Genomic DNA, 87,481 nt, shown 5'->3' with positions numbered 1-87,481 from the left:
CCAGTCGATTACAGCGAGAACGACCGCATCCTCAACAGCGAGCTGCGTGAGCGCGCCCTGGCGGTGTAAGCCCTGACAGGCCGACGCCGTCCTTTTGCCGGCGCGGCCTGGTGCTGCGAAGAGGCCCGTATAGCTGACAGTTATGTGTCGGCTTTACGGGCCTTTTCGTAATACAAGACTGCTGCTGTTTCCCATTCACCCCAGCTCAAGCAGACCTTGCAGGCTGGCCAGAATGGAATTGGCATCATATGGCTTGCGGGTGACGGGTACATGCTGCAAGTGCTCGGGAATGCTGATGCCGTCGCCATAGCCGGTGGCAAAGAGGAACGGGACCTGCCGGCGAACCAGCTCATCCGCTACGGAAATGGATGTTCCGGTGCCCAGGTTGACATCCAGTATTGCCGCATCCGGCTTGTGGCTGCCAAGCAGTTGCATGGCTTCGTCCTCGGAGCTGGCGGTGATCACGTCCTTGATTTGTGCATCGTTGAGAATTTGCTCCAGGCCGACTGCAATCACCAGTTGATCCTCGAGTATCAGTACACACAAGCCCGAGCGCGCTGCAAACGCACCGTTTGCACGGGCCAGAGGCGTGGCCGGGAGAGCGGTTTCTGCCGCTTCGGCTACGGAAAGGTGCTTGGCCGGGATTCTGAAAAAGCCTTGCAGGCCTTCGGGGTGATATTCCACTGCGCTGGTGCCACCCAGGTCGAACGGGATGCTGCGGTCGATCAGCACCGTGCCGAAGCCGCTGCGGCTGGGTGGGCGTACCGTTGGCCCATCACTTTCCCGCCAACTGATGGCACAAGCGTTGGTGGCGTCGATTGCCCAGCTCACCGAAAGCTTGCCGCCGGCCCGCGATAACGCACCGTACTTGGCCGCGTTGGTGGCCAGCTCGTGCAGCACCAGGGCCATGACCGAGTAAGCGCGCGCATCGAGGATGACGTTCGGGCCCAGCAACTCGATCATGCCGGCAGCCGTGCGATAGGGGGAAAGCTCGGCCTCCAGCAGTTTCGCCAGGCGCCCGCCACCGTCACCGCGCACCACTTGGTCATGGGCCAGCGACAAGGCCTGGATACGCCCTTTGAGCGTTGCCACATAGTCCTGCAGGGTCTGGCTTTCCGGGGTCGGATGGGCAACCAGTGCACCAATCAGCGACAGGATGTTCTTGACCCTGTGGTTGAGCTCTTCGTTGAGCATGCGCTGGCGCACCTCAGCTTTGGCGCGTTCACTGGCGAGCAGCTCGCTGTTGTGCAGCACCACCTCGACGATAGCGGTACGGATGGCATCGCCAAACTGGCGGTCCTGCTCGGTCCAGGGTAGCGACTGCTGGTGAACGGTTTCTTTCCAGATGGCGAAGCTTTTGCGTGGCGTCAGGCGGTCGCCCAACGCGCCGCTGTCATAGGTCTTGTTCGGGTCACCGGCCCAGTCGAGTGTCTCGACCACCTCCTTGCGGAAGAAGATCAAGTAATCCCTGGGGTGTTGCGACATCGGGACAATCAGCACACCCGACACATCATTAAAATACGCCTGGGCCGACGGGAGCACTGTCGACAGGCGATTGGACGCCCAGATTCGGCCTTCGCTGACCATGTCTGCCAGACGCAGCAGATCAGGCACGGCCGTTTGGGGCGGCGCCAGCCCTGCGCACGACCAGCGGCCTAGCAGCGACATGCCGATGCCGTCGCAGGGAATCAGCGACATCAACCGGGGCAGGCGTGCGTGGAAGAACCCATCAATGTCCGCCGCCTGGTTGGCGTCGCGCAGCAGGCTGTCCAGCGCTTTGTGGATGCGTACGGCGGCTTCGAGTTTTTGCCGGCTACGCAGGGTCTCGATATGCAGGGAGAAGAACTCACCGAACATCTCGGCGGCCACACGTTGCCCCATGGCCAGCGTGCGCGGTGCGTAGTGATGGCAGGCAATCATTCCCCACAGCTCGCCGTTGACGATGATGGAAATCGACATCGAGGCGCCCACGCCCATGTTGCACAGGTATTCGCAATGGATCGGCGAGACGCTGCGCAGGTGCGCGTAGGACAGGTCGAGCGGTTCGCCCGATGGGTCGAGCACCGGGTTGATGGCGACCGTATTGAATTGGGCGTCGGAGATTACCCGGATCGGGTTGCGAAGGTAGAGCGCGCGGGCCTGCTGGGGGATATCGGAGGCAGGGAAGTACTGGCCCAAGAAGCTTTCGAGGTCGCCACGCTTGGACTCGGCAACCACCTTGCCGGCACCGTCGGCTCCCAGCTGGTAGATCATCACCCGGTCGTAACCGAGCACCGCCCGGACAAAACGGGCGGCGTCGCGGAACAGCTTGCTGGTCTGGTCGATTTCGCGCAGTTGGGCAATCAGCGTGCGCGCCAGTTCAATCGGTTCGGCGATGCTCGCCCCGGCGGGTTCGAATTCGAGGATTGCCGTGCCTTTGTACAAGTGGGCGGCGATGTCGACGGCCTCGCCGTTGGGCAGCGTCACGCCGAAACTGAGCGCGGGACGCGAGGCGTCCCGGGTACGGGCAAGTGCGTTGCGAAGCGTATGCGTTACCTCGTCACCCAGCACCGCGTGCAGTTTCTGACCATTGATATCGCTTGCTACACCCAGCATCTGTGGGGCGTTGACCGAATGGCGCAGCACCACGGTCGCCGAGGCATCACAGGCCAGCAGGCAGCCATGGGGCTGGATGCTCCCGGGAATCTGGATGGGCTCCCGGTCGCAGTTGGTCAGGTTAACGTGGGGGTTGTAGGTCATTGGCCCGTGCCTGTGGGTAAGGGGAGGCGGGCAGCAGGTCCGCCATCGTCCGTCAGCCTAGCAGGCATTGAACGCCTTGGGGATGGCGGGTCGGGCAATGCCGGTCCATTCCCAAGGCAATGCTTTGGTTACCGCATTGGAGTACGGATGTGCTCCCGTCGAGAATCGCTTGAAGGCAGCTGCGATCAATGGTCTTATCCCGCGCTTGAGCCAACTGGTATTGCAAGATGAACCGCCCGCTGTTTATTTCCTTCGATGGGCCCAAGGGTACCGGCAAGACCACGCTGCTGGAGGCCGTCACTCAAGCGTTACGGCTGGACGGGATAAAGGTGATCCGCCTTTGCGAAAGAAAGAATGATCCTCACCGGGGCGAGACCATGGCCCTGGTCAACCATCTTTCCAGAAGCCCTTGCCAGGACCTTGAGTTCAAGGTTTGCGAGCGCTTCGCTGAAAGCCGAGCCTGGATTTCCCGACATGTACTGCCCAGGCAGCCCGCTGACAGCATCATCCTGATTGATCGCTGGTACCCCTCTGACGCTGCGTTTCGCCGTACAGTGCCGTTTGACAAGATCCTGCGCCTGAACCTCGAACGAAACGTGCAAGTGCCCGATTTGCATGTCGGCGTTGTCACGAAGCCTGAAACTTCATGGGCGAGGGCCGCGGCGCGCACGCGTGGGCTGGGCAGTACGGTGATCCATAACCTGGACGAACAGGTTGCCTGTACCGAGGCGTTCGAGCGTGCGGTTGCAGAGCAAGGCTGGGTGCTGTGCCGCAATGAAGGGACCGTCGACGAGGCAACGCGGCAGGTCGTTCGCGAGATTCAGGGCGTGCTTCGACACCTGTGAGGCTAGGGTGAGTATGGCCTATCTACTGCCTCTGCAGGCATCAGGCGCCTTGGCGGTCGATATCACGGCGCAGGACTACCGACGTGGTAATGTCATCCACTGATTCGTGACGTGCCACGTTGTCGCGTACCTGGTTGAGGTCGTCGATCGTTCGGGTCTCCACTTCAACCACCAGGTCGAGCTGACCGCTCACCGACGAAACCCGCCGTACGCGCGCGTCCGTTGCCAACTGGTCGAGCAGCTTCATGGCAGGCGTGCGATGCAACGTCACCAGCAAGATCGCGCGTATCACGTTGGCGTCTATTTCGCCGATGTCAGCGCGATAACCGCGAATGACCCCGCTGCGTTCAAGGTTGGCGACACGCTCGGTGGTGGCACTTCGGGAAAGGCCTATGCGGCCGGCTAACGCCTTGAGCGCAATGCGCGCGTCCTTCGAAAGTACCTCAAGAATCTCACGATCTTTAGCGTCCAGGTCACGCATTGCAGCCCCTTGATAAGCTTGCCGTCATTATGCCGGTCGGAACCGGCATAATGCCTGTTGCGCCCGACCGTATGCAGGGTGTCCGTTTCGGCGGCGCATGACAAGCTATTGAAAAACAATCAGCGCGCTCGGAACCTGATGATATGACAGACCTTTCCCACCCGGCACCTCGGTTTTTGGCTAGCGATGCAGAGAGCCTTGCAAAAGATTTCTTCGATGTCACCGGCACTGCAACGCCCCTGGATGGGGAGCGTGATCGCAATTACCGCCTGGAGACTGGCGTAGATGCAGGCTGGATACTGAAAATCGTCAATGCCAGCGAGCCCAGGGTAGAAAGCGAGTTTCAAACCGCGCTACTCGATCACCTGGCTGTGCATGGCGCGCATTTGGGCGTACCACACCTGCGGGCCAGCGTGACGGGCGACTACCTGCCGTCTGTGGCCAGCAGCACCGGTGAAAAGCACGCTTTGCGCCTGGTTAGCTGGCTGGCCGGCACGCCACTTGCCAAGGCCAGACGCTCCCTGGCGTTGATGAGAAACTTCGGCCAGGCACTCGGTGAACTTGACCGTGCCCTGCAGGGCTTCATGCACCCGGGCGCAGTCCGCGACCTGGACTGGGACTTACGCCATGCTGCGCGCTCACGTTCGCGGCTGCACTGCATAAAGGACCCTGATCGCCGGGCTGTTGCCGAACGCTTCATCGCCCGGTTCGAACAGACTGTACAGCCTAAGCTGGCTTCCCTTCGGGCCCAGGTGATCCACAACGATGCCAACGACTGGAACATCCTGGTCGATGCCGAAACGGCCGGTAACGTGACTGGCTTCATCGATTTTGGCGATGCCGTGCACACCGTTCTGATTGCCGAGGTCGCGATCGCCAGCGCGTACGCCATTCTCGACATGGACGATCCGATTGGCGCTGCTGCTGCGCTGGTGGCCGGCTTCCATGAGAAGTACCCGTTGCAAGCGCAAGAGCTTGATGTGCTGTTCAACCTGATAGCCATGCGCTTGGTTATCAGCGTGACGTTCTCCGCTTCCCGGCAGGATCAGACAGACGACAACCCCTACCTGGCGATCAGTGAAGCGCCTGCCTGGCGTCTACTGGAACAGCTCGATTCGATCAACCCACGGTTGGCCACCGGCATTTTGCGCAAGGCCTGTGGTTTCGATGCCATCGAAGGTGCGGGGGAAGTCCGCCGCTGGATTGCCGACAACCACAAGTCGTTTGCCGACCTGGTGCGCCCGTCAGCCGCCATTCTCGACAAGGTTATCGCGCCGTTTGGCGATGCCAGACATGAGATGACCATTGCCTCGGCCCAGCAGCGCCCGGCAGATGCGACGCGGTGGTGGAATGAATTCTCTGCCACGCACAAGGCCCCGCTGGGCATCGGGCCATGGGGCGAGGTACGTGCCGTCTATACCGACAGCGCCTTTGAGTCTCGCTTTATCAAGGGGCAGCACCGGACCCTGCATGTGGGGGTAGATTTGCTGATGCCAGCGGGTACGCCGTTGTACGCACCGATTGCCGGCACCGTCAGAAGCGTCGAGGTTGAGCCAGGCCCGCTGGGTTATGGCGGCCTGGTGATGCTCGAGCATACCCCGCCCGGTTGCCCGCCATTTCTGACGCTGTGGGGGCACATGGCCCACGAGGCGCTCAGCCGTTTGAAGGCCGGTGACAAGCTTGAAGCCGGCGACCTGGTCGGTTACATGGGCGGCGATCACGAGAACGGCGGCTGGATTCCCCACCTGCATCTGCAGGTGGTCACCGATACCCAGTTGCGCACGTGCGAGGTCATTGGCGTGGGTGAGCCAGCGTACCGCGAAGCGTGGGCCGACCTGTTCCCCGATGCCTCGGCCCTGGCCGGTATCCCGCCAGAGACCTACAGCCAGCAGGGCATGCCCAAGGCCCAGATCATTGCCAGGCGCAAGGAACTGCTGCTACCCAACCTGTCCATTTCGTACACCGATCCGATCAAGTTCGTGCGCGGTGATGGCGTATGGCTGATCGACAACTTCGGGCGGGCTTACCTGGACTGTTTCAACAACGTGTGCCACTTGGGCCATAGTCATCCCGACGTGGTCGAAGCCTTGACCCGCCAGGCTGCGCTGCTCAACACCAATACCCGCTACCTGCACGACAACATTGTCGAGTACGCCGAGCGCCTGACCGGCACTTTGCCCGAGGGCCTTTGCGTAGCATCCTTTGGCTGCTCGGGGAGTGAGGCCAACAGCCTGATGCTGCGTATGGCGCGCAACTTCACAGGCAGTGATCAGGCGATCGTGCTGGACTGGGCCTACCACGGCACTACTCAGGAACTGATCAATCTGAGCCCTTACAAGTACAAGCGCAAGGCGGGCAAGGGCAGGGCGGCGCATGTTTACGAGGCCGTGGTCCCGGACAGCTACTACGCCCCCGAGCAATGGCCCGTGGAAGCGCACGGCAAGCGCTTTGCCGAGTCGGTGGCAGAGCAGTTGGATGCCATGCGCAAGGCAGGCAAGCGCCCGGGGTTTTTCATTGCCGAGTCGATCCCGAGCGTGGCGGGGCAGGTGTTTTTGCCCGAACACTACCTCGAGGAGGTGTACGCCATGGTGCGAGCCGAAGGTGGGCTGTGCCTGGCCGATGAGGTTCAGGTCGGGTTTGGCCGGGTCGGCAGCCACTGGTGGGCATTCGAGACCCAGGGCGTGGTCCCGGATGCCGTCAGCATGGGCAAACCCATTGGTAACGGCCACCCGATGTCGGCGGTAGTGACCACGCGCGAGGTTGCCGATGCTTTCAACAACGGCATGGAGTATTTCAATACCTTCGCCGGTAACCCGGTGTCCTGCGCGGTAGGCCTGGCGGTACTCAATGCAATCGAGCGCGACCAGTTGAAAGAAAACGCCTTGAGTGTCGGCCATTACCTGCTCGAGGGCTTGCGCGAGCTTCAGCAGCAATTCGATGTGATTGGCGATGTGCGCGGGTTGGGCCTGTTCCTCGGCATCGTCCTGGTCACTGACTGCAAGTCAAAGGCGCCAGCCACGGCCCTTGCCAGAAAAGTGGCTGATGGTGCCCGGGAGCGCGGCGTGTTGATCGGCACCGAAGGCCCGCATGACAACGTGCTGAAAATGCGGCCTTCGATGATTTTCAGCCGGTCCAATGCGGACTTCCTTCTCGAGGTGCTGAAAGACAGCTTCATCGCGGCGCTGAAATAGCGTTTCAGCGCGGGCAGGGCGTGCGCATGTGCACGCCCTGCGGCGCACCTATCTGACGAACCGGGCAGGTGCCAGCATCAAGCACCTCTGATGCTCAGGCCTTCGCGAGCCTGGCCATGCAGGCCGGAGGCCTCTGGCAATGCCGTGACCTTGATCGCGCGCACCGGCACGGCGAACTTGGCGCCGATTTGCGAGAACCGCTCCAGCAGCCTGAAGTTGATCGCCTGCTGAATGTCCATGTAAAGGTTGTAGCCTGGGTCCTGGACGATGTAGACACACTCGAACTCCAGTGCCTCTTTGCCGAAGCCGCGCAGGTGAGCGCGATCGAAACGCGCCTGTTCCTGGGCCTTGATGGCGTCTTCGACGATGGCTGGCGCTTTCTTAACGGCCTCGGTGGGCGTGTCGTAGGAGAGCCCGAACTCGAACACAATGCGACGTTCTTGCAGGCGCTTGTAATTCTGGATGGTGCTGCTGATCATGCTGGCATTGGCCATGACGATCTGTTCGCCGCCGAGGCTGCGGATGCGTGTGGTTTTGAGGCCGACGTGCTCAACGGTGCCCGCCAGGGGCCCGATGACGATGAAGTCACCGATCTCGAACGGCTTGTCCACGGCGATCGACAACGAAGCGAACAGGTCGCCAAGGATATTCTGCACAGCCAGCGCCACCGCGATGCCGCCCACGCCAAGGCTGGCGACGAAAGCGGTGATGTTCACCCCCAGGTTCGACAGCATCGCCAGCACTACGACTGACCACAGCAGGACCCGCGCGCCCCAGGCCGAAAGGGTTGCCAGTGCACTGCCCTGGTTCAGGCCGTCGGTACGGTGGCGGGCGAAGTAACGGCTCAGGCCCATGCCTATGGCGCGGTTGGCCCACAGGCCAATCTGCAAGGCAGCGACCACGAACCACAGGCTGCTGACCCTGCTCAGCCAGCGCTCGGGCAGGTCGAGCATGCTCAGGCCTACCAGTAATGAGGCTAGCAACAACAGAACGTTACTGGTGCCGGAAAGCACCTTGGCCATTATCTGGCTCAATGGGCCCTCGTGTTCGGACCAGCGCCGTACCCGGCGCGTCAGGAAACTGATGGTGGCACGGGCGACCAGGAAGATCACGATGGCGACTGTCAGCGCCACCAGCAGATTGAGAATGGAGATGCCGAAAACGGTGGTTTCGGTGAAAAACGCGATGATGCGGTCGTTCATGAGTACCTCGCCTCTGGGTTGATTTGCCAAGGTGCTTTCTTGGGACGTCAAAGAGGCGCAACAGGTCGATCGGATTTCACCACGCTGGGCTGACTGAGTCAGTCCCGGTAGACTTTCTTCAATAACCGCAACAGTTTGTTCAGCATTGGCACGACTTGCGGGGTTCGATTGCCAACGCACGCTTGCCGCAACGGCTGCAGGCCCATGCCAACCTGCACCTGTTCGACGATGCCGTGCGCACGCTGCGCCCAGCCCCGGGTGACGCCGTGGCCCAGGACCCTGCATAGCCATTCTTTGGATGGACTAGTGCTGCTTGCGCAATGCCTCCTGCTCCGGTTCGGCGACCGTGACCCGGTTACGGCCCGATACCTTGGAAAGGTACATGGCGCTGTCTGCACTGCTGAGCAAGGCGCCGAGCTCAGTGGCAGGGGCCTTGGCGAACGCTAAACCTATGCTTGCGGTGACCGGGTGTTGCTCATTCACACACAGTTTGGCTATCCGGGCCCGCAGGCGCTCGGCAACCTCAATCGCCGTGTCTGGCGGCGTATTGGGCAGCAGGATGGCGAACTCCTCGCCGCCCAGCCTGCCGGCAATGTCGTTGTCACGCAGGCTGGTACTGATCGCTGCACCGATGCGCTGCAGCACTTGGTCGCCTGCGGCATGCCCGAACGTGTCGTTGATCTGTTTGAAATGGTCGACGTCCAGCATCAACACGGCCATGAATGTACCCGTATCCCGGCACCGGACGTGCTGCGCCGAAGCGTTGTCGAAAAAAGCACGTCGGTTGTTCAGGCCGGTCAGTTCGTCCGTGCACGAGGCCACCATGGCCAGCCGATGCGCGCGTTGCATTTCGTGTTTCAGGCGCCAGGCCGTCGTCAATGCCGAGGACAGGCTTTGCGTCGCGCTGACCACGAACCAGGCGAACACCAGCACCGCCAAGGCTATCCCTTGTTGCAGCGTGGAAGGTTGCAGCAGTAGCCAGCCCGTAGAAGGCAGCAAGACCAGGCCCATCGACACCAGGGTCATGTTGCGGTAGGAGGAGTAGCATGACACCGCGCTGACAGACATGCCGACGGCAAACAGCATGATCAGCGTCTGCCCCAGCGCGTCGTCTGCGGGCATTACGGCAAAGGCGCCCCAACCCCAGATAGCCGCCGACAGCATCAGCGTGACCCAGTAACGCCATTCCCAGCGTTCGGCCGTGCGCTGGTTGGCGGGTGCTCGCAGATAGGCGAAGAACATGGCGCTACGCACGCCGGTCGACAGGCCCAATACCGTCATCCAGACCATGACCCTTTGCTGGTCGAAACGCTCCCAGCCTAACCAGCACAGCATTACGGCGGCCAGGAAGCTGCCAAGCACAGCGGGCGCTGACTGAACAAACAGCTGTTCGAGCCGATCCCTCCGTACGGAGTGCGCTATTTCATCGCGGGGATCAAGGTTTGTCATGGCTGGTGCCGCCACTCGTGACCGGTAGCGGATACCGGCACTTTGACGGCGCCCTGGAAAAGCCTCCTGGCGTTCACATGTGATGCCCTTCGCCATGTTTGATTGCTGGATTCAGAAAGCGTTGCGGTAGGTGGTGGCGGTGCAGAACTGGTTATCACCACGGCTACGGCACCTGCGACGTTTTCCGCATTTCATGTCGTTGCGCGGATCCCTTTCTTGACCGAAGGCTAGGTTCCCCCTCGCAAGCTCCGTGTCACGAACATAGCCTGTTTTCCGCCACTTCGAAAGCCAATTGATCGCGAGGGCCAACAAGCGGTCGAGCAAGCCAAGGCAGCTGAGGGCGTTGCCAGACCCACGGGCGCCAATAGGCGACGCGGCCATCGACCCAACCGGCTGGCGTGAACGTGACACCGGTTTCCCAGCCTACGTTGATCGATGGAGAAAGGTCTTCGTTGCGCGGTGGCACTTTGTAGGCGGCTGCGCCCGTACCCACCTGGAACGCTCTATCCCAGTTGGCATTAAAGCTGGTGACCTTCCAGGGTGAATAGACAACGCTGAGCTTGGGCTGTTTGATCAGGCCGTAGTCGTTGATGTCGTAATCCTGGCCGGTCATCTCGTTGGTGAAGTCACCGCCGATCCTGTCCACACGGTACGCCGGGACAATCTTCAGCGATTCATCAGTAGCGCCACTGCACAGCGACTTCCAGGCTGCGCGGTTCACCCAGGTAGTACTGGGTGTTGGTCTGGTGGATGAAGCGGGCATACACCTCGTCGGTGAGGTTGCGCAGCCGCGCGCTGACTTGCACGTGCTTGTCCAGGTCGTGGGTCATGGACAGTCCGTAGACGGTGTACGACGGTACCCATGCGGTATTGGCGGTGTTGGCGTACACCGATGAGACATAGCGGGCATCGGCCCCGACCTGCCAGCCGGGCGCCAGGTCGTAGGTCAACCAGAGGTTGGCCACGCGGTCGGGGATGTTGACCGGGTTTTTGCCCTTGCGCGAGTACACTACGCCGCCGATGGTCTCGTTGAATTCATCGTATTCGGCATTTACCCAACTGAAGTTGCCAGCCGCCAGCAGCTTGGGCGTGACCTTGAACGAGGCTGCCAGCTCGATGCCGGTGGAGGTCTGCTGGCCCGCCTGCTCGGTGGTGTTGGGCACGGTCGAGGAGGGCACGGAGATATCCTTGCGCACGATGCGATACGCCGCTGCCGTGGCCGAGCCGCGGCCGTCGAGGAAGTCAAACTTGCTGCCTATTTCGACCTGACGGCCGGTGCTCAGGTCGAAGTCGCCGACCTGGCTGATCGAGGCGCTGGTCAGGGTTCCGCCTGGTGGTTCGGCCGAGGTGCTGTATTGGGTGTACAGGCTAACGTTGGAGGTCAGGTCATAGACCAGGCCCAGGCGCCCGGTGATGGCGTCCCAGCGTCGGTCGAGCTTGGCTCGCGCCACATGGTCGACCACGTCGAAGTCGATATGGTCGTAGCGCAGCGCGGTGATCAATGACAGTTGATCGGTCAGGCGGGTACGGTTCTCGACGAAGGCCGAGGTGGTGTCGGTGGTGGTGGTTCTGCCCTTGGTCATGGGCGCGTCCATGCCGGGGATATCGAGGAAGTGCCCGGGTTCGAAGCCGTTCGGGTCAACCGTGTCGAACGCCCCCTTGGATAGTGGGTAGTTGGTTTGCTGGTTGGTGCTGTAGTCCATGCCGAACGCCCAGTCGCTGGCCAGGCCGAACAACTGGCCCTGGTGGGTCAGCTCGAGCTTGTTGCCGTTGACCTCCTGGTCGTGCCGCTGGCGATAGCCGCCCGAGCGAGCGGTGGCGCTGTTATCGGCGTTGTAGCGATACACCTCAAGATTGCGGTAATCGCGCTGGCCGTTGTAGTGGTAGAAGGTATTACGCAGTTGGGTGTTGTCGTCGAAGCGGTAGTCGGTGATCGAGCGCAGCCACCGGGTGCGCTGTTCGTAGCGACCGTCTTCGACGTTGTAGTTGTTGAAACGGTTGTGCTTGTCGATGTGCAGAGTGCCGACCAGAGGCTGCAATACCGGTGAGCCCCAGTAGGGGCTGTCCTCTTGCTCTTCCAGGTACTCGATGGCCAGCGTGTGCGAGAGCTGGTCGTTGATGTCGCTAAGCAGCGAGAAGGCCAGGTTGCCGGCCCCATTCTCCTGGCGATCGATATAGCCGTTGGTGCTGGTGCGGCTGTAGTCGAGGCGGGCATAGTGGCGTGGGCCGTCGCCCGTGTTCAGCGCCTTGTTGAAGGCGACCGACGTTTCCATGGTGTCGTAGCGTGCATAACTGACGCGCCCTTCGAAGGTGTCTTCGTCACGGCTTGCCAGCCGGGTGATGAAATTGAGGCTGCCACCGACAGCGCCGCTGCCGTTGAGGAAGGAGGATGGCCCGCCGAGCAATTCGACGCGGTCGTAGATCCAGGCGCCCACCGGGCGCGCCGCGCCGCCATACTGCAAATTGATGCCATTGAACAACTGGCTGATCTGGGCACCGTTGAACCCTCGGTACGACACATATCCCCCCCAGCCGGGCGGAGCCGAGGCGTTAACCCCGGGCAGTGCATTGGCGGCGTCCTGGAAGTTACGTGCGCCAATGCGCTCCATGGTCTTGCGGTCGGCAACGCTGACGGAAGCGGGGTTCTCCCTGGCGCTCAGGTTCAGCCGCGAGCCGCTTTCGATGGGGCGATCAAGGTCAAGGCGGGTTGCCTCCGTGGGTTGATTGGCTGCGGCCGTGACATTGCTGGCCGGCAGGGTCAGGGTGTCATCCTGCGCCCAGGCACAGGTTGCGCTGCCAACGAGCAGCGCCAAAGTGGTCATGCGGAACATGCAAGGCTTCCTGGCTGAAATCGGTGAGCACACGCCCGCTGCCGATCAGGCGGCACGGGGACATGGCGATGTCAGAACGCGAGAAGCGAAGCGGGAGAGGCGCGGGGATTGACCAGTGGCCAGCGCTGCTTGGGCAGGCGTGGCGGAGGTTGGTTGGGTAAGGGGCTGCCCTGCTCGCCGGTGAGCAGGGTCAGCAGGCCGAAAAAGACGGCCAGCAGTGTGGCGCTGAACAGGCTGGCGATCACGCAGTCACCGCCGGCAGGCAGGCTCGGATCGCTGAAGTCTTGCTCACCTTGGACCATGCCGCTGCTGTCGGCCGTGCACCAGGCGGCATCATCCATGCCAGCCAGGCGCAACCCGGCCATTTGCCCATGGCCCATGGCGCACAGCAACGAGCCGAACAGAATGCTGAAATACAGCACCCAGGCGACCTGTGATCGTGTGTGGTGGGCCAGCTTCATTGCAGGACTCGGCGTGACAACTGAATGATCAGGTTTAGAGGTTGGCGAGGGATTCTACATCTTCTGGTGCATCTGAACAGGGGGGATTTTTCAAGCACGAATATTCAATCGGGTAGTGCCGGGGGAGGGCCATCGCAGCAATGTCGGCTTCATGTACAGGCGCACCGAGACTCAGTGCTCACCGATGAGTTCGGCAGCAAGAGCGCGGAGTTCGTAAAGCACAAGTCCCCTGCTCGCGTGTACAAACAATCGCGCGGCATGCCGGCTGCAGCCGGGTTGAAATGCGCAGGGGTAACGAGAGATGGGTGACACCCTCGGAGATGTAGGCCGCCACTCCTGTTGTTGCCAGTATGGGCGTGGTGAGATCCGGCCCCGAGTCAGTTCAAGCATGATGGCTGAGGCAGTCAACGCAGAGCGCGAGTGATCTATGGGAAGCTGCAGTTATTCATAAGCTGTTCCTTCAAAACCTCCACCGCTTTAGGCCTTCTGGGGTTGGACTTGTAAAGCAGGACTACCTGGCGCATGTAGCGGTCAGCGTCCGACACTGGCGTTGCCTGTACGTCGTCAGTTTTCAATCCCGCCCATAGCGGGACGACGGAGGCCCCCATACCTTTTGCGACCATGATGTAGATTGCATCTAGCGCATCCAGATTGCAGAGGACATCGGGTTGCAGGTTATTGTCATTCAAGTATTGCTGTGCAATCTGCCCACCCCAGGCGTTTGAGTCATATCGAATCAGGTTTCGACCAAGAATCGTCGATCGGATGTCGCGCTTGTCAATCGGGTCTTTGGTCAAAAGCATCAGGGGTTCTTCTCGAAGCACCTGTACACGAATGGTTTTGGGGACGGTGAAGGGCGGACATACCATGATTCCCGCATCGAGCTCTCCGCAGGCTACTTGTTCGTAAAGACTGCGCGAGTCCCCTGGCGTGATGCGTAGCCTCAGTTGCGGGGCAATACTTGATAGCTGATTCATGGCCTCCGGCAATAGGCCTGTCAACGCTGTAGAAATTGCGCCGATCTTGAGGTACCCGGACAGGCTACTGGTGTCCAGATCCTCTTTCAGCTCTGCTGCCCCCTGGATCAGATCTCGAATTTTCGGCAACAACGACAGGCATTTCTCGGTAGGTTCGACAGCGTGTGCGCTTCGGTTCAGGAGTTCGCACGCCAACGATTTCTCGAGTGCTTGTATACGCTGGCTGACTGCAGGTGCTGTCAGGTTTTCCCGTCGAGCCGCCGCTGCAATCGAGCCAGTCTCTATCACCGCCATCAGGCTTTCGAGAAATCGAGTGTCCAAAACATTTCCTTTCGCTGAGAGATGGAAAAATGCGCTTTAGCACTTGCGCGAGGCTACGCTAACCTCCCCGAAAGTTCTATCAGAAACCAAAGAGGGTAGTTATGAAATCGTTATTTCATGTTTCATACCATGTTACAGATCTCGAAGCATCTCGTAACTTCTACGGTAACATTCTCGGCTGCAAAGAAGGCCGCACAAGTGAAACTTATGTGGATTACGATTTCTTCGGTCACCAGATTTCGCTTCACAAAGGTGTTCCTTTTCCAACGACCCGCACCGGCAAAGTCGGCGACCATGAAGTGTTGATGCCGCATATCGGCTTGGTGCTGCATCTGGATGACTGGTTCGCGATGGCAGACCGCCTGGCGCTTCATGGTGTGCAGTTCGACATACCGCCGGTTGTACGATTCCCTGGCCAACCGGGGGAGCAGCGAACGATGTTTTTCCTGGACCCCAGTGGCAACCCGATCGAAATCAAAGGGTTCAAGGACTTCGAAGGTGTATTTGCCACCTGATTGGCATGAACGTTTGGGACGCGCCTCCCGCTTTGTCTGCGTGAGATAAGAGGCGTGTATCGGTGAGTGGCCACTCAATAAAAATAACAGGCTCCAACGATGTGTTTGGCATTTTTGCCGGCCAATGTACAGTCCAAATTATAATAACTGGAGGACGTATGGCAAAGACTAGTCTGGTGACTAGAATTATTGCAGGTCTTGTGCTCGGGGTTGTAGTGGGGGCACTTCTCAATTTCTTTCCCGAGTATAAAGCCTGGATAATCAGCAGCCTTTTACAACCCGTCGGCGACATTTTCATCAAGATGATGAAGATGATTGTCGTACCCCTCGTATTCGCGTGCATGGTCGGCGCGATCGCAGGCAATGGTGATAGCAAGGCGATAGGGCGGGTCGGGGTGAAAGCCTTGTTCTACTTCTTTGTCGTGACCAGCATCGCAATTGTGTGTGGCCTGCTGGTTGGCAATCTTGCGCAGCCAGGCGTAGGTGCCAACTTGACGACCCTGGCAAACACCCAAACGCTCTCGCTTCCGTCTACCTCGGAGAACACAGGGTTTGGTCAAGTCATCCTCAACATCATCCCGGACAATATCGTCGGTGCAATGGCGCAAGGAAAGCTGCTGCCTGTCCTGTTCTTCTCGGTCATGTTCGGCTTTGGGCTAAGTGCTCTGGACAAAGAGAAGAAAATGCCGTTGATCGCGGTAGTCAATGCCATTTCCGCGACGATGTTCAAGGTGACGCATATCGTGATGCACTACTCGCCCATCGGGATCTTTGGCCTGATCGGCGTGACGGTAGCCAACTTCGGGCTTTCCGCGTTGCTGCCTCTGGCAAAACTGATTGCCGTCACCTACGTCGCGGTCATTCTGTTCGGCGTGGTCGTGCTGGGCGGCATCGCGAAGGTTGCAGGGATCAACATCTTCGACCTGATCAAGGCGATCAAGGATGAGTTGATCCTGGCGTTCAGTACCGCCGCCTCGGCGACTGTCATGCCCCAACTGATTGAGAAGGTCGAGGCCTACGGTGCGCCGCGTTCGATTGCGACGTTGGTTATCCCTACGGGATATTCCTTCAATCTGGATGGCGCATCGCTGTTCGTGGGCATCGGCACGCTGTTCATCGCGCAGCTCTATGAAATTCCCCTGAGCTTGGCTGACCAGGCGATGCTGATCATCATCATGGTGCTGACCTCCAAGGGCGCAGCCGGCGTCCCGGGTGCCATGTTCGTCATCTTGACCGCTACGCTGACCAGTGCAGGTCTGCCGGTGGAAGGTATTGCGTTCATCGCCGGAGTCTATCGCTTGATGGACATGCCGATCACGGCGCTGAATGTCTTGGGCAACGCACTGGCGCCTCTGGTTGTGGCGAAGTGGGAGAACCAATACCGGATGCCTGCTGCTCCGGTTGTAGTTCCCGAGGAGCGCCCGCAAGTGTTGACCTGTTCACTTGGCGCTGGGGGCTCGGCAAAAACGACCTAGTGTGTCATCGACATGATCGCCCTGCATGTAATGCAAGTGCCCATCATGCAGGTAATCGACTTGCAGGCACTCATTGCGAACGTCTCTAACTGCCATACCTCGGCCGTCACGGCCGAGGTAGGTCACTTATGTTACTCGTGGTGCGGCTCACCCAGGAATGTCAGTGAACTGAACAGACTCTGCTGGGCCACGGGGCTGCCGTCTGCCATTGGCAGGGTAGCCTGTGCCGCGATGATGTTGAGTCCTTCATTGCGTACGGTGATCCGTGCCCGGCCTTGCTTGTCGGTGGTGGCGCTGACCTGGTGAGGGGCGCTCCGATAATCGCCCAGCAGCGGGATATCAGCAGCCGGTTTGCCATCGAGCAGTACCTGCACTTCCAGCGTCTTGCCTGGCCCGACTTGCAGAGGGTCGCTCAGGGGAACGATCGCCAAACGCAGCATGTCCAGTTTCGGCAGGCGAGCACCGCTCTGGTAGATCGCCAGGCTGTATTTCAAGCTGTGGGTGGAGGCGATCGCATCCTTGACGTGGGTGCGATCCTGACTGACCCATTGCTTGTCCGGGCGCTGCGACCAAGGCCCGTTGTCCAGCAGCACGGCAAGTGCTGCAGGCGGGGTAAGTGGTCGCAGCACGGCATGATCCGCCAGCCGCTCGACCGTGACCGGGACCATGTTCCCGGTCGCGTCGAACGCCCAGGCGCGCTTGATCTTTTCCGCCTTGTAGGCGTTATCCTCGGCGCCGTGGCCGTACACGGCCTCGATATTGCCACGTCGCTCCTCGGTCCACAGGCCGTGGGCGCCTGCGTGGACGCTGACCATCAGGGTCAACAGGGACGCGACTTTCAACGATGGATGCATGATGGTTCCTCGGTTCAAAGGCTAAGGGTCAGGCTGACACTGAAGTTGCGTGGCTCCCCGGGCAGCACCCAAGCGCTGTTGTACGAGCGTTCGTAGTACTTGCGGTCGAACAGATTGTTGAGATTAAGGCCGACGGTGACCTGTTCGCTGGCCTTGTAGTGCGCCAGCAGGTCGACCGTGCTGTAGGCGTCCAGGGTGAAGTCGCTGCCGGCCTGGCCGGAGCGTTCGCCGACGTAGTTCACCGCTGCGCCCACATCCGAGCCGCGCAGGGCACCGTCCTGGAATTCGTACACGCCCATCAGGCTGCCGCTGTTACGGGCGATGCCGAGCAAGTCGCTGCCTTTGGGCAGGGCTGCGTCGCCTTTGGTGACCTCGGCGTCGATGTAGGCGTAGGCGCCGATCACTCGCAACGCGTCGGTCAGCTGGCCGCTGAACTGCAGGTCCAGGCCTTGGCTGCGCGCTTCACCCGCCGCCACGCTCTCGCCAAGGGCGTCGGTGGTGATGACGTTCTCCTTGTCGATATGGAACAGGGCGATGGTCGCGCCCAGGCGGCTGTCGAGGAGGTCGAGCTTGACCCCGGTCTCGTAACCCAAGCCCTTTTCAGGCTTGTACACCTGGCCCTGGGTGCCGATGGTGTTGGGTTTGAACGAAGTGGATGCGTTGGCGAACACGCCGACTTGCGGGGTCAGTTGGTACAACACCCCGATGCGCGGTGTGGCAACGTCCTTTTCCTGGCTGTTGCTAAGACCCGTGGTGCGGTTCTGCGAGGTCTGCTCGAAGCGCTCCAGGCGTACGCCAAGCAACCCCCGCAAGCGCTCGGTGAAGGCGATCTGGTCTTGCAGGTTGATCGCGTAGCTTTCAGTATGCTCGAAGAAGTCGTTGGCACGGGTGATGGCTGGCTTCGGCTTGCCGTATACCGGGTTGTAGATATCCAGCCCATACGCTGCGGAGGTGGCGCTTTGCGGGTACTTCTGACTGTTGCGGTAGTTTTCGTACTCCAGCCCGACCAGGGTCTGATGCTGCCAGCCACCCAGCTCGAACTGCCCGTGCAGCTCGGCCTGGGTGATGCTGTCGTTCCATTCGAAGTCGCGTTCGCGATAAAAGCGCGTGATGGTGGTGCCCACCAGGGCCTGGGGCTCGGAGCTGTTGCCCTTGAGCGTGCCCTGGGTGTAGTGGTTGGCCAGGCGCAGCTTCCAGTTGTCGTTGAGTACGTGTTCCAGCGCCACGTCGAGGGTCTGGTTGTCGTTGCGGATCTCGCCGTCATTCGGCTCGCCAAGGAAAGTCGAGCGCTTGACCGACCCCATTTCGCCGTTGACCGCCGGAATGCCGCGATCGAACACCGACTCGGTGCGGGAGAACTCGGTGTCGATCATCAGCCGGGTGTCGGGTGACAGTTGCCAGCTCAGGGAAGGGCTGACGATACGGCGCTCGCTCCCAACATGATCGCGGAAGCTGTCGTTGTCTTCGACGGCGAGGTTGATCCGGCCCAGCAAATTCCCTTCGCTGTCCAGTGGCGAGTTGGCGTCCAGGGCGGTGCGGTAGCGGTCCCAGCTGCCTGCGCTGAGGGTGAGGGTACTGAAGGCTTCGGCCTGGGGGCGCTTGGTGACGATGTTGACCAGTCCGCCAGGGTCGCCACGGCCGTACAGGCTGGCCGCCGGGCCTTTGAGCACTTCGATGCGCTCGATGTTGGACGTGTCCGGCGAGCTGTAGCTGCCGCGGTTGATGGCGAAACCGTTCTTGTACAGCTCGCCCGTGGTGAAGCCGCGCACACTGTAGTTGAGGAAAGTCAGGCCGCCGAAGTTGTTCTGCCGCGAAACGCCACCGGCAAAGTCCAGGGCGCGGTCGATGCGGGTGGTGTTGAGGTCCTTGATCACCTGCGCGGGCACGACTTCGATAGTCTGCGGCGTGTCGCGAATGTCGGTATCGGTGCGGGTGGCCGTGGCAGAGCGGTTGGCACGATAGCCTTGCACCGGCCCGTCGGCGTGCTCTTCGAGATAGGCGTCGGTGATGGAGGTTTCGTTCAGCAGCAAGGGTTGTGCCGCTGAAATCGGCTGGCCGAACAAGCCCAGCGTCAGGCCGGCCAGAAGGGGGGCACGAGGGTTCACGTAAAGTCTCCGTTTTTCACGCTATAACGTTGCAGTGTTGGGTGCGTCTTGGCGCCAGGCCTGACAAATGATTCCTGGTGAGGAAATTTTCATGTGTTGGTTCGCGCATGTTATTGGATGTAATAACGTAACGCTAGTTAATAGTGATGCGCAGAGGCCTGCGGGGCGGACCAGGCCGAGGCGTCGTGCGGGTGCAGGCTTTCCAGATGGCGAACGTGCACTTGGCTATCGCGGTAACCCTGCAGGCTTACCTGAATACGCCGCGCAGCGTCCTCGACGAACATCAGGTTTTGCCCGTTGAGTGCCGCGAAAGCTTGTTCGTCAGCCCGTTTCACGGCGGTCTGAACCGGCGTGCGCAAGGCGCCTTCGACTTGGTCGATCAGGGCCAGCAAACCGAGATCAGGGGCGTCGGCAGGTACCGCGACACGCACCCGAGCTTCGCTGCGTTGGCTGTGCGGCGTTGCCAGCGACGCGTTGCTGCGCAGCCACTGCGCAACGGCGCTGGCTTCGAGCAGTGGCTGGTCCTGGAAGGTTTGCAGAAAGCCGTCCTCAATCAATTGCCGGGAGAGAGCGGCAGAGCAGGGGCAGGTCGAGGAGTAGCCGATCCTGACTTCGATACTCAGGTTCAGTGCCCCGCCGACCTTCGTGGCGAGCACGTGAACCGGGTACGACTTCCAGCCAGAGAGGCCCTCGGTCACCAGTGCAGGGCGGCGAACCAGCAAGTCGAAATCCAGGCGCACCCTGGCATTGCGGCTTTCGCAATCCTGATGGCTGTCGATCATCTCCTGCAACAGCGCAAAGAGGCTTGCCGGCGACACCGCCGCAGCCTGTCCCCAGGCGTCCAGCAGGCGATACAGCCTGGACATGTGAATGCCTTTGACGTGTGGTGCCGGCAGGTCGACCTGGACATCCGCCCGGGCGTGCAGTTCACGCTGGTAGGTCGGTTCTTCGATCCTTACCGGCAGGTCGATACCCTGCATGCCGACCCATTGCAACGGGCTTAGGCTGGGGGCCAGGTCGGTGACGGAAACGTCGGGTAATGCTGAGCTCATCATGTATATCCATTGGTGGGAGCCTTGCACGTGGCAGCAAGGGGTATGAATCAGTTCCAGCCGGGGAAGGGGGTGGTCAGCTTCATACAGCCTTCCGTTCCCCGGGCCCTTTCCTCATCGGCCAGCAGCGCGCGACGGGCTCGGCCTGGGATCGGTTGCCGGCCATGGACGGTTCGCAGTCGAGCTAGAGATAACGATTAATGTAGTTAGTTATAACATAACATTAAAGTCGGATTGCAAATCATGTCTGTGCTCTTGAGCAGGTAGAGGCAGGAAGCCGCTTCGCGTGTGGCTGCTGGAGTGGGAGAAAACTGCTGGACAAGATCGACGCTGACCTGGAACGCGTTGCCCGGGGCGAGCTGAAACGTAGTCGCTCGGGCTATTCCCATGTGCAGGAATGTCAGAGGGGGCCGATGCTCACGGCAAGTCATGGGCATTCATAGGCATTTCCTCGCGTTTGAGCCAACGACAAAAGTGCACAAAAAAGGCCCTGTCCATCGCCTACGGGCCTTTGAAGCGCTTCCGCTATGAGTATCAAGGCTTTTCATACAGAGCCTGATAGTCCTTTCACTGCATTGCTTTGTCAGTGGGTCTTTCAGAAAATTGGAACCGAATAGTTCACGTAAATCCGGTTTTCGGTATTGCGATGGTTGGCCTCGTACACCGTTGTACTATGTCCTATGGCGTTGTAGTAAGAAACTCCCAGCCCCTTGAAAGGCCCGCTCTGCACCGCGTAGTGCAGAGCCAGGTCGCGTTCCCACTCGCGTGCGCCGCTGCCACCGGCCTGATTGATGTCGGTACCGCTCCAGTATGAAGCGTTGAACACTAGCCCTGGCAGACCGACCCCGGCGAAATTGTAAGCATATTGCGTAAAAGTGGTTTTTTCACCTGCGCGTGTAAAGCCGTAGAGCAAGCGCGAAGTTTGCAGGTAAAAGGTGAAGGCGCCGGCTTCCTTGTTGGGCAGCGAGGAAGGAATGATGGCGGCGAAACCACTGTCATCAGACACACTTTGGTAGCCGGCCATGATCGAGTGAGCACCTTTGGCATAGGTCAGCGAAGCTGACCAGGTGTCATTGTCGATGCGTCCACTGGCATCTTTGGTAAAGCCGGCCAAGCGATATCCCGGTTCGCCGTTTCTGCCGTCCGCCCGGCTCCTGAAATAGCGCAAGTCGGCGAGCAGCGACTGGCCGTCACTGAATGCATGCTTGGCGGTCAGGCCGAGGAAGTCCTGCCTGTAGTAGTCCTCCAATTGGCCAAAATAGTACTGCGCTTTGATGCTCTCAGTCGGCGTGTAGTCGATACCCGCATAGTTGAAACCGCTGCTCTCTTTGGTCCCCCCCGCTGCGGCAAGGCCAGAGCGGTCTGATGAGTATCTACCGGTAGCCTTGGTCAATCGGCCGCCGGTGGCGACCACATTGGCAATATCCTTGGAAACCAAGGTCCAGCCTTGGTAGGTCTGCGGCAACACGCGAGTGTCGTCTGAGATCAATACCGGGATACTTGGGGCAATGGCATTGCCGCTGAACAGAATCGTTTGCGAGTATTTCAACTTGGCGTTCGCCGCGGCCCTGGCCCAGCTGTCGACCGCCCCGTCGCCGTCACTCGGAATCATGGTGCCGCGCTGATGGTGCCCAGCCCCGCCGTCAAGTTTCACCGCGAACATGCCCATTGCATCGACCCCTAAACCCAGAGCGCCCGGGGTGAACCCGGACTTGTAGGTCACGCGGAAGCCTTGCGCCCATTCCTGCGACTTGCTGGTAAGCCGGGTTGCTGTGGGCGAATATTCGTCGTAATGGTGAGTGAAGAAGACATTGCGCAACGACAGGTCCAGCGTTGAGTTTTCGACGAAACCTTCAGCCATTGCGAAGGGCGTGAGTAGGCACAGCAGCAACGGGAGTGCAGTTTTGAGTGTCATATAATGCTCTATTTATTGTTGTTCTGATATTAATGACGCGATTTGAATGGTCGGAGATGTGGTGCAATGGCGGCTTCTGAAGGTGGCTAACTTCAGCGCTGAAACAGAGGATAAGTTTCATCATCCGGCCAGCGGCTGCCGACTGGCTGACGTAGGCCGAAACGTTCTTCAAGTGACTTGACAATAGCGGGCTGATCTTCGACCCAATCATAAATTACCGTGCGCCTTGCGATCCGCCATTGTCCTTTGCGTTTCTCGAAGTGATCGGCATAACGACCGAGTATCAATACCTGCGTGGGCTCGCCGCCCTGGGAGGAGGAGCGCTGGAATGCAAGGAATTTCGATTCCACCGCAGCGCTCGCCGGGCCCAGTTCAATTAGGATGTTGGTGATCTGATGCACGCTGCACTCATAGCTTTTTAAGACGGTCAACGCCCAATCGATGAAGCCTACGGCAGGCCCGTCCCAAGGCCCGTGGCGGTCGTGGGCGTCTTCCCAGTAAGCTGAGCGCAGAGCCTGCTCATCAGCCAGGTCGATGCCACGGCAGTAGCGGTAAAGGCAGTCGCGAATGGCTTCACGGTCCAATAGCTGTTCGAGCGTCGACATAACTGGCGTTGCCCCTGAGTGATCGTGTATCGAGTAATTGGACTGTATTTTCAGCTCCACTGATCGTCAACGTACGACGGCGCGGGTTGCTGCGATTCACATGTGTGAAATGCAACTTGCCGACGTCATCAAATTCACATGCATGATGTTGTGCATTCACATCGGATTCGACATTGACAGTATTGCCGGCGGCCGCGATGGTTTGCCCACGTTCGGGTGATAACAACAATGCCCTGAAAGATGGAAGGCCGGACGCTGGAGGTGGTATGTACGCTTTAATGCAAGACCGACAACTATTGATATCCTCATTGATTGAGCATGCTGCACTTAATCATGGTCAGGTCGAAATCGTATCGCGCACGTGTGAGGGGCAAACGCTCTACAGTAACTACAAAACGCTGCGCGAACGCGCCCTGAAACTGGCCAAGGCATTGCAGGAGTTGGGGGTTGGGCAGGGGGACTGTGTCGGCTCACTGGCATGGAACACCCATCGACACATGGAGTTGTATTTTGCGGTGCCGGGTATGGGCGCGGTGCTCAACACGGTCAACCCGCGACTGCACGCGGAGCAAATCGAGTACATCATCAACCATGCCGAAGACAAAGTGCTGTTCTTTGACCTGACTTTCGCCGAGTTGATCCGAACGCTGCGCCCAGCGTTGAAGTTCACTGCCACCCTGGTGGTCATGACCGACCGTGCGCACAAGCCGAAGGGGCTCGACGATTGCCTCTGCTACGAAGACCTTATCGACGCGCACGACGACACCTATCAATGGCCGCAACTCGACGAGAAACTGGCCTCCTCTCTGTGCTACACCTCCGGCACCACCGGCAACCCCAAAGGAGTGTTGTACAGCCATCGATCGACGCTGCTCCACGCCTTCAACACCTGTGCGATGGACGGTCTGCAGTTGTCGAGCCGCGACCGGGTGTTGCTGACCGTACCCTTGTTCCACGTCAACGCCTGGGGGCTGCCCTACGCCTCGGCGATGTGCGGTGCCAAGGTCGTCCTGCCCGGGCCATGGCTCGATGGCCAGAACCTGCTCAGCCTGTTGCAGCAGCAACGCTGCACATTCTCAATCGGTGTGCCGACGGTATGGCTAGGCTTGCTGCAGTTCATCGATGAACATCCTGACGTACTGACCGGCGAGTTGGCGCTCGAGCGCGTGGTGCTCGGCGGCGCGGCAGCACCAAGGGCGCTGATCGAGCGTCTGCACCATGTACTAGGTGCCACCAGCATTCAGGCCTGGGGGATGAGCGAGACCAGCCCGATGGGCACCATCGGCAACCTCTTGCCCAAGCACCTGCAACTGCCGCTGGAACAGCAGATTGACGTGCGTGCCAAGGCCGGGCGTCCGGTTTACGGTGTTGAAGTGCAGGTGGTCGACGAGCAGGGGCAGGTGCTGCCGCGTGACGGCAGGAGCGCCGGCCATCTCAAGGTGCGTGGGCCCTGGGTCGCTGCGGGCTACTTCAAGGGCGAGGGCGGTCAGGTGGTGGATGAGGGTGGCTGGCTCGAAACAGGCGATGTGGCCAGCATCGACGCCGATGGCTATCTGCAGATCACTGACCGCAGCAAGGATGTAATCAAGTCCGGCGGTGAGTGGATCAGCTCCATCGACCTGGAGAACGCCGCCATTGCCCACCATGCGGTACAGGAAGCGGCTGTCATCGGACGGCCGCACTCGCGCTGGCAGGAGCGACCTTTGCTCATTGTGGTGGCCAGGCCCGGCTTGTCGGTCACTGGCCCCGAACTGTTGGCCTTTCTCAGCACCCGGGTCGCCAAGTGGTGGTTGCCTGATGACGTAGTGTTCGTCGACGAACTGCCGCATACCGCCACCGGCAAGCTGCAGAAGACCCGGCTGCGCGAGCAGTTCAACGATTTCGTTTTCACCAGTGAGCGGCAGCAGGCCGCCCCGCAAAGGAGTGATGTGAATGCCACAACTGATCATGGCTGACGAGGACGGCGTGCTCGAGATGCTGCGCGACAGTGTTGCCACCTTCGCTCAAGGGCGCCCCGGCCCGCAGAGCTTGCGTAAGTTGCGTGCCGCTGGCGCCGACCTGGATCTGGAGCAATGGCAGGAAATGGCAGCAGCTGGCTGGATCGGCCTGATGCTGCCCGAGGCGTTGGGCGGTGCCAACCTGGGTATTCGTGAACAGGCGGTGATCAGCCATGCCCTTGGGCAGGCGTTGGTTCCTTCGCCGATTGCCAGCGCCTCGGTACTGAGCAGTGCCTTGCTCGCCCGGGTCGCGGATTCTCCAGAGCGCCGACGATTGGCAGCAGGGCTGGTGCAGGGTCGCTCGATTGTCGTGCCGGCCGTGGCAGCAGGTCGTGATGGCGAGGGCGTCGCTGCGCGTTCGCTTGAGGGGGGCGTATTGCTCGACGGCCGTCGCGCGTTCGTCGAGGGCGCGCGTTCGGCCAGTGATCTGCTAGTCGTGGCGCGGGCCGGCAGCGAAGACCTGCTGGTCAGCGTGCCTGCCCATGCCGAAGGGCTCGAGCGATGCGACCGTCCGACGGTGGATGGCGGGATCATCTCGTCGCTGATGCTAAGCAATTGCTTGGTGGGCAACGAGCGCATCCTTGCCCGTGGCGACCTGTGCGCCATGGTCGAGACCTCGATCAACCTGGCGCGCACGGCTCTGGCGGCGGAGCTTGCCGGGATTGCCAGCCAGGCCTTCGAGTTGGCTCGCCAGTACACCATCGACCGCAAGCAGTTCGGCAAGCCACTGGCCAGTTTCCAAGTACTGCAGCACCGCCTGGTCGATCTTTGGGCCGAAGCCGAGTTTGCCTGTTCGGCGGTTGTCAACGCGGTCGAGCGCTGCGAGCAGAGCAGTGAACGTGAGGCGCGCCTGGCCGTCTATGCCGCCAAGGCGCGGGCTGCCGACGCGGCTGCATTCGTCGGCCGCCAGGCTATCCATCTGTTCGGCGCCATGGGCTTCACCGACGAGTGCGACATCGGCCTGTATCTCAAGCGTGCGATCAATCTGGGTGCCTGCCTTGGCCAGCCGGAAAGCCTGCGCCTTCAATTCATAAAAGAGGAGCGTGCCGCCTGAGGCGGTGCGAAGAGCCCATGCAGAACAATTTGCTTAAAGTTGCCATCACCAAGCATGTCGCCGTCGTCACCTTGGACAATCCGCCGGTCAACGCCCAATCGCGGGAATTCGCCGAAGAGCTGATCGAGGTGTTCGACGAGCTCAACGACCTGCCTGAGGTGCGCGTGATCGTGCTCACCGGTGCCGGCAAGGTATTCTCCGCTGGTGCCGATATCAAGTCGCGCGGCCAGGTGGGGGCGATGCCCGGCGACACCAACCGCCACCTGCGGCGCACTCGCGAAGTAGGCTTCTGCATCATGGAGTCAAGCAAGCCCGTGATCGCTGCGGTCAACGGCCCAGCGCTGGGGGCGGGCCTCGGCCTGGTGCTGTGCTGCGACATTATCCTGGCGTCGGAGAACGCCGTTTTCGGTCTGCCGGAAATCGACATCGGCCTGATGGGCGGGGTACGCCACACCATGCGCCTGTTCCCACATTCACTCACCCGGCGGATGGTGCTTTCCGGCTATCGCGTTACCGCGCAGGAGCTCTATCGCCGAGGCATCATTGAGGCCTGCACCGGGCGTGAAGGGTTGATGGACGAGGCGCTGTCCATCGCCAATGAAATCGCTTCGAAGAGCCCGATGGCACTGAAGCTGGCCAAGCGCGCGATCAACACCGTGGAAACCATGGGCCTGAAGGACGGCTACCGCTTCGAGCAAAACCTCACGGTAGAGATGACCCGTCATGAAGACTCGAAGGAGGCCATGCGTGCGTTCCTTGAGAAACGCCCGCCCGTGTTCAAGGAGTCCATCTGATGAGCATCGACTGGAACAGCCTGCCCGACGAAGAATTTCGTGCTTTGTTTCGCTCCTGGGTGCTGGAGAACTGCCCACCCGAACTGCGTTACCTGCGCAAGCAGCGACCTGTGTACGAGGAGGTCCGGCAATGGTACCAGGCGCTGGCTGACAAAGGCTGGCTGGCACCTGTGTGGCCGCGAGCATACGGCGGCATGGGCCTGACACCGGCCAAGCACATGATCTACGTGGAAGAGTGGGGGCGCCTGGGCTGTCCACGTATTCCCGACCACGGCATCAGCCTGACAGGCCCCTTGCTGATCCATCACGGCAGCGAAGCGCAGAAAGCCGAGTTCCTGCCGAAGATCATTTCCGGCGAGCACATCTGGTGCCAGGGCTATTCGGAGCCCAATGCGGGCTCCGACCTCGCCAGTCTGCGCACCAGCGCGGTCCTGGACGGAGATGCATTCGTGGTCAACGGACAGAAGATCTGGACTACCCTGGCGCACTGCGCCAACTGGATCTTTGTGCTGGTGCGTACTGATCGCGACGCCAAGCCGCAGAAAGGGATTTCGGTGTTGTTGGTGGACATGACCAGCCCCGGCGTCGAGGTGCGCACCATCGAAAATCTGCGCGGCGAGGCAGACTTCTGCGAAGTGTTCTTCGACAACGTCAGGGTGCCGGCCCGAAATCTGGTCGGTTCGCTGAACGAGGGGTGGACCTTGGCCAAGTCGGTGCTGGGACACGAGCGCATCTTCCTCGGTTCGCCCACCCGAGCCGAGTACGCCCTCGACCGGCTGGACAAGCTGGCCAGCGACCGTGGCGCTTTCGACGACCCTGCGTTTGTTTCGCGTTACGCACGGCTGCGCCTGGACCTCTACGACCTGGGTTCGAGTTACGAGCGCTATGCCAAGGGGCGAGCTGGGTGCGGATGTGTCGGTGCTGAAGATCTTTGCCACCGAGTTGTACCAGCGCATCACCGAAGAGATGCTGACCCTGGCGCAGGAAGAGGCGCGCTACAACGACGACCTGTTGATCGAAGGCGGGCAGATCGATGTCATGAACCTGTTCCTCGATGCCCGTGCTCCAGCGATCTTCGGCGGTTCAAACGAGATCCAACGCAACATCCTGGCCAAGGCGGTGCTCGGGTTGCCAAGCTGATCGGCAGCGCGCCTGGGTCAAGCGTCGGCAAGCCGGCTTCTACACCCGACCTGTAGGGGCCGGCTTGCCGGCGACTGGCTGCTACAACTCGATCTCGACCGGCGCCGCAAACCCTTCTGCCGGCTCCAGCCGCTTGGCCGCAGTCTGCAGAACCTGCAGGTAATGATCATGGTTCTGCCGGATACGCTCGGCCGCTCCCCCGAGCCCCAGCGTGACCGGTTGCCCCTGAATGGTGACCGGCAACAGCACGCACAAGGTCGCGCCGCCGAGGAACGGAATGTTCTCGGCCGAGGCATAGCCTTGCTTGCGCAGGTGGCGGATCTTTTCCATCATCGCAGGTACCTCTACGCGCTCGCCGTTGTGCTTCTGGGTGACGATGTTGGCGCGGCGGATCAGGTTGTCGAGCACCTTGTCGCTCAGGGTCGACATCAGCAGCCAGCCAGTCGCCGACTGGGTCATCGGCCGCAGTTCGCTCTCGTTGACGTGAAAGCGCAGGGCATGCACCGACTGCAGCACCTGCACGTACTGCACATAGATATCGTTCTTGGTGTTGATCGATACCGATTCGCCGGTCTCGGCATGCACATCGTTCATCGCCTCGATGATACCGCCGGAGGCGAACAGGGTATTGGGCACCCATTCCCCCAGCGACGTGACCTTGACCGTGGGGAAGTACAGGCGCTCATTTCGGTTGAAGTTAAGATAACCCAACGTGATCAGGGTTTTCAGTAGCACCGTGGTACTCGATTGCGGATAGCCCAATGCGGCAGATATTTCAGACATGGCCCGCGGTTGTCGGACATTTTTGAAAAACTCAAGTATTTCAAGCACGCGCATGGCGGATTTGACGTGTGACGGTTGCATTGTGAACGCCCCCTTATGCGGCGATGTTTTTCACATCTGTGAAAGTCGCACACATATACATAGTTATTGTTGTTGGCCAAAGATTCGGATGACAGGATGGTTTTGTCAAGGCACGCCAAACGTTCGGGTTGAACACACGACCCCCCCAACAACAAGAGAGACAGGACATGGGCAGACTGACCGGAAAAGTCGCACTGGTAACCGGTGGCGCAAGAGGTATTGGTGCAGCAATCAGCGAGGCGTTCGCCCGCGAAGGTGCACGGGTGGGGATCATGGACTTGAAGGAAGAAGCAGCGCTCGAAGCCGTGCGGCGTATCGAGGCCAATGGCGGCCAGGCGTTGGCGTTGGTGGGCAATGTCGCCAGGCGCGAAGATGTGCTGCATGCCGTCCGCGCGCTCGGCGAGACTTTCGGCGCGCCGACCCTGCTGGTCAACAATGCCATGTGGAACCGCTACGGGCCGCTGCTGGAACAGACCGAAGAGATGATAGGGCGTATGGTCGACGTCGGCCTCAAAGGTGTGGTCTGGGGCTATCAGGCAGCGATTCCGGGCATGATCGCAGCCGGTGGCGGCTGCATCATCAACATCGCCTCACCCTCTGCTGTACTGGCTATGCGCAACGGCATCATGTACAGCGCGGTCAAGGCGGCGGTAGCCGGGCTGACCCGTTCGGGCTCGGCGGAGTTCGGCCCGTACAACATTCGTGTCAACGCCATCGCGCCCGGGCCGACCCCTACTGACGGGGCCAATCTGGTGGTCGATGAAGCCGCCTGGGAGCGCCGCCGCGAACGGATGCCGATCGGCCGCTTGGGCACACCCCAGGACATCGCCAATGCGGCCGTTTTTCTGGCAAGTGAAGAATCCAGTTTCATTACCGGCGATATGTTGTTCGTGGACGGTGGTGTGACGTACGCGTTTTCCTGAACAGCAATAAAGATGTAGTCCACAACAATAAAGGGTCGTCCCACCCGTGCGGATCAAGTGATCCGCAGTGTCCGGCTGTGGCCAGCGAACAAGGGGTGGCGATAATAAAAGGGATTGCCATGCCTATAACATTTACCCGCCTTGGCGAAATGCCTGATTTGCTCGGTGAAAGTGCTGTATGGGACAGCGAGTTGCACTGCTTATATTGGGTCGACAGTATGTCCCGGTTGATTCGTCGATATCACCCGGCCAGCGGCAGGTACCAACAGTGGCCGACGCCGTCGACGGTCGGCTGTGTCGGGCTAGGTGCCGGCAATACCCTGGTCGCCGGCCTGGCGGACGGCATCTACAGCATGGACCTGAACAGTGGCGAGTTTTCCCCGCTGTTCCAGCCGCAACCTGTTAATCCTCACGTGCGGCTCAATGACGGCCGGATGGATCGTGCCGGACGTTTTCTCTGTGGCTCAATGGGGCTGCATGCCGACCCGCAAGGCGCGCTGTACCGGGTGTCTGGCCTGGCGGACGGCGAGATACTGGCCACCGGTATCCGTATTGCCAACACCCTGTGTTTCAGCCCGTCGGGCGACACCCTGTATTTTGCCGACAGCCTCGACCGGAGCATCCGCGCCTATCGCTACAGCCACGAGCGGGCGGCACTGACCGAGCCGCGTCGGTTTGCCGACACACAGATGCTCGGTTCAGGCCCGGACGGCGCTACGGTCGATGCGCAAGGGTATGTCTGGGTGGCGCTGGTGCAGGCCGGGCGGATCGCGCGCTTTTCGCCTGACGGTATCCTCGACCGGTTGATCCGTTCACCGACCGACATGCCGTCTTGCCTGGCCTTCGGTGGGCCGGAGCTGGGCACGCTTTACGTGACGTCGATCCGAAACTCAGGCTCTGGCCGGGCCATCTCACGCCATCCCGACGGTGGTTTTCTCTTCGCAATCGACGGGCTGGGCGTTCAGGGCCTGCCGGAGCCGCGCTTCGGTCAATGCCTCGCGCTCCTCAATCCTACCAATGGTGAACCCGCATGAGCACTCCCGATACGCTGTCAGCGCTGCTTTCACCCCGCTCAATCGCCCTGGTGGGCGCGTCCGACAACCCGACGCGGATTGGTGGCCGCCCGCTGCGCTATCTGCGCGCCAGCGGCTACGACGGAGCGGTTTTTCCGATCAATCCCAACCGCGACAATGTGCAGGGCATGCGCGCCTACACATCCATCGCCGACCTGCCGCAGGTGCCTGATGTGGCGCTGCTGGCAGTGCCGGCGGCGGCCACCGTCGACGCGGTGATCGCCTGCGCCGAACGCGGTGTGGGCTCAGCGATCGTGTTCTCGGCAGGCTTTGCCGAAACCTCTGAGCAGGGCCGGCTCCTGCAACAGCAGATCACAGGTATTGCCCGCGATTCGGGCATGCGCGTACTGGGGCCTAATTGCCTGGGCGTGTTCAATGCGCAGCGCGGTTACTACGGGACCTTCTCGGCGATCTTCGATGCCGGTTTCGTCGCCCCTGGGCCGCTGGCCATCGTTTCGCAAAGCGGCGCCTATGGCTCGCACCTGGCGCACCTGGCGCGGCAGCGCGGGCTGGGCATCAACTATTGGGTGACCACCGGCAACGAGTGTGATGTGGACGTGGCCGAGGCACTGGACTGGATCGTGGGGCAACCGCAGGTGAAGGTGGTGATGGCCTATGCCGAGGGGATCCGCGATGGCCAGCGCTTCCTCGCCGCGCTGGACAAGGCGCGACGCAATCAGGTGGCGATCGTGTTCATGAAGGTGGGCCGCTCAACGGTCGGTGCCCATGCCGTCAGCTCGCACACGGCGGCGCTGTCCGGTTCTGACGCGGTGTTCGACGCGGTGCTGCGCCAGTACGGGGTATATCGTGCGCGCACCACCAACGAACAGCTGGATGTGGCCTATGCTGCCTCGCGCGGGCGCTTCATTGACGGTAACCGCCTGGGTATCTTCACCCTGTCGGGCGGGTTCGGCATCCAGATGGCCGATGACGCCGAGGACGCGGGGTTGGCGGTGACCGCCATGCCGGACGCTGCCCAGAAGGCGCTGAAGGGGCTGCTGCCCTATGCCTCGCCGAACAACCCGGTTGATGCCACTGCCCAGGCGCTGACCGACCTGCCGCTGATGAGCCGATTCATACGCGCCATGCTCGACAAGGGTAGCTACGACCTGTTCGCCGCGATTCTTGGCAGCGGGCCGGCGAGCCCGACGTTCGCCGACTCATTGCGCCAGGCCATGGCTGAAGCCACCCAAGGCAGCCCGAATTGCATCAAGTGCCTGACCATGTCGGCACCGGATGACATCGTGCGCAGTTACGAAGCGCAGGGGTTCTTGGTCTATGCCGATGGTAGCGCGCTGATCAATGCGCTGGGGGCGCTGGTGCGCTTCAGGCAGCATTTTGATCTGGCTGCCCGGTTTGCCGCGCTGCAACCGCCAGTGGCGCAGTTCAGCCTGCCGCAGCGTGCGATCAGCGAGCACGAGGCGAAGTCGCTGCTCCGGCGCGCGGGTATCCCGTTTCCTGCGGAGCAGTTGGTCGCTGTCGATCAAGACCCAGCGGCAGCGGCACGCAGGCTGGGCTTCCCGTTGGTGATGAAGATTTCCTCTGCGGACCTGCCACACAAGACCGAAGTGGGCGGCGTATGCCTGCGTCTTACCGATGTACAGCAGGTGCGCAAGAGCATGGCCGAGATGCTCGAAACCGTGCGCGGCAAAGCGCCAGATGCGCATATCGAGGGCGTCACCCTGGCTCCGATGATCAGTGGCGGGGTGGAGACTATTGTCGGCGTGTTCAGCGACCCGACCATGGGGCCGGTGGTGATGTTCGGCCTTGGCGGCGTGTTCGTCGAGGTGCTCAAGGACGTGACCTTCCGCGTGGCGCCTTTCGACCAGCACGAGGCACTGCGAATGATCCGCGAGATCCGCGGTTTCGCGATGCTCGAGGGGGTGCGTGGCGCGGCGCCGGCGGACATCGACGCGTTGGCGCGGCTGCTGGTGCAGCTGTCGCGCTTCGCGGCGGCGCACGCCGGACAATTTAGCAGCATCGACCTCAATCCTGTCGTGGTGATGCCGCGTGGCCAGGGCGTACTTGCGCTCGACGCGCTGATCATCCCGCCCGTTTCGCCTGAGCCCATAGCCTGAGAACAATAAGGAGAACGCCCAATGAATGTTACTCAACAAGCCCGCGTACTGGCTGCTGCCGGGTTGTCCGGCGAAGCCTTCGACGGCAGTGTCGACCCGGCGGCTTTCAAGCTGTCGATGCGCCAGATCGCCTCGCCGGTAGGCATCATTACCACACGCCAGGGCGACCTGCGCAACGGACTGACCGCCACTTCGATCTGTTCGGTGTCTATGGAGCCGCCGACCATGCTGGTGTGCGTGAACCGCAACGCCAGCGCCGAGAAGACCATTGCCGCCAGCGGCACTTTCGCCATCAACATGCTGGCCGACGCGCAGCACCCAGTGGCTCGCCTGTTCTCGACGCCCAAACTGTGCCCCGAAGACCGCTTTGCCGGAGGCCTTTGGAGCGAGCTGATCACGGGTGCGCCGGTCCTTGAGGGCGCAGTGGCCACCTTCGATTGTGTGGTGCAGGACTGCATTGCATCGGGCAGCCACAACCTCTACATCGGCCGCGTGATCGCCACCCGCTCAATCGACCAGGACATCCTGCTGTACCGGGACGGCTCATTCCGTCGCCTGGAATCGATCAACTGACGGGCACCCAACAGGAGGCAGGTCGTATGCAGAAGTGTGCAAAAGTCGCCGTGATCACCGGCGCCGCCGGTGGGATTGGGCGCGCGTTATGCCAAGGCTTCGTCGAGGAGGGTTATCGGATCGCGGCCATCGATCTGGACGGCCCGGCGCTGGCCGAACTGCTGGACCCGTTCGGCGAGGGCCACTACGGTTTTACCTGCGATCTGGCCAGCGAGACGCAGATCATTGCCACGGTGGCGCAAATCGCCTCCTGCTTTGGTCGCATCGATGTGCTGATCAACAACGCCGCGCTCGGGCCGAGCATGGCGGAAACCTGCGACACCACGGTCGAAGGCTTTGAGCTGGCGCTGGCAGTCAACACCCTGGGGCCGATGCGTATGGCGCGTGAAGCCGCTCGGCACATGGGGCCGGGCACTGCGGTGGTTAATGTGGCATCCCTCGCCGGATTGCTGGCCAACCCGAAACGTAACGCCTACGCCAGCTCAAAGGCCGCGCTGATCAGCCTGACCCGGACACAGGCCTGCGAATGGGCCGGGCAGGGTATCCGGGTCAATGCGGTGGCCCCGGGCTATGTAATGACGCCGATGGTTGCCGGGCTGGAGCAGCAGGCGAAGGTGGATTTGCAGCAGGTCCGGCAGCGTATCCCGCTGGGACGCCTGGCGCGCCCCGACGAAGTTGCCGCTGCCGCGCGCTTTCTCGCGTCACCCGCAGCGCGGCAGGTCACCGGGAGTGTCTTGCCGGTCGACGGTGGCTGGGCATGCTTCAACCAGCCCGGCGAGGCGCACCCGCCGGTAGCCAGCGTGCCACATGCCGAGGGTCATCGCCCGGCCGCGACTTCGCTGCCGCGCGTAGTAGTGCTAACCCCTTGTGCAGGCTTGATCTGCGAAGTGATCGCGCAGCGCCTGCGTGCCGAGGGAGACACGGTGATCATGCTTGACCGGCACGCTGACGAACCAGCGACGCGCCAGGCCTTTGCCGCCATCAACGCCCAGTATGGGCGGGTCGATGTGCTGATCAACGCCGCGCTGCTCGTCCCTGCTACCGCGCCCCTGGACAATCTGCCAAGTGCCCTTGAGCACAATGTGACCGGCGCATTCGTTTGTATCCGCGAAGCGCTGAGCTGCATGCCGGCGTCCGGCGGGGTGCTGCTCAACCTCGGCTCGATCCCGGCGAGTGGCGCGCACGTGCAAGCTGCCACCTGGGCTGCCTGCGAAATGCTGGGCCGTTGCCAAGCGGCGGAACTGGCCATGCGCGGGGTGCGTGTGGTGAACCTGGCCACCGCCTACGCGCATGTCCCGGCCGTAGACGTCGCGGCAGCGATTCAATTCCTGGTGTCAGCCGAAGCGTCCTATATCACCGGCGCCACCTTGCACCTGGATGGTGGACGAACCGCTTTCGCCCATGCCGCAGGCGCGGCCCTTTTCGATGCTACGGAGGTAGCCTGATGATCTTCAGTTGCAAACCCGATACCGCCCCCCAATTGCTGGACGCCGAGGACTTCAAAGCCTTCAAGCTGGCCTTCGACGGTTACGTCGTCGGCCAGAAACCCGTGTTGGACGGGGTTCGCTACCTGCCGGACGACCATGCTTTCGTCAGCCAGCGCCAAGTCATCCGCGCAGCCGGCCAGCAGGCCACGCTCGCCTGGCGCGAAGCCTTCGCCGCGATGGTGAGCAGCGCGGCCAAATACGGGTGGGTCGACCCGCACACACAAGACATCAAGGTGCATATCCAATGGCAGTGAATCCCCAGGTGGTGCTGTTGCGCAAAGCGCCAGACTACGCAGTCATCACCCTCAACCGGCCAGAGAAACTCAACGCCTGCACCATGCCCCTGCTCGAAGGCCTGAAGGCTGCCCTGGACGACGCCATTGGTGATCCTTGTTGCCGGGCCATCGTGCTCACCGGTGCCGGGCGTGGTTTCTGCGCCGGGCAGGACCTGAACGAGCGCAAGCCTGTGGAAGGGCAGGTGCCGGATCTCGGTGCATCGCTGATCGAGTACTACAACCCAATCATCCTTGCGATTCGCCAGACCGACAAACCGGTGATCTGCGCAGTCAATGGTGTGGCCGCTGGCGCCGGCGCGAACATCGCCCTGGCCTGCGACATCGTCCTGGCGGCCAACACCGCAACATTCATCCAGGCTTTCGCCCGCATCGGCTTAGGCCCGGATGCCGGCGGCAGTTGGCTGCTGCCGCGGTTGATCGGTGAGGCCCGCGCGCGTGCACTGGCGATGCTGGCCGAGCCAGTCGACGCGGCGCAGGCGCAGGCTTGGGGAATGATCTGGGAGATCGTTGCCGCCGATGGGCTGCTTGACCGCGCACAGGCGCTGGCGGCCGAGCTGGCGACCCGCCCGGTAGGCTCTTTCGCGGCGATCAAGCAGGCTTTTCTGGCCTCGTCAGGCAACAGCTTGAGCGCTCAACTTGCGCTGGAAGCACAACTGCAACGTCGGGCCGGGCACAGTGAAGATTACCGGATCGGCGTCAGTGCATTTCTAACCGGCGAACAACCAGTTTTCGTCGGTCGTTGAAACTCGCGGACGGGTGCATTAATCACGTATATGAATCGCCTGCCTTTGTGGCTTGTTAGTTGGAACAATCCCGGTGCTCTCGCATAAACTCAGGGACACAAGGTTTCAGCGTGATATTTGGGCGTTACTTCAATCATTCGCCGCGGCAGTTCGCAATAGCCGTGAATGGCTTCGTGCGGCCTTGAAAAGCGTTCAACCCTCGAAATCAATAATAAAAGGATCTTCACATGGAATTTGGTACATTCATTCTCGCGGCTCAGCGGGGTTATCACCAAAGTTCTGAGCGTGTATTGCGTCACTCCATGGAGCAGGCCATCGCGGCAGAAAAAGCCGGCTTCCACACGGCCTGGTTCGCCGAGCACCATTTCAATAACTACAGCTTGGTGCCCTCGCCGCTGATGATGGTTGCCGCACTGTCCGGTCTGACGCATACGATCCGCCTGGGTACTGCAGTCTGCGTACTGCCGTTGTATCAGCCCCAGCGTTTGCTGTCGGAAATCGGCTTTGCCGATATCGCCTGTAATGGTCGCCTGGAACTGGGCGTAGGTTCGGGTTATCAGCAGTTCGAGTTTGAGCGCTTCGGCATCGACGTTGATAACGCTCCGGCCGTGTTTGCCGAATATTTGGATGTCTTGCAGAAGGGTCTGAAACAACCCATCTTCGAGCACCATGGTGAACATCTGCAGATTCCGCCAACAGCGATTGCCGTGCGCACCGTCCAGCAACCCGGGCCGCCTATTTGGCTGGCCGCCGGCTCCGCGCGCAGTATGGGCCGGGCTTATCGGGAGGGCCACAACCTGTTCGTCACCGCCTTCCACGATGGCCTGGAGACGGTGAAGACCCTGCGCGAGAGCATCGAGCAGGCCGCCGAGAGCCAAGGAAAACAGGTGAGCGATTCAAAGGTAGCGCTGCTGCGTTGCTGCTATGCCAGCAATAGCGAAGCAGAAATCACCAGCTACCTGGACAACGCCCGCTATCAGCGCCGCCTTTCCGAGGCCCTGCAGAAGCGCCGTCAGCAGAGTAGCGACGGTTACCTGATGCAGGAAACACCGACCGAGAAAGACCTGTCGTTCGAGCAGATGCGCAAGAACATGCCGATCGGCAGCGTCAACTATGTCATCGACAAGTTGCTCGAAGAGATCGAAGTGCTCAAGCCGGATCAGGTGGCAGTGCAGACCCAGCTTGGCGACTTCGATGAAAAAACCATGCTGCGCCAGATCGAATTGTGGGGCGAGGTGATCATACCGGCTGTCAACAAGGCGTTGGCCGGGACGCAGGTGCGGGCTGTGAGTGCGTGATAGCTCACGACCGCGAAGGGCTACTGCACAGCCCTTCGCGGTTTAAACCACGCCCTAACGTACAGTGCTGCATTCGGTACCGCGTGGTAGATGGCGGGGGCAGCAAACCGTTGTCCCTGATCGACGATGCATCGAACGGTGAGAAAACAATAATGATAAAAAATCTGAGATGGGTGATCGTTTTTCTGCTGTTGACCTTGTACATGATCAACTACCTCGACCGCGTGGCACTCTCGATCGTGTTGCCGCTGGTCGAAACCGACTTGCAACTGAATGCCGAGCAGTTCGGCATCATCTTCGGTGCGTTCTTTTTCGGCTATGCGATCTTTAACTTTCTCGGTGGCATTGCCGCTGACCGTTTCGGCTCGCTGTGGGTCCTTGGTGCGGCCGTGGCGTTGTGGTCGATCTTCTGCGGCCTGACCGCCATCGCCACCGGCTTCTGGTCAATGCTCATCCTGCGGGTGTTGTTCGGCATGGCCGAAGGGCCGATTTCGGCAGCTGCCAACAAGATGGTCAACAGCTGGTTCCCGAAACGCCAGGTGGCTACAGCAGTCGGCTTACTGAGCGCCGGTTCGCCGTTGGGCGGCGCAGTTGCCGGGCCTATCGTAGGCTTCCTGGCACTGGCCTTCGGCTGGCGGCTGTCGTTCGTCATAATCGCTGCCATTGGTTTCGTCTGGCTGGCCTGCTGGTTGTACCTGGCTGCCGAAACCCCGGAAAAAAGCAAGCGCGTCACTGAGGAGGAAAAGAACCGCATTGCCGAGTGGAAGCGCGAAGAGCAGGCGTCGCTGGTCGGTGTGGTGGCGCCGCGTCGCTCTTTCTGGTCATACATTCGCCACCCGGTAATCCTCAGTACCTCGTTCGCCTTCTTCGCCTCTAACTACACCCTGTTTTTCTTCCTCAGTTGGTTTCCCACCTACCTGACCAAGGCTCACGGCCTGAACATCAAGAGCATGGCATTCGCCACGGTGATCCCCTGGGTGGTCGGGTTCGTCGGCATGTCACTGGGCGGTGCGCTCTCTGATTTTGTGCTGCGCAAGACTGGCAACCCCGTGCTGGCGCGCAAGCTGATCCTGGTGACGTTCCTGTCCTGCTCAGCGCTGTGCGTCGGCCTCTCGGGCACCGTGACCACCCTGTATGCCGCCGTTGCGCTGATGTCGATGGCGCTGTTCCTGATTTACACCGCCGGGCCTTCGTACTGGGCGGTGGTGCTGGACAACGTTGATAGAAGTAACGTCGGCGCGGTGACCGGCTTCCTTCACCTGTGCGGCAGCATCGCCGGGATGATCGGCCCGGTGGTCACCGGCTACATCGTGCAGGCCACCGGCAAGTTCGACAGCGCCTTCCTGATGGCCGGTTGCGTGTCGATGAGTGGCGCGGTGGTGGTGTTCTTCCTGCTGCGTGTATCCCGGCCCGGTCCGGCGACACAGTTACCCAGCCAGGCGCTCTGACGCTGATTCATAGTCTTGAGGGGGAATGTGCACCATGTCGAATCATCTTGCAGAAATCGTCAGCACCACGGTGCAGCAGGACGGTGTGGCGTTAGTCAAGATCAACCGGCCCGAGGTGAAGAACGCGCTCAGCGGGCCGGTCCGCGAGGCTTTGGCACGGACGTTCCGGGAGCTGGCCGTCGACCCGGCCGTGCGGGCGGTGGTGTTGACTGGCGGCCCTGATTGCTTCGTGGCTGGCGCGGATGTACGTGAATTCGCCGAGGCAACGCCCGTGCAGATGTACGAGCGGCATGCCGAGCGCCTGTGGCAGGCCATCAGCCAGTTCCCGAAGCCGGTGATCGCTGCGGTCAACGGTTTTGCCCTGGGCGGCGGTTGCGAACTGGCCATGCACTGCGATGTGATCATCGCCGGCCGGCAGGCGCGGTTTGCCCAGCCGGAGGTGAAGCTCGGGCTGATGCCCGGCGCTGGCGGCACCCAGCGGCTGATTCGCGCGGTGGGCAAGTTCCAGGCCATGCGCATGCTGCTCAGTGGCTGCCAGGTGACGGCCGAGCAGGCGCTGGCGATGGGCCTGATCAGCGAGCTGGTGGACGACCGCGAAGTGCTGGCCAGGGGGCTGTCGTTCGCTGCCGAACTGGCCGCGCTGCCACGTCTGGCCGTGGAGCAAATCAAGGAGGTGGCGCTGGTCGGTGCCGAGCTACCGCTCGATGGCGCCTTGGCCCTGGAGCGCAAGGCTTTCCAGTTGTTGTTCGATTCGGCGGACCAGAAGGAGGGCGCTCGGGCGTTCCTCGACAAGCGTCGCCCGCAGTTCACGGGGGAGTGAAATGGCTGAAATACAACGGATCGGCATCATCGGAACCGGCGCGATGGGTGGCGGTATCGCCCAGATCTGTGCCCAGGCCGGGCTCAGTGTGATGCTTTACGACGCCAGTGCGGCGGCCGCCCAGGCATGCCTTGAGCGCCTGTCTGCGGTGTTCGATACGCTGGTGGGCAAGGGGCGGCTTAGTGCCAAGCAACGTACCCAGGCGCAGCGCAACCTGCAGGTGTGCGAGACCTTGGCACAATTGGGCGATTGCGATCTGGTGATCGAAGCCATCGCCGAGCGGCTCGACGCCAAGCAGCAGCTGTTCATGGCGCTGGAGCAGGTGGTCGCGCCACACTGCATCCTGGCTAGCAATACCTCGTCGCTGTCGATCACCGCGATTGCCGCGTCGTGCCAGAACCCTTCGCAGGTCGCAGGGCTGCATTTTTTCAACCCGGTCCCATTGATGAAGGTGGTTGAGGTGATCGATGGCCTGCGTACCGACCCCGCGGTGGCCCGAAGCCTCATGGCGTTGATCGAGCGTTTGGGCTATCAGCCGGTCAAGTCGCGCGATACACCAGGCTTCATCATCAATCATGCCGGTCGTGCCTATGGCACCGAGGGGCTGGCCATGCTGGGCGAGCGGGTGGCGCCGGTTGAGGTGATCGACCGGATCCTGCGCGAGTCGATGGGCTTTCGTATGGGGCCGTTCGAGCTTTTCGACCTGACCGGGCTGGATGTCTCCCAGCCGGTGATGGAGGCGATCTACCAGCAATACTATCAAGACCCGCGCTATCGCCCTTCGTCGATCAGCCGGCAGATGCTTGATGCGGGTCTGCTTGGGCGCAAGAGTAGTCAGGGTTTCTACCGTTATCCTGCAGAGCAGGCGGTAGATGTAGCGGCAGAAGCACAGGCAGAGTTGGACCATCAGCTGGCGGTGTGGATCGGTGTCGATGATTCGGCTGACTACGCTTTGCTGGTGAGCGGGTTGCAGGCCCTGGATGTGCAACTGGACCTGGGAACCCGCCCGGCAGCGGAGTCGTTATGCTTACTCGCACCTTACGGGCGCGATGCCACGGGTTCCGCGTTCGCCTTCACTACAGACCCCCGACGCACGCTATGCATCGACATGCTGCCGGGCTTCGACCGTCACCGCACGTTGATGCCGACGCCGGTGACCGATGCGCGGCTGTTGGCTTTTGCCCAGCACGCCCTGGCCCGGGACGGCGTAGGCGTATCGGTGATCGAGGACAGCCTCGGCTTCGTCTGCCAGCGGGTGATGGCAGCCATCGTCAACCTGGCGTGCGAAATCGCCCAACAGGGTGTTGCCAGCCCTGCGGATATCGACCAGGCCGTGCAGTTGGGGCTTGGCTATCCCCACGGACCGTTGGCTTGGGGGGATCGCCTGGGGGCTACACGGCTGCTGACGATCCTGCAGTGCATGGTCGAGACCGGCCATGATCCACGTTATCGCCCCAGCCCCTGGCTGCGACGGCGGGCACAGTTGGGCGTCTCGCTGCGCCATGAGCGTGTCGCCGAAAGATCTTTTTCGTTCGACAAGGAATTGCAATGATGGTGGACCTTGTACTTGAACCAGCGGCCAATGTGTGCGCCCTGAGGGCGAATGACAGCGACCGCCTGGATATCCGTCAAGTCGCCGTTGTAGGGGCTGGCACCATGGGCCGTGGCATCGTGATCAGCCTGGCCAGCGCCGGGCTGGAGGTGTTGTGGCTAGACAATGACCGGGCGAATCTCGATGCTGGGATGCAGATGCTTGAGCAGACCTGGGCGCAGCAGGTGGCCAAGGAACGCATAAGCCGCGTCGAAGCCGACACTTTTCTGCGGCGCGTGCAATCGGTCGAGGGTTATGCTGATCTGGCTGACGCCGACCTGGTGATCGAGGCAGTCTACGAGAACCTTGCGCTGAAGCAGGACATCTTCCGCCTGCTCGATGCACATCTCAAACCCGAGGCAATCCTTGCCAGCAACACCTCGGCGTTGGATATCGACGCCATCGCTGCAGTCACCGAGCGCGCCTCACAGGTGCTCGGCCTGCATTTCTTCAGCCCGGCGCATGTGATGAAACTGTTGGAAATCGTCCGCGGCGAGCACACCCGTGGGGCCGTTCTCGACGCGGCGCAGGCGCTTGGCGAGCGGCTGGGCAAGATCGCCGTTGTGGCCGGCAACTGCCCGGGATTCATCGGCAACCGCATGCTTGCAGGTTATGTCGCCGAAGCACGCAAGATGCTGCTTGAAGGCGCGTTGCCGCATGAGGTGGATACGGTGCTGGAACAATTCGGCTTCGCCATGGGGCCGTTCCGCATGTATGACGTGGTCGGCATCGACCTGGAGTGGCGTGCCCGCAAGCTGGCGGGGAAGGGCATGCAAGCGCCGTTGGTACAGGTTGACAACCAGCTCTGCGAGCAGGGCCGACTGGGCCAGAAGAGTGGGCGAGGTTATTACCGCTATGCGCCTGGTAGCCGTCGTGCCGAGCATGATCCACTGGTTGATGCGCTGGTCTGCCAGGTTTCGCTGGCCTTGGGGTATCGCCGACGCAGCATCGACCCGGAGGAGATCCGCGAGCGTTGCCTGCTGGCGCTGGTCAATGAAGGTGCGAGGATTCTTGAAGAGGGCATTTCCGGAAGTTGCGCCGACATCGACCGGGTGTGGCTCAACGGCTACGGTTTCCCGGCCCAGGCGGGTGGGCCGATGAGCTGGGCGCAGGCACAGGGCGCGGCGCAGATTCTGGCCTGCCTCGAGCGCCTGCGCGGGATGTTTGGCGAACACTGGCGTCCGGCACCGCTTATTCAGCGGTGGGTAGTCGAGGGAAAAGCGCAACTGCCAGGCGGATAATGTGTAGGTGCTGGTATCGGGTGTTTCCCAGTACAGGCACTACTGCATATCCAAGCTCCCAAAACAAAACAAGCCTGAAAGACAAGGAGTCACCATGCAGCCGTTCAGCTTCATCACCACCGCCCAGATCATCAGCGAAGCCGGCGCTGCCGGGCGCCTGGCAAGCATCTGCCAGGCACGCGGCGCGCGCCGTGTAATGATTGTCACCGACCCGGGCATCGCCAGGCTTTCGTTGTTCGCACAGGTTATCGACGGATTTCCTGCAGCCCAGGTGGGGGTCTCGGTATTCCAGGAAGTCAGTGCCGACCCTAGCCGGGCCTGCGTGCTAGCCGCAGTTGCTCATGCACGCCAGGTGCAGGCCGAACTGATCATCGGCTTCGGCGGCGGCAGTTCGATGGACGTGGCCAAGCTGGTCGCGGTGCTGGCACATCCTCAGTGCAGTCAGTCGATCGATGACCTGTATGGCATCGACAGGGTGCACAGCCGCCGCTTGCCGCTAATCCAGGCGCCGACCACTGCCGGCACCGGTTCCGAGGTCACACCGATCGCCATCGTCACGGTCTGCGATACCAGCAAGACCGGCATCGTCTCGCCTATATTGCTGCCCGACCTCGCCCTGCTCGACGCCGCCTGTACCCTTGATCTGCCTCCCGCGGTGACTGCTGCGACTGGCATAGATGCCATGGTGCACGCTATCGAGGCCTATACCAGTAAGCTACGGCGCAATCCGCTGTCGAGCATACTGGCGCGTGAGGCCCTTCGTCTGCTCAGCGAAAACCTGGCGCGGGCGGTACACAGCGGCAGCAATCTTGAGGCTCGTCAGGGTATGTTGCTGGGCGCTTGCCTGGCCGGCCAGGCCTTCGCCAATGCGCCAGTGGCGGCTGTGCATGCGCTGGCCTATCCACTGGGCGGGCATTTCCACATACCTCATGGTCTGTCGAACGCGCTGGTGCTGCCGCATGTAGCGCGTTTCAACCTGCCGCAGGCACGGGACGACTACGCCGAGCTGGCCCCGGTGCTGCTTGGTGAGCGGTTGCAGCCCGGTGATAGCCAAAGCCAGGCTGAGCAGTTCGTCGCCGAACTCGCACAACTGGGGCCGCGCTGCGGCCTGCCCAATCGCCTGCGCGACCTCGACATTCCCCAGGGCTGCCTGAGGCAACTGGCTGAGGACGCAATGCAACAGCAGCGCCTGCTGGTCAACAACCCACGGGAGGTCTTCGTGGACGACGCATTGCGTATCTATCAGGCGGCCTGGTGATGAGTGACTTCAAAGCGCGAAGCCATTACCGGCATTTCACCCCTATCAGCACCCGCTGGCACGACAACGATGTCTACGGGCATGTTAACAACGTCGTTTACTACGGCTTTTTCGACAGTGCGGTCAATCGTTTGATGGTTGAGCAAGGAGGGCTGAATATCCACGAGGGAGGGGTGATCGCGCTGGTGGTGAGCTCTGATTGTGAATACTTCGCCTCCGTCGCCTTTCCTCAGCAACTGGAGGTGGGGCTTTTGGTCGAGGCGCTGGGGCGTAGTTCGGTGCGCTATCAGCTGGCAGTGTTCGTCGAAGGCCAGGAGCAGGCGGTCGCGAGCGGGCATTTTGTGCACGTTTTCGTTGACCGCCATAATCGGCGACCAGTGCCGGTGCCGGTGGGGCTGAGGGAGGTACTGTACAGCTTTGTCGAGTTGATTTAGCTCATGGGCGCTGACTGCTGAGTGGTACCTGAACGCTGATCAACAAGTGCTTAAGGCTTCAGATTCACGAGCGGTCGTGCAAACAGAGGCGGCCCGTGCTGCAATAACTGCCTATCGCGCATTGGGAGGAGGGTGGTCACCCTCTTCATGGCAGTGATGGTGGAGGATTTTCCCCACCTGCACGGTGCCAGCAACGTGCACAGTGACAACTCGCTCCAGAATGGTAGGGCAGGCGATGCGATGGGGGCCTCAGTTCCCATCGATATCTCGATGGCTCGAATGGAATTGGAGCCTTGTCCCCCGCCCAGTCACAGCACCTTGTCGAGCGTGATCGGAAACTCCCTCACACGCTTGCCCGTGGCATGGTAGACCGCGTTGGCCACCGCGGCTGCCACCCCGACAACGCCGATTTCGCCCACGCCCTTGGACCCCAGTTCGTTGACGATGTCGTCGTGCTCTTCAACGAAGATGACTTCGATATCCCCGCTGTCTGCGTTGACCGGGATGTGGTACTCCGCCAGGTTGTGGTTGACCACGCGGCCCAGCCGATGGTCGGTCAACGCGGCTTCGTGCAGGGACATACCCACCCCCCAGACCACGCCTCCCAAAATCTGACTGCGTGCGGTTTTCGGGTTGACTACCCGTCCGGCCGCTACGGCGCTGACTACCCGTACTACCTTGATTGTGCCAAGGTCCTCGTCGACGTGAACTTCCACGAATACCGCTGAATGCGTGGCGGTGGAGAACGGTTGGCGCCTGGCGCCGGGCTCGGCGTCGATTTGCACTTCGAACTCACCTTCCGGGGCGCTGGCGATGATGTCCGCCAAGGCCAGGCGATGGCTGCCCGCGTGCAGGTAGCCATCGGCGAAAATGATCTGCTCCCGGGCCGTGCTGGCCACTTGGGGGTACATCTTGCGTGCATGTTCCAGCACTTTGGTGCGCAGTACCTGGCAGGCCTGGCGCACGGCCGAGCCGACCGACGACACCGTGAACGAACCTCCCTGTAGCGGTGCGGTGGGCAGTGAAGAGTCACCCAGCACGAAGGTGACATCCTGCACCCTGGCGCCAGCCGCGTCGGCTGCGATCTGCGTCATGACGGTATAGGTGCCGGTCCCGATATCGGTGGTGGCACTGCAGACGGTGAGGTGGCCTTGGGCATCGAAGCGCGCTTTGGCGCTGGCCTTCATCTGCATGGCTTCCCAGACGCCGCCGGCCATGCCCCAGCCGACCAGCTGGTTGCCATGGCGCATGCTGCGCGGTTGCGGATTACGGTTTTGCCAGCCAAAACGTTCGGCACCTTGCCGGTAGCACGCCAGCAGTTCCTTGCTGGAGTAGGGCTTGCCCTCGTTGGCATTGCTGGCGGCGAAATTGCGCCGGCGCAGGTCAAGCGGGTCAATCTGCGCTGCACAGGCAAGCTCATCCATGGCGCATTCCAGGGCAATCATCCCCGACGCGGCGCCAGGCGCACGCATGTCCAGCGGGGTGTACACATCGAGCGAGGCCAGGCGATAGCTGAGGGCAACGTTGTCGCACTGGTAGAGCATGCCACTCCATTCCACCACGTGCTCGGTGAAGTCCTCGAAGCGAGAGGTCTGGCCAAGCGCATCGTGGGCGATCGCCAGCAACTGCCCGTTTGCGTCAGCACCCAGGCGCAGGCGCTGCTCGGTGCGGGGCCGGTAGCCAAAGGTGAACATCTGCTGGCGGGTCAGCGTGACGCGCACCGAGCGCTGCAGGTGCAACGCCGCCATCACTGCCAGCGGCAACTGGTACTGCGGGCGCAAGCCCGAGCCGAAGGCACCGCCGACGAATGCCGCGCGCACGCGGATGTTTGCCTTGGGCAGGCCAAACACCTTGTGCAAGTAGTCCTGGCAGTTTTGCGTGCCTTGGGTCTTGTCGTGGATTTCCAGCGTGCCGTCGCCCTTGTAGAGTACGGTTGACGCATGGGGCTCCATCGGGTTGTGGTACTCGTTGGCTGTCAGGTAGGTGGCATCCACCTGCACCGGGGCACCGGCAAACTGGGCGGCAAAGTCACCACGCGGCGCCGGTGTCTTGGCGGGTGCTGCATGCGACTGTTGGCATGCGCCAAGGTCGGTCTGGTGGGCCTCCTCGGCATACTCGATCCTGATCAGCGAACCTGCATACCGGGCCAGCTCGAGGGTATGGGCAACCACCAGCGCCAACGGTTGACCGTTGTAGAGCACTCGATCATCGAACAAGGGCCGAAACGGCGCCCCGTGCGCGGCGTCGGCGTCGCTGTAGTCGTCGTCATAACTGGAAATATGTGGACGATGGCCATGATCAAGCACAGCGATCACCCCGGGCACGCGCATCGCCTGTGTACTGTCGATGTTGAGTACCCGACCTCGGGCGATGGTACTGGACACCACGCTGCCATGGAGCAGGCCTACTTCGGGATATTCGCCCGCGTAACGCGCCTGCCCGGTGACCTTCGCCACGCCGTCTACGCGGTCCAGGGACGTGCCGGCTACCGGTGTGGGTTTGATCATGCTCGTGTCCCTCCGTCAGCGGCGCGGCGCGCCGCGTCATCCAATGCCCGCACAATTGCACGTTGCGCGAGCGTGACCTTGAAACCGTTGTGGCTCAGAGGTTTTGCACCTTGCAGCAACGTTTTTGCGGCCTGGGTGAACAGCGCTTCGCTAGGCGTCTGGCCGGCCAACATCCGCTCCACAACCGGGTCTCGCCACGGCTTGTGGGCAACGCCGCCCAGCGCCAGGCGAGCTTGCCGGATCACCTGGCCATCAAAGCTCAAGGCTGCGGCGACCGACACCAGCGCGAACGCGTAGGAGGCGCGGTCGCGAATTTTCAGATAACGGTAATGTTTTTCGAACACCGGGGGCGGCAGCTCGATGGCGACCACCAGTTCATCGACTGCCAGCTGATTGTCTCGCTCCGGGGTGTCCTCGGGGAGGCGATGGAATGCCGCAAAAGGTATTTGGCGCTCTCCGCGCGGCCCCTGCACATGCACCACGGCTTCGAGCGCTGCCAATGCCACGCACATATCCGAGGGATGGGTCGCGACACAGGCATCACTGGCACCAAGAATCGCGTGGATACGGTTCGAGCCTGTACGCGCCGGGCATCCGCTGCCGGGTTCACGTTTGTTGCAGGGGGTGCCGGTGTCGTAGAAGTAGTAGCAACGGGTGCGTTGCAGCAAGTTGCCACCGGTGCTGGCCATGTTCCTCAACTGCGGTGATGCCCCAGCCAGGATGGCGTCCGACAGCAATGGATAGTGCTGCTCGATCATCGGGTGCCAGGCCAGGTCGGCGTTGCTTACCAATGCACCGACCCACAAGCCACCGTTCGACGTGGGGTGGATGCCGTTCAGCCCAAGGCCGGAAATGTCGATCAGGCGCTTGGGGCGAACCACGTTTTCTTTCATCAGGTCGACGAGGTTGGTGCCGCCGGCAATGAAGTGCGAGCTGGCGTCAGCCAGGCTCACGGCTTCGCTGATTGATGCGGGCTTGTGGTAGCTGAAAGGCGTCATGGATGCGGCCCTCGTTGTGGCGGGGCCAGGTCCGTCATCAACGGTAGGGCTTCTTCCACCGCAGCGACGATGTTGCTATATGCACCACACCTGCAAAGGTTGCCGCTCATCTGTTCGCGAATGGCCTCGCGGGTGTAGGCGCGCCCTTCGCGGGCAAGTCCGACTGCGGAGCAGATCTGTCCCGGGGTGCAGTAACCGCACTGGAAAGCATCGTGGGTAATGAATGCACGCTGCACGGGGTGCAGAACCTCGCCGCTGGCAAGCCCTTCGATGGTCACCAGTTCGGCCCCGTCGCACATGATGGCCAAGGTCAGGCAGGCATTGACGCGCTTGCCATCGCGCAGCACCGTGCAGGCCCCGCACTGGCCATGGTCGCAACCCTTCTTGGTGCCGACCAGGTCCAACTGCTCGCGCAGAAGGTCGAGGAGTGTGGTCCAGGGATTCACCTGCAGTGTCAGGCGCTGACCATTCAGGGTCAGGCCGATGGGGTGTTCTACAGCCCCATTGGGAGAGATCGCGCTCATGGTAGGTCCTCACGGTCAGGGTTCGCGCAGCCGGCTGCGTCTCTGTTGTGCGACCGGGCCGGTTGAGCAAACGTTCAGCCGGCTTGCCAAGTTGCCGATCACATCTGGCCGTCACCCGTGTTTTTGTAGGGCTTCCACCAACTGGGCCTTGGTCATGGTCGAGCGCCCCTTGATGTCTTTGCTGCGAGCCTCTTTCATAAGGCTTTCCTTGCTTTGCGATTCCAGCGACGCGTGCGACGTCCGCGAATGCCCCTGGCGAGATTCAGCGGCGCGCTTGGCCGAATCCGAGCGTGCGGTCTTCTTCACGTGCGACGGTGTCCTGCTTCCCGAGCCTGCGTGCTTTTCACCGCCACCCGATTGTTTGTTGACGGTGGCCCAGGCGCGCGCTTCGGCTTCATCCTTGCCCACGCCCTTGTCCTCGTAAGATTGCTCGATGTGCTCGGCCTTGCGTTTCTGCTTGTCCGTGTACTTGTCTTTGTCCCCGCGTGGCATGGTATTTCCTCCTGCGTGGGTAGCATGAACCGTTGAAAACCAGGACAGAACTGACGCACCCGGTGATGGACGGGTGATCCGTGTCGATCGGCCCTTTCAGCTAACTGCCGGAACCTGCGCCAGATCCACTTCCGGCTGAGCCACTGCTACCACCACCCGCGTCTGTGCCGCTACTACCAGAGCCATGACTGCCGGTTCCCGAGCCGCTGTCGGTACCGTCACCGCCGGTATTGTCCGTCCCATTGTCGTCAGTGCCGCCATCACCCGTACCCATGCCATCGCCGGGTGTTCCCGAGCCAGTCGCTCCGCCTTGGCCGTTCATTTGTCCATTGTCGTTCGATTGCATGCCTGGGGCGCGCTGATGGTTCAGGTCTGTGGCGGCCGAAGCAAGTGCTGAAGCGCAGCCCAGGCAAAGTGCAAGCATTAACGTAAAAGGTTTTGCTGGTGTCATGGTGAAACGCCTTTTTGGATTGTTCACCCTATGTTCGGCCTGGCGTGCGTGGGAGGGTGCCTTCTGACCGACGGAAGGCGCTGCATCAGGTCGACGCGAGCGAGCGGCGCTTTGCTCCAATGAAGGCGTTGATAACGTGCGGGGCACCGATGAGGCTGGTGCAAACAGGTGTGCGAAGTTAGTTTTTCACTGCAAGCGTTTTAGCTTGTCATGGACACGATTTGTAAATGTTTTCTACTTGCGGCCTACTCGCGCCCGATAAATTCTTTCTTCGTGACGCCGGGCCCCTCTGACGGTTATGCCGCCATGTCGGAGTCATAGTTGTTCAACTACGACTATACAGGAGGGGCTCATGTCTGCCCTTAGTGTGTATCTGAACCAAGAGGTTCTTGGTACTGATCTCTGGCTTTGGCTTTCCTTTTTCGCTGTTGTGCTAACACTGTTGGCGCTTGACTTAGGTGTGCTCCATCGCGGGAATCGGGAGATTGGAGTCAAAGAGAGCTTGTTGCTGTCTGCGGGCTACATCAGTATGGGCCTTCTGTTCGCGGTCTGGGTGTATTTCCAGAAAGGCAGCGACGCCAGCATGGACTATGTGACAGGTTTCTTGATTGAAAAATCCCTGTCAATGGATAACGTTTTCGTTATTGCGCTGATATTCAGCTTCCTGGCCATTCCTCGGGAGTTCCAGCACCGAGTATTGTTTTGGGGGATCATGGGGGTCATCGTCTTGAGGGCTATCATGATCGGCCTAGGGGCTGCGCTCATCGCCCAGTTCAGTTGGATACTTTACTGTTTTGGCGCTTTCCTGGTCTTCACCGGGGTCAAGATGCTATTCGCTCGCGTCGATCATGCGCCTGACTTGGAAAACAACCGTTTCGTCAACTACCTGCGCACCCACCTACGCATCACCAAAGAATTGCACGGTCAACGCTTTGTGGTTCGCTTGCCCGATGCGTCAGGAAAAAGAATTCTATGGGTGACACCGCTCTTCCTTGCACTTATTTTGATTGAGGGTGCAGACTTGGTATTTGCTGTTGATAGCGTGCCTGCGATTTTTGCTATCACACAGGATCCGTTCATCGTTTATACGTCGAATATCTTTGCCATTCTCGGTTTGCGAGCGCTCTATTTTGCATTGGCTGCCATGATCAGTCGCTTTGTTTACCTTAAATATGCGCTGGCTCTGGTGCTTGTCTTTATCGGCTCGAAAATTTTCCTTCATGACATTGTGGGTAAAGTGCCAGCCGAAATATCGTTGAGCATTACAATCGGCCTGCTGATTGGCGGCGTGTTGCTTTCGCTTTGGAAAACCCGAGCGTCCGCTAATGCTTCTTGAATAATTACGGCCGCTGGCTGCTGCGTGAGCGCGATGACCGGATCGCCCAGGATTCAAGGCGTGAAGGCGGTCGCCTCCGGTGCTGCCCAGGCCATGCAGTTGATATTGCACATCCCAGGCGAAGCAGGAGCAAACCTCATGCAGACATACTCCTACCTGACTATTGCCTTTCGTTTGACATACCAAGCGAAAAGCACCATTGCCAGAACGCACACCGAGGTTTGAGTAGCTCCCAGGACGGCAATCGTGGGGAACTTCGGCGTGGAAACCATCCAGGTCGACACTGCTCCGATCGCCATGGTCAGGAACCCCAAAAGGGCTGACGCCAGTCCTGCTTCTTTCCCGAACGGTGTCATGGTCAAGGCCGTTCCCAGCGGATTGGCAATACCCATACCCCATAGGAAAAGCACCATCGACAATGAGTACCAGCCCAAGCTTGGATTGCTTGGGCCGACCAGCAGCAATGCACCTGCCGTACACGCAGTCGCGAGGCCTGACAAAGTAATGGCGCGGCTACCCCAACGGTGAGCCAGGCGAGGAGCAGCCAAGCCAGCGGCAAAGACCACGAAGACAGTTGCCGCGAAATACAGGCCCACCTGGAGCGAGCTGAGCCCCATGCCTTCCATCAAGATTGACGGCGCAGCGGCGAACGAGGCGAATAAGCCGCTCATCAGCAGGCTGGTCGCGAGTGCGGGCAAAATGAAGAGGCGGTTGGACGCCAGTTTGCCGTATGCGATCAGGATCGCAGGTACTGATTGAGTCACCCGACGATGGGCAGGAAGGGTTTCACCTATCCCTCTGAGGTAGAACAGCGCGATAAGGATTGCCGACATGCCGACGGCTATGAAAAGTGCGCGCCAACCCAAAGTGGTGTTCAGCATACTGCCGATCAAAGGTGAGAAGCCTGGCGCTGTGGCGGCAGCGATCATCGTCAGCGATAACGCGCGTGCCAGGTTCTCACCCTCATAGAGATCGCGAGCGATGGCTCTGGCCAGAACCGCGGCGGCACACACGCCAACGGCCTGGATTACCCGTCCGAGGATCAGCATGTCGAGTGTGGTGGCGTTAGCCGCCCAAAACGTACCCACCACGAAAATCATAAGCCCACCTACTACCAACCGCTTGCGGCCATAGCGATCGGCAAGCGGCCCTACCAGTAATTGGGCGAAGGCGAACGTAATGAAAAAGCTGGAGAGCGTCAGCCCGAGTTCCTGGGATGAGACGTTGAGCTGTCGGGCCATTTCAGGAAAAGCGGGCAGGATGATATTGGTGGACAAGTTGCTGATGGCAGCGAGTGCTGCCAGTAACAGGATGACCTTGGCCGTCAGGACGTTGGCCTTCTGAGCATCGCCATCAGCTTCGTTGGCGTGTGTTTCGAGTTGGCTGTTCATACGTTGGCCTCCCAGCGACGGAACAGCACACTGGCGTTCACCCCACCGAATCCGAAACCATTGGACAAGGCATATTCGATGGGCATTTCACGGGCTACTCGTGCAACCAGGTCAAGGCCAAGCGCAGCATCATCGACCTGAGTCAGGTTGAGCGTTGGTGGAGCGATCTGATCTTGCAGCGCCAACACCGTGAAAATGGCTTCGACACCGCCTGCCGCCCCCAAGAGGTGGCCGGTGGCCGATTTGGTCGATGTAATCGCCACGCCGCTGCCGCTACCGAATACGGCGCGAATCGCTGCAAGTTCACCCTTGTCGCCAACCTGGGTCGAAGTCGCATGCGCATTGATATGGTCCACGTCCCCAGGCGCTACCGACGCCTGTTGCAGCGCGAGTTGCATGGCACGCATGGCACCGCTCCCGTCTTCGGGACCAGCGGTCAGATGGTAGGCATCAGCGCTCGTTCCGTAGCCGACCAGTTCGGCCAGGGGCTTGGCGCCACGGGCCAGCGCATGTTCCAGCGACTCGATCACCAGCAAGCCAGCCCCTTCAGCCATGACAAATCCGTCCCGTTGGCTATCGAAAGGACGGGAGGCTTGCTCAGGGCTATCCGAAAAGCCCGTGCTGAGCGCTCGTGCAGCCGCAAAGCAGCCTAGCGTCACGCGATCGATTGCCGCTTCGGCGCCACCGCAGATCGCGATATCCGCTTCGCCGCTTCTGATGAGCCGAGCGGCGTCGCCGATGGCCTGCACCCCCGCAGCGCACGCTGTGACGGGTGCCCCAAGTGGGCCTTCGAAACCGTAGCGTATGGAGACATGACCCGCTGCCATATTGGCCAGGAACGATGGCGCCGTGAAGGGCGACAACTTGCGAGGGCCACGTGCGTCAGTGGTGCGCACCGCCTCTGCGATGGCGCCGAAGCCTCCGACGCCTGATGCGATGATGGTGGCGGTGCGTGCGCGTTCAGCCTGACGTTCGGGATGCCAGCCGGCTTGCTGCAATGCTTCATCCGCTGCTACCAGCGCAAACTCGATGAACCGATCCATCTTCTTGCGTTCCTTGGCGTGGATGACCCGCTCGGGTTGATAGCCTGCCACGGCATCCTCGGCCAATGTGGGCACGCTGCCGCCCACTGACACGCCAGTGCCTTCGACGACATCGCCAGCAAGCGCGCGAATCCCGGACTGCCCAGCCAGCAATCGACGCCATACTTCCTTTACGCCGCAGCCCAGCGGGCTGACAACGCCGGTGCCGGTCACCACGATGCGCTTTTGAATAACGTTGTGAGTCATTTCGACCTCTCGTTGGATCATGAGCGCGCCTCGAATTGCATCGGGCGCGCACGGGTTGAAGGCAATGGCTACTCAGGCGCGGTGTGCAGCTTCTGGCTTGGCAATGCGGCTATTGGGGCGGATCTTGAACCAGATGGAATACATTGCCGGCAGGAACACCAAGGTCATGATCGTGCCCACGAACGTGCCTCCGATCAGGGTGTAGGCCAAGGTGCCCCAGAACACCGAATGGGTGAGGGGGATGAAGGCCAGGATGGCTGCCAATGCCGTGAGCAAGACCGGGCGTGCGCGTTGCACTGTGGCCTCGACCACGGCGTCGAAGGGCGCAAGTCCTTCAAGCTGGTTGTGGTCAATCTGCCCGATCAGGATGAGGGTGTTGCGCATCAGAATCCCGGAGAGCGCGATCAAGCCGACTAACGCGTTGATGCCGAACGGTTGGCCGAACAGCAGTAATACGGGTACTACGCCGATCAACCCCAGCGGTGAAGTCAGAAACACCATGACCATCGCCGAGATAGAGCGCACCTGCAGTATGATGATCAACAAAGTCAGGGCGATCATGATAGGCAGGAGAGGGACGATAGCCTGGCTGGCCTTGGCCGACTCCTCGATAGAGCCTGCCATTTCGATTTTGTAGCCCGCAGGCAGCTGCGTGACGATGGGCTGGAGGTCTTTCCAGATCGCCGTGGACACATCAGGCGGCTGCAGCCCTTCCGCGATGTCACCCCGCACTGTCATGGTGGGCGTTCGGTCCCGGCGACGGAGGATGGGGTCCTCCATGCGAATGCTCACATCACCGATCTGCGAAACCGGAACGCGCTGACCGTTCGAGCCTACCAGGGTGAAATTCTCGATCTGGGCAGGATCGAGTCTGATCTGGCCAGCGGCACGCCCTACAACCTGCACAGAGCGGATATCTTCCCTGACCGACGTGATCGGCACACCGGTGAGCAGGAACTGAAGCTGCTGCGACACCGAGGCGGACGTCAGGCCAACCGACTGCAGGCGATCTTGATTCAGGGAGAAGTGAAGCGTGGGAACAAGCGGGCCCCAGTCCGTATTGACGGTCTTCATCATGGGGCTCGCCTGCAGCACGCTTTGGACGCGTGCTGCAATCTGGCGCAGTTGCGAGGCATCCGGGCCCATCACCCGATAGGCGACCGGGTAGGGGGAGTAGGGCCCGAATACCAGTTGTGTTACCCGCACTTGAGCGCCGGGTGCCAGACCTTCGGAGGCCGCCTCCCGAAGACGAAGCTTGAGGGCCTCACGAGCGCCCTGGTTTTCGGTCAGGACGACAATCTTGGCAAAGGACGGGTCGGGCAACTCAGGGGCCATTGCCAGGAAGAAGCGGGGCGGGCCTTGGCCGATGTAAGTGGTGACAATCTTTGCCTCCTCTTGCTGACGTAGCCAGGACTCCACCTTGATCGCAGTGGCATGTGTCTGTTCGATGGAGGTGCCATAAGGCATCTGCAGCTCCACAAGCACTTCGGGCCGGTCTGAGGTCGGGAAGAACTGCTTCTTTACCAATCCCATGCAAAGCACGGCGGCCACAAATGTCGAAACCACGGTGCCTGCCACGAGCCATTTATGTGCGATCACCCAGCCCAACAACGCGCGGAATCGGTTGTAATGACGGGTGTTGTAAATAGCGGCATGACCACCTTCAACCGTCTTGATCCGAGGCAACAACTTCACGCCCAGGTAGGGGGTGAACGCTACCGCCACCACCCAGGATGCGATCAGGGCGATGCCGACAATCCAGAACATGTTGCTGGTGTATTCGCCGGCAGTGGACTGGGCGAAACCGTTAGGCATGAATCCGATGGCGGTAACCAATGTGCCAGACAGCATGGGGGCTGCCGTGTGGCTCCAGGCATATGCGGAAGCCTTGATGCGGTCGTAACCTTCTTCCATCTTCACGACCATCATTTCGATGGCGATGATCGCGTCGTCGACCAGCAACCCTAAGGCCAGGATGAGCGAACCCAGCGTAATCCGGTCGAAATTCTTGCCTGTTGCGGCCATCACTACGAATACGATCGCCAGTGTCAATGGCACCGCGGCTGCGACGACAACGCCGACACGCCAGCCCAGGCTGAGGAAGCAGACAAGCATCACGACCAGCAGGGCAACGAAAAACTTGATCATGAACTCGTCGACGGAGGACGTGATGTTCACCGCCTGATCGGTGACCTTGCTGAGCGTCATGCCCAAGATCATGCCTTCGTTGATCTTGGCTGTTTCGGCCTCCAGGGCTTTGCCAAGGTCGAGGCCGTTCCAGCCTTCGCGCATGACAATGCCAAGCAGCAAGGCTGGCTCGCCATCGTTACGCACCAGGAACGTCGCGGGGTCTTCATAGCCACGTTCAACGTCGGCCACATCCGACAGTTTCAGGGGGCGGCCCTGGGCGACTACAGGGGTTTCGCGAATCTTTGCCAGTTGATCGAAGGCGCCGTCAACCCTGACCACCACTTGTGGCCCCTGTGTTTCGACCGAGCCCGCCGGTGACAGGGCGTTCTGGTTGTCAAGGGCCGAGAAAATGTCCTGTGGCGTGATTCCGAGCGTGGCCAGGCGGTCATGGGAAAAGGACACGAATATCCGTTCAGCCTGTTCCCCGATGATATTGACCTTCTTGACGCCCGGCACGTGCAGCAGCTGCTGGCGCAGTGTTTCAGCGTCGCGTACCAGCTGGCGCTGCGGTTCGCCTTTGGCTTTGAGCGCGTAGACCGCAAATGTCACGTCCGAGAACTCATCATTGAGCATTGGGCCAATGACGCCCGCTGGCATGAGCTTGGCCTGATCACCCGCTTTCTTGCGGGCCTGGTAAAATTCCTCCTGAACCGCCGAAGGTGGGGTCTTGTCTTGCAGCGATACCATCGTGAACGCCAACCCAGGCCGGGTGTAGGTTTCGGTACGGTCATACCAACGCAGCTCTTGCATGCGTTTTTCCAACGGTTCGGCCACCAGATCCTGCATTTCCTGCGCAGTGGCGCCGGGCCAGGCAGTGATAACCGTCATCTGCTTGACGGTGAAGGGCGGATCTTCTGCTCGGCCCAGCTTGAAGAAGGCCAGCGTGCCGGCGAAGGCGATCAGCACAATCAGGAAGAGGGTGATCGCTCGCTCGCGTACTGCGAGCGCCGATAAGTTGAAACGAAGCTGGCTCATGGTTGGTGCCCCATGACCTGAGCTGTTTGAGCCTGTTCCATGACCTCGACGCCATCGCGCAGCAGATGCGCACCCAGTGCCACGATCCGATCGCCAGCGTGCAGGTCACTCTTCACGACCGCTTTTTCGTCACTGACACTAAGCACTTCCACCGCGCGCCATGACACCTTGGCCGGCTGGCCAGCTATCACCCAAACCCCTGCTCCGTTACCCGGGTCAAAGAGCGCGCCGATGGGTATCTGCTTAGCTCCGTAATCCGTATCGGTATCCGGAATCTCAAGCGTAATGGTTGCACCCAGTGGCGCGCTCGCCAAAGGCCCAGTGAGCACGTACCTGGCTTCGAATGTGCGCGTGATGGGGTCTGCTGCATCCGAAAGCAAGCGCAGTTTGGCGGGTACGGCCTGCGCAGGCTTGCCAAATAGCGTGGCGAGCGCAGTCGAGCCAGGCGCAGGTCGGAGTGTTTCTGGCAAGTAGACGACAGCTTCTCGTTGCCCGGCCCTGGCCAGCCTTACAACCGCTTGACCAGCACTGACGACCTGGCCCGGTTCGGCCAGCGTGTCCATCACCACACCATCGGCGTCGGCTAGCAAGACCGCATATTCAGTGGCGTTCCTGGCAACGTCAGCCTGAGCTTGCGCGGCACTGAGTTGCGCCTTGGCGGCATCAGCCGCAGCTTTGATCTGGTCGTAGGACGATGCCGAGACCGCGCCCTCGGCCACCAGCCCTCGATAGCGAGCTTCGTCGTCACTGGTCTGCTTGGCCCGTGCCCGAGCAGCAGTCACTGCCTCTTGCTGCGCGCGCGCCTGCAGATTCAGATCCGCCGGATCCAGGCGCATCAAGGGCTGACCGCGTTTGACTGTTTGTCCGGTATCGACCAGGCGCTGCAAGATTTTTCCGGATACTCGGAAGCCGAGGTCACTCTGTGTGCGAGCGACCACTACTCCGGAAAACGAACGTGCAAGGGCTGACGCGTCCTGTACTGAGACCGCTTTCACGACCGGCGGTGTGTCTCTCGGGTCTTTTCCAGGTGAAGAGTTCCCGCAAGCGACAAGGGCGAGTGGGAGTAAGCAACCGACTATGGCGGCAGGACGCAGGCGCATGGGATCCCTTTCTCAAAAGGCGATATAGGAATCCCATTTTTCTACCGGTGACCAATATTGTCAATGGTCACAATCTGCTAGGGGGCGAGACTTCGGAGTATCAAAGCCGGCAGTTGGACGACCGCATCCTGAAGCGTGTCCAGGTTGTGCTGAAGGAGCGCGGCATTTACGTATGGCCTCATGATCAGAAAAATCGCCAGCGTCAGTTCGTCCAGGGGTGTCTTGCGTTCAAATTCTCCTGCGTCGCGGCCTTGTGTCAGGATCTCCAGAATGACCTTACTGATATTGGCTTCATGAGACTTGACCGACGACCATTGGTCGCGCGATGCCACTGCCGCTATGTCATAGAGCTTCCGGTCGTGGAAGAAAAGGTCAGCCCCGCCTTCAGCGATCGCTCGGAATAGACGTCTCAGCTTCTCCGATGCAGTCGGGGCGTCGCTGGTGGCCGTCGCAATGCGCTGCATGATCAGCGCAAGCCGACTGGAGCAAATCACCTCTCCGATCGCTTGTTTGGATTCGAAGAATTTGTAGATGTAGGCCTTTGAAAAGCCAATCGATTTGGCTAAGTCAGAGACAGTGGTTTTGTCGTACCCATAATGGGCGAAGTGCTCCATGGCAGCCTGGATGATCTGATCCCTCACGTCGTGGTCGGCTGGTCCGCGCGCCGGCGAGGGTGGAGAAGATTTACTCATTTTTGAAGCATCCTGGAACTGATTGACAGAGTGTGACCAAAATATAATATGGTCACACCTCCTCTTGGTCTATGAGAATCATCATGCTTCCCTACCGAACGATTGCTCTGCTGTTGAGCGCCAGTCTCACTGCAGGGTGCATGGTTGGCCCGGATTATAAACAGCCAGAGGTTGCGCTGGCCGATCATTACGTCACGGATGCACAGCCGTTGACCGCAAGCGACACATCGGTCGGCAGCCTTGATGTCTGGTGGGAAGGATTTGGAGATCCTTTGTTGAGCAGGCTTGTGACCGAGGCGCTGGGGCAAAACCTGCAGTTGGCGCAGGCACAGGCCCGTGTAGCTCAGGCTCGCGCAGCGCTGGGCTCAGCGACCGCGGCGCTTGTGCCGTCCGCGGGTATCAATGGCCAAGCTGCACGCTCACGGCAATCCGTTGAAGCGCCCTTGGGCCAGCTGCTGAACTCAACGCCTGACTATGACCGCTACGGCAACAGCTATGAACTCAATCTGCAAGCAAGCTGGGAAATCGACTTGTTTGGCGGGCTTCGTCGTGATCGGCAAGCCGCGGTCGGTGAGTACCAGGCTTCTGAGGCGGTGGCAATCGCAACTCGTCTTGCCGTCGCCGCGCAAACAGCAGATATCTACACTACCGTGAGGGGGCTGCAGGCGCGTCTGGCCATTGCTCAGAACCAGGTGCAGACACAGCAAGACCTTCTGGCCAAAGTCAACCTGCTCAACCGCAAAGGTCTGGCGCCTGACTACGAGGTTCGTCAAACCGAGGGCGAACTGTCTCAAGTCGAGGCAACCGTGCCGGTTTTGCGTGCGGGCCTGGATGCGGCTCTCAACGCTTTGGATGTCATGCTGGGCAGTGCGCCAGGTACCCACCGAGCCCAAATGGCAATGGCCTCGTCAATCCCTCAGGTGCCTGCGCTTGCGCAAATCGGCAAACCTTCCGATCTGCTCCGCCGTCGGCCCGACCTGATCGCCGCCGAGCGCAGGCTCATGGCTGCCAATGCCATGATCGGCAGTGCGATCAGTGAGTACTACCCAAAATTTTCAATAGGCGGGCTGATCGGCAGCGCGTCTACCTCTGGCGGACCATTTTTCACGGGCGATGCCAACCAATCAGCCGTATTGCTCGGCTTGAGGTGGCGACTCTTTGATTTTGGCCGTATCAACGCGCAGATAGACCAGGCCAAAGGACGTGAGGCCGAAGCCCTGGCCCTCTATCGGCAGTCTGTGCTGGAGGCTTCGGAAGATGTTGAAACAGCTTTGTCTGCATTGATCAATCGGCAAGCGCAGGCACAGTCGCTCAAACGCGGTGAGGCATCCCTGGAGCGAGCACGACGTTCGTCCTTTGTAGCATTCCAGAACGGTGTAGCCAGTTTGATAGACGTTCTGAACGCAGATCAGCAGCTTCTCAGGACATCAGATTCCCGAGCAGTTGCGCAAACTGAAGCGGCGCGTGCTGCTATTGCTGCCTACCTCGCCCTGGGTGGCGGGTGGTCAAGTGACTCAGATGTGGCACAGCGATGATGGGGCTGCGTAAATGCCTTGAGCGATAAGGCGTCTCGACCGGCTTCACTCAGAAGCCTGGGAAAGGGTGTTCAGCACCTTCATTGCTTTTTGCGCATCATCTTTACCTACGAAGACATGATCGTGGAAATAGGCTGCGATCACATTGCAGCTGATTCCTGCTTGGCCCAGAGCAGTCGAGAACGCCGCAGTCAAGCCAACTGCATCGAGGGCCGAATGGATGGTCAGGGTGATCCACGCAGCGACGAAATCAAACTTCAGCCCGAGCGTTTCTGCTCGGCTTCGCTCGATGATCAAGGTCAAGCCTTCTTTCTCCTTGAAGCTACCCACCAAGTCGTCCGGGCTCAGTCCTGCGAAGTCAGCGACAGTGCAGAAGACGTACTCACCTTCGTTGAGGATTGGGCTCATACCGCGTAGTAGGGCAGAGATAGATTTTTCACCCGCCATGTCTCACCTCCAAAAAATAGTGGCAGAAGTCTGCGCCGCCTTCAAACCTCAAACCTCAAGCCAATGTTCTTCGAAGCGGCACGTGATCTGATCTAAAGCTTGGGCTTTAAGTCTGCGTCTTTGGAATCCGCATGATCCAAGTGCTTACGCAAAAGGTGGAGGAGGGTAGTCGAGGGGTTCACCTGCAGTATTCGATGTCGAAAGTCGCCTTCTTGCCTGTCATTACCTGCCCCCTTCAAGCGCGCTCCCCACGAAGCCAGCGCTCGTGATAATGGATCAGGCGCGTCAGTCCATAGACGGCGCCGTCGTGCATGACTTGCGCTCGCTCACCAAAAAAACGCTGGGTACGGGTAAACACGGCTATCGGTTCGCCGGCAAAAGCCCACGCAAAGCAAAGCGTGCCGGGTAGAACCCCAGCTGCTGGGTCAGGCCCGGCTAAACCTGTAGTTGCGATAACGACATTGGCATCGCTGTCCTTCAGCGCCCCCAGGGCCATCTCCCATGCGACTGGTTCGCTAGTCAGCCCGTACCGTTCGATGGTTTCCGCGCTTACACCTAGCAGACGCTTCTTGGCGGAGGGCGAATACACGACGTAGCCGCTTTCCAGGACCTCGCCTGTGCCTGGGAATGCCGCTAGCAGAGCGACCATGCAGCCTGCTGTGCAGGACTCGGCAGTGGTAAGTACCAGATGGTGGTCTTTGAGGTAGCCGAGCACGGCCAATACGGGATCCGTTGCCATTTTTATGTCGACTCATTGTTCTTTTGTGGTGGACGTGTCGGCCATGTAAATGGTTCACCGGTTTAGCGCAGCTTCGCCTTGTTTTTTGAACTGAACTTTATTTCCCTCGTTTTCAGTCATCGTCACGGCCTTCGCATTTTACTTCTTTCTTGTATTCGTCCCGCTTGGCTTCGACCTTCACCCGGCACGGACCGTCCCAGTATTCCTCCTTCCATTCACCCCGAGGCCAAGTCCTGCCACGCCCATCCGGGCATTTGACTTCCAGCTTGTAGTCGCCCTTGTCCGAGACCTCTTTGACGTGACACGGACCGTCCCTGTACTCGTCTTCCCGTTTCTCATGGCGATGATCAGCGACAGCCAAGCCAACAACGGAAGAGAGCATTAACAGCGCGCCCACGAAAGGCTTGATGCCCATCACGCAACCCCAACAGCGAGCCTTGATAAAAGCCCCGCATAAGCTGTGGGGCACCAGATGTCCCTAAGACAACAGTGCGACTGCTTTTGTTCACCGTAGGCGACGCAGTATTATGCAAGACGGGTTCGCCATATCGATCAGTAAACGCTGACACATGAATATGTCTGACCTAGCACCTGATTTAACAAGTGGGCGATGTCATTTGTTCATAAGTGGGCGGGCGCATTGCTTTGCTGAGGGATTGTGGGCTAATGCCGTTGAAATGTTCATCCGTTTGGGTTCATAAGAACAGGCCAGCGACCTCGCATTACCATCACAGTGCTACGGCGCGCGATAGAGACAAGCGGCGGGAGCATTACTGCGTGGGCTTGGCTGGGAAAATCTGCGTATCTGGTCAACTGACTGGTGGATCAACGCCGTTGGCACTGCTGATCTTATTCATGAGCGCCTGTTCGCTTTACTGATTCTTATAGTGATGCCCTGACCACCAACGGACAATCAACTGGCTGGGCTCCCGATACCTCGAGGGCCTGGATCAGGTGCCGGGCAGCATTGCGACCGATCTCGTAATATGGCAATTGCACGGTGGTCAGCGGTGGGATGAACAGTTCGGCGATGCCGATCATGTTGTCATAGCCGAGCACAGCGACATCGGCGGGAATCTTCAGGCCACGGCCCAACAACAGCTGATAGGCACAAAAGGCAATACGGTCATTGCCACAGATCAGAATGTCGAATTGGGGGCGACCTTCGATGATATGTCGGTCGAGGATGGCTGCGGTTTCACCATAGGCGTCATGATCGGAAAGGTCGTATTGCAGGAGTGCGCCAGGCGCTAGGCCGAATTCCTGACAGGCACGTTGCAGGCCTTTTTGTCGCAAGCCCCAGGCCAGACTCTGTTTTGGCAGATTGATACACAGTGGGCGCCGATAGCCTTGGCTTAACGCGTGATGTACGGCTCGATACTGCCCCTTTTCGTCGTCTGGCACATAACTCACCAGGCGACTGTCATCGGTCAGGCAATTGGCGAGTACCAGTGGTTTGCTCTTCAACCGCTCGGGAATGCACACCTGGCGAAACCCCATGGCGCTGAAGATCAAGCCGTCCGGCCGGTGCGACAGCATTAGGTCGATGTTCTGGTCAGTGGGCGGGTTGCTTAATAGGTTGAGGATAAAGACATTCCAGCCGGCTTGCTGCGCGGTCTGCTCAATGGACAGCAGCAGCTCGACCGCGAATGGTGTGGTCGCAGTGTCCAGCGCGAACACACCGATGGTTCGCGACTGGAGGTTGTCGCCGCGCATCCTGCGCGCCGACAGGCTCGGTACGAATTGCAGTTCATCAATGGCTCGACGCACCCGCAGAAGGGTTTCGGCGCTCAGTTTTTCCGGAGTGTTGAGCGCTCGAGAAACCGTCATCAGGGACACGCCGGCCAGCTGTGCAACGTCTTTCACTGAAGTCATGTGAGGCGAAATCGGTCAGGTTGACGCCGAATCATGACACATTGCCCGGACTTCTCGCGACTCGAATGAGCTGTCTCACAGCCATCCAGAACCGAGAGACCACGCCTTGGGAATCGAGACACGCCCACCACTCCCGCTAGCCAGAAGCTTCACGCCCAGACTGTCGGGCCGCGGATAGAGGCGACTGCTGAGGCTGAAGTGCCCGTTTTCGTCGAATACCTCGATGGAGGAGCGATCGAGGAACACGCGCAGTTCAAGTCGCTCTTGTGTCGGGTCTATCGATACGCTGCGCTGGCCTGTGACTTGCGCACCCGAGCGGCTACGGTCAAGCACCAGGCGATGCAGTGATGCATCGTAGTAGAGCAGGGTTTCTTCACGGCCATCGTCGCTGCAGCGCAATGCAATTCCCAGGTGGCCGTCGGTGCAGCCGAGCAAGTCCAGATGCACGTGGATTTCGAGCATATCGCCTTTCACGTCCGGCACCCACCGGGACCCTGTCTCATCCCACCAGGGCGTACTCGGTAATGGCGTCTTGCGTAGGGCGGTGAGCTCCCGTGCCGGATACACGCAAAGGCGATCGGCGCACAGTTCAAGTTCGCGCGGTAAACAGAGCATGCCGCACCAGTGATGGTCCTGGCTCGGCATCGGGCTTTCCCACATGTCGAGCCACGCCCACACAAGGCGCCGACCATCAGCGGCCAGTAGCGTTTGCGCAGCATAGAAATCATGGCCGTTATCCAGCTCGATAAAAGGCCCTCCCGTGAAGTGCCATTCGCTATCGAGTCGGCCTACTCGATAACCCGTCTGGTACTTGTTGAGGCGGTCGTAACCATCGGCTTGCATGCCTTGGGGCGAGTACAGCAGTACATCGCGCCCACTCCGTCGAAACAGATCCGGGCATTCCCACATATAGCCATCACCCTCGCTGCCGCCGGACACATAGTCAAGGAACTCCCAGACGTGCAGATCCGTGGAGCGGTACAACGGCAGCAGCGGCACATCGCCCAGACGTGCGCCGGCAATCAGGTACCAATAGTCATCCTCCTGCCATACCTTGGGATCGCGAAAGTGCATGATGGTGTTGTGCGGCGCGGTGTCGATGACGGCGCCATGTTTGACGAAATGGATGCCATCGCTACTGGTTGCCAGACACTGGACTTGACGGATGAAGCGCTCGTCACCCACTTCCCCCAGCCAGGTGTGCCCGGTGTAGATCAGGGCCAGGGTATCGCCACACACCACGGCACTACCGGAAAAACAACCGTCACGGTCGAAGTCATCGCCGGGTGCCAGTGCAATGGGCAGGTGCTGCCAATGAACCAGATCGGCACTCTTGGCGTGGCCCCAATACATCGGGCCCCATTTCGCGTCGAAGGGGTAATGCTGATAGAACACGTGATATTCGCCACGAAAGTACACGACCCCGTTAGGGTCGTTCATCCAGCCTGCCGGCGGCGCAATATGATAGCCCGGGCGATAATCGTGGATGACGCGCGAGATACCCTCACTCAGTGCACGCTGCGCAAGATCAAGGGAAGAAGACATCGGGTCGCTCATGGTATTCAAAGACAAGGTCATAGGGCGCGTGCTCGGACTGAACGCAGAGAAATGTCATTCGGCAGGTTTTCAATGGCTTGCGGGTGGCGCTTCAAGGCCCTGCCGTCGGCGTCGAACAGGTGCAGGTGGTCTGTGTCCAGTTGCAGTTCGACCCGATCGCCTGCCTGCCATCCGGCGTTGACCTCGCAACGACAAGTCAGAAGCTCGTCCTGACCTGTTTCGAGGTGCACATACGTTTCGCTACCCAGGTACTCGACCCCCATCACGACGATGCCGGCGGTTTCTTCCGCCGCTTTGAGCGATACGTGCTCCGGGCGAATCCCCAAGCTCAGCAGCGTGCCCGCCGCCAGATCCGAGCTGTCGAAGGGCAGGGCGGTCATACCCAAAACGGGAGTATCGACTAGGCTGGTTTCGCCCGGGGCATGCAGGCGTGCCGGTAGAAAATTCATTTTCGGCGAACCGAGAAAACCGGCGACAAAGCGGCTCGATGGGCGTTCATAGAGCTCGCGCGGTGAACCGACCTGCTCCACGCGACCGCCATTGAGCACGATAATTTTGTCGGCCAGGGTCATTGCTTCCACCTGATCGTGGGTGACGTAGATCATGGTCGAGCCCAGTCGGTCATGCAGCCGGGCGATTTCGTTGCGCATCTGCACCCGCAAGGAAGCATCCAGGTTGGAGAGTGGCTCATCGAACAACAAGATGTCCGGTTCCCGCGCCATGGCTCTGCCCATCGCCACACGCTGACGCTGGCCTCCAGACAGTTCCTTTGGCTTGCGTTGCAGCAGGTTGTCCAATTGCAGGATCTGCGCAGTTTTCAGCACGCGCTCGCGCAGGCTGGTCTTTTCGGTCTTGGCCAGTTTGAGACCAAAGCTGATGTTGTCGTAAACGCTCATGTGCGGGTACAGCGCATATGACTGAAACACCATGCCGACGCCACGTTCGCGCGGCTCCAGGTCGTTTACCCGTCGCCCGTCGATCAGCAGGTCGCCGGCGCAGATCGAATCCAGTCCGGCGATCAGTCGCAGCAGGGTCGACTTTCCGCAGCCCGACGGGCCGACGAACACCACGAATTCACCCGCAGCGATCTCCAGGTTGATGTCGCGAAGAATCCGCACGCCACCCAGTTGTTTGTTCACGTTGTCCAGTTTCAATTTGATCACGATGCTGTTCCTTGTATTTGTTGGGCATCAACCCTTTAACGCGCCGGCAGTGAGGCCGGAAACGATTCGGCGCTGGAAGATCAGCACCAGAATCACCAGCGGGACGGTGACCAGCACCGATGCGGCCATTAACAGCCCCCAAGGCAGCTCATGGGGGCTGCCGCCGGAAATCAAGGCGATGGCAACCGGCACAGTGCGTTGGGTGTCGGTGAGGGTGAAGGTCAGGGCAAACAGGAACTCGTTCCACGCTGCGATGAAGGCCAATAAACCGGTAGTGGCCAGGGCGGGCCAGAGCAGCGGCAACAGCACGCGGGTCAGCGTGACCCAGGGCGAAGCACCATCCATGATTGCCGCTTCTTCCAGTTCATGGGGCAATTGCCCCATGAACGTGGTCAGCACCCAGACGGTGAAGGGCAGGGTGAAAATCGTGTAGCTCAGGATCAACGCCCAGGACGTGTTGTACAGGCCCAGGGCGCGGATCACTTCGAACAGCCCCGACAGCACCGCGACCTGGGGAAACATGGAGACGCCAAGGACCATCATCAATACTGTCCCACGCCCACGGAATTTCACCCGGCCCAAGGCATAGGCAGCGGTCAGGCTGAGGAACAGCGCCAGCGTCACCACGCACAGCGCAACCACCAGCGAATTACCAATTGCCCGCAGGAATGAGGCTTGGTGAAGTACTGCCGCATAATTGGAGAAGTCGGGGTGTTCGATCCAGTAGCTCACCTCGAACAAGGCGCTGGACGGCTTCAGCGAAGTCACGATGGCGTAGTAGAAAGGGAAGACCGCATACAGCAGCAAAACTCCGATCAGACACCAGAATCCGAGGCGCAACAGCGATTTTTTCAGTAGGCGCTGGCTCATGATCGAACCTCCATTTGACGGCGTCCGAGGTAGAGATAAAGCATGGCGATTACCGCAACCACCAGAAACAGCAGAGTCGAGGCCGCGCTGCCGTAGCCAACATCCTGGAACTCCACCAGGTGTTGGCGGGCATAGACCGACATGCTGATGGTGCTAGAAGAATTTGAGGTCAGCACATAGATGACGTCAAATACCCGCAGGGAATCGAGGATGCGGAAGATCGCGGCCACCAACAATGCAGGCATCAACAGGGGAAGCGTGACACGCCAGAACACTTTCAGCGGATGAATACCATCAACCCTGGCGGCTTCGTAGCAATCACTCGGCAACATCTGCAAGGCCGCCAACATCAGCAGCGTGACAAAAGGGACGGTCTTCCACACGTCGACGATGATCACTGCCCACATCGACAGATCCGCATCTGCCGTCCAGGCCAGAGGAGCGTCAATCAGGCCGAGACTCAGCATCAGGTGATTGATGATGCCGAATTGGTCGTTCAGCATCCATGACCATATCTTCGCCGAGACAATGGTCGGAATCGCCCAGGGAATCAGAATCAACGCACGCACCAGGGAACGGCCGGTGAACTGGATGTTCAACAGCAACGCCACCGACAGCCCAAGGATGACTTCCAGTCCCACCGACACCACAGTGAAATACAACGTGTTGCGCACAGCGTTCCACCATTGTGGATCGACCAGGATGCCCGACCAGTTGGAACCGTCGTGGAACAGGTAATTGCTCATGCCTACGAAGGAACCGCCACTGCTGTCCGCCAGACTGGCATCGGTCAGGCTGAACCAGAATGTGCGCAGCAGCGGCCATGCCGCCACCAGGGTCAGACACAGCAACATCGGTGTCAGAAATAGCCAGGCGGCGCGTACTCGGCGACTCTGTATGGGCGTTTCCCTGGTGAGCAGGCGCTCGTCACAGGAGGCATGGGTAGTAGAGACAGGCATGGTGATTTTCTTCCTTGTGGCCTACCAGTTCCGGCGTTTGATGCGTGTGAGTTCGCTTTCCAGTTCGACCAGCGCCTGATCGACGGGCAACTCGCCTGCCAGCACGCCGTGCACTCGATCGAAGAACGCATTGGAGACCCGTGGATAGCGAGCGGCGGTGATTGAAGCGGGGCGCATGACCCCGTCGTTGAGAATGCTGTGCAGCTGAGCGTAATAAGGCATGGTCGCGAGCAGCTCGGGATCTCGATACAGCGACTCGATAACCGGGTTATAGGCGCCTATCAGGGCACGATGTTTTTGCTGCTGGGCACTGGTCAGGTAGCTCACCAGCTCGGCGGCAAGTTTGGGATGGGCGCTGTAGCGCGATATCGCCAGGCCCCAGCCTCCGAGGGTGGATGCATGGCTGCCGGCCTCGCCGCCGCGGGGCAGGGGAGCGACCCCGACCTTGTCCTTTACGGCGCTGTCCTGGCTTTGCACCAAGGCCCAGACATAAGGCCAGTTGCGCATAAACAGCGCATTGCCCGACTGGAATACGCCGCGTCCTTCTTCCTCGGTGTAATTGAGCACGCCACGCGGGGAGATGTCGCCTACCCAGCTTTTGGCCAGGGTCAACGCCGCTCTTGAGGCCTGGCTGTTGACCACGATGTCGCCTCGTGGATTGACCAGCCCGCCGTCCGGTTGGCTGCTGATCCATTCCAGCGCGTTACACGTCAGGCCTTCGTAGGCACGCCCTTGAAAGATGTACCCCCAGGCGTTGGCGTTGCCGGCATTGCGCTCGGCCTGTTGCACATCCTTGGCGGTTGCGGTCATTTCCTCCCAAGTCTGGGGGACTTGTTTGTTGTATTTCTCGAGCAAGTCCTTGCGGTAATACAGAAGGCCCGAGTCGGTGAACCACGGCATCGTCACCAGCCGTCCGTTCACCGTGGCGTTGTCCACCTGCGCCTGGAAGTAGCCTTGGGTTGCATCGGCGGGCAGCACCTCGCGCAAATCCAGCAGATGTTTGGCCAGCATCCCCGGCCACACCATGTCGATCTGAATGATGTCGATGTCGCTGGACTGCGCACTGAGGATCTGTTGATAGAACGACAACCGCTCGGTTGCCGAGTTAGGCGTGGACACCACCTCGACGTGATTGCCGGTCTGTTGAGACCACGCCTCGACGGCCTCTTTGCACAGTTGTAATTCCGCGCCCACCGCACCGCAGGAAATCGTCAGATTGCCTGCGCTGGAGAGGGATGGAAGCCCGGCGCAAAGGGCAAGCAGTGCTGCTGGAAAGAGTGTTTTGAGCTGTTTCATAAAGCCCTCTTTATTTTTGTTTTTAGAAAAGTTAACGTCAACATCGCCAAATGTAGCAGCGTATTTGCGATGAGGCATCCTTTTTTTCGTAGATTTTGACAATCAACATTTCACGAAAAAAGAGGCCGGTCGCAGGACAAAAAATAAAAACAAAACAGGAAATCCCCCCATGCAGAAAGCATCAAGCTGGGTACTCGCAGGCGTACTCGGCACCTCGGCGGCCAACGCTCAGGCCGCGACTCTGGAAGAGCGCATGGCCGCGTTTGAAGCCCGTGCCGCCGCTGCGGAAAAACGTGCAGCCGCCGCCGAACAACAAACCCAGGCGCTCGCCAGGGAACTGCAGCAGCTCAAACAGTCCACTGCCGCCTTGCAGCCTGCTGCGTCCACTGCGACCACCACTGTGATGCCCAGTTTGGATACGCGGTTGGCAAAACTCGAAGCCCGTCAGCAAAGCATGGAGAAGGAGGGCAGTACCGGGCACCTCACCGACGGGTTCAGCTTCAAGGGTTACGCCCGCTCCGGATTGCTGATCAACGATGGCCTGGGGGGCGGGCGGGGCGGTCCTTATACAACGCCTGCCGGTTCAGTCGGTGGCGCAGTCGGGCGACTGGGTAATGAAGACGATACTTACATGCGTATAGACCTGTCGAAAGAAGCCTATGCGCAGAACGGCACCCATTCCAAATTCACGGTTTCCATCGCCGATGGCGTGGAAAGCTCCAATGACTGGACGGCCGCTGAAAGTAACCTGAACGTACGCCAGGTATTTGCGGAACTCGATCATCTCGCCGCATTCAAGGGCAATTCGATGTTCGAGAACGCCACCCTGTGGGCAGGCAAGCGATTCGACAGGGACAACTTCGATATCCATTGGCTGGACTCGGACGTCGTCTTTCTGGCCGGCACCGGGGGTGGTATCTACGACGTACAGATGAAAAAGAACTGGCGCTCGAATTACTCGTTGATCGGGCGTAACTACGGGGATTTCAGTGAGGGCGGTCTCAATGCCGATGTGGAAAGCTACATCCTCACCTCCAACCAGTTCTTCGATAATGGTCAGTGGCAGTGGATGTTCAATGGCATTGGCTCAAAGAAAAACGACTTCGGCACTCGCACCAATGAAGCGGGCCTGAAGCCTGCGGACTCCGGCTTGCACAGCATGGTGGCCAACCACCAGAAAAACTTTTTCGGCAGGGAAGGCTTCTTCAAAACGGCGCTGCTCTATGGGCAAGGTCTGGGGGCAGAGGTCAAGAACATCGGCTCAGATGGCGAACTCATAGACGATGCCCGCGCTCTGCGTCTGGCACTTTACGGTGAGACATCCCTTGCGCCCGACTGGCGTATCGGCCCCAGCGTGCTGGCCGAACAGAGCAAGGATAGATACGTCGAGGGTGACGACTACCGCTGGCTGACCCTGAATGTGCGCTTGGCCAATAAAATCAACAGAAATTTCGAGATGGCCTACGAAATAAGCTGGCAAACCATGAACCTGGACCCGAAGGACTACCTACAACGTAATGCGGTCGACGGTAACTTTTGGAAATTCACTGTCGCCCCGACATTCAAACCTGAGGTTGGAGATCTTCTTACACGTCCCGAACTGCGAGTGTTCGCAAGCTTCATGAACTGGTCTTCGGATCTGGACAGGTTCAGTACCACAGACTCCTTTGGCATGACGGACTTCGAAGCCGGAGGTGTATGGCAGTACGGTATACAAATGGAAACCTGGTTTTAATGTTTGAACGCGTGCGGCCAACATCTGCTTTGAGGTTGGTTATGAGAGCTTCACTAACCTCAACAAACCCTGCCTTTCATCAAAGCGCACTGAGTAAGTGATTACCGGTCGAATCTGATCAGCCAGCAGTTCCCTACGACAAAAAAATGAGGAAATGACGATGGTATTGCCTCGCGCAGTAGTGTTTGGTGAAGCCCTGACCGATCTTGTCCAAGGCACTCCTGGGCAGTGGATGGGCTACCCGGGTGGTGCTCCCTGGAACGTTGCACGAGCGCTAAGTCGCTTGGGTGTCAGCAGCGCTTTTGCTGGGTCGGTGAGCATGGATTCACTGGGTGACGAGATCGTTTCGCAGTCGGAAGCGGCAGCATTGGATATGAGGTTTATCCAACGGGTAGACCGAGATCCTTTGGTCGCCATCATTCCATCTAGCCGTCCTCCAAGGTACTTTTTTGCCGGAGATGCCGATCTGTTTTTTGATCCGGATCTGATGCCAGAAGGATGGATCAACCAAGCAGAGCTGTGTCATTTCAGTTGCATCAGTTTGGCTCGACAGCCACTTGCAGACAGGCTGGTTAAAATTGCTCAGCAGGCCAAAGAAGTCGGTAAACGGATTAGCTATGATCCGAACTGGCGCAATTTAATGGATAGCCATTATCGGGAGCAGACCTTCCCTAAGATGACCACTCTTGCTGACATGGTTAAGCTTTCCGACGAAGACCTTCGGCAAATTTATCCAGGGCTGACAGAACACCAGGCAATAGATGAGCTTCGCGCTCTTAATCCTCAGGCGCAGATCCTTTTTACTCGAGGGGAACACGGGATGATTCTCCATACCCCGGACAGCCAGCTCGATCAGCCGGCGATTGCCGTGAAGGTGGAGGACACGGTTGGAGCAGGAGACGCTTGTATGGCTGGTTGGCTGGCGGCGGAGCTGCTGGGGATCGCGGACTTGAGAGAGCGCCTGCAATTTTCAGCGGCTTGCGCATCCATATCTTGCCGCCATGCCGGAGCCCATGCTCCAGCGTTAGCTGATGTGGAAGGTTTGCTGCAACTGCTAAAACATACTTGACCAGGGTTGCTGGCGCCGAGGAGTCGTCTAAGTAAAAAGACGCGGCGCCGAATCCAAGGGAGCTCATGAACATCTATGACATATCTATCATTTAACATAATATGCATTATGAGCACCTGCGTATGAAGGTACCGGGCCGTGGGCCGGCAGCTCCTGCCTGCACCTCAGCGATGTAATCCAAGACAAACGGTTCCGGAGAACCTTGCACCTTGTAATAGTCAACCACGCTGGCCAGCGTCCACCGCAGTAACCTCATCAGCACCGGATCGGAAAATTTCCAGCTGCTCGACTCGTATGGATACCGGCTGTTGGTGAAAACGTCGCGATATCTCTCGAAGGAATCTTCCAGGCTGTTCAGGGCCAAGCTGCTACGAATCGCTTCGGGCATCGCATGGAACAACGTCAACAGATCGTGCTTATCAGGGGTTTTACGGCTGGTTTGTCAACGCTTTGCAGATGCTGATGAGCCGCAGCAGTCCTCGGAAGTAATTCTTAGGACGTTTTCGGAACTAATCCAGGAACTGCGGTGTTTTCCCTCCGAGTTCAAAAATTACTTCCAGCCAGCGGGCCGTTCGTGTGACCGTCGCTCACGTGCTGGCGCTTTTTCCTCCTGTTTCATGAGTTAGTTTCTGTTACCGCTGTATCCACCATCTGCTGTCCAAGCCGGCACAATGCTGAACCGAGTCCGCACATGCGAAAATTCACTGTCCACGACTACGTTCGTACCACCAGTAATCGATTTCGCCAGTGCATTGGTCTTTTGAGGTCGCAAGCAGATGACTAGAACCTCGGGAGTGCTGCGGAATGTGGGGAGCATGCTTTGGGCTGGCTGTGAGGCTTTAAGCATGTCTTCACCCACGGAGGGATCTCATGAGCGCTAGATTTGATGGTGGACAGCTCCGTTAATTGGCATCAGAGCGTTGTGCTCTCCGATGGGCGCGTTTCACAGTGAAATGCCGGTTTGGAGGCCTGTCTATGGGGGTTGTAAATCACTTTTTTACGTGTAAACCACTGTAGTTAACACGTAAAAAAGTGGTTTACAGTGTGAATTTTTACGTCGCCATGGCCACCAGCTACTTGTTGTCGTACGGGTTGTATTTTGAACGGTGCAGTATGGCGTGCTAACGTAGCTCTGCAGATTAGCCCCCACGCCTCGTGGCAGATTCTGTAGGTCTGTACTGCGCACCAGGGGGTTGGTTGTCAGGTACTTCGCTAAGATGATCGATCACTTGAGGGAGTAAGCTAACCTCCTCCAGCCTCTTTTCTCCTCATGTGGTTATAACTCCACTAAATATTCATTTAGTAGAGTTGCACTCAGTAAGTGCCTGGTTTTGTGTATCGTCAAACCCTGCCCTGACGACTGCGAAAACTCTCCGCAACATTGAATAACCCCATACCGACGAGCATCGCGATCACGAACAGCCAGGCTTGCCAGTACCCCCCGGCGAGCAACACCAGCGCCGGCCCCGGACAAACGCCGGCAAGCCCCCAGCCTATGCCAAAGACGAGGCTCCCGCCGACAAGTCGACGGTCGATGTCACGCCTGGCAGGCAGCTGTAGCTTACCTCCCAGCACAGCCGTGGTGTGACGCCGCGCCCAGGTCATAGGCAACAGTGCGACACCTATCGCGCCCACCATGACCAGTGCAAGCGACGGGTCCCACTGCCCGGCAATGTCGAGAAAACCTAACACCTTGGCGGGGTTTGCCATGCCGGATAGCAGTATCCCCATGCCGAATAGCAACCCTGCAATGAAGCCACTGATCCGCTTCATTTCACGCTCCTGAAAAAAGATGCCTGACCACGAAGACCGTGGCAAAGCCGGCGGCCATGAAGCACAGAGTCGCCACTGCCGAACGGGGCGACAGGCGTGACAGGCCACAAACGCCATGGCCACTGGTGCAGCCACCGCCATAGCGAGTACCGAGACCTACCAGAACTCCCGCGACTATAAGCAGCCAAGGCGCCATACTGAAGTGAACCGGAGGCATTGCCGAGAACAGTTGCCATGAAAGTGGCGCGGCAATGAGTCCCAACAAGAAGCACACTTTTTCACCCCGCCCTTCCCCGCCACTTTGCAGCAGAGAGCCGAGCAAACCGCTAATGCCCGCGATGCGCCCGTTCGCAACGGCGAACAGCCCGGCGGCCACACCGATCAGTGCCCCGCCTGCCAATGCCGACCACGGCGTGAAGGCAGCCATATCAACAAACATCTCAGCACTCCATTGTCGAATTAGAGACAAAAACAGATTCCATCTTAACGCTAGCTGAAGGCTTCCAACGCACGGCCGGTGGCCAGCATGAACGCAACCAGCGCGGCGACCAGCATCTCCTCGAGGACCAAGGCTGCGCCTATCGACAACAGGGCTATCAGATCGATGCCCGCCTCCCCCCTGGCCAGGCGTCTGGCCATTTCCACCACCAGTACCAGTGCCATGACGGCGCCGCCAGTCGCCCAGGCCAGCGTCGCCCAAGCGGGTTGTGGCGCCAGGTAGGCCAAGCCGCCAGTCAGCAAAGCCAACACACACACCAACAACAGGCTAGAGTCCGACCATCACTGTGCCATGGCGGCTACTTGGGTCTGGACTGCTGCAACAGTTGTTCAACCTGATCCTGAGCCTGGGTCGCCCTACGCAGTGCCTCGTTGGCAGTCTGCTCTACCAGATCGATGCGGTAGCACACCTGATCGGCACGCAACCGCGCAGTGGCAGCATTGTCCTCTGCTGACGCCAGGCGCGCATCGTATTCTTCGGTGTGCCAAGGGCTGCAGCCTGACCCCGTCGCCAGTAACAGGCTCGTCCACCCCAAAAGCAGATAGCGTTGCATGTCCATACCCTCGTGCGTGCCAAGTCACCCTGAGTATCGGTAGCGCCGCCTGCAGCAGCCTGACATTTGTCAATCGCGCGCTGAGTTCCCACCGTTGCTGCCGCAGGCCAATGAGCTACCATCCATGCGTTGGTCGACAACTTGAAATGAACCGCCCATCAGGGCAAGAGTGCAGGCGATGCTCATTGTCACGCTGATCAACATGCTGGTCGTGATCCTGGTGGTTATCATTCACTACGAATGCTTGCTGCGCCTGAATGACTGGCTACCCCGCCTGAAGCTCTGGAGCCGGTTTCGCATCGTGGCGGGTGTGTTTGGCGCACTGCTGGCCCATGCCATTGAGGTCTGGTGCTTTGCCCTGGTGTATTACCTGATGGCCCATGCCGACGGCTGGGGCACACTCAGCGGCAATTTCGACGGGAGTTTCCTGGACTGCGTGTACTTTTCCTTCACCACCTATACCACCATCGGTTTCGGCGACATCACCCCTAGCGGGCACCTGAAATACCTGACTGGCCTGCAGGCATTGACCGGCCTGGTGATGATCACCTGGACCGCTTCGTTTCTCTTCCTGGAAATGCAGAAGTACTGGAAAGCCAAATAGCGGCGGTTCAGTCGTCTGGCTGCGGCGTCCAGTGCCAGGGCACCGACAGGCGGGCCGGTTCAAGGCGCGGTTGCCTGGGGCTCCTCGGGCAGCAGGTCGAACTGTTCAAGACAGCGCTGCTCATCATCGGCGGTGAGGACCTTCAAGCCGCTCACTTCCTGCATGGGGGTTTCGAACAAGGCCATGCGCAGCACCCCGTTGCGCTCCATGAAGGTCTGCGCCAGGCACGTGCACACCGGTTTGCCGACAAGCGCGGTGAGTTTTTCATCTTCGGGTATATCCACTTGAGCCTGCAGGTTGGCCTCGCAGTTCGCTACGATCTGCGTCACTGAGTGCCCTGCCAACCACAAGGTGCCTGTGCCCAGCAGGGCCAGGCACAACAGCACCACCAGCAGGATGTTCGATTCCCGAGCCACTGAGCGAAGGAACGCCAGTCTAGCCTGCCAGCCTGTCTCCTGGCCGTTGAAAATGGCTTTGCCAACGGTGCGCTTCACGCCCCGCTGCACCGCCCAGCCTAGCGCCACGCTCAAGGTCAGCAAGGCCAGCATCACGGCCGGATTGTGCATGGGCAGGCGCCAGGTCGGGCTCAGCCCGCGGTAGGCCGATGCGGCGAGGAGTAACACAAGGATCGCTACGATCCACCCCAGGCTGCCCTTGGGGCGATGCAACCACGCTCTGAGTTTCGCCCTGGCTTGTGTGTTCATGAATACCTCCCGTGCCAGCCTAGGCTCTGTATGGAAAGCCTTGATACTCGGTGATGTTGCGTTGAAAATAGCCTCTAGCGAACAGGGTCGATGGCAACCGTTTCCTGATATTCAGGTACGCACACCTGCCAGCCGAGTTCGAGGCTGATCCGCCGCCGCAAGGTGTCGGCAGCGTGTGGCTCGCCATGAATCACATAGGTCTGACGGGGTGGCCGGGTGAACCCGCGCAACCATTCCATGATTTCATCGGCATCGGCGTGCGCAGAAAGATTCTCCATCGCGTGTACCTGTGCACGGATGGGCACATCCTCGCCGTGCAACCGCACACTGTGGGCGCCCGCGACGATATCGGCACCCCGCGTCCCCCCGGCTTGAAAGCCGGAGAACAGAATGCTGTTGCGCGGGTTTGGGGCCAGTGCCTTCAGATGGTGAAGCACCCGTCCCCCGGTCGCCATGCCACTGGCGGCGATGATCACTGCGGGCTCGCGCAGCTGGTCCAGGTGCCTGGACTCATCGACCGTCCGGATGATGTGCGTGCCTCTGCACATCGCGGCGCACTCGGCTGCGGTCAGCCGATGTTCACTGCGGTACTGCTGGTACAAGACGGTGGCGTCGGTGGCCATCGGACTGTTCAGGTAGATCGGGATATCAGGGATCAGCCGGTCGCGCTTGAGCGTGTACAGGTAATACATGAGCAATTGCGCGCGGCCGACGGCGAACGAGGGTACGAGGGTAATGCCATGGCGCAGGAGCGTTTCGTTGATGACCTTGGCCAGGTACTGCTCGGTCGATTCGGCGGAATGCTGGCGATCCCCATAGGTAGACTCGATCAACAGCACGTCCGCCGTCCTGACCAGTTCAGGCGCACGCATGATCGGATCCTGAGGGCGGCCGAGATCCCCCGAAAACAGCACGGCCTGCCCTTTGGCGCTGATCTGGACCGTGGCCGCTCCCAGAATATGCCCGGCGGTACGCAACAGTAACTCCATGCCCTCGGCGATCATGGTCACCTGGTGTAACGCTACGGGGCGAAACAGTGCCAGGGCACGTTTGGCATCCTGCTCAGTATAGAGCGGTTGCGCCGGCGCATGCTTGGAGTAACCGTGGCGATTGGCATGTTCTGCCTGCTCTTCCTGCAGCCGCGCACTGTCGAGCAAGAGGATTTCCGCCAAGGCGCAAGTCGCCGGCGTGGCGTAGATCGGCCCGCGGTAGCCTTCCCGAACCAGCACTGGTAAATAACCACTGTGGTCAAGATGGGCGTGAGTGAGCACCACCGCATCAAGCGCCCGCAACGCCGGGGGCAGTGGCTGCCAGTTGCGCAGGCGCAGTTGCTTGAAACCCTGGAAGAGTCCGCAGTCGACCAATACCCGCGTGCTGTCACGGCTCAACAGGAATTTACTGCCGGTCACGGTGCCGGTGCCGCCAAGAAAAGTCAGTTGCATGGCCAAGGCTCCCAACTTTCGGCTATTTGGGAATGAACGGCGATCACGCTGCACGGTGGGTGGCTGACGATACGTTCGGTGGTGTCACCCAGCAGTTTGTCCAGGCCCTTGGGCTGTACCACGCCCATCACCACCGTGTCGATGTCCAGGGCCGCGACCTGTTCACGGATCACCTGTACCGGGCCTCCTTCAATAAAATGTCGGCGGTCAGGCGCGACGCCTTCGGCATCGGCCAGCGCTTCGAAAGGTTCCTGCAGTGCCTCGCGCATCTCGTCGATCCACGCCTGGGTGACATTCATGTCCGAGGCAAATATCCCTGCCAGGTTGTAGGCCGATAGCAGATGCAGGTGCGCGTCACACTGCAACGCCAGCGCCTGGGCAGCACGAACCAGACCACGATTGAAGCACGCCTGGACGGCAGGCGTCTCACTGAACGCCGTATCCACTGCGACCAGCACACGCCGCGGCAATGAGATGGCCCCTGCTGGCACGAAATGGCTGACGCCTTTGAAACCTCGCATCAGCGCACAATCCAGTGGGGTGCCGAACACGCGCACCAGGGGTGACGCGGCTTCGCTGTCCTTGATGACCATATCGGGCTGCAGTTCACTGATGTAATCGAGCGCCTGGCTGCGGATATCCTCCGCATTCAGGCTGTCGACCGTCAGCGTTATACCGCTGCCGCGATGCCGCTCGCCCAATCCCGTCAACTGAACGCGATAGTGCTCGTACTGGCGCTTGATATCGGCCTCGTTCAGCCGCTCTTCGCGCAGAAGGTGTTCCTCGCTCGGCTCGAACAGGCCCAGCACATGCACGCTGGCGCCGCTGACTTGCGCCAAGGCAAGGGCTCGGCGCAAAGCGGCGGAATGCGGTTGCACCTCGGTCAGCAGCACCAGCAATTGTCGATATTGCCCCATGGTGAACCTCCGCGCTTTCGTGAATGGGTGTAATGCTGACGATATTCCGCGCGAAGGATCGCTGCTGCTTGATGCAGATCAGAAAACCGCTACCCAGCTTGAACTTGATGATTGTCAGAACCGAACCGGCCCGCCACGTTAAAACAGCTGCACCAGATACTGATCAGGCAACGGGAGGCGTCATGAACGGGCAGCAGAGAGCACAGCCACAGACCTGCGAACACTGGGTCGAAAACCTCGAGGACGGTTCGGCGGTGCTGATCCGCCCACTGCGCGAGGAGGACCGCGAACGGGACAAGCGTTTTCTGAGCACAATCGCATATAAATCACGGCGCTTTCGCTTCATTGCAGGACTCAGCGGTGGCTTGCCTAGCTTGGACACGCAAGACATGCCCGTTGACTATCACCAGCGCATGGCCTATGTCGCCTTGGTTCATGTAGATGGTCAATTGCAACAAATCGGCGTCAGCCGCTATGCAGGTATACCTGGCAGTCAGCGGTGCGAATGTGCAGTGGCGGTCAGCGAAGACTGGCAGCGCAAGGGGTTGGGCAAGCACCTGATGCAACACCTGATTGTAGCCGCACGACGCAATGGCTTTCAGTGCATGGTCTCCAGGGACCTGGCCAGCAACTATGCGATGCACCGGCTGGTCAAGGCACTGGGCTTCACCTCACGCTACCCGGGCGGCGATGTGACCGAGATCCTGCACGAACTTGACCTGCGGCTTTGAAAAACAAGGCCCTTGCGGGCCTTGTGCTTCAGCCTTTGGAGCGCTCTGGAGAAATCACCAGCACACTGCTGGACAACCGATGCATAACGCGCTCGGCAGTACTGCCGATGAACCAGCCGATGCCATGGTGGTGATAACTACCCATGACCAATACGTCGATATCATTGTTATCCATGAACATCGCCAGGGCCTTAGCCGGGTCGCCGATACGCATATGGCGGTGTTCGACGGCGATCCCGTTGCGTTCGGCAAGCGCCTGGAAGGCAGCGCTCTGAACGTCGTGCAAGGTCTGGGCCTGGTTCGAATCGAACAGGAACGAATGCTCCCGGCTGCCGCTGGCGTCCAGGTACATGGAACCCAAGTCGTAGGTGTACAGCAACTCGATCTGGGCATTGCACTGCAATGTCAGCTTCAGCGCTTCGCTGATGATCTGGTCGTTGAAACCTTCAAACTGATCCTCAGGCCTGGACAGGTCCACCGCCGCCAGAATCCTGCGTGGCAACGCATGGCTGGCCTTGTGTACCAAGTGCAAGGGTATTCGCGTTTCGCGCAGCAACTGGATATCCAGCGAGGTGAACATTGCGCGCATCCACCAAGGCTCATGCTCGAGCTCTTTGATCAGCATCGCAAACGGTTGCTCACGCAAGTGTATCAGGATCTCATCCAAGGGCTGCTGCACCCACACCACCTCGGTTGTGACGGTGACACCATTGCGCCGCATCGGCAACGCCTGGGTTTCCAGCCATTCACGGTGCTGCTGCACGTAACCGTCGCGCATCACTGCGAGCGCCTGGTCATTCACCAAGCCCGCCGTAGCCAGCCCTTCCACGTAGTCGAAAGCCACAATGTGCAGCGCCATCCCCTTGGCCTTGGCCAGCGCAGCAGCCCGGTCATAGACCGGGGTTCGGCGCATCAGGGGGGAGGCGATCAGCAGCAGTCTTTGCGGAGTTTCCATGGCACACCTCTGAGGTTGCGATACGTAGGTAAAGCATCTGCCACCTACGTGTTGCGAACTTGATGTTTATCAACTGGAGGCACCTACCGACCAATGGCATTGCCCATGGCGCAAGAAGTTGACGCGGATCAATACCTCGGGTCTACCCCGGCGCACCCTGTACCCAGATCACCGCAACTTCAGGCGCCGCAGGCGTGCCATGGCGACCCCGCCCTGAGTTTCACCTGCGCTGCCGGCAGGGACGCCTTCATTCTGCATTGTCGACCGATACATGCTTTGGAGGCCCTGATGAACGTTTACGTCGAGAAGAACACAGGGCAGGGACGCTGTTGGGTACACATGGATGACTGGCGAGTGGGTTTCAGTACGGCTGCCGAAGCCGAGCGGTTTGTCGAACGGCTTACAAGCCGCCTCAAAGCCCCCCACTCGCGTGACATGCTGGCTGATTGGTCGCCCTATACCGGGGTGACCGTCGGGCTCGGTGCGCGTAATGGCGCAGGGGCCCAAGGCGGCCTGAAAAATGCGAAGGAGGCCTGAAAATGCCTGGCCAGCTTAAGGTCACCCTGCTCGACTCACCCAACGCATTGTCCAAGGCAAACCCGATTCACCTGAAACCGCTGGCGAACCACTGCATGGGTTGCCGGGTAAGCGGCCTGTGCCTCCCCACTGGTCTGCCGGTTGACGACAACAGCTGCCTGGGCGCGTTGATAGGCCCACGCATGCGCATTCGCAAGGGCGCCGCGCTGTTCAATGCCAACGATCCGCTGACCATGCTCTATGCCGTACGTTGCGGCAGTTTCAAGACCAGCCTGAACACCGCCGAGGGGCAAGGCGTGGTGATCAACTTCTGGATGCCGGGCGATGTACTCGGCCTCGATGCCATTGCCACAGAGCACCATGTCTGTGACGCCATTGCCCTGGAAGACAGCGAAGTTTGCCCCGTCCCCTATCGCCGCTTGCAAACCTTGGCGCGTGAGTTTCCAGACCTGCAGCAAAGCCTGAATCGCCTGATGAGCCGGGAGATCGTGCGTGAGCACGGGCGCGTGCTGATGCTGTGCAACCTCACAGCAGAACAGCGGCTGGCCAGCTTCCTGGTGGGGCTCTCCAGGCGCTTCGTCAGCCGCGGTTACTCTGCCCATGGCTTCATGTTGCGCATGTCTCGTGAAGACATGGCTTCGTACCTGGGGTTACGCCTGGAAACCGTGTGCCGATCCGTCGCCCGTCTGCGCGCGCTGGGTATCGTCGACCTGCATGGCAGGTTGGTAGAAATTCTCGATATGCCAGCACTCATGGCACTGGAACAAGGTGGCGGGGAATGTGAGGTCAAAGTCCCCCTGAAAGCACCCTGCTCGACGCCGTGAATGTTGGCCGCGGCGCTGTGAGGCGAGCACGCCCCTCAAGCCAACCCGCCAAAACGCTTGTAAAAACTCTCGCTCACGTCCGGCAATGGGCCATCTGCTGTCTCCAGCGCTGCATTCAACCATTCTTCGGCTTTGGCAAACACCAGTCGGTAGAGGTTACGGCACAACTGTCGCGCAGCCCTTCCCTCCCAGTCCCCTGGTAGCAGCTCATCGGGCAGTTGCGGATCGCGAAGCAGCAGGCGGCGGTACTCGTGAATCAGCAGCGTGCGCGCCAGGAAGCAATCTTGAGCATCCAGCAACGGCTGCTCTTTCAAACCTTGCCAAAGCGGCCTGAACAGCTGGATAAACTCGCTGTATTGCTGCCCGAGTTCGTCGATACGCCAGCTTTCCCGCACTTGGGCGCGCATCGCCTTGGACGCGAGTACCTCTTGGGTGTGGGTTTCGAAGACGATACTGTCGTCGCCGGCCTCAAGGTCACGCAAAGTGGCCACCAGGTCGGCACGGTCTGCCCGGGGGCAACCCAGCAGGTTCGGCGCCATGACACCAAACCCCTGCCACTCCAGCTCTTCACGCACGGCCTTGCGTTTACCCACCTCGAGTTGCGACAGCAACACCAGCGTCCAGGCCCCGTCCCAGGCTGGCTGGCTCGGGCTATAGACGCGCTTGAAGGCTTTTTCGAAACGCCGACGGCCAGTGCCTGTCAGGCTGTAGTAACTGCGTCGGCCCACCTTTTCTGCAGTGAGCCAACCTTCTTTGGTCAGGCGAAAGATCGACGTGCGAATCAGCCGTTCATTGATACCGATCGGTTCCAGCAGGTTGATCAGGCTACCGAGCCAGACTGTACCGCCGTGCGGCTCGATGGCATCGCCGTACAACGTGATGATCAGGGAACTGGCGCGGATCGGCGTCTGCTCCTGAAAGCGGGTGATCAAGTGGTTCAGTGGGGCGAGATTGCTCATGGGCGAACTGTGCGCGGATAAAGCACCGACTATAACTGTGCGGTGGGCCGCCTGGCCATTGCGTGTCGCTGCCAGGCTCATGCGCTCGCCTGGCCCTTGGGCCTGACCCCGGTGTCTTCCATGCGCGGGCGTCCCGGCTCTGCCTCGGCCAACGGTGGGCATTCGACCATGCTGTTCATGCAGCGCTGCGCCAGGTGCTGGTACTCCGCCGTCCCGCGCTGTTTCCAGGCCAGCTCCTGATCGGTCAGTGGGCGTTTGACCTGGGCTGGCGACCCCATCACCAGGCTCTGCGCCGCGCATTCGAAGCCTGCCTTGACGAAGGCAGTGGCCGCGACAATGCAACGTGGTGCTACATGGGCGCCATCCATCACCACGGCGTTCATGCCGATCAATGAATCTTCGCCCACGCGACAGCCGTGCAGCACGGCGCCATGGCCGACATGCCCGTTACGTTCCACTACGGTGTCGCCCCCCGGGAAACCATGCATCACGCAGGTGTCCTGCAAGTTGGCGCCCTCCTCCAGCACGATGCGGCCGAAATCGCCCCTGAGCGATGCCAGCGGGCCAATGTAGCAGCGGGGGCCGACGACGACGTCGCCGATCAGGACTGCGCTGGGGTGCACGTAGGCTGTCGGGTGAACCACAGGCGTCAGGCCGTCCAGTCGATAGCAAGGCATGGCAACACTCTTGAAATGATTTTAGATGTCAGTCGATCTTGTATCAGAAGCTATTTGGTCGTCAATCGTGTATCACTTGGTTTGAGTTCATGCTGCAGGGCAAAAAATACCTTTTATTGCTAGAAAAAGCCTAGGTTAAACGATTCCTCTGCCAGCATCGCACTGGAGCTGGGATGACAGAAAAACAATAAAGGGATACGCAAATACAATTTGGACCTTGCATAAATGTATCGCATAGAGCATATACTCGTCTCACCTGGTCGTGATCCCGCATTACGCCCCTGCAAACAATTCCAAAAAATGCCGGCCACGCGATGTGCCGTGCGTGCAGCCAGAGGAACCCGAGATGCCGCGATTTATCGATGTGCAGGCGCCCGAACATGGCGTTCAGCTCATTACCCTGCAACGGCCCGAGGCCTTGAATGCCCTGTGCACCGAGCTACTGGCAGAACTGGCTGCTGCGCTGCAGGCTGCCGGGAACGACGAGCATGTCCGTGCCACAGTGATTACCGGCAGCGCCAAGGCATTCGCCGCAGGCGCCGACATCCGCGAAATGGCTGATCGCGACCTGGTCGGCATCCTCAATGACCCGCGCGTAGCGCATTGGCAAAGCATCGCCGCATTCGCCAAACCGCTGATTGCTGCAGTCAACGGCTATGCCCTGGGTGGCGGTTGCGAACTGGCAATGTGCGCCGACATCGTCATCGCCAGTACCGACGCCCGTTTCGGCCAGCCGGAAATCAACCTTGGCATCATCCCCGGTGCTGGCGGCACCCAGCGCCTGTTACGTGCCGTCGGTAAGCCGTTGGCCATGCAGATGGTGCTGACGGGGGAAGCCATCACTGCCCTCCGCGCCCAGCAGGCCGGCCTGGTCAGCGAAATCACCCAGCCCGAACTCACCGTAGAACGCGCCATGCAGGTTGCCCGCAGCATCGCCGCCAAAGCGCCGCTGGCTGTGCGCCTGGCCAAGGAGGCGTTACTGAAGGCCGGTGATACCGACCTGGCCAGCGGCCTGCGCTTCGAGCGCCATGCCTTCACCCTGCTGGCGGGCACCGCCGACCGCGATGAAGGCATCCGCGCCTTCCAGGAAAAGCGCCAGGCCCGCTTCCAAGGGCGCTGAACTTCATTCTCTCGACTGACGGAGCGAGTCTGTCATGACTTTCCAGCACATCCTGTTTTCCATCGAGGACGGCGTTGCCTTCCTTTCATTGAACCGCCCCGAGCAGCTGAACAGCTTCAATACGGCCATGCACCTGGAGGTGCGCGAAGCGCTCAGGCAAGTGCGCCAGAGCAGTGACGCGCGGGTGTTGCTGCTGACGGCTGAAGGCCGCGGCTTCTGCGCCGGCCAGGACCTGTCTGACCGCAACGTTGCCCCAGGCGCCGAAATGCCAGACCTGGGCCAATCGATCGACAAGTTCTACAACCCGCTGGTACGCACCCTGCGCGACCTGCCTTTGCCGGTGATCTGTGCGGTCAACGGCGTGGCGGCCGGTGCCGGTGCCAACATTCCCTTGGCCTGCGACCTGGTGCTGGCCGCCCGCTCGGCCAGTTTCATCCAGGCCTTCTGCAAGATCGGCCTGGTGCCGGACTCCGGCGGTACCTGGCTGCTGCCGCGCTTGGTCGGCATGGCCCGGGCCAAGGCGCTGGCCATGCTGGGCGAGCGCCTTGGCGCCGAACAGGCCGAGCAATGGGGGCTGATCCACCGCGTGGTGGATGATGCGGCGCTGCGTGATGAAGCCTTCACCCTCGCCCGCCAGCTCGCCGCCCAGCCCACCTACGGCCTGGCACTGATCAAGCGCAGCCTCAACGCCAGTTTCGACAACGGTTTTGAGGCGCAGCTGGAGCTGGAGCGCGACCTGCAGCGCCTGGCCGGGCGCAGCGAGGACTACCGCGAAGGCGTAAGCGCCTTCATGAACAAACGCACGCCAGCCTTCAAGGGGCGCTGAACATGGGCGCACTCGCAAGCAATGTGCAGGTGGCGGTGATCGGTGCCGGTGCCATGGGCGCCGGTATCGCCCAGGTCGCGGCCCAGGCCGGCCACCCCGTCAAGCTCTACGACAACCGCCCGGGTGCTGCCGCCCAGGCGGTGACGGGTATCGATCGCCACCTGGCCCGGCTGGTGGACAAAGGAAAGTTGCTGGCCGCTGAACGCGAAGCGATCAATGCCCGCCTGTGCCCGGTCGATACACTCGAAGCCTTGGCTGATGCCGGCCTGGTCATTGAAGCCATCGTCGAAAACCTGCAGGTGAAGCAAGCGTTGTTCAGTCAGCTCGAAACCCTGTGCGCAGCCGACTGTATCCTTGCCAGCAACACTTCGTCACTGTCCATCACCAGCCTCGCGGCAGGCCTTGAACGCCCGCAGCACGTGGTCGGTATGCACTTCTTCAACCCGGCACCGCTGATGGCGCTGGTCGAGGTGGTGTCGGGCCTGGCAACCGACCCGGCAGTGGCCGCACGCATCTACGCCACGGCCCAGGCCTGGGGCAAGCAGCCGGTCCATGCGCGCTCTACACCCGGTTTCATCGTCAACCGGGTAGCGCGGCCGTTCTATGCCGAAAGCCTGCGCCTGCTACAGGAAGGTGCCGCCGACTGCGCCAGCCTGGATGCGCTGATGCGTGACGCGGGTGGCTTCCGCATGGGGGCGTTCGAGCTGACCGACCTGATTGGCCATGACGTCAATTACGCTGTTACCTGTTCCGTATTCGATGCTTTCTATGGCGATTTCCGCTTCCAGCCTTCGCTGGTGCAGAAGGAACTGGTGGACGCCGGCCGCCTGGGTCGCAAGACCGGCCAAGGCTTCTATCGCTATGCCGAAGGCGTCGAGCGCCCGCAGCCGGCCGAACTGCACAGCTCCGCCTGCGCAGAGGCCTGCGTTGTCGAGGGCAACCTGGGGGTGATGCAGCCGCTGGTCGAGCGCCTGCGCCAAAGCGGCATTGCCGTGACCCAGCGCGCCGGTAGTGGCCTGATCCAGGTGGGCGACGCCACCCTGGCCCTGTCCGACGGCCGGCTGGCCAGCCAACGTGCCCGTGAGGACGGGCTGCGCAACCTGGTGCTGCTTGACCTTGCGCTGGACTACAGCAGCGCCACCCGCCTTGCCATCAGCTGGTCCGCCGATACCACTGACAGCGCCCGCGACCAAGCCGTAGCCCTGCTGCAGCGTGCCGGCCTGAAAGTGACCGGTGTCGCCGACCTGCCCGGCCTGGTGGTACTGCGCACCGTGGCAATGCTTGCCAACGAGGCCGCCGATGCGGTGCTCCAGGGCGTCGGCAGTGCCGCCGACATCGACCTGGCCATGCGCGCCGGCGTCAACTACCCCCGTGGCCCGCTGGCCTGGGCCGCAGACATCGGCCTTGCCCACACCCTGGCCGTGCTCGACAACCTGCAGCGCAGCTATGGCGAAAGCCGCTACCGCCCTTCCCTGTTGTTGCGCCGCTGTGAAGCCAAAGGAGGCACCCTGCATGACTGAAGTGGAACTGGCACAAGCCTGTGCCGACGCCATGTACGCCCGCGACCCGGCCACCCAGGGCCTGGGCATTACCCTGCTGGATGCCGGCCCAGGTCGGGCCAGCCTGCGCATGCCGGTGCGTGCCGACATGATCCAGGGGCATGGCACCTGCCATGGCGGTTTCCTGTTCGCGTTGGCCGATTCGGCGTTCGCCTTCGCCTGCAATAGCTACGACCAGGCCACGGTGGCGCTGGGTTGCAGCATCGACTACCTGGCCCCGGCGCTGCGCGATGACGTGCTCACCGCCCACGCCAGCGAAGTCAGCCGCAAAGGCCGCACCGGCCTGTATGACGTGCGCATCGACAACCAGCGCGGTGAATTGGTGGCGATGTTCCATGGCAAATCCTACAAAGTGCGCGGCACCGTGCTGGCGCAGGAGACGCAAGATGAATGAACCGACCCACGCCGATGCCTTGATCATCGACGCCGTGCGCACCCCCATTGGCCGCTATGCCGGGGCCCTGAGCAGCGTGCGCGCCGACGACCTGGCGGCCATCCCGCTCAAAGCCTTGATCCAGCGCCACCCCGAACTGGACTGGAAGGCCATTGATGACGTCATCTTCGGCTGCGCCAACCAGGCCGGCGAGGACAACCGCAACGTGGCTCACATGGCGAGCCTGCTGGCCGGGCTGCCGGTCGAAGTACCAGGGACCACGATCAACCGCCTGTGCGGTTCCGGCCTGGATGCCATTGGCAATGCGGCACGTGCCCTGCGTTGTGGTGAAGCAGGGCTCATGCTGGCCGGTGGTGTGGAGTCCATGTCGCGTGCGCCGTTTGTGATGGGTAAGTCGGAGCAGGCATTCGGGCGTGCGGCCGAGCTGTTCGACACCACCATCGGCTGGCGTTTCGTCAACCCGCTGATGAAGGCCGCCTACGGCATCGATTCGATGCCGGAAACCGCCGAAAACGTGGCCGAGCAGTTCGGCATCTCCCGCGCCGACCAGGATGCCTTTGCCCTGCGCAGCCAGCACAAGGCCGCAGCCGCTCAGGCCCGCGGCCGCCTGGCGAGGGAAATCGTGTCGGTCGAAATCCCGCAACGCAAAGGCCCTGCCAAAGTGGTCGAGCATGACGAGCACCCGCGCGGCGACACCACGCTGGAGCAGCTGGCTCGGCTCGGGACGCCGTTTCGTGAAGGCGGCAGCGTAACGGCGGGTAATGCCTCCGGCGTGAATGACGGCGCTTGCGCCCTACTGCTGGCCAGCAGCGCCGCGGCCCGCCGCCATGGCCTGAAGGCGCGCGGCCGCATCGTCGGCATGGCTGTGGCCGGGGTGGAGCCCAGGCTGATGGGCATTGGTCCGGTGCCTGCGACCCGCAAGGTGCTGGCGCTCACCGGCCTGGCGCTGGATGACATGGATGTCATCGAACTTAACGAGGCCTTTGCCGCCCAGGGGCTGGCCGTGTTGCGCGAGCTGGGCCTGGCTGACGACGACTCACGAGTCAACCGCAACGGCGGCGCCATCGCCCTGGGCCATCCCTTGGGC

Annotated in this window: 76 protein-coding genes and 2 pseudogenes (1 of these 78 running past the window's edge); 36 read left to right on the top strand and 42 right to left on the bottom strand. The window is 60.4% G+C overall.

The window, feature by feature from the left end; all coding sequences use genetic code 11:
- Positions 1-195: 195 nt before the first annotated feature.
- Entirely contained in the window at positions 196-2,739 is a 2,544-nt protein-coding gene (locus tag QYE47_RS05010) for an HWE histidine kinase domain-containing protein (protein ID WP_014590871.1), read from the bottom strand.
- 227 nt (positions 2,740-2,966) lie between these two features.
- Here QYE47_RS05010 and QYE47_RS05005 point away from each other — a divergent pair, with 227 nt between their 5' ends.
- The gene (locus QYE47_RS05005; protein ID WP_014590872.1) at positions 2,967-3,584 is read left to right on the top strand and encodes a dTMP kinase; all 618 of its coding nucleotides are present in this window, start codon (positions 2,967-2,969) and stop codon (positions 3,582-3,584) included.
- 40 nt (positions 3,585-3,624) lie between these two features.
- On the opposite strand, the gene QYE47_RS05000 is transcribed toward QYE47_RS05005, so the two are convergent.
- Positions 3,625-4,065 carry an Lrp/AsnC family transcriptional regulator gene (locus tag QYE47_RS05000; RefSeq protein WP_014590873.1) on the bottom strand — a complete coding sequence of 147 codons (441 nt, stop codon included), beginning with the start codon at positions 4,063-4,065 and terminating at the stop codon, positions 3,625-3,627.
- Positions 4,066-4,208: 143 nt separating this feature from the next.
- On the opposite strand from QYE47_RS05000, the gene QYE47_RS04995 reads away from it, so the two are divergent.
- The gene (locus tag QYE47_RS04995; protein WP_041166961.1) at positions 4,209-7,256 is read left to right on the top strand and encodes an aminotransferase class III-fold pyridoxal phosphate-dependent enzyme; all 3,048 of its coding nucleotides are present in this window, start codon (positions 4,209-4,211) and stop codon (positions 7,254-7,256) included.
- A gap of 77 nt (positions 7,257-7,333) precedes the next feature.
- Here QYE47_RS04995 and QYE47_RS04990 read toward each other — a convergent pair whose 3' ends face one another.
- Positions 7,334-8,458, bottom strand: a complete 1,125-nt coding sequence (locus tag QYE47_RS04990) for a mechanosensitive ion channel family protein (RefSeq protein WP_014590875.1) — start codon at positions 8,456-8,458, stop codon at positions 7,334-7,336.
- A gap of 155 nt (positions 8,459-8,613) precedes the next feature.
- Here QYE47_RS04990 and QYE47_RS04985 point away from each other — a divergent pair, with 155 nt between their 5' ends.
- On the top strand, positions 8,614-8,745 hold the full coding sequence (locus tag QYE47_RS04985; protein WP_256559582.1) for a hypothetical protein: 132 nt from the start codon (positions 8,614-8,616) through the stop codon (positions 8,743-8,745).
- Positions 8,746-8,761: 16 nt separating this feature from the next.
- Here QYE47_RS04985 and QYE47_RS04980 read toward each other — a convergent pair whose 3' ends face one another.
- The 5 genes and pseudogenes from QYE47_RS04980 to QYE47_RS04960 form a co-directional block, all read right to left on the bottom strand.
- On the bottom strand, positions 8,762-9,820 hold the full coding sequence (locus QYE47_RS04980; protein WP_041166962.1) for a diguanylate cyclase: 1,059 nt from the start codon (positions 9,818-9,820) through the stop codon (positions 8,762-8,764).
- 451 nt (positions 9,821-10,271) lie between these two features.
- Positions 10,272-10,583, bottom strand: a pseudogene (locus QYE47_RS04975) (TonB-dependent receptor); the annotation flags it as partial.
- Between the two features lies 1 nt (position 10,584).
- Entirely contained in the window at positions 10,585-12,738 is a 2,154-nt protein-coding gene (locus tag QYE47_RS04970; protein ID WP_014590878.1) for a TonB-dependent siderophore receptor, read from the bottom strand.
- Between the two features lie 71 nt (positions 12,739-12,809).
- The gene (locus QYE47_RS04965; protein WP_070383942.1) at positions 12,810-13,199 is read right to left on the bottom strand and encodes a DUF2946 family protein; all 390 of its coding nucleotides are present in this window, start codon (positions 13,197-13,199) and stop codon (positions 12,810-12,812) included.
- A 425-nt stretch (positions 13,200-13,624) separates the two neighbouring features.
- Positions 13,625-14,497, bottom strand: a complete 873-nt coding sequence (locus tag QYE47_RS04960; RefSeq protein ID WP_014590880.1) for a LysR family transcriptional regulator — start codon at positions 14,495-14,497, stop codon at positions 13,625-13,627.
- 101 nt (positions 14,498-14,598) lie between these two features.
- Between QYE47_RS04960 and QYE47_RS04955 the strand changes: the two genes are divergently transcribed.
- Both QYE47_RS04955 and QYE47_RS04950 read left to right on the top strand, forming a co-directional pair.
- Complete coding sequence (locus QYE47_RS04955) at positions 14,599-15,012, top strand: VOC family protein (protein ID WP_010954206.1); 414 nt, start codon at positions 14,599-14,601, stop codon at positions 15,010-15,012.
- 158 nt (positions 15,013-15,170) lie between these two features.
- Entirely contained in the window at positions 15,171-16,487 is a 1,317-nt protein-coding gene (locus tag QYE47_RS04950) for a cation:dicarboxylase symporter family transporter (protein WP_041166963.1), read from the top strand.
- A 131-nt stretch (positions 16,488-16,618) separates the two neighbouring features.
- On the opposite strand, the gene QYE47_RS04945 is transcribed toward QYE47_RS04950, so the two are convergent.
- The 5 genes from QYE47_RS04945 to QYE47_RS04925 all read right to left on the bottom strand — a co-directional run bounded on the left by QYE47_RS04945 (position 16,619) and on the right by QYE47_RS04925 (position 23,018).
- Entirely contained in the window at positions 16,619-17,341 is a 723-nt protein-coding gene (locus QYE47_RS04945) for a DUF4198 domain-containing protein (RefSeq protein WP_014590883.1), read from the bottom strand.
- 14 nt (positions 17,342-17,355) lie between these two features.
- Entirely contained in the window at positions 17,356-19,446 is a 2,091-nt protein-coding gene (locus tag QYE47_RS04940; protein ID WP_014590884.1) for a TonB-dependent siderophore receptor, read from the bottom strand.
- A 137-nt stretch (positions 19,447-19,583) separates the two neighbouring features.
- Positions 19,584-20,498: a GTP cyclohydrolase FolE2 gene (folE2, locus tag QYE47_RS04935; protein WP_019438187.1), complete on the bottom strand. Its 915-nt coding sequence runs from the start codon at positions 20,496-20,498 to the stop codon at positions 19,584-19,586.
- 595 nt (positions 20,499-21,093) lie between these two features.
- Positions 21,094-22,413 carry an OprD family outer membrane porin gene (locus tag QYE47_RS04930; protein WP_014590886.1) on the bottom strand — a complete coding sequence of 440 codons (1,320 nt, stop codon included), beginning with the start codon at positions 22,411-22,413 and terminating at the stop codon, positions 21,094-21,096.
- 92 nt (positions 22,414-22,505) lie between these two features.
- Positions 22,506-23,018 carry a nuclear transport factor 2 family protein gene (locus tag QYE47_RS04925; RefSeq protein ID WP_014590887.1) on the bottom strand — a complete coding sequence of 171 codons (513 nt, stop codon included), beginning with the start codon at positions 23,016-23,018 and terminating at the stop codon, positions 22,506-22,508.
- A gap of 266 nt (positions 23,019-23,284) precedes the next feature.
- On the opposite strand from QYE47_RS04925, the gene QYE47_RS04920 reads away from it, so the two are divergent.
- The 4 genes and pseudogenes from QYE47_RS04920 to QYE47_RS04905 all read left to right on the top strand — a co-directional run bounded on the left by QYE47_RS04920 (position 23,285) and on the right by QYE47_RS04905 (position 28,003).
- Entirely contained in the window at positions 23,285-24,973 is a 1,689-nt protein-coding gene (locus QYE47_RS04920; RefSeq protein WP_070383941.1) for a long-chain-fatty-acid--CoA ligase, read from the top strand.
- A complete protein-coding gene (locus QYE47_RS04915) occupies positions 24,951-26,069 on the top strand; it encodes an acyl-CoA dehydrogenase family protein (protein WP_014590889.1) in 1,119 nt (372 codons plus the stop codon). Before QYE47_RS04920 ends, QYE47_RS04915 begins: the two co-directional genes overlap by 23 nt.
- 17 nt (positions 26,070-26,086) lie before the next feature.
- Positions 26,087-26,863: an enoyl-CoA hydratase/isomerase family protein gene (locus QYE47_RS04910; RefSeq protein WP_014590890.1), complete on the top strand. Its 777-nt coding sequence runs from the start codon at positions 26,087-26,089 to the stop codon at positions 26,861-26,863.
- Positions 26,863-28,003 (top strand): annotated as a pseudogene (locus QYE47_RS04905) (acyl-CoA dehydrogenase family protein). The gene QYE47_RS04910 and the pseudogene QYE47_RS04905 overlap by 1 nt, the downstream one beginning before the upstream one ends.
- 81 nt (positions 28,004-28,084) lie before the next feature.
- Here QYE47_RS04905 and QYE47_RS04900 read toward each other — a convergent pair.
- On the bottom strand, positions 28,085-28,840 hold the full coding sequence (locus QYE47_RS04900; protein ID WP_257785623.1) for an IclR family transcriptional regulator: 756 nt from the start codon (positions 28,838-28,840) through the stop codon (positions 28,085-28,087).
- Between the two features lie 194 nt (positions 28,841-29,034).
- On the opposite strand from QYE47_RS04900, the gene QYE47_RS04895 reads away from it, so the two are divergent.
- The 14 genes from QYE47_RS04895 (at position 29,035) to QYE47_RS04830 (ending at position 44,130) form a co-directional block, all read left to right on the top strand.
- A complete protein-coding gene (locus QYE47_RS04895) occupies positions 29,035-29,790 on the top strand; it encodes an SDR family NAD(P)-dependent oxidoreductase (protein WP_014590893.1) in 756 nt (251 codons plus the stop codon).
- A gap of 119 nt (positions 29,791-29,909) precedes the next feature.
- Complete coding sequence (locus QYE47_RS04890; protein ID WP_041166965.1) at positions 29,910-30,824, top strand: SMP-30/gluconolactonase/LRE family protein; 915 nt, start codon at positions 29,910-29,912, stop codon at positions 30,822-30,824.
- Positions 30,821-32,941, top strand: a complete 2,121-nt coding sequence (locus QYE47_RS04885) for an acetate--CoA ligase family protein (protein WP_014590895.1) — start codon at positions 30,821-30,823, stop codon at positions 32,939-32,941. The genes QYE47_RS04890 and QYE47_RS04885 overlap by 4 nt, the downstream gene beginning before the upstream one ends.
- 21 nt (positions 32,942-32,962) lie before the next feature.
- Positions 32,963-33,514 carry a flavin reductase family protein gene (locus tag QYE47_RS04880; RefSeq protein WP_014590896.1) on the top strand — a complete coding sequence of 184 codons (552 nt, stop codon included), beginning with the start codon at positions 32,963-32,965 and terminating at the stop codon, positions 33,512-33,514.
- A gap of 26 nt (positions 33,515-33,540) precedes the next feature.
- Positions 33,541-34,959 carry an SDR family oxidoreductase gene (locus tag QYE47_RS04875; protein WP_014590897.1) on the top strand — a complete coding sequence of 473 codons (1,419 nt, stop codon included), beginning with the start codon at positions 33,541-33,543 and terminating at the stop codon, positions 34,957-34,959.
- Positions 34,959-35,255 (top strand): hypothetical protein, encoded by a 297-nt coding sequence (locus QYE47_RS04870; RefSeq protein WP_014590898.1) that lies wholly within the window; start codon positions 34,959-34,961, stop codon positions 35,253-35,255. Before QYE47_RS04875 ends, QYE47_RS04870 begins: the two co-directional genes overlap by 1 nt.
- The gene (locus QYE47_RS04865; RefSeq protein ID WP_014590899.1) at positions 35,246-36,040 is read left to right on the top strand and encodes an enoyl-CoA hydratase-related protein; all 795 of its coding nucleotides are present in this window, start codon (positions 35,246-35,248) and stop codon (positions 36,038-36,040) included. Before QYE47_RS04870 ends, QYE47_RS04865 begins: the two co-directional genes overlap by 10 nt.
- A gap of 227 nt (positions 36,041-36,267) precedes the next feature.
- A complete protein-coding gene (locus QYE47_RS04860) occupies positions 36,268-37,338 on the top strand; it encodes an LLM class flavin-dependent oxidoreductase (RefSeq protein ID WP_014590900.1) in 1,071 nt (356 codons plus the stop codon).
- Positions 37,339-37,490: 152 nt separating this feature from the next.
- Positions 37,491-38,786: an MFS transporter gene (locus QYE47_RS04855; protein ID WP_014590901.1), complete on the top strand. Its 1,296-nt coding sequence runs from the start codon at positions 37,491-37,493 to the stop codon at positions 38,784-38,786.
- Between the two features lie 34 nt (positions 38,787-38,820).
- On the top strand, positions 38,821-39,606 hold the full coding sequence (locus tag QYE47_RS04850) for an enoyl-CoA hydratase-related protein (RefSeq protein ID WP_014590902.1): 786 nt from the start codon (positions 38,821-38,823) through the stop codon (positions 39,604-39,606).
- 1 nt (position 39,607) lies between these two features.
- The gene (locus QYE47_RS04845) at positions 39,608-41,158 is read left to right on the top strand and encodes a 3-hydroxyacyl-CoA dehydrogenase (RefSeq protein ID WP_014590903.1); all 1,551 of its coding nucleotides are present in this window, start codon (positions 39,608-39,610) and stop codon (positions 41,156-41,158) included.
- Positions 41,155-42,438 carry a 3-hydroxyacyl-CoA dehydrogenase gene (locus tag QYE47_RS04840; protein ID WP_014590904.1) on the top strand — a complete coding sequence of 428 codons (1,284 nt, stop codon included), beginning with the start codon at positions 41,155-41,157 and terminating at the stop codon, positions 42,436-42,438. Before QYE47_RS04845 ends, QYE47_RS04840 begins: the two co-directional genes overlap by 4 nt.
- 94 nt (positions 42,439-42,532) lie before the next feature.
- Positions 42,533-43,696, top strand: a complete 1,164-nt coding sequence (locus QYE47_RS04835; RefSeq protein WP_014590905.1) for an iron-containing alcohol dehydrogenase — start codon at positions 42,533-42,535, stop codon at positions 43,694-43,696.
- Positions 43,696-44,130: a thioesterase family protein gene (locus tag QYE47_RS04830; protein WP_014590906.1), complete on the top strand. Its 435-nt coding sequence runs from the start codon at positions 43,696-43,698 to the stop codon at positions 44,128-44,130. Before QYE47_RS04835 ends, QYE47_RS04830 begins: the two co-directional genes overlap by 1 nt.
- Positions 44,131-44,438: 308 nt before the next feature.
- On the opposite strand, the gene QYE47_RS04825 is transcribed toward QYE47_RS04830, so the two are convergent.
- The 4 genes from QYE47_RS04825 to QYE47_RS04810 all read right to left on the bottom strand — a co-directional run bounded on the left by QYE47_RS04825 (position 44,439) and on the right by QYE47_RS04810 (position 48,651).
- A complete protein-coding gene (locus QYE47_RS04825) occupies positions 44,439-46,637 on the bottom strand; it encodes a xanthine dehydrogenase family protein molybdopterin-binding subunit (RefSeq protein ID WP_070383940.1) in 2,199 nt (732 codons plus the stop codon).
- Positions 46,634-47,635 (bottom strand): xanthine dehydrogenase family protein subunit M, encoded by a 1,002-nt coding sequence (locus QYE47_RS04820; protein ID WP_014590908.1) that lies wholly within the window; start codon positions 47,633-47,635, stop codon positions 46,634-46,636. The genes QYE47_RS04825 and QYE47_RS04820 overlap by 4 nt, the downstream gene beginning before the upstream one ends.
- A complete protein-coding gene (locus tag QYE47_RS04815; RefSeq protein WP_014590909.1) occupies positions 47,632-48,159 on the bottom strand; it encodes a (2Fe-2S)-binding protein in 528 nt (175 codons plus the stop codon). Before QYE47_RS04815 ends, QYE47_RS04820 begins: the two co-directional genes overlap by 4 nt.
- A 111-nt stretch (positions 48,160-48,270) precedes the next feature.
- On the bottom strand, positions 48,271-48,651 hold the full coding sequence (locus QYE47_RS04810; protein WP_014590910.1) for a hypothetical protein: 381 nt from the start codon (positions 48,649-48,651) through the stop codon (positions 48,271-48,273).
- An 803-nt stretch (positions 48,652-49,454) separates the two neighbouring features.
- On the opposite strand from QYE47_RS04810, the gene QYE47_RS04805 reads away from it, so the two are divergent.
- On the top strand, positions 49,455-50,438 hold the full coding sequence (locus tag QYE47_RS04805) for a TerC family protein (protein ID WP_019438170.1): 984 nt from the start codon (positions 49,455-49,457) through the stop codon (positions 50,436-50,438).
- 152 nt (positions 50,439-50,590) lie between these two features.
- Here QYE47_RS04805 and QYE47_RS04800 read toward each other — a convergent pair whose 3' ends face one another.
- The 5 genes from QYE47_RS04800 to QYE47_RS04780 form a co-directional block, all read right to left on the bottom strand.
- On the bottom strand, positions 50,591-51,829 hold the full coding sequence (locus QYE47_RS04800; protein WP_014590912.1) for a multidrug effflux MFS transporter: 1,239 nt from the start codon (positions 51,827-51,829) through the stop codon (positions 50,591-50,593).
- Positions 51,826-53,118 carry a beta-ketoacyl-ACP synthase II gene (gene fabF / locus QYE47_RS04795; RefSeq protein ID WP_041166966.1) on the bottom strand — a complete coding sequence of 431 codons (1,293 nt, stop codon included), beginning with the start codon at positions 53,116-53,118 and terminating at the stop codon, positions 51,826-51,828. The genes QYE47_RS04800 and fabF overlap by 4 nt, the downstream gene beginning before the upstream one ends.
- A 72-nt stretch (positions 53,119-53,190) precedes the next feature.
- Positions 53,191-56,283 carry an efflux RND transporter permease subunit gene (locus QYE47_RS04790; protein WP_014590914.1) on the bottom strand — a complete coding sequence of 1,031 codons (3,093 nt, stop codon included), beginning with the start codon at positions 56,281-56,283 and terminating at the stop codon, positions 53,191-53,193.
- A complete protein-coding gene (locus QYE47_RS04785) occupies positions 56,280-57,383 on the bottom strand; it encodes an efflux RND transporter periplasmic adaptor subunit (protein WP_080557792.1) in 1,104 nt (367 codons plus the stop codon). The genes QYE47_RS04790 and QYE47_RS04785 overlap by 4 nt, the downstream gene beginning before the upstream one ends.
- Positions 57,384-57,460: 77 nt before the next feature.
- On the bottom strand, positions 57,461-58,075 hold the full coding sequence (locus QYE47_RS04780) for a TetR/AcrR family transcriptional regulator (RefSeq protein ID WP_010954179.1): 615 nt from the start codon (positions 58,073-58,075) through the stop codon (positions 57,461-57,463).
- 83 nt (positions 58,076-58,158) lie between these two features.
- Between QYE47_RS04780 and QYE47_RS04775 the strand changes: the two genes are divergently transcribed.
- The gene (locus QYE47_RS04775; RefSeq protein WP_041166967.1) at positions 58,159-59,610 is read left to right on the top strand and encodes an efflux transporter outer membrane subunit; all 1,452 of its coding nucleotides are present in this window, start codon (positions 58,159-58,161) and stop codon (positions 59,608-59,610) included.
- A 45-nt stretch (positions 59,611-59,655) separates the two neighbouring features.
- On the opposite strand, the gene QYE47_RS04770 is transcribed toward QYE47_RS04775, so the two are convergent.
- The 9 genes from QYE47_RS04770 to QYE47_RS04730 all read right to left on the bottom strand — a co-directional run bounded on the left by QYE47_RS04770 (position 59,656) and on the right by QYE47_RS04730 (position 68,516).
- On the bottom strand, positions 59,656-60,057 hold the full coding sequence (locus tag QYE47_RS04770) for an ACT domain-containing protein (RefSeq protein WP_014590918.1): 402 nt from the start codon (positions 60,055-60,057) through the stop codon (positions 59,656-59,658).
- 235 nt (positions 60,058-60,292) lie between these two features.
- Positions 60,293-60,796, bottom strand: coding sequence for a CinA family protein (locus tag QYE47_RS04765; RefSeq protein WP_041166968.1), 504 nt, complete (start codon positions 60,794-60,796; stop codon positions 60,293-60,295).
- Between the two features lie 112 nt (positions 60,797-60,908).
- Positions 60,909-61,211 carry a hypothetical protein gene (locus QYE47_RS04760; protein WP_014590919.1) on the bottom strand — a complete coding sequence of 101 codons (303 nt, stop codon included), beginning with the start codon at positions 61,209-61,211 and terminating at the stop codon, positions 60,909-60,911.
- A gap of 467 nt (positions 61,212-61,678) precedes the next feature.
- Positions 61,679-62,671 (bottom strand): LacI family DNA-binding transcriptional regulator, encoded by a 993-nt coding sequence (locus tag QYE47_RS04755; protein ID WP_041166969.1) that lies wholly within the window; start codon positions 62,669-62,671, stop codon positions 61,679-61,681.
- Between the two features lie 75 nt (positions 62,672-62,746).
- On the bottom strand, positions 62,747-64,249 hold the full coding sequence (locus QYE47_RS04750) for a sucrose-6-phosphate hydrolase (protein ID WP_014590921.1): 1,503 nt from the start codon (positions 64,247-64,249) through the stop codon (positions 62,747-62,749).
- Positions 64,246-65,391 (bottom strand): ABC transporter ATP-binding protein, encoded by a 1,146-nt coding sequence (locus tag QYE47_RS04745; protein ID WP_014590922.1) that lies wholly within the window; start codon positions 65,389-65,391, stop codon positions 64,246-64,248. The genes QYE47_RS04750 and QYE47_RS04745 overlap by 4 nt, the downstream gene beginning before the upstream one ends.
- 27 nt (positions 65,392-65,418) lie before the next feature.
- Positions 65,419-66,261, bottom strand: coding sequence for a carbohydrate ABC transporter permease (locus QYE47_RS04740; protein WP_014590923.1), 843 nt, complete (start codon positions 66,259-66,261; stop codon positions 65,419-65,421).
- On the bottom strand, positions 66,258-67,220 hold the full coding sequence (locus tag QYE47_RS04735) for a carbohydrate ABC transporter permease (RefSeq protein WP_014590924.1): 963 nt from the start codon (positions 67,218-67,220) through the stop codon (positions 66,258-66,260). Before QYE47_RS04735 ends, QYE47_RS04740 begins: the two co-directional genes overlap by 4 nt.
- Positions 67,221-67,241: 21 nt before the next feature.
- On the bottom strand, positions 67,242-68,516 hold the full coding sequence (locus QYE47_RS04730) for an ABC transporter substrate-binding protein (protein WP_014590925.1): 1,275 nt from the start codon (positions 68,514-68,516) through the stop codon (positions 67,242-67,244).
- Positions 68,517-68,685: 169 nt separating this feature from the next.
- On the opposite strand from QYE47_RS04730, the gene QYE47_RS04725 reads away from it, so the two are divergent.
- Together QYE47_RS04725 and QYE47_RS04720 are read left to right on the top strand one after the other, a co-directional pair.
- On the top strand, positions 68,686-70,251 hold the full coding sequence (locus tag QYE47_RS04725) for a carbohydrate porin (RefSeq protein ID WP_014590926.1): 1,566 nt from the start codon (positions 68,686-68,688) through the stop codon (positions 70,249-70,251).
- A 160-nt stretch (positions 70,252-70,411) separates the two neighbouring features.
- Complete coding sequence (locus QYE47_RS04720) at positions 70,412-71,320, top strand: carbohydrate kinase (RefSeq protein WP_014590927.1); 909 nt, start codon at positions 70,412-70,414, stop codon at positions 71,318-71,320.
- A 1,341-nt stretch (positions 71,321-72,661) separates the two neighbouring features.
- On the opposite strand, the gene QYE47_RS04715 is transcribed toward QYE47_RS04720, so the two are convergent.
- From QYE47_RS04715 to QYE47_RS04700, 4 genes are read right to left on the bottom strand one after another with little or no spacing between them, the layout of a single operon-like run.
- Positions 72,662-73,093: a DUF6691 family protein gene (locus tag QYE47_RS04715; RefSeq protein WP_041166972.1), complete on the bottom strand. Its 432-nt coding sequence runs from the start codon at positions 73,091-73,093 to the stop codon at positions 72,662-72,664.
- Position 73,094: 1 nt separating this feature from the next.
- Positions 73,095-73,532, bottom strand: a complete 438-nt coding sequence (locus tag QYE47_RS04710) for a YeeE/YedE family protein (protein WP_014590928.1) — start codon at positions 73,530-73,532, stop codon at positions 73,095-73,097.
- A 50-nt stretch (positions 73,533-73,582) separates the two neighbouring features.
- Positions 73,583-73,840: a hypothetical protein gene (locus QYE47_RS04705; protein WP_070383939.1), complete on the bottom strand. Its 258-nt coding sequence runs from the start codon at positions 73,838-73,840 to the stop codon at positions 73,583-73,585.
- Between the two features lie 50 nt (positions 73,841-73,890).
- Positions 73,891-74,145, bottom strand: a complete 255-nt coding sequence (locus QYE47_RS04700) for a hypothetical protein (protein WP_041167160.1) — start codon at positions 74,143-74,145, stop codon at positions 73,891-73,893.
- Positions 74,146-74,323: 178 nt separating this feature from the next.
- Between QYE47_RS04700 and QYE47_RS04695 the strand changes: the two genes are divergently transcribed.
- Positions 74,324-74,749: a potassium channel family protein gene (locus QYE47_RS04695; protein ID WP_070383938.1), complete on the top strand. Its 426-nt coding sequence runs from the start codon at positions 74,324-74,326 to the stop codon at positions 74,747-74,749.
- A 59-nt stretch (positions 74,750-74,808) separates the two neighbouring features.
- On the opposite strand, the gene QYE47_RS04690 is transcribed toward QYE47_RS04695, so the two are convergent.
- From QYE47_RS04690 to QYE47_RS04680, 3 genes are all read right to left on the bottom strand, one after another.
- A complete protein-coding gene (locus QYE47_RS04690) occupies positions 74,809-75,453 on the bottom strand; it encodes a hypothetical protein (RefSeq protein ID WP_023389566.1) in 645 nt (214 codons plus the stop codon).
- A gap of 74 nt (positions 75,454-75,527) precedes the next feature.
- Positions 75,528-76,895, bottom strand: a complete 1,368-nt coding sequence (locus QYE47_RS04685) for an MBL fold metallo-hydrolase RNA specificity domain-containing protein (protein ID WP_070383937.1) — start codon at positions 76,893-76,895, stop codon at positions 75,528-75,530.
- The gene (locus QYE47_RS04680) at positions 76,886-77,812 is read right to left on the bottom strand and encodes a universal stress protein (protein WP_070383936.1); all 927 of its coding nucleotides are present in this window, start codon (positions 77,810-77,812) and stop codon (positions 76,886-76,888) included. The genes QYE47_RS04685 and QYE47_RS04680 overlap by 10 nt, the downstream gene beginning before the upstream one ends.
- Positions 77,813-77,994: 182 nt before the next feature.
- On the opposite strand from QYE47_RS04680, the gene QYE47_RS04675 reads away from it, so the two are divergent.
- Entirely contained in the window at positions 77,995-78,543 is a 549-nt protein-coding gene (locus tag QYE47_RS04675; RefSeq protein ID WP_014590934.1) for a GNAT family N-acetyltransferase, read from the top strand.
- 28 nt (positions 78,544-78,571) lie between these two features.
- Here the strand turns inward: QYE47_RS04675 and QYE47_RS04670 are convergent, their stop codons facing one another.
- Positions 78,572-79,498: a universal stress protein gene (locus QYE47_RS04670; RefSeq protein ID WP_019438580.1), complete on the bottom strand. Its 927-nt coding sequence runs from the start codon at positions 79,496-79,498 to the stop codon at positions 78,572-78,574.
- Between the two features lie 288 nt (positions 79,499-79,786).
- On the opposite strand from QYE47_RS04670, the gene QYE47_RS04665 reads away from it, so the two are divergent.
- Positions 79,787-80,035, top strand: a complete 249-nt coding sequence (locus QYE47_RS04665) for a hypothetical protein (RefSeq protein WP_223279059.1) — start codon at positions 79,787-79,789, stop codon at positions 80,033-80,035.
- Between the two features lie 2 nt (positions 80,036-80,037).
- Positions 80,038-80,859 carry a Crp/Fnr family transcriptional regulator FnrC gene (gene fnrC, locus QYE47_RS04660; RefSeq protein WP_019438582.1) on the top strand — a complete coding sequence of 274 codons (822 nt, stop codon included), beginning with the start codon at positions 80,038-80,040 and terminating at the stop codon, positions 80,857-80,859.
- Positions 80,860-80,894: 35 nt separating this feature from the next.
- Here the strand turns inward: fnrC and paaX are convergent, their stop codons facing one another.
- Positions 80,895-81,818 carry a phenylacetic acid degradation operon negative regulatory protein PaaX gene (paaX, locus tag QYE47_RS04655; protein ID WP_076403081.1) on the bottom strand — a complete coding sequence of 308 codons (924 nt, stop codon included), beginning with the start codon at positions 81,816-81,818 and terminating at the stop codon, positions 80,895-80,897.
- Between the two features lie 77 nt (positions 81,819-81,895).
- On the bottom strand, positions 81,896-82,495 hold the full coding sequence (gene paaY / locus QYE47_RS04650) for a phenylacetic acid degradation protein PaaY (RefSeq protein WP_070383935.1): 600 nt from the start codon (positions 82,493-82,495) through the stop codon (positions 81,896-81,898).
- Positions 82,496-82,841: 346 nt separating this feature from the next.
- On the opposite strand from paaY, the gene paaF reads away from it, so the two are divergent.
- The 5 genes in view from paaF to pcaF are tightly spaced (at most 34 nt apart) and all read left to right on the top strand, a layout consistent with a single transcriptional unit that may run on beyond the window.
- On the top strand, positions 82,842-83,615 hold the full coding sequence (paaF, locus tag QYE47_RS04645; protein WP_019438584.1) for a 2,3-dehydroadipyl-CoA hydratase PaaF: 774 nt from the start codon (positions 82,842-82,844) through the stop codon (positions 83,613-83,615).
- A gap of 34 nt (positions 83,616-83,649) precedes the next feature.
- The gene (paaG, locus tag QYE47_RS04640; protein WP_070383934.1) at positions 83,650-84,441 is read left to right on the top strand and encodes a 2-(1,2-epoxy-1,2-dihydrophenyl)acetyl-CoA isomerase PaaG; all 792 of its coding nucleotides are present in this window, start codon (positions 83,650-83,652) and stop codon (positions 84,439-84,441) included.
- A gap of 2 nt (positions 84,442-84,443) precedes the next feature.
- Complete coding sequence (gene paaH, locus QYE47_RS04635; RefSeq protein WP_070383933.1) at positions 84,444-85,961, top strand: 3-hydroxyacyl-CoA dehydrogenase PaaH; 1,518 nt, start codon at positions 84,444-84,446, stop codon at positions 85,959-85,961.
- A complete protein-coding gene (gene paaI / locus QYE47_RS04630) occupies positions 85,954-86,394 on the top strand; it encodes a hydroxyphenylacetyl-CoA thioesterase PaaI (RefSeq protein ID WP_014590942.1) in 441 nt (146 codons plus the stop codon). Before paaH ends, paaI begins: the two co-directional genes overlap by 8 nt.
- A protein-coding gene (gene pcaF / locus QYE47_RS04625) for a 3-oxoadipyl-CoA thiolase (RefSeq protein WP_019438585.1) crosses the window boundary here: on the top strand, positions 86,387-87,481 show its 5' portion. It continues 126 nt past the right edge of the window; 1,095 of the gene's 1,221 nt are visible here — the first part of the coding sequence; the start codon lies at positions 86,387-86,389; its stop codon lies beyond the right edge, outside the window. Before paaI ends, pcaF begins: the two co-directional genes overlap by 8 nt.

Source organism: Pseudomonas sp. 2,4-D, assembly GCF_030418155.1.
GTDB classification, from domain to species: domain Bacteria; phylum Pseudomonadota; class Gammaproteobacteria; order Pseudomonadales; family Pseudomonadaceae; genus Aquipseudomonas; species Aquipseudomonas alloputida.
The sequence above is the reverse complement of the archived record's forward strand: the minus strand, read 5'-3'. Positions and strand labels throughout refer to the sequence as shown.

Coding starts and splice junctions, on each gene's coding strand:
- paaH (WP_070383933.1), top strand. CDS start 84,444: ATGGGCGCACTCGCAAGCAATGTGCAGGTGGCGGTGATCGGTGCCGGT.
- QYE47_RS04880 (WP_014590896.1), top strand. CDS start 32,963: ATGAATGTTACTCAACAAGCCCGCGTACTGGCTGCTGCCGGGTTGTCC.
- QYE47_RS04680 (WP_070383936.1), bottom strand. CDS start 77,812: ATGGGGCAATATCGACAATTGCTGGTGCTGCTGACCGAGGTGCAACCG.
- QYE47_RS04965 (WP_070383942.1), bottom strand. CDS start 13,199: ATGAAGCTGGCCCACCACACACGATCACAGGTCGCCTGGGTGCTGTAT.
- QYE47_RS04790 (WP_014590914.1), bottom strand. CDS start 56,283: ATGAGCCAGCTTCGTTTCAACTTATCGGCGCTCGCAGTACGCGAGCGA.
- QYE47_RS04845 (WP_014590903.1), top strand. CDS start 39,608: ATGGCTGAAATACAACGGATCGGCATCATCGGAACCGGCGCGATGGGT.
- QYE47_RS04815 (WP_014590909.1), bottom strand. CDS start 48,159: ATGAGCGCGATCTCTCCCAATGGGGCTGTAGAACACCCCATCGGCCTG.
- QYE47_RS04945 (WP_014590883.1), bottom strand. CDS start 17,341: ATGCATCCATCGTTGAAAGTCGCGTCCCTGTTGACCCTGATGGTCAGC.
- QYE47_RS04810 (WP_014590910.1), bottom strand. CDS start 48,651: ATGCCACGCGGGGACAAAGACAAGTACACGGACAAGCAGAAACGCAAG.
- QYE47_RS04685 (WP_070383937.1), bottom strand. CDS start 76,895: ATGCAACTGACTTTTCTTGGCGGCACCGGCACCGTGACCGGCAGTAAA.
- QYE47_RS04780 (WP_010954179.1), bottom strand. CDS start 58,075: ATGAGTAAATCTTCTCCACCCTCGCCGGCGCGCGGACCAGCCGACCAC.
- QYE47_RS04805 (WP_019438170.1), top strand. CDS start 49,455: ATGTCTGCCCTTAGTGTGTATCTGAACCAAGAGGTTCTTGGTACTGAT.
- QYE47_RS04865 (WP_014590899.1), top strand. CDS start 35,246: ATGGCAGTGAATCCCCAGGTGGTGCTGTTGCGCAAAGCGCCAGACTAC.
- QYE47_RS04785 (WP_080557792.1), bottom strand. CDS start 57,383: ATGCGCCTGCGTCCTGCCGCCATAGTCGGTTGCTTACTCCCACTCGCC.
- fabF (WP_041166966.1), bottom strand. CDS start 53,118: ATGACTCACAACGTTATTCAAAAGCGCATCGTGGTGACCGGCACCGGC.
- paaG (WP_070383934.1), top strand. CDS start 83,650: ATGACTTTCCAGCACATCCTGTTTTCCATCGAGGACGGCGTTGCCTTC.
- QYE47_RS04995 (WP_041166961.1), top strand. CDS start 4,209: ATGACAGACCTTTCCCACCCGGCACCTCGGTTTTTGGCTAGCGATGCA.
- QYE47_RS04885 (WP_014590895.1), top strand. CDS start 30,821: ATGAGCACTCCCGATACGCTGTCAGCGCTGCTTTCACCCCGCTCAATC.
- QYE47_RS04670 (WP_019438580.1), bottom strand. CDS start 79,498: ATGGAAACTCCGCAAAGACTGCTGCTGATCGCCTCCCCCCTGATGCGC.
- QYE47_RS04755 (WP_041166969.1), bottom strand. CDS start 62,671: ATGACTTCAGTGAAAGACGTTGCACAGCTGGCCGGCGTGTCCCTGATG.
- QYE47_RS04700 (WP_041167160.1), bottom strand. CDS start 74,145: ATGCAACGCTATCTGCTTTTGGGGTGGACGAGCCTGTTACTGGCGACG.
- QYE47_RS04930 (WP_014590886.1), bottom strand. CDS start 22,413: ATGACACTCAAAACTGCACTCCCGTTGCTGCTGTGCCTACTCACGCCC.
- paaX (WP_076403081.1), bottom strand. CDS start 81,818: ATGAGCAATCTCGCCCCACTGAACCACTTGATCACCCGCTTTCAGGAG.
- QYE47_RS04970 (WP_014590878.1), bottom strand. CDS start 12,738: ATGTTCCGCATGACCACTTTGGCGCTGCTCGTTGGCAGCGCAACCTGT.
- QYE47_RS04910 (WP_014590890.1), top strand. CDS start 26,087: ATGCAGAACAATTTGCTTAAAGTTGCCATCACCAAGCATGTCGCCGTC.
- QYE47_RS04835 (WP_014590905.1), top strand. CDS start 42,533: ATGCAGCCGTTCAGCTTCATCACCACCGCCCAGATCATCAGCGAAGCC.
- QYE47_RS04720 (WP_014590927.1), top strand. CDS start 70,412: ATGGTATTGCCTCGCGCAGTAGTGTTTGGTGAAGCCCTGACCGATCTT.
- QYE47_RS04955 (WP_010954206.1), top strand. CDS start 14,599: ATGAAATCGTTATTTCATGTTTCATACCATGTTACAGATCTCGAAGCA.
- QYE47_RS04675 (WP_014590934.1), top strand. CDS start 77,995: ATGAACGGGCAGCAGAGAGCACAGCCACAGACCTGCGAACACTGGGTC.
- QYE47_RS04770 (WP_014590918.1), bottom strand. CDS start 60,057: ATGGCGGGTGAAAAATCTATCTCTGCCCTACTACGCGGTATGAGCCCA.
- QYE47_RS04850 (WP_014590902.1), top strand. CDS start 38,821: ATGTCGAATCATCTTGCAGAAATCGTCAGCACCACGGTGCAGCAGGAC.
- QYE47_RS04950 (WP_041166963.1), top strand. CDS start 15,171: ATGGCAAAGACTAGTCTGGTGACTAGAATTATTGCAGGTCTTGTGCTC.
- paaF (WP_019438584.1), top strand. CDS start 82,842: ATGCCGCGATTTATCGATGTGCAGGCGCCCGAACATGGCGTTCAGCTC.
- QYE47_RS05000 (WP_014590873.1), bottom strand. CDS start 4,065: ATGCGTGACCTGGACGCTAAAGATCGTGAGATTCTTGAGGTACTTTCG.
- QYE47_RS04830 (WP_014590906.1), top strand. CDS start 43,696: ATGAGTGACTTCAAAGCGCGAAGCCATTACCGGCATTTCACCCCTATC.
- QYE47_RS04920 (WP_070383941.1), top strand. CDS start 23,285: ATGTACGCTTTAATGCAAGACCGACAACTATTGATATCCTCATTGATT.
- QYE47_RS04725 (WP_014590926.1), top strand. CDS start 68,686: ATGCAGAAAGCATCAAGCTGGGTACTCGCAGGCGTACTCGGCACCTCG.
- QYE47_RS04875 (WP_014590897.1), top strand. CDS start 33,541: ATGCAGAAGTGTGCAAAAGTCGCCGTGATCACCGGCGCCGCCGGTGGG.
- QYE47_RS04860 (WP_014590900.1), top strand. CDS start 36,268: ATGGAATTTGGTACATTCATTCTCGCGGCTCAGCGGGGTTATCACCAA.
- paaI (WP_014590942.1), top strand. CDS start 85,954: ATGACTGAAGTGGAACTGGCACAAGCCTGTGCCGACGCCATGTACGCC.
- QYE47_RS04840 (WP_014590904.1), top strand. CDS start 41,155: ATGATGGTGGACCTTGTACTTGAACCAGCGGCCAATGTGTGCGCCCTG.
- QYE47_RS04855 (WP_014590901.1), top strand. CDS start 37,491: ATGATAAAAAATCTGAGATGGGTGATCGTTTTTCTGCTGTTGACCTTG.
- QYE47_RS04765 (WP_041166968.1), bottom strand. CDS start 60,796: ATGGCAACGGATCCCGTATTGGCCGTGCTCGGCTACCTCAAAGACCAC.
- QYE47_RS04900 (WP_257785623.1), bottom strand. CDS start 28,840: ATGCGCGTGCTTGAAATACTTGAGTTTTTCAAAAATGTCCGACAACCG.
- QYE47_RS04695 (WP_070383938.1), top strand. CDS start 74,324: ATGCTCATTGTCACGCTGATCAACATGCTGGTCGTGATCCTGGTGGTT.
- QYE47_RS04750 (WP_014590921.1), bottom strand. CDS start 64,249: ATGACCTTGTCTTTGAATACCATGAGCGACCCGATGTCTTCTTCCCTT.
- QYE47_RS04915 (WP_014590889.1), top strand. CDS start 24,951: ATGCCACAACTGATCATGGCTGACGAGGACGGCGTGCTCGAGATGCTG.
- QYE47_RS04800 (WP_014590912.1), bottom strand. CDS start 51,829: ATGAACAGCCAACTCGAAACACACGCCAACGAAGCTGATGGCGATGCT.
- QYE47_RS04895 (WP_014590893.1), top strand. CDS start 29,035: ATGGGCAGACTGACCGGAAAAGTCGCACTGGTAACCGGTGGCGCAAGA.
- folE2 (WP_019438187.1), bottom strand. CDS start 20,498: ATGAGCTCAGCATTACCCGACGTTTCCGTCACCGACCTGGCCCCCAGC.
- QYE47_RS04820 (WP_014590908.1), bottom strand. CDS start 47,635: ATGACGCCTTTCAGCTACCACAAGCCCGCATCAATCAGCGAAGCCGTG.
- fnrC (WP_019438582.1), top strand. CDS start 80,038: ATGCCTGGCCAGCTTAAGGTCACCCTGCTCGACTCACCCAACGCATTG.
- QYE47_RS04730 (WP_014590925.1), bottom strand. CDS start 68,516: ATGAAACAGCTCAAAACACTCTTTCCAGCAGCACTGCTTGCCCTTTGC.
- QYE47_RS04740 (WP_014590923.1), bottom strand. CDS start 66,261: ATGAGCCAGCGCCTACTGAAAAAATCGCTGTTGCGCCTCGGATTCTGG.
- QYE47_RS04735 (WP_014590924.1), bottom strand. CDS start 67,220: ATGCCTGTCTCTACTACCCATGCCTCCTGTGACGAGCGCCTGCTCACC.
- QYE47_RS04710 (WP_014590928.1), bottom strand. CDS start 73,532: ATGTTTGTTGATATGGCTGCCTTCACGCCGTGGTCGGCATTGGCAGGC.
- QYE47_RS04825 (WP_070383940.1), bottom strand. CDS start 46,637: ATGATCAAACCCACACCGGTAGCCGGCACGTCCCTGGACCGCGTAGAC.
- QYE47_RS04715 (WP_041166972.1), bottom strand. CDS start 73,093: ATGAAGCGGATCAGTGGCTTCATTGCAGGGTTGCTATTCGGCATGGGG.
- QYE47_RS04760 (WP_014590919.1), bottom strand. CDS start 61,211: ATGGGCATCAAGCCTTTCGTGGGCGCGCTGTTAATGCTCTCTTCCGTT.
- QYE47_RS05010 (WP_014590871.1), bottom strand. CDS start 2,739: ATGACCTACAACCCCCACGTTAACCTGACCAACTGCGACCGGGAGCCC.
- QYE47_RS04665 (WP_223279059.1), top strand. CDS start 79,787: ATGAACGTTTACGTCGAGAAGAACACAGGGCAGGGACGCTGTTGGGTA.
- QYE47_RS04870 (WP_014590898.1), top strand. CDS start 34,959: ATGATCTTCAGTTGCAAACCCGATACCGCCCCCCAATTGCTGGACGCC.
- QYE47_RS04690 (WP_023389566.1), bottom strand. CDS start 75,453: ATGAACACACAAGCCAGGGCGAAACTCAGAGCGTGGTTGCATCGCCCC.
- QYE47_RS04990 (WP_014590875.1), bottom strand. CDS start 8,458: ATGAACGACCGCATCATCGCGTTTTTCACCGAAACCACCGTTTTCGGC.
- QYE47_RS04890 (WP_041166965.1), top strand. CDS start 29,910: ATGCCTATAACATTTACCCGCCTTGGCGAAATGCCTGATTTGCTCGGT.
- QYE47_RS05005 (WP_014590872.1), top strand. CDS start 2,967: ATGAACCGCCCGCTGTTTATTTCCTTCGATGGGCCCAAGGGTACCGGC.
- paaY (WP_070383935.1), bottom strand. CDS start 82,495: ATGCCTTGCTATCGACTGGACGGCCTGACGCCTGTGGTTCACCCGACA.
- QYE47_RS04925 (WP_014590887.1), bottom strand. CDS start 23,018: ATGTCGACGCTCGAACAGCTATTGGACCGTGAAGCCATTCGCGACTGC.
- QYE47_RS04775 (WP_041166967.1), top strand. CDS start 58,159: ATGCTTCCCTACCGAACGATTGCTCTGCTGTTGAGCGCCAGTCTCACT.